A 111792-nucleotide genomic window follows, 5' to 3' on the forward strand; every position below is an offset into this window, starting at 1 on the left:
GATACGCTCTGGCAGATCTCCCGCCGCATCTACGGCAAGGGCGTGCGCTACACGACGATCTACCTCGCCAACGAGGCCCAGATCAGCGATCCCGACCGCATCCTGCCCGGCCAGGTGTTCGGCGTGCCGGACAAGACGGCCGAGACGGACGAGCAGGCGGAAGAAATGCACCGCAAGCACGTTCGCGGCAATTGAAGCCTCTCAATTTCTCTCTGCTGGTTGCGAAGCGGCCGGCGAGGGCCTATCTCAGGAATACGGCGCCCTCCATGGGCGCCGTATTTTCATTTCAAGCGTGGATGCAGCATCGGGGCGGTTTGTCGTCCGGCCTTGCGTTCAGCAGTGACAGAGCCGGGGCGTGACGGGTCCGGGCGGAGGCCGCATGGCGACGACGACGAAGAAAACGGTTTCGGCCGACAGCAGCAATCCCTTTTCGACGCTGGTCAACCTCTGGCCCTATATGTGGCCCTCCGGTCGGCCGGATCTGAAGATGCGTGTCGTCTGGGCGACGGTCTTCCTGCTCATTTCCAAGATCGTCCTTCTGCTCGTGCCCTATTTCTTCAAATGGGCGACGGATGCGCTGAACGGCAAGGCGGATGTCGTGGGCCTGCTGCCGGCCTTCCTGACGGGTGCCGCCATGCTGGTGCTCGCTTATAACGGCGCACGCATCCTGCAGGCCGGCCTCAACCAGTTGCGCGACGCGCTCTTTGCCAGCGTCGGGCAATATGCCGTGCGCCAGCTCGCCTACCGCACCTTCGTGCACCTGCACCGCCTGTCGCTGCGCTTCCATCTGGAGCGACGCACCGGCGGCCTGTCACGCGTCATCGAGCGCGGCACCAAGGGCATCGAGACGATCGTGCGTTTCACGATCCTCAACAGCGTGCCGACCCTCATCGAATTCCTGCTGACGGCCGCCGTGTTCTGGATGGGCTACGGCTTCGAATATCTGCTGGTCACAGCCGTCACGGTCTGTCTCTACATCTGGTTCACGGTGCGCGCCTCCGACTGGCGCATCTCCATCCGCCGCTCGATGAACGACAGCGACACCGAGGCCAATACCAAGGCGATCGACTCGCTCCTGAACTTCGAGACCGTCAAATATTTCGGCAACGAGGAGATGGAGGCGCACCGCTTCGACCAGTCGATGGAGCGTTATGAGAAGGCCGCGACCCAGGTCTGGACCTCGCTCGGCTGGCTGAACTTCGGGCAGGCCCTGATCTTCGGCGTTGGCATGGCAGTCATGATGGTCATGTCCGGCCTTGCCGTGCAGGCCGGCACCCAGACGGTCGGCGACTTCGTCTTCATCAACGCGATGCTGATCCAGCTCGCCATCCCGCTCAACTTCATCGGCTTCGTCTATCGCGAAATCCGCCAGGGCCTGACCGATATCGAGCAGATGTTCGACCTGCTCGAAGTCGAGGAGGAGGTGCAGGACAAGCCCGGTGCGACCGACCTTGTCGTTGCCGACGGCGCGATTTCCTTCAAGGACGTGCATTTCGCCTATGATCCGAAGCGCCCCATCCTCAAGGGCATTTCCTTCGACGTTCCGGCGGGTAAGACCGTCGCCGTCGTCGGCCCCTCGGGTGCCGGGAAATCCACGCTGTCTCGGCTGCTCTATCGTTTTTACGACGTGCAGGAGGGGGCCATCACCGTCGACGGGCAGGATGTGCGCGACATCACCCAGAAGAGCCTGCGCAAGGTGATCGGCATGGTGCCGCAGGACACCGTGCTGTTCAACGACACGATCGCGTACAACATCCGCTACGGCCGTCCGGGTGCGACCGACGCCGAGGTTCAGGCCGCCGCCGAGGCGGCGCAGATCGGCCCTTTCATCCGGCAACTGCCGGAAGGCTTCAAGGCTATGGTGGGCGAGCGTGGGCTGAAGCTTTCAGGCGGTGAGAAGCAGCGCGTCGCGATTGCCCGCACCATCTTGAAAAGCCCGCCGATCCTCATCCTCGACGAGGCGACCTCGGCGCTCGACACACGTACGGAGCAGGAAATCCAGGCGGCGCTTGATGTGGTCTCGCAGAACCGCACGACGCTCGTGATCGCGCACCGCCTGTCGACCGTCATCTCGGCCGACGAGATCATCGTCCTTAAGGACGGCGTGATCGCCGAGCGGGGCACCCATGGCGAACTCATGCAGCGCGACGATGGGCTCTACGCTTCGATGTGGAACCGCCAGCGCGAGGCCGTGCAGGCCGAAGAGCGCCTGAAGCAGGTACGCGAGAGCGACGATCTCGGCATCGTCCTGCGTGGCGCGCCGGCGGCGGAATGATCAGTCGGCCGGGCTGGCGAACAGGATCAGGTTGCCGTCGGTATCGCGCAGGATGAAATTGCGCGCGCCCCACGGTTGCGTTTTCAGCGGCAGGTGGAAAGATACGCCGGCTGCCTGATAGTCGAGATAGAGCTTTTTCAGCCCGGCCGCAGTGTCGAGCGTGATTGAAGCCGACAACAGCTCTTCGCGTGCGCGGATATCGCCGGCGAAGACCGGCCCTGCGACCTGCCTGAGGCAGAGCCGTGCCGCATCCCGCATGATCACGCCGAAGAAGGGCGGTTCGCCATAGGCGAAATCGACCGTAAAGCCGAGCTTTTGCGTGTAAAAGGCGAGTGCGACGGAAAAATCGTCGACGTAGAGCACGGGCTCGGCGCCGCGGAGCATGGGGCCTTCAACAGTTGCCATCGGGGCAGGATCGCGCATGGCAAAGCTCCCTTTCTTGAGCGCTGCCCAATCCTCGAACCCGTTCTGGCGGGCGACGACCACCTGCGCGTCGGCCAGCGAGAACGGTGCTGCCAGTACGTCGCGGTCGGTCAGGTCGCGGAAGCGGGGCAAGGCGGCACGGATCGTTGCTGCCACGGGGTAGTGGCTTTCGCGATGCCAGCGCAGGACCTGCTTGGCCTGCTTCTTGAGGTTTTCCAGATTGGACATGGGCGCGGTTATGGGTTCGGTCTTAGGTGGGCATTGCCCTTTCGGTCTTGCCGATGCGCCCTACAGCAACGAAAAAACTTTCCACCGTTGATCAAACCTTGTCAACACATAGCTAAAGAAGGGGAGAACGCGCTCGGCGGTCCAGCATGGACACGATCGGTGAAGTCTTCATCGTCATTGCGACTTGTGAGCCATACCACGGTGTCTGGCCTTTCAATTTCGCAAGCCTGTTCTTCCTGTTCTCCATCTTCGGCGCCTGGTCGGTCGGGCAGGGCCACATCGTCATCGAGCGCAAGCAGCCGTTCCGCAAACAGCAAAGCGATGTTTTCGCAAGAGGCGACGGTTCGCGGTTGGTCGTCCCCGAACATCAGTCCCTGGAAGGCGATTTGGCGCGGATCGAGGCGGCTTTGTCGCGTCGGAACCTTCGTCCGGGTCACCGGATTGAGCGATGGGGAGTGGGCCGACTGGGGGCTATTCGCCACGCCGCATTGCTCCCGTCGGGTTTTCACGCTAGGTCGGTGACGTGAAATTATCAGGAGATGCCGAAAGATGAGTTTGGTCGATACGATACGCAGCACCCTGGTGCCGATCCATCGGGAGGGCTGGAAGTTCGTGGCCGCCTTCTTCGTCGTCTCCGTGCTGATCGGCTTCCTGTGGACGCCGCTGATGTGGATCGGCTTCGTCCTTACCGCCTGGTGTGCCTATTTCTTCCGCGATCCCGAGCGCTTGACGCCGCAGGATGACGATCTCGTCATCAGCCCGGCCGATGGCCGCGTCTCCGCCATCGCCATGGTCACGCCGCCGGCCGAGCTGGAGCTTGGCGACCAGCCGATGCTGCGCATCTCGGTCTTCATGAACGTCTTCAACTGCCATGTGAACCGTGCCCCCATGCGTGGCCGCGTCTCGCGCGTCGCCTATCGCGCCGGCAAATTCCTCAACGCCGATCTCGACAAGGCAAGCCAGGAAAACGAGCGCAACGGCCTCGTCATCGAAAGCGCTCATGGTCCGATCGGCGTTGTGCAGATTGCGGGCCTCGTGGCGCGCCGCATCCTGTGCTGGACCGTAATGAACGACAGCCTCGAGGCCGGCGAGCGCTTCGGCCTCATCCGCTTCGGCTCGCGCCTCGATGTCTTCCTGCCCGAGGGCGTGCAGCCGCGAGTCAGCCTCGGCCAGACGGCAATTGCCGGCGAGACGGTGCTGGCGGAGTTCGGCTCGACCAAGGGACCGGTCGTCAGCCGTCGCGGTTGAGCAATTGATCATTGGCGCCAGCGGCCTATCTCGGATTGAGACGGCCGCTGCAGATGAGAGAGAACGAAGCGAAGAACGATGGACACACCGTTTCCGCCCTATGAGCCGAATGGCCCGAACGACGAGGCCCGTGGCCCGCGCCTGCGCGAAATCCCGTTGCGCGTCATCATCCCCAATGTCATCACGGTTCTGGCGATCTGCGCGGGTCTCACCGGCATCCGGCTCGCTTTCGAAAACCGCTATGAACTGGCTGTCGGCATGGTGCTGCTCGCCGCCTTTCTCGATGGTATCGACGGGCGTATCGCGCGCCTGCTGAAGGCGACATCGAAGTTCGGCGGCCAGATGGATTCGCTTGCCGACATCGTCAATTTCGGCGTCGCACCGGCGCTGGTGCTCTACGTCTTTATCCTGGATCAGGCCCGTTCCTTTGGCTGGATCGCCGCCTTGATCTATACCATCGCCGCCGGCCTGCGCCTTGCGCGCTTCAATGTCATGGCAGAGCGGGAAACCAAGGCAAAGTGGCAGTCGGAATATTTCGTCGGCGTGCCAGCGCCGGCCGGGGCCATGTTGGTGCTGTTGCCGGTCTATGTCGGTTTTCTCGGGCTCGCGCCCACGCCGATCTTCGCCTATCTCGCGTCCGGCTACACTGTGCTGATCGGCTTCCTGCTGGTTAGCCGCCTGCCGGTCTGGTCTGGCAAGTCGGAGGGTAGCCGGGTGCGCCGCGATCTTGTGCTGCCCATCATCCTGCTCGTCGTACTCTATGTCGCGACGTTGATGAGCTTCACCTGGGAAACCATGGTCATCACGGTCATCGGGTATCTCGCGACGCTGCCGTTCGGCGCCCGCTCCTGGCAGCGCAAGTACGGAGGCTGGACGGCACCCACGACCAACGGCGCCAGCGAGTTTCCGGAAGAGCACGACGGCCAATAAGCAACCCTCATCACATCCTTGTGAGCCTGCCAAAAGCCCTGTCCACACTTTGTGGACAGGGCTTGATTTTTTAGTGCAGGTCGACTAACTAGCAAGCAAATAGATAGCAAGCTAATAATATTTGGACTATCAAGATGACTGCTAACGATCCCCGTGAACACCTGCTCGACGACCTTTCCCGCGTTCAGCGCAAGATGCGCGCGCTCTTCGATGCGCGCGTGAAGGAGAGGGGGCTGACCCTGCCGCGCGCCCGCGCGCTGCTCATTCTCGGCCGCGGTGCCCAGCTCAACCAGCGGGAGCTTGCCGAGGAGCTGGACATCGAGACGCCGACGCTGGTGCGCCTGCTCGACGGCATGGAAAAGCAGGGCTTCATCGAGCGCCAGTCGGTCGAAGGCGACCGCCGCGCCAAGCAGATCGCCATGACACCGCATGGCGCCAAGGTGGCCGAGGAGGTGCTGGATCTCGCCCGCTCGCTGCGCGCCGATGTGCTGAACAGCATCACCACCGCCGACATGCACACCACCGTAAAAGTCTTCTCGGCCATGGCGGACAATATCGCCCGCAGCTGTCGGGAGAGCGTCGAGGCATGAGCACCGTCCCCGCCACCGAGACGCGCGGGGAGGAGGGCGAGGCAAAAGAGCCGATCGGGCCGGCAACAGCCGTCCCGCCGCCGGCAGCGCCTCCTATGCCGCCTGCCCGCGCCGCCGCCTATATGATGGCCTCCACGCTGCTTGCACTGACGCAGGGCTTTGGCATGAACCTCGTCGCCGCCAATATTCCCCAGCTGCAGGGCCCGTTCGGCGCGACCAGTGCGGAAGCCGTCTGGCTGATGGCCGCCTATATGGCGCCGAATGCCTCGCTGTCGATCGCGCTCATCAAGATTCGCAACCAGTATGGCCTGCGCCATTTCGCCGAACTCGGCATCGCCGTGTTCCTCGTCGTCACGGTGCTGCATGTCTTCATCACCGATCTGCGCTCGGCGCTCGTGCTGCGCTTCTTTGCCGGCATCGCGGCGGCACCGCTCTCCTCGCTAGGCTTCCTCTACATGCTGGAGGCCTTTACGCCGGCCCGCAAGCTGACCGTGGGCCTGTCGCTGGCCCTCACCAATATCGCGCTTGCCGCCCCGCTGACGCGCATCATCTCGCCGCCGCTCATCGCGCTCGGCAACGTGCGCGGGCTGCTCATTCTCGAAGTCGGCCTTTCGATGCTCGCCTTCGCGGCGATCTATCTCCTGCCGCTGACGCCACTGCCGCGCGCGAAAGTCATCGAGAAGCTGGATATCGTCAGCTATCTCTTTATCGCCATCGGTTTCGGAGCGGCTGCCGTCATACTCGTCACCGGCCGCACCTATTGGTGGCTGGAGGCGCAGTGGATCGGTGAGTTGCTGGTGGTGATGATCGCGTCCCTGACCATCGCCGCCGTGCTGGAGCTGAACCGGGAGCGCCCGCTGATCGACCTTCGCTGGCTCGTCAGCCGCGATGTGCTGCACTTCGCCGCCGTCCTGTTGCTGTTCCGCCTGATGCTCGCCGAGCAGACGGCCGTTGCCGGCAATTTCTTCCAGATCATGGGCCTGCAGAACGAGCAGCTGGTCGGCCTCTATACCGTGGTGACGTTGGCGACGGTCGCGGGCGGTCTCGTCTGCGCGGCGATCATCAAGCCCGGCCGTGAACCGACCATCCACATGGTCGCCCTGCTTTTCATCGGCGTCGGCGCTTATCTCGACAGCCATGCGACGAACCTGACGCGGCCGCATGAAATGTATCTCAGCCAGGCGATGATTGCCGTCGGCGGCGCCTTGTTCCTGCCGCCGGCCATGGCGTCCGGCTTCGTCATGGCGCTGCGCAAGGGGCCGCAATATATCCTGAGCTTCATCGTCGTCTTCCTGGTGACGCAGAGCCTCGGGGGGTTGGCGGGCTCGGCGATCTTCGGCTCCTTCATCACGCTGCGCGAAAAGTTCCATTCGAACGTCCTTGCCCAGGCCATGACGCTCACCGATCCGCTGGTTGCCACCCGTATCTCGCAGCTTTCCGCCGCCTATGGCCGCACGATTACCGACCCGGCGCTTCTCAAGGCCGAGGGCGTTTCGCTGCTCAGCCAACAGGTGACACGCGAGGCGAATGTGCTGGCCCATAACGACGCGTTTTTCGTTATCGCGCTGCTGGCGGTCGCCTCCGCTGTCGCGCTCGCCGCCCACCGAATCTATGTCCATATGAAAGAGGCCAGCGCCCGCGCGAGCGGTGAAGCGGCCGTTGAAGGTTGATGCCATGAAACAGTATATCCGCAACACCGCGACCGCTCTTGCCGTCGTCCTCGGCCTCGTCGGCATCGGCGTCGTCGCCTATGCCTGGCAGCTGCCGCCGTTCTCCAGCGAGGTGCAGACGACCGACAACGCCTATGTGCGCGGCTACGTCACCCTGATCAGCCCGCAGCTCGCCGGCTATGTCACCGATGTCCCGGTGAAGGACTACGAGACCGTCAAGGCCGGCGCTGTGCTCGCCCGGCTCGACGACCGCATTTATCGCCAGAAGGTTGAGCAGGCGAAGGCGACACTCGCGAGCCAGCAGGCGGCCCTTGCCAATTCCGCCCAGCAGGAAAATGCCGCCAAGGCCAGCATCGGTGCCAGCGAGGCCGCCCTTGCCAGCGCCACCTATGCCAAGCGCCGTGCGGAAGAAAGCTGGAACCGCGTGGAAGAGCTTTCCAACAAAGGCATCGCAACCCAGGCTGACCGCGAGCAGAGCCGCACCACGCTGGATCAGGCAGAAGCCTCGGTCTCGCAGGCGCAGGCCAATCTCGAAGTTACCCGGCAGAATCTGCAGACCATCATCGTCAGCCGTGACTCCCTGCGCGCCGCGGTCGCGGGGGCCGAGGCCTCGGTGGAGCTGGCAAAGATCGATCTCTCCAACACGGTCATCACTTCGCCGCGCGACGGCGTGGTGGGCGAGGTGGGCGTCAAGCTTGGCCAATATGTCGCCGCCGGTACCCAGCTCATGGCCGTCGTGCCGCCCGACACCTGGGTCATCGCAAATTTCAAGGAAACGCAGCTCGCCTATATCAAGCCGGGGCAGGCGGTGGAGGTGCGCGTCGATGCCTTCAAGCATGCGACGCTCAAGGGCCATGTCGAGCGTTTCTCGCCAGCGGCCGGCTCGGAATTCAGCGTGATCAAGCCCGACAATGCGACCGGCAATTTCACCAAGGTCGCCCAGCGCATCCCCGTGCGCATCGCCATCGATGACGGGCAGGATCTGTCGAAATATCTGGCACCGGGACTCTCGGTGGTGGTGACCACGGTGCAAGAATGAAACCGTGCTGATGGCCGAAACGGCGTGTCATAAGCCGTGGATCCTCGGGGCAAGCCCGAGGATGACGATAGAAGAAAGCGCAATGGGAAGCTAAGGTCCCGCATGCGGCTATGGTTGACGGACAGGAGACAGCTCCCCCTCTCCGTCATCCCGGGGCTTGACCCGAGGATCCATGCGGCGCGCACGGGTCTTGCCGATCTGAAACCTGCGCCGTCAGTCCGGCAGGCGGTAATCCACCAGGCGCCCCTGGCGCATGTCAAACAGCTTACCCGTCTCCTTATAATCAGCGGCAACCAGCGACAGGAGAGCCTTGGCCACGTCGGATGGGTGCTGCACTGTCGAGGGATCTTCGCCAGGCACGGCCTGGGCGCGCATGGCGGTGCGGGTGGCGCCGGGGTCGACGGAGGTGATGCGGAGCGCCGTACGCTGCGTCTCGCCGGCCCAGGTGCGGGCGATGGCTTCGACGGCGGCCTTGGAGGCGGAGTAGGGGCCCCAGAAGGGCTTGCACTTGTGCGCGGCGCTCGACGACAGAATGACCGCGCGGCCGGCATCAGACTTGAGGAGCAGGGGTGCTACCGAACGGATCAGCCGCCACGTCGCCGTGACGTTTATATTCATCACCTTCTCGAACACCTTCGCCTCGACATGATCGATAGGTGAGATGGTGCCGAGCACGCCGGCATTGGCGACGAGGATGTCCAGCTTGCCCCAGCGTTCGAAGATCGAGCCGCCGAGCTTGTCGATCGCCGCCATGTCGGCGAGATCGAACGGCACCAGCGTCGCCGTGCCGCCGACCGCCTTGATCGCATCGTCAAGCTCTTCGAGGCCGCCGACGGTGCGGGCGCAGGCGATGACATGCGCACCAGCCTTGGCGAGTTCGAGGGCAGTGAAATAGCCGATCCCGCGCGATGCGCCGGTGACCAGCGCAATGCGGTCTTTCAGGTCGATGCTCATGCTGCTGTCAATTATCCGTTGCTTGCCATTACCGAAATCTTCCGTCCCATCGTCTCGCCTTCCTTGTCAAGGAGGCGCGTCGGATAGTCGCCGGTGAAGTAATGGTCGGTAAACTGCGGGCGGGCCGGGTTGCGATCCTCACCACCGACGGCGCGATAGAGGCCGTCGATGGAGATGAACTCCAACGAATCCGCGCCGATATATTTCGCCATCGCCGTGACGTCGTTGTACTGGTTGGCGAGCAGCTTGTCCCGGTCTGGCGTGTCGATGCCGTAGAAGTCCGGGTAGAAGATCATCGGGCTTGCAACGCGCACATGCACCTCCTTGGCGCCGGCATCGCGGATCATCTGCACGATCTTCAGAGAGGTCGTGCCGCGCACGATGGAATCGTCGACGAGGATGACGCGCTTGCCATCGATCATCGCGCGGTTGGCCGAATGCTTCAGCTTCACACCGAAGGCGCGGATTTGCTGCGTCGGCTCGATGAAGGTGCGTCCGACATAGTGGTTGCGGATGATGCCGTATTCGAAGGGAATACCGCTTTCCTGGGCATAGCCGAGTGCTGCCGGCGTGCCACCATCCGGCACCGGCACGACCACGTCGCCCTCGACCGGATGTTCCTTGGCGAGGTTGATGCCCATGTTCTTGCGCGCGACATAGACGCTGCGGCCGCCGACGACCGAGTCTGGTCGGGCGAAATAGACATATTCGAACAGGCAGAGGCGTTCCGGCTGCGCATTGCCCGACTTCTTCGCCTCGATGGTGATCGAGCCGTCGGGCTGGATTTCGCAGACGATGATCTCGCCGTTCTCGACGTCACGGACGAACTTCGCCCCGATGATGTCGAGCGCGCAGGTTTCGGACGCGAAGATCGGCTTGCCGTCCAGTTCGCCCATGACAAGCGGGCGGATGCCCGTGGGGTCGCGTGCAGCGATCAGCTTGGTGCGGGTGATGCCGAGCATCGAATAGCCGCCTTCCATCTGGCGGATGGCGTCGATGAAGCGGTCCGTCGTATTGGTATAGCGCGAACGGGCGATGAGGTGGAGCACGACTTCCGTGTCGGAGGTCGACTGACAGATGGCGCCGCCGGCAATCAGTTGACGGCGCAACGTCAGGCCGTTGGTGAAGTTGCCGTTATGGGCAACCGCGATGCCGCCGACCTCGAGTTCCGCAAAGAGCGGTTGCACGTTGCGCAGCGCCACTTCGCCGGTCGTGGAGTAGCGCGTGTGGCCGATCGCCATGTTGCCGGGAAGCTTGGCCAGCGTCACTGGGTTGGTGTAATGGTCGCCGACGAGGCCCATATGCTTTTCGGTGTGGAACTGCTTGCCGTCGAAGGAGACGATGCCCGCGGCTTCCTGGCCGCGATGCTGAAGCGCATGCAGGCCAAGTGCCGTCAGCGTCGCGGCGTCCGGATGGCCGAGAATGCCGAAAACGCCGCACTCTTCGTGAAGCGTATCGCCATCGAGATCGTCGTCATGGCGGCCGGGAAACAGGAAATCGCTCATTGCTGCAAGCCTTTGCTCGGGACCTAAGAGGTTGCGCGGGGTCTTCGTTACCCTAGGCCATGCCCATATGGGTATGGTCTAAAGCATTTGCCACCGAGGCCCGGAAGCGTCAGTGGCTGATGGTCTATCCTACCAAAAAATCGGGGAGCCTGCCTTCGTCAAATTTCGCGAGCGGCGGCTCCCCTGATCATTTTATCCGTTCGTGGCGGGCGTCTCTTCTGCCGGTGCCTGGTCGGTACCGCCCGTGCCCGTGCCGGTGGCGGCATCGGGGTCTTCCGTCGTGCCGCCCTCGCCGGTCGCCGGCGCGCCGTCGGCCGGCTTGCCGCGCAGGCGGTCGATGATCGTTGCGTCGGCATCCTCGGGCAGCAGCGCGATGAGGCGCGCGCCGAGATTGTCGAGCAGCGGCTTGGACTTCGCCGTGGTGACCCAGGACGGCTGCTGCTGCGGGGCGACCAGCCAGTTGAAGAACAGCATGGCGACGACGACGAGCAAGATGCCGCGTGCAGCACCGAACAGGAAGCCGAGCGTGCGGTCGAGCGCGCCGATGCGGCTGTCGATTATGAAATCGGCGATCCGCATGGTGATGAAGGAGATCACGATGAGCGCGACGAGGAAGACGGCGCCGGCGGAGCCCGCCATCGCGACGGTGTCGCTCGTCGTATAGTCCTTCGCGTAAGGCAGAAGCACCGGATAGAGGAAGTAGGCGGCTGCCGCGGCACCCACCCAGCTTGCGACGGAAAGCACCTCGCGCGAGAAACCGCGCACCATAGCCAGCACGGCCGAAAACAGCGCGACGCCGATGACGATACCGTCGAGAATTGTGATGGGCATGTTCGTCCTACTCCAAACCCGAAATGTCGCCAGACCCCACGTCCCGTGCGGAGCGCACATTAGCGGAAGGCATCTTTGCCGTCCCGGTTCGGCACGTTTAAAACCCGCGTTTCCCACAGGGCTTTATGCGTATCGAAGGCCGTCAGACGTCTTCGTCTTCCCGTTTGAGGGCGCGTTTCGATCCGGCAATGCGCGCCACCAGATCCGGCAGGCTGTCGATCTCGCTCCAGCGGCCGCCGGCGCCCTTGGGCAGATCGGCGGAACCAGCGGGCAGGACGGCCTGCGAAAAACCCAGCTTTTCCGCCTCCTTGAGGCGCTGGGCGGTGTGCGCCACCGGGCGAATGGCGCCCGACAGGCTGACTTCGCCGAAATAGACGCAATCGGCGGGAAGGGCAAGACCGGCAAGCGAGGAAACGAGCGCGGAGGCGACCGCAAGGTCCGCGGCTGGTTCCGAGATGCGGTAGCCGCCCGCCACATTGAGGTAAACATCGTGTTGACCGAGCCGCACGCCGCAATGGGCTTCGAGCACCGCGAGGATCATCGAAAGCCGTGCGGAATCCCAGCCGATGACGGCGCGGCGCGGCGTGCCGAGCGAGGTGGGCGCCACCAGCGCCTGCACTTCGACGAGCACTGGCCGCGTGCCCTCCATGCCGGCGAAGACGGCGGCACCCGGTGATTTCGAATTGCGCTCGCCGAGGAAGAGTTCAGACGGATTGGAGACCTCGCGTAGCCCCTTGTCGGACATTTCGAAGACGCCGATCTCGTCGGTCGGGCCGAAGCGATTCTTCACCGTGCGCAGGATGCGATAGTGGTGGCCCCGGTCGCCCTCGAAATAGAGCACGGCATCGACCATGTGCTCGACGACACGCGGGCCGGCGATCTGGCCTTCCTTGGTGACGTGGCCGACCAGCACCATGGCGGCACCGGTCTGCTTGGCGAAGCGGATCATCGCCTGCACGCCGGTGCGCACCTGCGTCACAGTGCCGGGGGCGGCGTCCGCCGTGTCGCTCCACAGCGTCTGGATCGAATCGATGATGACGAGATCGGGCCGCTTGCCCTCGCCGATGGTGGCAAGGATGTCTTCGACATTGGTTTCGGCGGCGAGCAGCACGTCCGTCTCGGCGGCATGGAGGCGCTGCGCGCGCAGGCGCACCTGCGCCACGGCCTCTTCGCCCGAGACATAGATGATGCGGTGGCCGCGGCGGGACAGCGCGGCGGCGGCCTGCATGAGGAGGGTGGATTTGCCGATGCCGGGATCGCCGCCAATCAATACGGCCGAGCCGCGCACGAAACCGCCGCCGGTCGCCCGGTCGAGTTCGCCGATGCCGGTATGGATGCGCGGGGCTTCCTCGATTTCACCCGACAGCGCCGTCAGTGCGACGGGGCGGCCCTTCTTCGGCACCTTGCCGGGGCCGGAGCCGATGCCGCCCATCGGGTCTTCCTCGACGACGGTGTTCCACTCGCCGCAGCCCTCGCATTTTCCGACCCAGCGGTTATGCGCCGTGCCGCAGTTCTGGCAGATGAATTGGGTACGGGCCTTCGCCATCAGGACTTGCTCTCCGGAATCATTCGGAAAGCCCTTAGCACGAAATCGATCAACAGTACAAAACGGGAACGATGCTTATTTTTTCACAGCCTCGTAGCGGCGTTCGTAGCGCCGGCCAAGGCTGGTTAGCAGTTCGTAGTCGATTGTCCCGCCGGCAAGCGCGACATCCTGGATCGGCATATGGCGGCCGAAGACCTCGATGAAATCGCCCGCGCGCACGCTGCCGGCCGGCAGGTCGGTAACGTCGAAATGGGTGAGGTCCATGGTGACGCGGCCGATCAGCGGGACGGTGCGGCCATGTAGCACGCCGCTGGCGCCGGGAATGTTGGCCTTGCGCAGCGGCACGCCGGAGCCGGACAGGCTGCGCATATAGCCGTCGGCATAGCCAAGGGCGACCACGGCGATGCGCGTGTCGCGCGTGAAGACCTGCGAGGCACCGTAGCTGACGGTCTCACCGGCCTTCGCCTCGCGGACCTGGAGGATGCGCGCCTCGGCGGTCACCACCGGCTTCATCGGGTTCGGCACATCGTTGACCGCTGCGCCCCCATAGAGCGCGATACCGGGGCGGGTGAGGGTGAAGTGATAATCCTCGCCGAGGAAGATGCCGGCGGAATTGGCGAGCGTCGCATCGATATCGTCGAAGGCCGTCACGACGCTGCGGAAGCGCTGGAGTTGCTGGCGGTTGAGCGGATGGCTCGGATCGTCGCCGCAGGCGAGGTGGCTGAGCAGCATCAGCGGCGCAAAGCTTGCGGGACGCGACGTGTCGCTTGCAAGCGCCATCGCATCCTCTACGCGCAGGCCGAGGCGGTTCATGCCGGTATCGACATGCAGCACGCAGGGCAGTTCCCCGCCATCGGCAATTGCCGCCATGAACACGACGAGCTGCTCTTCCGAGACTATGACAGGGACGAGATCGAATTCGAAGAACAGACGTTCGGAGCCGGCCCACATGCCCGAGAGTACGTAGATGCGCACATCCGGCAGCACACCGCGGAGCGCCGCCCCCTCGGCCGGAGTCGCCACGAAGAAATCGCGCGCGCCCGCATGGTGGAAGGTCTTGGCCGCCGCTTCCAGCCCGATGCCATAGGCGTCGGCCTTCAGCACGGCGGCGGTGCGGGCAGCGCCCGAGCGCCGCGCCATGGCGCGCCAATTGTCGGCCAGCGCCGAAAGATCGATCGTCAGGCGGGCATGATCCTCGCCGGCGACGGGCAGGGTGGGGCGAGAGGAGGTGTGGTGCGTGCTCATAGCTTTGAGATACAGCCTGTGGACTGTGGCGGCAATACGCTCTTCGGCCGCATTGCCGCCGACTGAGGCCGGCTCTATGGTGCCGCCAAAAAGGAAAGACCATGGGGCGGGGCATCACAGGAATATTGGCAGGCTTGGCGGTGGTTTGGGCATGCCAGGCGTCAGCACGGGCGCATGACATTCCGACGGATACCGAAATGCGTGATGCGCATGCCGTCCTGCTCGGCCTTTCCGAGGATGGCGCGGAGCCGGATCGCGCCGAAAGCGCCGACACCTATTATTCGATTGTCGATGATCCCAATGCGCCAAGGCTGGTGACGCGGCTGGAAGTGTCCGGTGCACCCTGCCGCGCCCGCACCATGTCAGCGCTTCAGTTTCCCGAAAAATGGGCGACGCTGACGATGAGCCTCGTCGATCTCAGTCGTGTGACCTCCGTCACCGCTTATGCCTCCGTCGATGACATGATCGGGGAGATCAATCCCATTCCATTCGATTCCCCCGATGCCGAGCAGATCGTGTTGACGGGGCGCGGGCTCTTCTGTTCGAGCCGCATGTCGCTGTCGGGCGAAAACACTGTCTCCGACGACATGTGTTCCGACCGGCTGGATCTGACCATGGTGGATGCGGAGGAGAAGGCGCGCGGCCGCAAGGCCCTCGCCATCGTGGCGGATGTCTGCAAGGCACCGGCTTTTGTGAAGAAGTAGGACCGCGTCGGGCGCTTCTATGCTGCGGTGCTTGTGCGCTCTCTTTTAAGGCACCGCGCTCTCCATCGTCATCCTCGGGCTTGACCCGAGGATCCACCCACACGCGTTGAGTTTGCCGCGTGGATCCTCGGGTCAAGCCCGAGGATGACGGAGGAGAGGGAAGACGCGCCCGAAATTCGCAGATCGCCAGGGGGCGTTCAGGCGCCCTCGATCCTCAGTGCTCGTACTGCGTGAACGACGGATCCGCCAAGTCGGTGAAGCGGGTGTACTCCGACTGGAAGGCGAGCTTCACCGTGCCGGTCGGTCCGTGGCGCTGCTTGGCGATGATGACGTCGGCCGTGCCCTTCACGGCTTCGAATTTCATCTTCCATTCCTCGTATTTCGGATCGAACTCATCGCGCGGTTCGAGGTTCTTCACATAATATTCCTCGCGGAACACGAAGAGCACCACGTCGGCGTCCTGCTCGATCGAGCCCGATTCACGAAGGTCCGAAAGCTGCGGGCGCTTGTCTTCGCGGCTTTCCACACCACGCGAGAGCTGCGAGAGCGCGATGATCGGTACGTTAAGTTCCTTGCCGAGCGCCTTGAGACCCGTGGTGATCTGGGTGATTTCCTGCACGCGGTTGTCGCTGGATTTGCCCGAGCCGGTCATAAGCTGGATATAGTCGACCACAAGGCAATCGAGGCCGCGCTGGCGCTTGAGACGGCGCGCGCGGGCGGACAGCTGGGCGATCGAGATGCCACCGGTCTGGTCGATATAGAGCGGCACCTTCTGCATCATCTGCGAGCAGGCGACGAGCTTTTCGAAATCGGCTTCGGAAATGTCACCACGACGGATTTTCGACGAAGAGACTTCCGTCTGCTCTGAGATGATACGCGTGGCGAGCTGTTCTGAGGACATTTCGAGCGAGTAGAAGCCGACGACGCCGCCGTTCTTCGCCTTGAAGGAACCATCCGCCTGGACTTCCGGCTCATAGGCCGCAGCGATGTTGTAGGCGATGTTGGTGGCAAGCGAGGTCTTGCCCATGCCAGGGCGTCCTGCAAGCACAATCAAGTCGGAGCGCTGCAGGCCACCCATGCGGCCGTCCAGCGAATGGATGCCGGTGGAGATGCCCGAAAGCGAGCCGTCGCGCTCGAAAGCCTGGCCGGCCATGTCGATCGCCTGCGCCACCGCATCGTTAAACGACTGGAAGCCGCCGTCGTAGCGGCCGGTTTCGGCCAGTTCGAAGAGCCGGCGTTCGGCATCCTCGATCTGGTTCTGCGGCGGCATGTCGAGCGGCGCGTCATAGGCGATGTTGACCATGTCTTCGCCGATGGTGATCAGCGAACGGCGCAGCGCGAGGTCGTAGATGGCGCGGCCATAGTCTTCCGCGTTGATGATCGTCACAGCTTCCGCGGCGAGGCGCGCTAGATACTGCGGGATGGTAAGATCGCCGACCTTGCCGTCCGCCGGCAGGTGCGTCTTGAGCGTGATCGTTGTGGCGATCTTGCCCATGCGGATCGTGTCGCCGGCCAGCTCGTAAATCTTGCGGTGCAGCGGCTCGTTGAAATGGATCGGTTTCAAAAAGTCCGAGACGCGGTAATAGGCGTCGTTGTTGACGAGGATGGCGCCGAGCAGCGCCTGTTCGGCTTCGACGTTGTTCGGTGCCTCGCGGTGGTGCAGCTCCGCATTCTCGCGACCGGCCTGGCTGAGCTTGCGCACGGCATCGTTCATCGTCCCGAATCTCCCGTCTTTCTTTTCGAAGGTCGCTGGTTTGGTTCCTTTGGCCCCAGGGGTCAAGCGCTTCCGGCCCGGTCTTTCCGTTAGACCCGTTGTTAGACTTTTCCACAGGCGGCGCGGACAAGGCAAGCCCGGATTTGATCCGGGCTTGCAGGCTTTCGGTTGACTCAACACGCGAATCTAAAGCGACGCCTCCTGCGGGAACTGGCGTGCGCCCCGCCGGTCGCCCTTCGGATTGGCCTCATGCGCTTTCAGGCAATCCTCGCCGCGGCCGATATAGCCGCGCGTCAGCGGTACAGCCTCCTGGTCATGCGCGAGCTGGAGCTGGAAGACGACGAGGTTCTGCCAGCGGAAGGCGCTTTCGGAGGCCGCGAGGTAGAATTCCCAGATGCGGCAGAATTTCTCGTCGTAGAGCGCCTTGGCCGCGTCCCGCTTCGCCATGAAACGCTCCCGCCAGTGCCGCAGCGTCTCGGCATAATGCAGTCGCAGGATTTCCACATCCGTCACCGCAAGCCCGCTCTTTTCCACAGCCTGCATCACCTCCGAAAGGGCAGGGATGTAGCCGCCGGGAAAGATGTATTTCTCGATGAACGGATTGTTGGCGGAGGGACGGTCCGTACGGCCAATCGTGTGCAGCAGCATCACCCCGTCGCGTTTCAGCAGGGACGCACTCTTCTTGAAGAAGGTCAAGTAGTTCGGCCGGCCGACGTGCTCGAACATGCCGACGGAGACGATGCGGTCGAAGGGGCCCTGCGCGTTGCGATAGTCCTGGAGAAGGAATTTCACTTCCTCCGTCAGCCCCGCCTCCCGCGCCCGGCTTTCCGACAGCGCATGTTGCTCGTCCGAAAGCGTGACGCCCGTCACCTTCGCGCCGAGCTGGCGGGCGAGGTAGAGCGCCATGCCGCCCCAGCCGCTGCCGATGTCCAGCACGCTCTGGCCCGGCCTGTTGATATTGAGTTTGGATGCGATGTGTCGTTTCTTGGCGAGCTGGGCGTCGTCCAGCGTCTGGTCGGGATGCTCGAAATAGGCGCAGGAATATTGACGGTCCTGATCGAGGAACAGATCGTAGAGCGCGCCCGTGAGGTCATAGTGGTGCTGCACGTTGCGCCTGGAGCGCACCACGCTGTTTTTCTCCCGCACCCAGCGGAAGACGTAGCGCACGCGCTCCAGCAGGCGGTTCCAGCGGGTATCGTAGTATTTGAAATCGGGATTGCCGGTGAACACGGTCTTCAAGAGACCGTACATGTCGCCTTCGACGATATCGATATCGCCGGTGCCGTAGTGATGGCCGAGATAATAGGCTGGGTCGATGGCGATCCCCCACACGGCTTTGTTCGTGTTGAGGCGCATGTGGATGGTATTGCCGGTGCCATCGCCGAAGGTCTGGCTGCTGCCGTCGGGATAGGTGATCTTCAGGTTGCCGGTCTCGACGAGGCGGGAAACCAATGTCTGCACAATGAATTTCATTCGCTAAACTCCGTCACGCTTAAAAATTTGGCGGAAACGGGTCTGGTCGGAAACCGGCCTGAATGCGGCCCAACCGCCAATCCAGTCTAACGAGATATAAATATTGATGCAAAAAGCGGGATTTCAAGCCGTGCTTTTTGGCCCTCCAAACGAAAACGGGCCGGCAAAAGCCGGCCCGTTCTGCAACCATCCGACAAAGCGGATATTATGCGTCTTCTTCTTCGATGCCTTCAGCTTCCGGGTCGAAGAAATCGGCAGCCGTCAGTGCGTCTTCGTCAACGCCGTAGATGGCGTCGGCCGAGGTCAGGCTTTCGCCCTTCGACTGGCGCTCGGCTTCTTCAGCCGAACGGGCAACGTTGACTTCGACCGAGATTTCGACTTCGGCATGCAGGTGCAGCACGACCTTGTGCAGGCCGATGGCCTTGATCGGGGTGTTCAGCTCGACCTGGTTGCGGCCGATGTTGAAGCCTTCGGCAGCGAGCGCCTCGATAATGTCGCGGGCAGCAACCGAACCGTAGAGCTGGCCGGTTTCGCCAGCCGAACGAACGATAACGAAGGACTTGCCGTCGAGCTTTTCGGCAACGGCCTGGGCTTCGGACTTGCGCTCGAGGTTACGGGCTTCGAGCGTTGCACGCTCGGATTCGAAACGCTTCTTGTTGGCTTCGTTGGCGCGCAGCGCCTTGCCGAGCGGCAGCAGGTAGTTACGGGCAAAGCCGTCGCGAACCTTGACGGTTTCGCCCATCTGGCCGAGCTTGGCGATGCGTTCGAGGAGAATGACGTCCATTTCAGAGTTCCTTTCGTTAAGTCTCAGATGTTCTGGTTTTTCTTTTCCGCCGGGCCTGCGGGCGTCAACGCGATGGCGCGCCGCGTATCCATCAAGCCCATGAGGAGGATGACGAAGACCGGTATCGTGAAGAGCAATACCGAGATGTAGGCGAACCACAGGGCAATCAGCCGCCACGGCTTGCCGCGCGTCCTGAAATGCAGGCTCGCGAAGCCGGCGAGCACGAAACCGGCCCCGAAGGTGCCGCAGACGAGCGCGCCGATGATCGCCGGAACGCCGCCCAGGAAGGTGAGGACGAGACCGGCGAGGAAGAAGAAGATCGCATTCCGGTGCATGCGCAGCGTCGAGGGCATGTCCTCGCGCGGGCGAAGACCCTTGCCGGAGACGCGCACGATGAAGGTCGCGATGTAATAGGCCGCAAACAGCAGGAAGACCCAGAGCGCGCCCTGCACGAGCGGCAGCGCCAGCGAGAACACGGTCTTCAGCTGGGCGATGGCCGCGGCATCGGGATTGTAGAGCGGCTCCTGCGCCTTCAGGGTCTCGATGACGATATCGACGAGCTTGCCCGCCATTTCGTCATTGTAGCCGACGATCGCGCCGACCGCGATCATGCCGAGCGTCACCATGATGGCGAGATGGGCGAGGATGTTCGACAGCGGATACCAGGCGAGCGCGTTTTCCGGGCCGCCGAGCTCGGAGGCCGGGCGGGCGAGGTTCGCGAGATTGGAAAGCCAGCCGGCCGGGATCAGCGTAATGAGCACGATCAGCGCGGCGAAATTCGAGGAGACGAGGGCGGACGCGGTGATGCCGCCGGCGACGACGGCAATGAAGGCGCTGGCATTGCCCCAGCCAAGACCGGCAATCAGGATGGGAAGGGCGGACGCGGCGTAAAGCACGATGGCAAACGACGACTGCGCATTCGCGCTCAGCGATAGCAGAGCGGCGGTCACACCGGCAACGAGGCCGGTCGCAATCGTGGTTGGCGTCAGGGTCTTCAAGGTCGCTGTCCTGTCTGGTCAGACAGTTAGAGGAGGTTCCTGAGGCATTGATTCAGGACTGTCTCCCCAACATGGGGTTTTGGTTTCGCCCGGGATCGGGAGAAGACCGGCGGCTCCGATCCGCGCCCAACGCGGAAGGGAAAGGGGAAGGCGGAAAACCGTCTTCCCCGGAGTCAGGTCTCGCAGACTGACTTGGAGTCAGGCCGCAGAGTCAAAAGCTTACGCTACGACGTAGGGCAGCAGGCCGAGGAAGCGGGCGCGCTTGATCGCCTGGGCGAGTTCGCGCTGCTTCTTCTGGGAAACGGCCGTGATGCGGGACGGAACGATCTTGCCACGCTCGGAAATGTAGCGCGACAGGAGACGAACGTCCTTGTAGTCGATCTTCGGAGCGTTCGCGCCCGAGAAGGGGCAGGTCTTACGGCGGCGGTGGAACGGACGGCGTGCCGGAGCGGAAGAAACATCAGCCATATCAAAAATCTCCTTCTGCTTCGATTACGCGCGGTCTTCGCGAGCCGGACGGTCGCCACGCGGCGGGCGGTCGCCGAAGTCGCGGCGCGGACGGTCGCCGAAATCGCGGCGCGGACCACGGTCGTCGCCTTCACGGCGCGGACGGTCGTCGCGGTCACGCTTCTGCATCATGGCCGACGGGCCTTCTTCGTGTGCTTCGACAGCGATGGTCATGTAACGAAGGATGTCTTCGTTGATGCGCATCTGGCGCTCGACTTCGTGGATGGCAGCGGCCGGAGCGTCGATGTCCATCAGCGCATAGTGAGCCTTGCGGTTCTTCTTGATGCGGTAGGTAAGGGACTTAAGGCCCCAGTTCTCGACGCGGCCAACCTTGCCGCCGAACGATTCGATAACGCCCTTGTACTGTTCGACGAGAGCGTCGACCTGCTGGGCGGACACATCCTGGCGGGCCAGGAAGACGTGTTCATAAAGAGCCATGTGGCTTTGCCTTTCTTGCGTTTACACCCGAAACCGGCGCCAAGCCTCAACGACAGTTCTCAAAGGCGCGAGGCCGAAAGCAAGAAAAGCGTTAATCCAGACGGTCGAGAGCGGAGACACGGGAGGCCGGAGCCCTTGGCTCCAAACGGCAGATCTTTAAGGATTTGCCGGCCCTCCGTTCAGCCACCAGCCGATTGACCGGGTGTGTTGAACAGCGCGCTTATACGGATTTTTCGCCGGAAGGCAAGGGCAGGGTCCATAAAGCTGTGTTCCGTTTCGGGAACGGGGCTGGAACCAAATCGAGGATGCTGCGTTTTCCTCCCCGATCCAACCAGATGGAGTGACCGACATGCAAGACCCGAACCTTGTCAATCGTCCCCCGGAAGACCGTTACACGCCTCCGGTCGAAGACCGTGGCCCGACCGTCGTCAACGCCAGCAATGGCGGCAGCGGCACCGGTGGCTGGGCTGTGGCTGTAATTCTCGCCGTGCTCGTCGCGGTAGGCATCTTCTATTTCGTCGGCAGCGGAACGCCGGGTGACGGCGTCGACCCGAACGCCAACACCTCGGCCATCACCACACAGGAAACGGCTCCGGCCGGCGGCACTGCGACGGGTGGTGACACCGGCGGCAATGCGGGTGGCAACACCGATGGCGCTGCAACGCAGACGCCCGCAACCGGCGGCGGCGCAACGACCACCACGCCGTAACGTTACCCGCATAGGGCAAACGGGAAACCCGCCGGAAACGGCGGGTTTCTTTTTGGGCGGGTTGCGGACCTCAAATCGGCGCCGGATAGAGCCGGTGGATGCGGCGGATACCGTTCATCACGTCGGCCGAAAGCGTCAGGTCTTTCGCCGCGATATTGGTCTTCAGCTGCTCCATCGACGTCGCGCCAATGATGACCGAGGCCATGAACGGGCGCGTCAAGCAAAAGGCCAGCGCCATCTGGGCGGGGTCGATGCGATTTTCCTTCGCAAGCTCCACATAGGCCCGGACTGCCGGCTCCTGCAGCGGCTGGTAGCGTCCGCCGAGATCGCCGTTCTTCGTCATGCGCGATCCCTCCGGCTTGGCGCCGTCGAGATATTTGCCGGTGAGAAGGCCGGCGGCCAGCGGCGAATAGGCGAGGAGGCCGATATCCTCGTGATGCGACAGTTCCGCGAGGTCGAGGTCATAGGTCCGGTAGAGCAGGTTATACTCGTTCTGGATCGAGGCGACGCGTGGCAGGCCCTTCTCCTCGGCAAGCCGCAGCATGCGCATCGTGCCCCAGGCCGTGTCGTTGGAGAGGCCAAGCGCGCGGACTTTGCCCGCCTTGACGATTTCGCCGACGGCGTCGAGGACTTCCTCGATCTCGGCGGCGACCTTTTCACGGTCCTGTTTGGCAGGCTCGTAGCTCCACGCATTGCGGAAATGATAGTGCCCGCGGTTCGGCCAGTGCAGCTGGTAGAGATCGACATGGTCGGTCTTCAGGCGCTGGAGGCTGTTGTCGATCGCCTCCAGGATGCCCTTGCGGCTCATGGGCGCGCCGCCGCGGATATAGGGGCGGCCGGGTCCGGCGACCTTGGTGGCGAGGATAACCTTGTCGCGGTTGCCGCGCGCCTTCATCCAGTTGCCGATGAAGCGTTCGGTATCGCCATAGGTTTCCGGCGAAAGCGGCGTCGTGGGGTAAAGTTCTGCGGTGTCGATGAAGTTGACGCCTTGAGAGAACGCGTAGTCGAGCTGGTCTTGGGCTTCCTGCTCGCTGTTCTGCGATCCCCAGGTCATGGTGCCGAGGCAGATCTCCGACACGCTCATGCCGGTCCTGCCGAGCGGATTGTATTTCATGGGAGGGAAAATCCTTTTGTGGGAACCGCGCGAATGTAGGCGGCTTGCCGCGAAGTGCAAGACGGCGGGTGCGATTCTCTGTGCAAGGGGCGCGAAAGGACGGGCTGGGAACGGCGCTTGATGGCGCAATGCCTTGACTTGGTGGGCCGTAATGTGAATGGAAAAGGAAACAGAAGACGGGAGAAACCCCTATGAGCGTAGCATTCACCTTCCCCGGCCAGGGCAGCCAGGCCGTCGGCATGGGCAAGGACCTTGCCGACGCCTTCCCGGAAGCGCGTGCCGTTTTCGCCGAAGTCGACGACGCCCTCGGCCAGAAGCTTTCCAGCATCATGTTCGATGGTCCCGAGGAGACGCTGACGCTGACGGCCAACGCCCAGCCGGCGCTGATGGCCGTTTCCCTCGCCGTCATGCGCGTGCTCGAAGCGCGCGGCCTGTCGCTGAAGGACAAGGTCGCCTATGTCGCCGGCCATTCGCTCGGCGAATATTCTGCGCTCTGCGCTGCCGGCACCTTCTCGCTCGCCGACACCGCTCGGCTGCTGCGCATCCGTGGCAATGCCATGCAGTCGGCCGTTCCGGTCGGCGAGGGCGCCATGGCGGCGATCATCGGCCTGGAGCAGGCGGATGTCGAAGCCATCTGTCAGGAAGCTTCCACGGGCGGGTCGTGCCAGATCGCCAATGACAATGGCGGCGGCCAGCTAGTGATTTCCGGCTCCAAGCCGGCCGTCGAGATCGCGGCCCGCCTCGCAACGGAAAAGGGCGCCAAGCGCGCGCTGATGCTGTCCGTTTCCGCGCCCTTCCATTCCGCCCTGATGGCGCCCGCCGCCGATGCCATGCGCGAGGCGCTCGCTGCCGTCGAGGCCAAGGCCCCGGTCGTGCCTGTCGTCGCCAATGTGCGTGCCGCCCCGGTCAGCGACCCGCAGGAGATCGTCCACCTGCTCGTCGAGCAGGTCACCGGCCAGGTGCGCTGGCGCGAGACGGTCGAATGGTTCGGCAAGAACGACGTGACGACGCTGTACGAAGTCGGCTCCGGCAAGGTGCTGACGGGGCTGGCGCGCCGCATCGACAAGTCCGTCACCGGCATCGCCATCAACACGCCGACCGATATCGACAGTGCGCTTGCAGCACTCCTCGGCTGATCTCTTCTATAAGGAACGCACCCATGTTTGATCTTTCCGGCCGCAAGGCTCTCGTTACCGGCGCATCCGGCGGCATCGGCGAGGAGATCGCCCGCATCCTGCACGCTCAGGGCGCAATCGTCGGCCTGCACGGCACCCGCGTGGAAAAGCTCGAAACGCTCGCGAACGAATTCGGCGAACGCGTCCATATCTTCCCGGCCAACCTTTCCGACCGCGCCGAAGTCAAGGCGCTGGGTGAAAAGGCCGAGGCCGACCTCGGCGGCGTCGACATCCTCGTCAACAATGCCGGCATCACCAAGGACGGCCTGTTCGTGCGTATGAGCGATGAGGACTGGGATGCGGTTCTTGAAGTGAACCTGACGGCGGTCTTCCGCCTGACGCGCGAACTGACCCACCCCATGATGCGCCGCCGCTACGGCCGCATCATCAACATCACCTCCGTCGTCGGCGTTACCGGCAATCCGGGCCAGGCGAATTACTGCGCCTCCAAAGCCGGCATGATCGGCTTCACCAAGTCGCTCGCTCAGGAGATCGCGACACGCAATGTCACCGTCAACTGCGTGGCGCCGGGCTTCATCGAGAGCGCGATGACCGGCAAGCTGAACGACAAGCAGAAGGAAGCGATCATGGGGGCCATTCCCATGAAGCGCATGGGCACCGGCACGGAAGTCGCTTCCGCCGTCGCCTATCTCGCTTCCTCCGAAGCCTCCTACATGACGGGCCAGACGCTGCATGTGAACGGCGGCATGGCGATGATCTAAGGTGGACGAAGTGCCTCGGCGGGCCGGCATGAATTGCATGTTGACCGCTGGCGCACCGGCCATTTTCGGACTTTGCGGCAGACTTAAACCGTGTTAATCGGGCCATGACTGTCAGCAGTCGACGGGCAAATGCCTGCGCAATCGGGCGGTATGGAACAGTATCGTCGATGCCGCATTGCCGGTTGAAGAGATTGCCGGATGTGTTCTTGGGGCATATCGGGCGTGTTGAGTGCCCGGCGCTGTGAAAGGCGCCGATCAAAAACAAAGGTCGAGGAATCCGACATGAGCGACGTAGCAGAACGCGTAAAGAAAATTGTCATTGATCATCTGGGCGTTGACGCCGAAAAGGTCAGCGAAGGCGCAAGCTTTATCGATGATCTTGGCGCGGACTCGCTCGACACCGTCGAACTGGTCATGGCCTTCGAAGAAGAATTCGGCGTCGAGATCCCGGACGATGCCGCTGACTCGATCCTGACGGTCGGCGACGCCGTCAAGTTCATCGAGAAGGCCCAGGCCTGATCCATTATACCGGCGGGCTGCTTTTCGGCAGCCCGTCCCGGTCTCCGCCCGGAGACCACACCTCCTCTTGGGGAAAAACATAGAATTCTATAGGGTGGATCACGGACGATGAGGCGTGTCGTTATCACGGGTACCGGCATGGTATCCCCGCTTGGCTGTGGCACCGAAGTTACCTGGAGCCGGCTTCTTGAGGGGCGCAGTGGCGCTGCCAGGGTGACGACCTTCGAGGTCGAAGACCTTCCTGCAAAGATTGCCTGCTCGATCCCGCTCGGCGACGGCACTGACGGCACCTACAATGCCGACCAGTGGATGGAGCCGAAGGAACAGCGCAAGGTCGATCCCTTCATCGTCTATGCCGTCGCGGCCGCTGATATGGCGCTGGCCGATGCGGGCTGGCATCCCAAGACTGACGAAGACCAGATCGCGACCGGCGTTCTCATCGGCTCCGGCATCGGCGGCCTCGATGGCATTGTCGAAGCCGGCTACACGCTGCGCGACAAGGGCCCCCGCCGCGTTTCGCCCTTCTTCATTCCCGGCCGCCTGATCAACCTCGCCTCCGGCCAGGTCTCGATCAAGCACAAGCTGCGCGGCCCGAACCATTCCGTCGTCACCGCCTGCTCGACTGGCGCGCACGCCATCGGCGACGCCAGCCGCCTGATCGCGCTGGGTGACGCCGACGTGATTGTCGCCGGCGGCGCCGAATCCCCGATCTGCCGCATCGCGCTTGCCGGCTTCGCCGCCTGCAAGGCGCTGTCGACCGAACGCAACGACGATCCGACCGCAGCCTCCCGTCCGTATGACCGCGATCGCGACGGTTTCGTCATGGGCGAGGGCGCCGGCATCGTCGTTCTGGAAGAGCTGGAACACGCCAAGGCGCGCGGCGCGAAGATCTATGCCGAAGTCGTCGGCTACGGCCTGTCGGGCGATGCCTACCACATCACCGCGCCTTCGGAAGACGGCGACGGCGCATACCGCTGCATGCAGATGGCGTTGAAGCGCGCCGGCATTCCGGCGAGCGAAATCGACTACATCAATTCTCACGGCACCTCGACCATGGCCGACACGATCGAGCTTGGCGCGGTTGAGCGTCTGATGGGCGATGCCGCCTCGCGCCTATCGATGTCCTCGACCAAGTCGGCCATCGGCCATCTTTTGGGTGCCGCCGGCGCGGTCGAAGCTATCTTCTCGGCCCTGGCGATCCGCGACAACATCGCCCCGCCGACGCTGAACCTAGACAATCCCGCCGTCGAGACGGCGATCGACCTTGTGCCGCACAAGGCACGCAAGCGCGAGATCAACGTGGCGCTGTCCAACTCGTTCGGCTTCGGCGGAACGAATGCGTCGCTGGTTCTCAAGCGCTACGCTTGATCCCGGTCCGGGGCTCTCGCCCCGGCGCACCGCCGCCCGCCCGATGGCTTTTGCCCCGGGGCGTTATACACTCGCATGTGAAAAGCGGGTTCATCCTGCTTTTGCCGTATTGCTCTGCTGAACACGTCGAGCAATACCAGAACCTATGAGGACAGTCCGTGAGCGACACGAACGAACCCGGCGAGACCCAGTTTGGCCGCGGCGAGGCATCCGGCCAGCCGCGCATCATTCCGAAGTCCGCCAAGGAGGCGCTCCGCCCCGAACAGGTGCCTGAGCCGCCGAGCCGCCGCCGCTCGCGCAAGGCCCGCAGCCAGCTCGTCATCTTCCTGAATTTCGTCATGACCGTCATCGTTTTCGCAACGCTGATCGGTGTGGGTATCTTCTACTACGGTGTGAAGAGCTACGAGGAGGCCGGTCCGCTCCAGGCCAACACGAATTTCATCGTGCGCGCGGGGGCGGGCACCAATGAAATCGCCTCGAACCTCGAGCGCAACAACATCATCACCGACAGCCGCGTCTTCCGCGTGCTCTCGCGCATCTATCTCGATGGCGAGACGCTGAAGGCCGGCGAATACGAGATCAAGGCCGGCGCCACCATGCGCGAGATCGTCGAATTGCTGAAATCCGGCAAGTCGATCCTCTACAGCGTGTCGGTTCCCGAGGGGCTGACGGTCAAGCAGGTGTTCAAGCGCCTGCAGGAAGACCCGGTGCTGGAAGGCGACCTGCCGCAGGAGCTGCCCGCAGAAGGCTCCCTGATGACCGATACCTATAAGTTCTCGCGCGGCACCAAGCGCGCCGATATCGTCCAGCAGATGCTGACCGCGCAGAAGAACCTGATCGACCAGATCTGGGAAAAGCGAGACGACAACCTGCCGGTCGCGACCCGCGAGGAGTTCGTCACGCTCGCCTCGATCGTTGAGAAGGAAACCGGTCGCGCCGACGAGCGCTCCCGCGTCGCTTCCGTCTTCATGAACCGTCTCGACAAGGGCATGCGCCTGCAATCCGACCCGACGATCATCTACGGCATTTTCGGCGGCGACGGGAAACCGGCGGACCGGCCGATCTACCAATCGGACCTCGAAAAACAGACGCCCTACAATACCTATATCATCAAGGGCCTGCCGCCGACGCCGATCGCCAATCCGGGCCGCGCGGCGCTCGAAGCCGTCGCCAACCCGTCACGCACCAGCGACCTCTACTTCGTCGCCGACGGTACAGGGGGGCACGTCTTTGCCGAGACGCTGGACGAGCACAACCAGAATGTCCGCCGCTGGCGCAAGCTGGAAGCGGAGAAGGCGGCAGCCACCGCCAAGGAAGCCGAGGGCGCAACGTCGCAGTGATCGGCATCATATTCAACGGCCCCTGCGCTTCCGCCCGGGGCCGTTTTGTTTATGGGCGAAAGCTTTGTGTGGATCGCGGCCCGTTCGGTACGCTTGCCCGTTTCCAACCCCGTGAAACTGCTTCACTTTGAAACCTGAATTCGCGTGAGCTGCGCGGACCCGGCTGCCTCCCGTTCCGGTGAGGCGCCACAGGAGGCTGACATGACATTGCAATCGATGACCGGCTTTTCCCGGGTCGAGGGGACCAGCGGGCGCACGCGCTGGGCATGGGAACTGCGCTCGGTGAACGGCAAGGGACTGGACCTGCGCCTTCGTCTTCCGCCCGGCCTTGAGGCGCTGGAGGCGGATGTGCGCCGGCTTTCGGGCGAGGCCTTCTCGCGCGGCAATCTCCAGATCGGGCTTGCTGCCAGCGCCAGCGAGGCGCAGGTCGAGGCCGTGGTGAACCAGGGGGCACTGGCCGCCGTGCTGGCACTGCGCGACCAGTTGGCCGGCACCATCGACCCCGCGCCGCTGAAGCTCGACACGCTGCTGTCGGTGCGCGGCATCGTCGATTTCCGCGAGGCTGAAGAAAGCGAAACGGAACGCGCGACGCGCGATGCTGATATCCGCACCGGCCTGGCCGAGGCAATCCGCCGTCTCACCGACATGCGGCGCAAGGAGGGGGCTGCTCTTGCCCAGGTCCTGTTGGGGCAGGTGGCGCGCATCGAAACCCTGACGGCGACCGTCGAGGCGGACCCGTCGCGCAGCGTTTCGGCGATTGCCGAGCGGCTTTCCGCCCAGGTCGCCATGCTGATGCAGGGCACGACGGCACTCGACCGCGACCGCCTGCATCAGGAGGCCGCGCTGCTGGCCACCAAGGCGGATTTGCGCGAAGAGATCGACAGGCTGAAGGCGCATGTCCGTGCCGCGCGCGAACTGATCGCCGAAGGCGGCCCGATCGGGCGCAAGCTCGATTTTCTCGCACAGGAATTTAACCGGGAATCGAATACCATCTGTTCCAAGTCGAACGCCGCTGCTGTAACGGCTGCAGGCATCGAACTGAAGGTCGTCATCGACCAGTTCCGCGAACAGGTCCAGAATCTGGAGTAGGCCATGGCCGAGCCGTCGAAACACATCCAAATCGAACGCCGCGGGCTCATGCTCGTCATCTCCTCGCCGTCTGGCGCGGGCAAGTCGACGATCGCGCGCAACCTGCTGGAGGCCGATCCGGGTCTCAGCCTGTCGGTCAGCGTCACGACCCGCCAGCGCCGCGCCAGCGAGATCGCCGGCCGGCACTACCACTTTATCAATCACAAGGAATTCGAGCGCCTGCGCGACAGCGATGCGCTGCTGGAATGGGCCGAGGTGCACGGCAATTTCTACGGCACGCCGCGCGAGCCGGTGGAAGAGGCGATGTCCGCGGGCCGCGACATGCTTTTCGACATCGACTGGCAGGGCGCCCAGCAGCTCCAGGAGAAGATGCCGGCCGACGTCGTCTCGATCTTCATTCTGCCGCCGTCGATGACCGAATTGCAATCGCGCCTGCACCGCCGCGCGGAGGACACCGAAGAGGTCATCCAGACCCGCCTTGCCAATTCCCGCGCCGAAATCGAGCATTGGCGGGAATATGACTATGTCATCCTCAACGACGACCTCTCCGTCGCCTTCGACGCGGTGCAGAGCATCGTCAAGGCCGAACGCCTGCGCCGCGACCGCCGCCACGGCCTGTTCGAGTTCGTGACGAAATTGGTGACGGAAAAGCCGGTTTTGTAATTGAGAGAGGTGAGCGCCCGTTTTTTTAAAGGGCGTTCGCCAGCCGAACGAATTCTTCCACGCTGAGCGTCTCCGCCCGGCGCTGCGGATCGATCTCCGCCCGTGCCAGCAGGGCTTCCCCGCCCAGCGATTTCACGCTCTGGCGCAGCATTTTGCGGCGCTGGCCGAAGGCGGCGTGGGTGACGCGCTCCAGCGCCGCGACGTCGCAAGGCAGCGGATTGGCGATCGGCTCAAGATGCACCACCGAGGACGTTACCTTCGGCGGGGGCGTGAAGGCCTGCGGCGGCACGTCGAAGGCCATGCGGGCGTCCGTGCGCCAGCCGCAGAGCACGCCGAGGCGGCCGTAATGGTCGTCGTTCTCTTGCGCCACGATGCGCAGGCCCACCTCGCGCTGGAACATCAGCGTCAGCGAATCCCAGAACGGCGGCCAGGCCTTCGGCAAGAGCCAGTTGACGAGCAGCTGCGTGCCGACATTGTAGGGCAGGTTGGCGATGATACGGACGGGCTCGCCCGGCGCCAGCACCTCGAAATCCGTCTTCAGCGCATCGCCTTCGATGACCGTCAGGCGGCCCGGATAATGGTCGGAAATTTCCGCCAGCGCGGGAAGGCAGCGCGAATCCCGCTCGATGGCGATGACGCGCTTGGCGCCCAGCGCCAGGATGGCCCGCGTCAGGCCGCCGGGGCCGGGGCCGACTTCGATCACCGTATGGTTTTCGATGGGGCCGGCGGTGCGGGCGATCTTCTGCGTCAGGTTGAGATCGAGCAGAAAGTTCTGGCCTAGCGCCTTCTTGGCATCGAGCCCATGACGCTGGATGACGTCGCGGAGCGGCGGAAGTCCGTCGATGGCGGCCATCAGCGGGTCTCCTTCGCTGCGTGCAGGGCAAGGTCCTGGGCGAGGCGCAGCGCGGCCAGCAGGCTGTCCGGGCGGGCGATGCCCTTGCCGGCAATGGCAAAAGCCGTGCCGTGGTCGGGAGATGTGCGGATGAAAGGCAGGCCGAGCGTTGCGTTGACGGAATCGTCGAAGCCGAGCGCCTTGGCGGGGATCAGTGCCTGATCGTGATACATGCAGAGCGCCACGTCATAGGTGGCGCGCGCCGCGTCGTGGAACATCGTGTCGGCGGGCAGAGGGCCGACGGCAGCAATGCCGGTTGCCTTTAGGCGCTCGACGGCCGGCCGCACGATCGCATCGTCCTCCAATCCCAGTGCGCCGCCTTCGCCCGCATGTGGGTTGAGGCCGGCAATGGCGAGGCGGGGCTGGGCGATGCCGAAGCGCTGGCGGAGATCCCGTTCGGTGATGACGGCTGTTTCTACAATGAGGTCTTCGGTCAGCGCCGCCGGCACGTCCTTCAGCGGGATATGGATCGTCACGGGAACGGCGCGCAGCTTCGGCCCGGCCAGCAGCATCACAGGGAGCATTGTCTGGCCGGTCGCCTTGGCCGCGAGATCGGCGAGGAATTCGGTGTGACCGGGAAAGCTGAAACCGGCATCGTAGAGCACGGCCTTGGCGATGGGGTTGGTCACGACGGCGGATGTCCGCCCGGCCATGGTGAGCGCGACGGCGGTTTCGATGGCGCCGGTGATGGCGGCGGCATTGCGCGGATCGGGTGCTCCGGGCACAACGGCTGCGGCGCAATCGGAGGCCAGAACCGGAAGGGCATCGAAGAAGAGTTCCGTGGCCGTCTCGGGCGTGGCGGAGGCCACGGCAATATCAAGGCCCAGCAGCGCCGCGCGGTCGCGCAGTACCGCGGCATCGCCGATGAACAGGAAGGGCGGCAGGGAAAGCGAGCGACGGGCCGACCAGAGGGCCAGCGTAATGTCAGGCCCGATCCCCGCCGGATCGCCCATGGTGAGCGCCAGCGGAGGAAGTTGCGTCGTCGTCATGGGATGCCTGCCATAGCGGGTTTGGAGAAGCGCCCCGCATTCGGGGCACGAGAGCCTGATCCTGTCGGGCCGGCACCTAAGCGTCGTGCCAACCGTATGGATCAGCGCTCGGTGATCGTTGCCTTCTTGCGCAGCTCGGCGATGTACTTCTTGCTGTTCTCGTCGCCTTCATTGCCCTTGGAGTTGGCGAGATCCTCGGCGCGGAACACCATTTCGGCGGCAACGTCGTCGTTGACTTCGCGCTTCTTGCAGATCGCGAGATATTCGACGCCACGTTCCGTAACGCGGGTGCCGGTCGTCTGGCCGTTCGACTTCTCGATCAGCGGCTTCCAGTCCTCGGGCAACTGCGGGGCAAGCACGCGGCCGAGATCGCGGATCGAGACGTCATGCATCGTCGCGGCAAAGATCTTGGCCTGATCGCAGCCGGGGAACTTCGAACGCGAGGCTTCCGCTTCGGACTTGCGCTTGCCGAGAATGGCGTTGCGGCGCTTTTCTGGCACGACGAAGATGACCTGCTTGAGGAAGTATTCGGTCGTGACCGGCTTCTTGCCGCCGTTTTCCTGCATGCGCTCCACCAGCGACTTGGCGTTGGTGCCGCCATTGCCGTAGCGGGCGTTGACGACGCGCGGCCAGCTCATCTGCAGGGCGATGTACTGCTTGAAATGGTCCGAGCCGACGCCAGCGCGGTCGAGGATCTGGCCGAGCTGCTGGAGGGTCATCTTGTTCGTCGAGGCAAAGCGCGCATAGGACGCATCGACCTCGGCTTGGCTGACGGAGGCCTTGAGGCGAAGGATTTCAGCACGCTTCAGGGTGTCGTCGATCATCTGTTCGCGGGCCATGGCGCGCAGATTGCCCTTGGCGCGCTGCAGGCGCAGGAAGGCGGCGCGGCGCTCGACGTCACCGGAGGTAACGGGCGAATTGTTGACGACCGCCACCACGGTGCTGCCGGCCGCCTGAACGGTGCCGGTGGGGGCCACGATCGTAACGGCCGCAGCGAGCGCGACGCCCATCATCATGGAACGCACCAGAGATTGCCTGCCCATCATGCCAGTCCCTTTCCCAAAGCCATTCTGCACTCGCCGGGGCGCGCCTTACAGCGCGCGCAACCGTTGCCGGCGAGCGTTTCTCCCCGATGTGCATAAACCATGCGGCCAAACGATGACAAGAGCAGCGCGACGCTTACTCGAAGCCCGTCAACGTCGTATCGCCGATGCTGACATCGCCGAGCGTGCGGAACATCAGGCGCGCGCCGATCGACCAGTCATTCGCCGTCGAGTTCGACTTGTCGCGGGTCTGCTCGTAAACGATCGAGAACACGGTATCTCGGTCGTCATAGGAGAAGCCGACGCCGTTTCGCGTCAGGTTCTGGTTGTTGATGTCATAGGTCAGCGACCCGAACACCGACCAGTAATCCCGGAATTTGAAGGCGGCCGCCGTCTGGATTTCGCTGGCGTTCTTGGCCAGGCCGTAGTTCGGCTGCGCGGCGATCCGCGTATAGGTGATCTCGGTTTCGAAGCGTGCGCCATCGAAGCGCAGCGACGTGTCGGAGCGGCGCAGCGACAGGTCGTCCTTGTCGAGCCGCGCGCTGGAGGCGAAGGAAAGCCCGTTCGGAAGGTCGATACCGGCCATGCCGACATAGTCGGATGCATCGGTTTCCAGGCCGGAATTGGCGCCGGCATTGACGAGGTCGTTGCTGGCGAAGGAGTTCACGCCGCCGAGTTGGAACGACTGGCCGACAATGCTGCGCAGGCGAAGCCCATTGTCGAAGGTACCGGTGTAGCGCATGCCGAGATTGGCGCGCGTGCCGCCTTCGACCCGGTCGAAGCCCGAGAACTTGTCGCGCTCGAAGAGGTTGGTCGCATCGAAGACGAAGCTCTGCGAATCCTCGTTCGGCAGGCCGCCCGCGAAATCTTCGTCCGGCCGGGCGTAAATCTGCGCGATCGGTTCGAACAGGTGCGTGCTGTTATCCGTCGTCGCCAGGATCGGGTAGCGCGCCTCGAGGCCGGCCGTCAGCATGGTGCGGGTCGCGCTGTCGTCCGTGTTGTAATCGCCGCCGTAACCGGCGGGCGTCGTCATGTCGAGCCGGTAGGTATCGCCGCGTGCGGCCAGCAGAGGCGTCAGCACGAGGCCGCCGGGCACGATGAACTGGCGCTTCCACTCCAGTTCGCTCGTCAGGCGCGTCATGCCGCCCTCCAGCCCGCGGAAACGGTCGCTGGAGCCGAGCGAATAATAATCGGCCAGGTCACGCTGGACGTTTGTGATGTTCGTCGTGATGCTGAGCTCGCCGCCCAGCACGGACTGCGGCACGATATATTCGTGATCCAGCGTCTGGGCGATCGCCTGCTGGCGCTCCAGCTTGCTGTCCGGATCGGCGTCCTGCACGTCGAAATAGAAGGCGCGCAGGTCGAAGCTGTTGCGGCGGCCGAGACCCGTCAGATAACCCTGGTTCGTATGGATGCGATCCTTGAGGCCGTCGAGTTCATAGGTGCGCGAAAAGTTGTTGTCGCCCTGAAGCATCACATCCCAGCCGAAAGCCCAGCGAGGATTGATCTTGAACTGGCCTTCGGAGGCGACCATGCCGCGGAAGCCGTCTTCTTCCCGATCGCTCGTGTTGGGATCGAAGGCGTTGTGGTTCAGCTGGTCGATGCCGGCGGCCCGCAAGGTCACGAGGCCGTTGTGGAAGCGCTTGCGGAATTCGACTTCCGCCAGGAAACCCTGGCGCGTCAGAACGGTCGGAGAGAAGGTCGCGTCCATGTCCGGCGCGATCGCAAAATAGTAGGGTGCCGTGATTCCGAGTCCGAGCTTCTGCGCATAGCCGAATTTCGGAAAGAGGAAGCCGGTCTTCCGCTTTACCGTGTAATCCGGCATTTCCAGCACGGGAATATAGGCGATCGGCTTGCCGAACATCTCGAAACGCGCCTTTTCGAGGCGTATCGTGTGCGTGCGGCCGTTTTGGACGACGCGCTCGGCCTTGATTTCCCAGAGCGAGCGATGGGTCGGGTCGGTGGCGCAGGGTGTGCAGGCGGTATAGACGGCGTGATTGAGGATCAGCTCCTCGCCGTTGACGCGCTCGCCGCTGGTCGCCGCCAGCTTGGTGAGATCGGTCGTCTCGATGCGCAGCGCATTGATGAAGCCGTTGGCGAAATCGTCCGACAGGTCCATCTCTTCGCCATAGACGCGGTTGCCGGTCGGTTCGATCAGCTCGATATTGCCGACAGCCTTGAGGCGGCCGGTCTTCTGGTCGTATTCGACCTGGCGGGCAACGAGCTTGTAGCCGCCGTAATTGATCTGCACCGCGCCGCGGGCGATCACCTTGTCGGTGTCGTTGTTATAGACGAGTTCATTGGCTGCGAGCAGCAGCTTTGCATCTTCCGGCAGCTTGGGTTCCATCGCGCCGATATCGGGCGACTGGGCCTGCGCGGGGAGGGCGGAGCCGGACACGATGGCGCACATGGCCGCACCTGCAAGCAGGGCGGCTTTCAACCACCGATTCGTCTTGCGGTCACCTGCCGCCACTTAGCCGTCCTCCTGATGCAGTAGTATGGTCGCACCCAACGACATTGCGACGACCACTGGGAGCCAGGCCGCAACGAACGGAGGAACAACACCGCTGCTTCCGAATGCCTTCACAAGCACGGTGACGACATAAAGCATGAAGCCGGAAAGGATGCCACCCAGAATCACCGCACTCGATTGATTAAACCGGCTAAATTTCAATGATACACAGGCGGCGATCAGCGTCATTGCAACCAGAAGCAGCGGCAGCGAGAGCATCGAGTGGAACTGCGTTTCCATGGCGTTGGTGGGGAAACCGAAGGATTTCGCCACCTCTATCTTCCGGCTGAGACTGAAAAACGGAATGGATTCAGGCTTTTCAAGGCTTTCCGAAACGAATTCCTGTTTCAGGTTGGTACGAAGCTGTACCTCATCGAGACGGACCGGCAATTCCCCGTTGCGGGTTTCGTGCACATTCTTAAGCAGCCAGTAACCATCTTCCAAGGTCGCCGAATCGGCATCCTGGCGAAGCACGATCCTGTTGTCCTCGTCGAAGTGGATGACGGTGACGTTGACGAGGCGCGTGCCGCCGTCGAGAACTGCCTTCGCGCCGATGATCGACTGGTCGCCCTTATAGATCTGGCGCAGCCATGGAACGCTGTTTTCCGGACGCGACGCATTGGTGGCGCTCCAGCCGGATTCCAGTTCCAGCGCCTTCTTGGATCCCCAGGCCGCAATCGGGTTGATGGCCATCACCGCCAGGACACCGAACAGGAAGGCGCCGATGACGAAGGGGCGCAGGAACTGCCAGACCGAAATGCCGGCGGCACGCGTGACCACCAGCTCGTATCGACGATTGAGCGAGATAAGGGCGGCCATGCCAGCGAAGAGTGCGACGAAGGGCACCGTCTGCATCAGGATCGTCGGGATGCGCAGCGCCGTCACCAGCAGGCCGCTGGTCAGCGTATAACCCGGCAGCGCGCCGACGCGGTTCGACATCTCGCTGAAATCGATGATGAAGATCAGCGAGAATATGCCGAGCAGGAACCAGAAGGTCGTGATGGCGTAGCGGCGAAAGAAGTAACGTCCGAGGGTTGGGATCATGGTGTGCTGCTCCCGCCCGAGCTGGCTCTGCCGAAGCGCGCCAGCAGGCGATCGCCCAGATCCTTCAGCCGCTCTCCGAAGGTGGCGGGCAGTTCGAGCGTCTTGTTGTGCCCGAGATGGTAGATCGCGAGCGCCGCCGTACCAATGGGGATAAGATACATGATGATAACGAAGACGAAGGACCCGTCCGCATTGTTGGAGGCGTAGAAACTCGCCCATCGGACGAAGAGCGCCGTAAGGAGCGCAGTGATCATCGGATGCACGCGCGCTTCACGATGCGAGCGCGCATCCGCGCTGACGACGAGAGCGATGAGGCCGAAGACCGTCGGGAACAGCCATTCCGTGAAGCGGCGGTGCAGCTCGGCGGTGAATGAGCCCGGATCCTTCTTGTAATAGGGGTCATCAGGATCGGGATTGAACAGATAGGGCAGGTCGCGATCCTTGGCGCGGATATTCGAGGCACCGGCGCTTTGTGTCAGGTCGGCAAGGTCGAAGGCGTAGGAATCGAACTTGATGATCGAGACATTGCCGTCCGGCAGTTTGCGGTGCACCTCGCCGTCCTTCATGACCAGTGCCGAGCTGTTTTCATCCACCGCACCCTCGCGGGCATAGTAGACCATCTCGAAGCGAGGATCGCGCGTATCGGCCACGAAAAGGCCGAGCAGCACGCCGCCGTTGCGGCGCTGCGCCACTTGCACATAGAGGCCGTCGGTAATCTTGCGGAAGGTGTTTTCCTGCACGACCGCCGAGAGCATGTCGGCATGCGCCGTTGCGATCATCTTGCGCACCGCGGTGCGCGACGAGGGCTCGATGAAATTGTCGACGGCAAAGGAGACGAAGCTCATGGCCACGGCAAGGATCATCACCGGGCGGATGATGGTCATGCGCGAGCTGCCGGCGGAGTTCAGCACGGTCAGCTCCGAATCGGAATTCATGACGGTCAGCGTCTGCGCGACGCCGATGACCAACGCGAAGGGCAGGATGATCGGCACGACCGAGGGCAGGATAAGGGTGGCGAGCTTCAGGAAGGCGAAGGTCGACTGACCACTGTCGGTCACGAGGTTGATATTCGTCAAGGCCTGCGTGACCCAGACGATACCGAGCAGGGGCACGAGCGTGGCGACGAACATGAGCGACGCCCGCCGCAGGATATAGCGCTCGATCAATTTCATCGTTTGGTCCGCGTTTCCGACAAGCGGCTCCGGTTCATGACGCCCGTCGCAACTGGATGGCCATATAAGCTTTCTTGAGGCTGATGCCATAGCGGAGATCTTCCGCCGACAAGGAAAATTTATGGCGAACAAGCATGCTTAACCATCTGTAAACAAGGTCGCGCATCTTGCCAAGCGCCGTAAAAGCGACAAGGAATTGATGCGATTTGCGGTCTTTCGCGCTCTTCACCAGAGCGCTCACAGGCTAAACGGCCCCCATGCGGAGTAAATTCATGGCTTTCCCCTTCGATATCGGTTTTGCAAAGTCGGCGCGCGCGGCGGGTGGCCTTGTAATTCTCCTGCAGGTTGCCGGCCAGACGGCGGCCTCAGTCGACGATGTCGATCCCGAGGGTGCCGTGGCCCGTGCCGCCGGCATTGCGAAATTCACCGGCAAGGCCCTGAAGACGCTCGATGTGCTGGCGCCGCATGGCGCCTCTGCCGACCGTATCCTCGTGCTTGGCCTCGGCGAGGCAGAAAAGCTGACCGCGCATGACTGGCTAAAGGCTGGTGGCGCCGCGGCCGCGAAAATCCGTGGCTCGGAAAAGGCGACGATCTATCTCGATGCGCCCGGCGTCACCGTGACTGCACGGAACGCCGCCGATTTCGCGCTCGGCATGCAGCTCGGCGCCTACAGCTTCGATACGTACAAGACGAAGAAGGCGGACGACGAGGAGGCGAGAGGCGGTAAGGCCGTGAAGGTCACGCTCGTCACCGCCCATGCGAATGCCGCCAAGAAAGCGAACGACATCTCCGACGCGGTGGCCGAGGGCGTCATCCTGGCCCGTAACCTCGTCAACGAGCCGGCCAACGTGCTCGGCCCGGTCGAATTCGCCGACAAAGCCAAGGCACTGGAAAAGCTCGGTGTCGAGGTGGATATCCTCACCGAACGCGAGATGAAGAAGCTCGGTATGGCAGCACTTCTCGGTGTTGCGCAGGGCTCCGTCCGTCCGCCGCGCCTGGCGATCATGCAGTGGAAAGGCGGCAAGGAGAAGGACCGCCCGATTGCCTTCATCGGCAAGGGCGTCGTCTTCGATTCGGGTGGCATTTCCATCAAGCAGGCCGCCGGCATGGAGGATATGAAGGGTGACATGGGCGGTGCCGCCGCCGTGATCGGCCTCATGCACACCCTTGCCGCCCGCAAGGCGAAAGCCAATGTCGTCGGCATCTTAGGTCTTGTGGAAAACATGCCTGACGGCAACGCCCAGCGCCCCGGCGACATCGTGAAATCCATGTCCGGCCAGACGATCGAGGTCATCAACACCGATGCCGAGGGCCGTCTCGTGCTTTGCGATGCGCTCTGGTACTGCAACGAGACCTTCAAGCCACAGTTTATGGTGAACCTCGCAACGCTGACCGGCGCGATCATGGTGGCGCTCGGCAGCCACCATGCCGGCCTTTTCTCCAACGACGACACGCTGGCCGGCCGCCTGACCGCCGCCGGTCTCGCCACCAACGAGCGCTTGTGGCGCATGCCGCTCGGCCGCGAATACGACAAGATGATTGACAGCAAGTTCGCCGACATGAAGAACACCGGCGGACGCTACGCCGGCTCCATCACCGCCGCGCAGTTCCTGCAGCGTTTCGTCAAGGATACACCCTGGGCGCATCTCGACATCGCCGGCACCGCTATCGGCTCGCCGACCGATGAGATCAACCATTCCTGGGCCTCCGGCTTCGGCGTACGCCTGCTCGACGAGCTGGTGCGCGCGAATTACGAAGCGTGAGGAGAGGGTGAGCGAAGTCCTCTTCTACCACCTGACCGAATCGAAGCTTGAGGACGCATTGCCGCCTTTGCTCGACAAGAGCCTGGAACGCGGCTGGCGCGTCGTCGTGCAGACGGGAGATGCGGAGCGGCGCGATGCGCTCGATGCACATCTTTGGACGTTCCGTGAGGACAGTTTTCTGCCGCACGGCACGGACGAACAGGATTTCGCCGCCGACCAGCCCGTGCTTTTGACGACGGCGCCCGACAATGCCAATGCCGCCACCGTCCGCTTCCTCGTCGCCGGCGCCGAGCCGCCGCCGCTCGATGCCTATGACCGCGTCATCTTCATGTTCGACGGCTACGACCAGGCGGAAGTCGAGACGGCACGTGAGCATTGGAAGCGCCTGAAGGGCGAGGGGCACCAGCTTACCTATTGGCAGCAGAACAGCGACGGGCGCTGGATGAAGAAGGCCTGACCGGCTCTGTCTTCAACGATCTCTTGCGCCGGAGCATTCATGGGTATATACCCGCGAAAATGAGCAAGGATATCTGCCACTGCATCGTGCTGCGCAAGGCATCGCGCAAGGTCTCGTCTTATTATGACGAGGCGCTGGCGCCGCTTGGCATCAACATCGCTCAGTTCAGCCTTCTCAGGAACATCAATCGCATGGCGCCGGTCTCGTTGACCGATCTCGGCGTGCGCGTCGAACTCGACCGTTCGACGGTCGGCCGCAATGCCAAGGTGCTGGAGCGTATGGGGCTCGTGGAAATCCGCCCCGGCAAAGACCAGCGCGAGGCGACGCTGACGGTGAGCGAGGCTGGGCACGCGGTGCTCAGGGAAGGGGCGCCACTCTGGGATTCCGTGCAGGACAAGATCGAAGCCCGGCTCGGCCCTGACGGCGCGGACCGGCTGCGGGAACTGCTTGCAGCCCTCTGATTTTTACGCATATAGGGGTATATACCCGTAAATCCGCCGCTGAGCGGCGTTCACGAAAAGGGACTTCTCCATGGTTTCTACAAGCGTTGCCAAATGGATGGCGGGGCGCAATCTGCACTACGGCTGGGTGGTTGCCGCGACCACCTTCCTCACCATGCTGGCGACCGCTGGCGCCATGGGCTCGGCCGGCGTGATGATCCAGCCGCTGCACCAGGAATTCGGCTGGGATATCGCCGACATCTCCTCCGCCATGGCGGTACGGCTGGTGCTCTTCGGCCTGCTCGGTCCGTTTGCCGCCGCCTTCATGAACCATTTCGGCATCCGCCAGGTGGTGGGTACGGCACTGGCGCTCATCATGGGCGGCATCGTCGCCTCGTTCTTCATGACAGCGGTCTGGCAGTTGCTTCTGCTCTGGGGCATCGTCATCGGCGTCGGCACGGGCATGACGGCTTTAGTTCTCGGTGCGACCGTCGCCACCCGCTGGTTTTCCAAGCGCCGCGGCCTCGTGGTCGGCCTGATGACGGCGAGCAACGCCACCGGCCAGCTCGTCTTCCTGCCGCTGCTGGCTGCGCTCACGGAGGCTTACGGTTGGCGCACGGCGCTGACGCTCTCCGTCGCGGTTATCGCCACCGCCATGGTGCTCGTCCTGCTCCTGATGAGAGATTACCCCGCCGATGTCGGCCTGCCGGCCTATGGCGAGACGGCGATCGTCAAGCCGCCAAAGCAGGATCACAACCTCGGCACCACGCTGCTTGCCCCGCTCGTCACGTTGAAGAGCGTTTCCGGCAATGCCGTCTTCTGGGTACTTTTCGGCACGTTCTTCGTCTGCGGCCTTTCCACCAATGGCCTCATCCAGACGCACTGGATCTCGATCTGCGGCGATTTCGGCATGGCGGCGGTGACGGCGGCCGGCACGCTCGCGGTCATCGGCGTCTTCGACTTCCTCGGAACGGTCTTCGCCGGCTGGCTTTCCGACCGCTATGACAACCGCGTCCTGCTGTTCTGGTTCTACGGTCTGCGCGGCCTGTCGCTGCTTTATCTGTCTTTCTCCGGCTTCAGCTTCGTCGAACTCTCGGTCTTCGCCGTCTTCTACGGCCTCGATTGGGTCGCCACCGTGCCGCCGACCGTAAAACTCGCCGCCGAGAATTTCGGCCGCGAAAAGGCGGGCATGGTCTTCGGCTGGGTCTTTGCCGGCCATCAGCTCGGCGCCGCCACCGCTGCCTTCGGTGCCGGCTACCTGAAGAGCGATTTCGACACCTACATGCCTGCGCTACAGATCGCCGGCCTCGCCTGCGTCCTCGCTGCGCTGTCGGTCATGCTTCTCAAGCGACCGGGGCCGGCCCCGCTTGCTGCAGCAGCCTGAAACGGTGGAAATGAAAAGGCCCGCTCGAAGCGGGCCTTTTTCTTAATCGTGAAAGGCTTCGACGAATTTGCGCCGGCCAAGCATGAAGGCGTCGGCGACGTGGCGCAGGGGCGCGAGATCGACGTCGGATTTTCCGGCTTTCACGATCTCGGCGAAGCGCTTGTAGAGCATCGGATATTCCTGCTCCGGCTCGTCATGCACCAGCTTGCCATCGATCGAGAGCTTTGCGCCGCCCTCCGACAGCACCATCTCGCCGGCCTCCGTCTGGGCCACGATATCCCAGCTCTGCTTGCCGGTCTGGCGCCAGTCGAATTCGGCCTTGAGGTCGAGCCCCCCGGCGTCGGAAAAGGTCATCGATGCGGCGATCGGCGCGTCTCGGTTCTCCGGGAACTCCAGCGTCGCGGCGGTGATGAAGGCCGGGCGCGGCAGGATGTGCGTTACGATGGAGAGCGCATTGATGCCCGGATCGAAAACGCCGAGCCCGCCCGCCTGCCAAATCCATTCCTGGTTTGGGTGCCAGTGACGCACGTCTTCCTTCCAGTTCACCTGCATGGAGCGCAGCGTCGTGCCGGCGATGAAGCTTTTCGCCGCTTCGACGGCTGGCGCATAGCGCGAATGCCAGCTGGCAAACAGCGACAGCCCCTTGGAGGTGGCTAGCGCTTCGAGATCGGCGACTTCCGACAGCGTCGCGCCCGGCGGCTTTTCGAGGAAGACATGCTTGCCGGCCGACAGCGCCTTCTCGGCGGCTTCGTAGCGGTATTGCGGCGGCATACAGAGCGAGACGGCCTGAATGGCGGGCACGGCCGCCAGCATCTCGTCGATCGACTTGAAATTGTCGATGCCATCGACGACGCCATGACGGCTCGCAGCGGCGATCAGCTTATAATCGCTATTCCCAGCGACGGCCGGAAGATGCTGGTCGCGCACGATCTTGCCGACGCCGACGATTGCGAGATTGATCGGGGACATGTCTCCACCCTCATTTGTATGATGATTTAGCCGGTGTTTTAGCAGAACCGTTCACGGCGGCAAGGGCGTGTTTGTCTGTGGCTCTGCCTAAGCTTTGTGCATCTGCCTGAAAGGCATCTTCGTCTTTCGTCTAAGGCGGGCTCTCAGCTCGGGAAAACGGGGCTGCGGACTTGAAACGAACCCCGAAATCGGCACTCTGGCCATGCTTGGCACCAAAGCAAGAACACGCCGGGCGGGGAGGAGTTATCATGAAGACGCTGCTGGTTTTCAGCCGGCTGATCGACGCGATCACGGAAAATATCGGAAAGGCCGTTGGCTGGCTGATCCTGGTCGCCGTGCTCGTCAGCGCCGGAAATGCCGTCATTCGAAAGGTTTTCAACGTATCGTCCAACGCCTGGCTCGAGGCGCAATGGTATCTGTTCGGCGGCGCCTTCATGCTCGCCGCCGCTTATACGCTGGCACAGAACGAACATATCCGGATCGACGTGGTCTATGGAAAGTTTTCCCGGCGGGTGCAGCACTGGATCGACCTGCTCGGGCATCTCCTGTTCCTGATGCCCTTCGTGCTGCTGATGGTCTACTTTCTGGTGCCCTATGTGCTGATGTCCTATCGCTCGGGCGAGGGCTCTTCCAGCGCCGGCGGCCTCATCGTCTGGCCCGCCAAGGCCATCCTGCTCGCCGGCTTCGTATTGCTCGCCTTCCAGGGCGTGTCAGAGATTATAAAGAAGCTCGCCATCATGCGCGGCGACATGGAAGACCCCACGCCCTACGTGCCGACGCACGCGCCGCTTGACACCGCAGCCGAGGAGAAGGGCGCATGATCGAGTTCATTGCCGAAAACCTCGCGCCGATCATGTTTGTCTCGCTGATCGTCTTCCTGCTGCTGGGCTATCCCGTGGCATTTTCGCTCGCGGCCAATGGTCTGCTGTTCTTCATCATCGGCGTGGAACTCGCGCCGCTTTCCGATTCGATCAATCTCTCCTGGCCGCTGCTTAACGCAATGCCGGAACGGCTCTGGGGGGTAATGTCGAACGACACATTGCTCGCCATTCCCTTCTTCACCTTCATGGGGATCGTGCTCGAACGATCCGGCATGGCCGAGGACCTGCTCGATACGATCGGCCAGCTCTTCGGGCCTATCCGCGGGGGCTTGGCCTATGCAGTCATCTTCGTCGGCGCGCTGCTGGCGGCCACCACGGGCGTCGTTGCCGCCTCGGTCATCGCCATGGGCCTGATCTCGCTGCCGATCATGCTGCGCTACGGCTATGACCGCTCGATCGCCTCGGGTGTCATCGCCGCCTCCGGCACGCTCGCCCAGATCATCCCGCCGTCGCTCGTCCTCATCGTGCTCGCCGACCAGCTCGGCCGCTCGGTCGGCGACATGTATGCCGGCGCGCTGATCCCCGGCCTGGTCCTGACCGGCCTCTACATGCTCTACGTGCTGGTCATGTCGATTATCCGGCCGAACTCCATGCCGGCTTTGCCGCTGGAGGCGCGGTCGCTCGGTTCGGGCGTCACATCGCTGTTTATCGCGCTCGCGGTGGCCGCGGGTATCGCTTACGCCGCCCACGTCTATCTCTCCCCGACGCATGGCGAGAATGCCGATATTCTGGGTGCGACCGTCGGCGTCATGTTCATCTACGCCGTGGCGCTCGCCGACAAGACGCTGAACATCAACATGATGTCGCGCCTTGCCCAGCAGGTCATCATCGTGCTGATCCCGCCGCTGGCGCTGATCTTCCTCGTGCTCGGCACGATCTTCCTCGGCATCGCGACGCCGACGGAAGGTGGCGCCATGGGCGCAGTCGGCGCGCTCATCATGGCCGCCGCCAAGGGCCGCCTGACGATGGACGTCATCCGCTCCGCGCTGACGGCCACCACGCGCCTGTCGGCCTTCGTGCTGTTCATTCTCATCGGCGCCCGTGTCTTCTCGCTCACCTTCTACGGCGTGAACGGGCATCTCTGGGTCGAGCACCTGCTGGTCTCGCTGCCGGGCGGCGAGACGGGCTTCCTGATCGCGGTGAACGTGCTGGTCTTCTTCCTGGCGTTCTTCCTCGATTTCTTCGAGCTCGCCTTCATCATCGTGCCGCTGCTCGCGCCCGCCGCCGACAAGCTCGGCATCGATCTCATCTGGTTCGGTGTGCTGCTCGGCATCAACATGCAGACGAGCTTCATGCACCCGCCCTTCGGCTTCGCGCTGTTCTACCTGCGCTCGGTCGCCGCCAAGGTGCCCTATCTCGACAAGCTCACGGGCAAGCGGATGGAGCCGGTGACCACGGGGCAGATCTATTGGGGGGCCGTGCCCTTCGTCTGCATCCAGATTGTCATGGTGGGCTTGACCATCCTCTTCCCCAGCATGGTCATGCACTACAAGGGCGAAGGCAGCGGCGTCGATCCGGCGACCATCAAGATCGAGGTCCCCGGCTTCGGCACCAATGGCGGTGGTCTGACGCTGCCCGACAACGGAGGCGGCCTTGGCCTGCCGGGCGGCCTCCAGCTGCCCGCCGGCAACCCGCTGGACGGCGGCACCGAGAAGAAGCCGACCGAGGGTGGCGAGCAGGGCACGGAGCAGAAACCGGCCACCGACCTGTCCAGCCCGCCGTCCTTCAACTGACCGGCACGGATCGCTGAGACGTCTTGAAGATCCAGGAGAACCGCCTGTAACCTCGTTGCAGGCGGTTTTTCATATCGCCGGGAGGCCTGCCAATGCGTTTTGTGAACCCCATTCCCTTCGTCCGCGATATCGCCCGCTCTCGGGCGTTCTACGAGACGCGGCTCGGTCTCAAGGTCTTGGAGGATTTCGGTACATTCGTACTTTTCGAGACGGGATTTGCGATCCACGAGGGGGCCGCGCTTGAAAGGACGATCTGGGGAGATGCTGCGGCGACGCAGCAGGCTTATGGGCGCGGGAACGTGCTGTTTTATTTCGAGGACCAAGATATCGACGCCGCCTTCACACGCATCGCGCCGCATGTGGACCTGATCCACCCCGTCGAACGGCAGGCCTGGGGGCAGCGTGTGTTCCGGTTCTACGATCCCGACGGGCATGCCGTGGAAATCGGCGAGCCGCAGATCATGGGAGAAGATGAATGATCAGACGGGCCGATCCGGGCGATGAAGCGCAGATCCGTGACTGCGCCGAGCAGGCCTATGCCCGCTATGTCGCCGTCATCGGCAGGAAACCGGCACCGATGGTTGCAGATTTCAAGGCACAGATCGAGGCTGGTCAGGTCTACGTCTCCGCCGAAGGCGATGCGTTCCAGGGCTTTATAGTCTTCTTCCCCAAGGGCGATCATATCCTGCTGGAAAATGTCGCTGTTCTGCCATCGGCCGCGGGGCGAGGGGTTGGGAAGTCGCTGGTCGGTTTCTGTGAGGAGCAGGCACGACGCGGCGGCTTCAAGACGGTGCATCTCTACACAAACGAGAAGATGACCGAAAACCTCTCGATCTATCCCCGGCTTGGTTATGTCGAGGTGGCGCGACGGCATGAGGACGGTTTCGACCGCGTGTTCTTCGAAAAGCGTCTATCCGGCCCGGCAGTCTGACAATCGGACAAAAGAAAACCCCGGAACATCGCTGCTCCGGGGTCTGCGTTTTCGCTGGTGACAGCCGCTTACAGCTTGTTGCTACGCTGTTGGATCATCATGAACGTATCGTAGTTGTATTCGGCGATCTGGGCGTTGAGGTAGAACTCGCCGCGGAAGGCCTTGATGGAGTCCCAGATCTTTTTGAAGGTCGGGTTGGAGGCTTCCATCTCGGCATAGACCTCGTTTGCGGCGTCGAAGCAGGCCGAGAGGATTTCCTGGCTGAACGGGCTGAGCTTGGCGCCGGCGGCGACAAGGCGCTTGATCGCCGACGGATTCAGATAGTCGTATTTCTGCAGCATATTGGCGTCGGTCGCCTGACAGGCGGTGCGCAGCAGCGACTGATAGGCCTTCGGCAGGCCGTCGAAGGCCGCCTTGTTGAACATGGCATGCACCGTCGGGCCACCTTCCCACCAGCCCGGATAGTAGTAGTAGGGTGCGACCTTGTAGAAGCCGAGCTTCTCGTCGTCATAGGGGCCGACCCATTCGGCGGCATCGATCGTGCCCTTTTCCAGCGAGGGATAGATATCGCCGCCAGCGATCTGCTGCGGTACCACGCCGAGCTTTTCCACGACCTTGCCGGCAAAGCCGCCGATGCGCATCTTCAGGCCCTGCATGTCGGCGACGGTCTTGATTTCCTTGCGGAACCAGCCGCCCATCTGCACGCCCGTATTGCCGCCGGGGAAGCCGACGAGGCCCTGGGTCGCCAGGAACTCGTTGAACATGTCGATGCCACCGCCATGGTACTGCCAGGCGTTCATGCCGCGCGCATTGAGCGCGAAGGGCACGGCCGCACCGAGCGCCCAGACCGGGTCCTTGCCCCAGTAGTAGTAGGAAACGGTATGGGCGGCTTCCACGGTGCCGGCAGCGGCGGCATCGGCCGCCTGCAGGCCGGGCACGATCTCGCCGGCCGCGAAGACCTGGATCTGGAAGTTGCCGTCCGTCGCTTCAGAGACGTATTTCGACAGGACCTCGGCGCCGCCATAGATGGTATCGAGCGACTTCGGGAAAGACGAGGCGAGACGCCAGTTGATCTTCGGATTGCTCTGCGCGATTGCCGGCGATGCCAGAACGGTGGCGGCCGCACCGCCCACGCCCGCGACACCGGCCTTCTTGATGAATGAACGACGATCCATAGTTTCCTCCCAATGGCGGGCGGATGTTTTCATCCACCCTCGTGTCATCAAAGCGGAGCTAACCATGTCGGGGAGGGGGTTTCAAGCCAAGGGGACAAAGAACGCCAAACGGGCCCGCTACGACTTTCGTCGTAGACGGAGCATCCGGCTATCTGCCTGTTTTTTGAGCGTTTCTTGAAAAGGCGAGGCCCGACTCAGCCGGCCATCGCCTCCTCATATTCCGCCGAAAGCTCCAGCCACTGCTCTTCGGCGTCGTTGAGTTTGTCGACAGCCATGGAGCGCAGTTTTGCCTTCTCCGCGGCCTTGGCCGGGCTCTTTTCATAAAGCGTGGGGTCTGCAAGCTCCGCATCAAGAAGCTGAATCTGCTTCTGCAGTTTTGCCGTCAGCGATTCGATTTCATTGATCTTTTTCTTGAGCGGCGCGAACTGGGCGCGACGGTCGGCATTGGCCTTGCGCTGGTCGGCCTTGTTGGCGGTATCGCCGGCGGAAGCCACCTTCTCCTTGTCGTCCTTCTTGGGCGACTGGACGATGAGGCTGCGATATTCCTCCATGTCGCCGTCGAAGGTTTTGACTGTGCCGTTGTTGACCAGCCACAGCCGGTCGACAGTCGCCTCGATAAGATGGCGGTCGTGCGAGATCAGGATGACGGCGCCTTCATAATCGTTCAGCGCCTCGATCAATGCACGACGGCTGTCGATGTCGAGATGGTTCGTCGGTTCGTCGAGAATCAGCAGGTTCGGCGCGTCGAAGGCGGCAAGGCCCATCAGCAGGCGCGCTTTCTCGCCGCCGGAAAGGTCCTTGGCGGGCGTCGCCATCTTTTCCGTGGCAAGGCCCATCTGCGCCACGCGAGCGCGCACTTTGGCTTCCGGTGCCTCGGGCATCAGTCGGCGCACGTGCTCCACAGCCGACTGTTCGGGCATGAGATCGTCCAGCTGATGCTGCGCGAAGAAGCCGATCTTCAGGCCCGGTGCGCGCTTCACCGCACCCGCCTCCGCCTCCAGCCGGCCGGAGATGAATTTCGCGAAGGTTGACTTGCCGTTGCCGTTCGAGCCGAGCAGCGCGATGCGGTCGTCATTGTCGATGCGCAGGTTGATCTGCTTGAGGATCGGCTTGCCCGGCGTATAGCCCACAGCGCCGCCTTCGATGGCGATGATCGGCGAGGCCGGCTGCTTTTCCGGCTCGGGGAAGGTGATCGGCTGGACATGCGTCTCGATGACGGCGGCCACCGTGCCCATGCGCTCGAGCGCCTTGACGCGGCTCTGCGCCTGCTTGGCCTTGGTGGCCTTGGCCTTGAAGCGATCGATGAAGCTTTGCAGATGTTTGCGCGCGGCGTCGTTCTTGGCCTTGGCCTTCATCTGCAATTCGTCGTTCTCGGCCTTCTGGCGCTCGAACTGGTCGTAGGAGCCGCGATAGAAGGTCAGCTTCTGCTGGTCGAGATGCACGATGGCGTTGACGGCGGTGTTCAGCAGGTCGCGGTCGTGGCTGATGATGATGACGGTGTGTGGATAGCGCCGCACATAGTCTTCCAGCCACAGCGTGCCTTCGAGGTCGAGATAGTTGGTCGGTTCGTCGAGCAGAAGCAGGTCCGGCTCGGAAAACAGCACGGCCGCCAGCGCCACGCGCATGCGCCAGCCGCCGGAAAAGCTCTTTGCCGGGCGCTGCTGGGCCTCGTGGTCGAAGCCGAGGCCGGCCAGAATGCTGGCCGCGCGCGATTCCGCCGAATGCGCGCCGATATCCGTAAGCCGCGTCTGGATTTCCGCGATACGGTGGGGATCCGTTGCTGTCTCCGCTTCCTTGAGGAGGCTCGCGCGCTCCTTGTCGGCAGCCAGAACGATCTCGATCAGCGATTCATCCGTGCCCGGCGCTTCCTGCGCCACCTGCCCGATGCGCGCATTCTTCGGCATGGTGACGGTGCCGGCCTCTGACGCAAGCTGACCGGTAATGACGCGAAACAGCGTCGACTTGCCGGTGCCGTTGCGCCCGACGAGACCTACCTTCACGCCGCTCGGCAGCGAAAGGGACGCGTTATCGATGAGGAGACGCCCGGCAATGCGGGCGGTGAGGCCGGAAATCGTGATCATGCCGGCTCTATAGAGCAATTCCCGCGAAAGTGCGAAGCGGTTTTGTACCCGGAATGCGCCAGGAGCGATCCTTGCAGGGATGCTTGCCGTAGTTTACTGAAGCCTACCGAAACCGGATGTCCTCATGCCCTCCCGCCTCACAAATCGTTTTGAGGGATATACAAGGCTACAGCCAGAGAAGTTCGAGCGACACGCTGCTCTTCTGGAGCTTATTCAATCGCTCGGAATAGTTGGATCCGTTTTCTATGTCCTAAGCGAAATACCCGAGCAGGGCGAAGACCTACTCACATTGCTGTGCGACGACCAACTTGTTATTTCGTTCGAGTTGCCTCGTCAAAAGATCCAGCTTTCTGCCGTAGACATTGTTAAAGTTCCCGTTGCGGAATATCGCGCCAAGATCGGTCAAGGAAAGCACCGCATACGTCTAGATGAGACGTTAAAGAACGCGCGAATTCTGTTGTGCGGGTAAGGAGTAATATCTGCTTTGGGCTAATGGCGTAGATATAAGTTTTCTATCTTTCAGCCCGTCGCACCCGCCCGATACCCACGCCCAACCCGCTCGGCCACCTCGGCGGAGTAGATGCGAAGCGCGATGCCGGTGTCGGCGGCGTAGGTGAGGGCCTGGTCTGCCTGGTCGTAGAGCATGGCGGGCGCGTCGGCCGAATCGGTCATCGATACGCCGGCGGTCAGCGTCAGGAAGCCGGCGGGAAGCTCGCGGTCCAGGAAGGGGAAGGGTTTTTCGGCGACATGGCCGGCGATGCGGCGCGCGATGGTCACGGCAATCTCGCGGCTGACATCGGGCAGAAGCAGGCAGAACAGGTCCGGCCCGGTGCGCGCGACGAAATCGTTCTTCTTGACCGAGCGGCGGAAGATGGAGGCAAGTCGCTTCAGCGTCTTTTCCGCAGCCCCCGCCGGATGCGTTTCGGCGAATTCTTTCAGCTGTTCGACGCGGAAGAGCAGGAGGGCGGCCGTACCGTCCTCGGCTTCCGTCTGGAAAAAGGTCTTCAAACGGCCAAGCAGCGCAGCATGGTTTGCAAGCCCCGTCACCGGATCGTGCGTCAGCGCCTCGCGGCTGAAGGCAAGGCCTGAGCGCAGCCCGTCGAGATGCGCCTGGAGATCGCCGATCCGTTCGGCGGAGCTGCGATCGTGGCCCAGAAGGTCGCGCACGATGGATAGCAGGCGTACCGTATCGCTGGCGAAATCCGAAATGCCGAGCACCGGATCCTTGCGCATGCGGAGGGAAATTTCTTCCAGTTCCTGCATGGAGGCGGCGCGGTGGCGGCGGTTGGCCTCGGACGTCTCGGCGATTTCTGTGAGCAGACGCACGGCCTCCCCCGCGGCCTGACCGGCGGCCAGCACATTGTGGCTGGGAAGAGAATGGCGCAGTGCGATCGCATCGAGCGCCGCCTGCTCCGGCGCCTTGCCAAGCGCGGCGATCTCGCGCGCCACGCCGGCATTGCCATTCAAGGCTTCGAAAATCAACTCGTAGTTCCGTGGTAGCCCGGCAATACCGAGATTGGCCATGACATGGGCGATACGCGCCATGATCGGCGGAACGGTGGACACGGTGTCCTTCGGGGCAGGGGCGGCCTTGCTGCTCATGATACGCCATCAGATGGGGCGCAGCGGAATTCGTCTGCGCTCAAGGAAAGATCAGTTGGCGTAACTATCGGATTGTGCGGTTAATTTTGCGTTTGCTGAAGGAGAATTCGCGCCGAATTGACAATGCGCAGTTGCGTCGGCTTCCAAGGGCGGCGGGTCTGCCACCCTTGGAAGCCGCCGATGTCAGGCGAGGCGTCGTGTCAGTGCGAAGGAGCGCATGAGCTGGCTGATGGCGGAGGGCCGCTGCCGGGTTGCGGCAGCGCGGTTCGCCCGGGCCTGTTGCTGCAGGTCGCGCATGGCGGCGGCATAGCCTTCTGCGCGCGCCTGCTCCAGAGCCACCGCGAAGGTCTTTTCGATCACCGGATAGCATTCTTCCGGCAGATAGGCGTTCGGGGCATCGGTGCCGTAGACGCGCGCCATCTTGCACAGCGTGCTGCCGAGCAGGGCAGCCCATTCCTCGTTGCTTCTTGCCATCTTTCATCCCTCTCTCAGGTGAGGCCCGCCGTTCGGCATCGCCTCCAATGACAGCGACTATTTCACCGTCCGTTGCCACTGACTGTCACCTGGGTGACAGCCCTGGACAATCCTCCAAGCCGACGCCATCAGGTCCAATAGCGTAGGACTGTTTCACGACTATTGCAGGAAAAAGACAGTCTGCTCAACTTGCATTGTGCAAAAAGGCAGATCCTTCCGTGCGCACGAAGTAGATCAGGTCCAGCGTCAGGCTCGGCCCGCCCAGCGCCGTCAACAGTCCGTGGCACTGGCCGCGATGGTGGGTCTGGTGGTTGAAAACGTGGCTGAGGGCGGGGCCAAGCGGGTGGGTGACGGGCGTCGGGTTCGTTACGGGTGTGTAGGTGAAGTCGCTTGCGATCTGCGCCTCGCTGAGCGAATCGATATAGACGACGAGGCGCGCATCTTCCGCCTTCCGGGCGGCCCAGAGACCGGCAAAATCCTCGTGGAGGATCGTGTCGAGGCTGGTCGGGGCTTCGCCCGTGCCGGTGAAGCGCTTCAGCCAGATGCGGTCGGCGCACAGCAGATGGTTCAACGTGCGGTACAGCGAGCCGAAGAAGGCGCCGAGGTCCTTGCGGTAGGCGTCGTCGTCGAGCTTGCCGACGGCCTCGTAGAGAGTGCGGTTGGCCCAGGCATTGTAGGCGGCGAACATGCGGTAGTGATCGAGCATCGGCGTCTCCGTGATTTGGCCTGGACTATAGCGGTAGCACGCATCGGCGGCGTTGATGCCATCCATGAAATTATCTGATTTGCTCCGCCGGCCGGCCTGCGCTCCAATGCCGCCGAACCGGAACGAGGATCTCATGACCCGATTGCTCTATGCGCTCGCCGGCGCCGACAAGGACCGCCAGTTTTCACCCCATGTCTGGAAGACCGTGATGTCGCTCGCCCACAAGGGCCTCGACCATGACACGGTGCCGGTGGGCTTCACCGAAATCCCGGGCATCGAGAATGGCGGCACGGCAACGGTACCGCTGCTGCGGGACGGCGACAGGCTGGTCGGCGACAGTTTCGCCATCGCGCTCTATCTCGACGAGGCCTATCCCGACCGTCCCTCGTTGTTCGGCGGCGCGGGCGGCCAGGCGATGGCGCGGTTCATCGAGAACTGGTCGCAGTCCACCTTGCACATGGCGATCACCCGCATCGCCATTCTCGACATCCACAACCTGCTCGGTGAGGCCGATCGGGCCTATTTCCGCCGCAGTCGCGAGGAGCGTCTCGGCGCCTCGCTCGAGGATATCGCGGCGGCCGGCAAGGCTGAGGTCGAGGATTTCGCAAGGAAGCTGCAACCGTTGCGCAACATGCTGAAGGTGCAGCCCTTCATCGGTGGCGAAGGCCCGCTCTTCCCGGACTATATCGTCTTCGGCGCGCTGCAATGGCTGCGCACGACGGCCGGTACGAAAGTGCTCGAGGAAGACGATCCGGTGGCGCTGTGGTTTGCCCGCTGCCTCGACCTGCACGGTGGCGTCGGCCGGCGTGTGGCAGCGGCGTGAAAGTTTGATGTCGATTGCGCCAAAAGCCGCGCCCCCCTTGTTTTGCGGGGCGTTGGCGGCTATTGAACCGCCACTTTCACCGGAAAACCAAAGGGAAACGGGAAAATGGCGATTGAACGCACCTTTTCGATGATCAAGCCGGACGCGACGAAGCGCAACCTGACCGGCGCCATCACCAAGATGCTGGAAGATGCAGGCCTGCGCGTCGTTGCTTCCAAGCGCGTCTGGATGAGCAAGCGCGAAGCCGAAGGCTTCTACGCCGTTCACAAGGAACGCCCCTTCTTCGGCGAACTCGTTGAAGGCATGACCTCCGGCCCGACGATCGTTCAGGTTCTCGAAGGCGAGAACGCGATCCTCAAGAACCGCGAAATCATGGGCGCCACCAATCCGGCCAACGCCGACGAAGGCACGATCCGCAAGACGCACGCCCTGTCGATCGGCGAAAACTCGGTTCACGGCTCCGACGCCCCGGAAACCGCTGCCCAGGAAATCAAGTACTGGTTCTCCGACACCGAGATCGTCGGCTGAATCAATCTGTCCGGCTGAGGCCGTACAGCTTTGATAGGATCGAGAAACCGGAGCCGTAAGGCTCCGGTTTCTTCATTTTGCGGGGTCGAAACGGAAGATCGGCTGGCCTGACAGCATCAGCGCTTCGGCGGGGTGATGCGTGTAGCTGGCGCAGGTCCGGTCGAGACGTATCGCGAAATCCGTCGCCAGTACCATCTTCATTTCCGGTGGCTCGACCGTCAGAACGAAATCAGCGAGGCGGGCCGGATCACCGGCCGCAAAAAGCAGCTCCGCCAGGATAGGACCTTTGGTCTCGTCCTTCGCGAAAGCTGATAGAGGCGAGGATTTGAGCGCTCCGGCAAGCTCCGTCCACAGCGGCCATTTGGCTTGGAATTTAGCGCTGATATCCTCTGGCATCGCGGGCAGATCAGCGGTCTTGCCAGTGAGATAGGGCGTGAGCGCATCGACTGCGATCAGCCGGTCGATTACATCGCGGACTGAAACGTCGCCGACGGCGCGCATATGGACGTCGATACTAGCGAGCGTGCTGTCGACCATGGTCGGGTCGGCCTCGTTTTCCCGCAGCACCCTGTAGGCCGTTAGCCACGCCGTATTGATGAGACCAGCGGGTTTGACGCGCCCCGCGGCAATTTCGGCCATCAGGGCCTGTGCGGCCTTTTCCGCCGGCGGAATGCTACCCGTCTGGTTCACATAGGTCATCAGGAAATCGCGCTCTGGCTCCTGTGCCGCCGCAACGGTTACCGTGTGAAGGCTCTTCTGCTGGGCCTGCATCTCAGCATCCGGCAGGGGGATGCGCGGCAGGGCCGGTCTGCCGACGAGAGCCGGCGCCCAACTCCACATGCGTGTCAGGTCCGGGATCATGGACTGATCGGCAAAGCCGGCGACGAAGACGGGCCAGGCATTTGCATCGCGCTGGCTGGCGGCGAGGCCGGCCTGGATGAAAAACAGCTTGTGGCGGCCCGCTGATGCGGCGAGTTTGACCTTCTCCGTGTCCGGCCAGTCGACGACGGCGGGCACGATGCTGCCGAGGAGGGATGTCTGCCGAGCGGGCGGCAGGCTCGCAATCGCGGCAAACAGTTTCTCGCCATCGCCGGCCTGCAGGATCGCCCTCAGGGTGGAGATCAGCCCGTTGAGCTGCACCGGATCGCTCAGCTTGAGCGCATCGTAACCGCCCCGTGTCGCATCGATGGCGCCAGCGAGATCGATCGCCTCCCGCACACCGGAATCGCGCAGCCTGTGGGCAAGCTCGGCGGCGTCTTGCATGGATAGCTTGCCGTAGCGGATCTTCAGATAGGCGGCCTCCGCGCCGAAGCCGCGGGCCTTGAGCCGGGGCAGTTTGTCTCGGTCCGTCAGGACCGTATCAGAAAAGGCGAGGATGGCGTTCTGCGCGGAGCAGGCGGCCGGTTCTTCGGCTCGGGCCGCCACGGAAAGCATCGAGAGCCCAAGCGCCAAGGCAGGCAGAAATCGCATGCGAACATCCTCCCGAAGATCGTTTCAGGCGAAACGCATAAGAGGATGCGAATATTCGCTCAGGCGGCGCACTTCGCCGTTTCGAAATGCGTCGGCGTCTTGCCGTCTTTGAAAACCTCGGGGTTCTTCTCGTAGGCCGGGCCGACGACAAGCGCCTTTTCGGGCAGGATGCTCTGGTCGATATTGGACGTCACCTGGGTTTCCAGTGCCTGCAACGTGTCGCCATTGGGGCCGAGTACTGAAATCGCGACCTTGTAGGGTTGGTTCTTCTTCACGCAGGTCACATCAGGGCTTTCCAGCACCACGCGTGGCAGGTTGGGGAAGATCTTGCGCTCCATCGTCAGCGGCGCCCCGCCGGCCGGGTTCTCGAATTCAGCCTTCACGATGGAGCCCTCGGGCAGCGGCTCCGTCTGTTCCAGCGTTACCATGTAGGTCGCGTAGGCGAGGCGGTAGTTGAAGACGAACATCTTGCCGGTCAGCTTCAGCGGGTCGGGGCCGGTCTCGCGCTGGCAGGCGGCGAGCAGCAAGAGAAGCGGCAGGGCGATGAAAAAGGTTCTCTTCATGGCTGGGCCTCCTTGCGATTGCGGCGATAGTGGCGGCTGGCCTTCACGCGGTTGCCACAAACGGCCATGTCGCACCATGCGCGTGAGCGGTTGCGGCTGCGGTCGAGAAACAGCCAGTTGCAATTCGGGCAGATTTTCAGCCGCTCCGGCTCCGGCCGTGACAGCAGCATCAGCGCGGACCGGGCAGTGGCGGTGTCGAGGGCCTGCGGCCGCTCGCCCGATATTCTGAATGTTGCCGAGATGGAATCGAGCAGATCGGCCAGCAGCGCCGGCTTGCCGGTGCCAAGCACCTCGGCGCGAAAATGCCGGTCGATTGCTTCACGCAGCCGCACCAGCCCGGCGCGGGCCTGTTTCTCTACCGGATCCAGCGCACCGAAAATGGTTCGTTCCCCGCAATGCCGGTTCGCACCGGCGGGAAAGGCGTCCATCGTGGCGGCATCGGCAAAGCGGTCGATGCGGCGGGCGGGGTCGCCGCGCAGCACGACGGAGTTCGCGACATCGAGCGCGAGCACGCCACCCGAAAAACGATGCGGGGTCCAGGAAAAGGTCATGGCACATTCTAACTGGTAAAATGAATTTTGCCAGTTATATTTGGGCGGTAAACCTGGAGCCGCCATGGCCTATTTCCTCCAGCAGATTGCCAATGCCGTGCCCGTCGCCGCGCTCTATGCGACGCTCGCATTCGGCTATTCCATCGCCTTCGCGGTGACGCGCCGGGCGGATATCGGCTATGGAGCGCTCTTTGCCTTTTCGGCGCAGATGTTCGTGCTGTTTTCCGGTTATGGCTGGAGCCATCTCTGGCTTGTGCTGCCCGCAGCGCTGGGCTTCGGGGCGGTCATGGCGCTGCTCTACGGCGTCGGCGCGGGACTGGTGATGGGGCGCCATGTCATGCGCCCGCTCGCCTTCTCCTCCGACAATACGGTGGTGGTCGCCGCCCTCGGCGTCGTCCTCGTGCTGATGGAAACGGCGCGGCTGGCCTCCGATACGCGCAGCCTCTGGCTGCCGCCCTTCCTCAATGCGCGCATCGTCTTCTGGGACGACCCGGCCTTTCCCGTCGTGCTGACGGTCATCCAGCTTGCCAACACCGCCGCCATGCTCGCCATTGTCGCCGTTGGCTATTGGCTTCTCTCGCGCTCTGCCTGGGGGCGGCGATGGCGGGCGGTGTCGGAGGACCGGCAGGCGGCGGAACTCTGCGGCGTCGACGCCGCGGGCGTCTATCTCTCGGCCTATGCCGTGGCCGCGCTCATCGCCAGCCTCACCGGCATCCTTGCCGTCTCCTATTACGGCAACATGGATTTCGGCGCGGGGCTGGTCTTCGGCGTGAAGGTGCTGTTCATCGCCGCTATCGGCGGGGCGGGGGCGCCGCTTCTTTCCGCTCTCGGCGGCGCAGCCATGGGCCTCGCCGAGACGCTCTGGAGTGCCTATGGCGATTTCCTGTGGCGGGATTTCGTGATCTTTTCCGCGCTGGTGCTGCTTCTGGTGATTTTCCGCCGCAAGAAACCGGTGCCCTAGGCCCACTTCTCCCGCGCCCGGTCGTCGCTTTCCTTGGCATCGACCCAACCACCGTCACGGCCGTCGGCGAAGTGCTCCTTCTTCCAGAAGGGCGCAGAGGTCTTCAGGTAATCCATAACGAAGGAGGCGCCGTCGAAGGCGGCGTGGCGGTGGGGCGCGGCGGCGACCACGAGCACGATATTGGCGCCCGGCGCGATCTTTCCGACGCGGTGGATGGCGGTGACGCCGAGCAATGAGAAGCGCTCGATGGCGATCCGGCAGATGCGGCCGATCTCGGCCTCCGCCATGCCGGGATAGTGTTCCAACTCCAGGGCGGAAAGCTCGCCGCCTTCATCGCGGCAGAGGCCGACGAAGCTGACAACGGCGCCGGCGTCCGCCCGGCCCTCGGTGAGACGGGCAGCCTCGGCCGCGGCGTCGAAATCATCCGCCTGGACGCGCACGGTCACCGGAGCCGAGACGCCGCCGGCCACGGTTCAGCCCCCCGTCATCGGCGGGAAGAGGGCGATCTCGCGGGCACCGGTGATCTGTTCGTCATGCTCGACATGCTCCTGGTTGATCGCGATGCGGATCACCTTCTCATGCTCGAGTGCATGGGCATATTCATCGCCGAGCGACTTCAGGTGGCGCAGCAGGTCGGTGCCGGTTTTGACATCGGCGGGAAGATCGATGTCCTCTTCGCCCTTGCCGATCCGTTCGCGCACCCAGGCGAAATAGACGAGCTTCGTCATCTCACTCGTCCACGATGTGCTTCAAGCCAGCGCGGAAATAGTCGTAGCCGGTATACATGGTGATGAGGGCGGCGGCCCAGAGCAGGGTGATGCCGATCTCGGTCGTGTAGGGCAGCACCTTCTCGCCGGCCGGGCCGGCCAGCAGGAAGCCGATGGCGAACATCTGGATCGTCGTCTTCCACTTGGCGATGCGCGTCACGGGCACGCTGACCTTGAGGTCGGCGAGATATTCGCGCAGGCCCGAGACGAGGATTTCGCGGCAGAGAATGATGATGGCCGCCCAGATCGTCCAGCCGGCAATGGTACCGTCGGCGGCCATCAGCAGCAGCACGGAGGCGACCAGCAGCTTGTCGGCGATCGGGTCGAGCATACGGCCGATATTCGACGTCTGGTTCCAGATACGGGCGAGATAGCCGTCGAGATAATCGGTGATCGAGGCGGCGGCAAACAGCCAGAAGGCCGTCCAGCGCGCGAAGTCAGACGATTCAAGCCGCCCTTCCACGAAAAAGCAGAGCACGATCAGCGGAACGGCCACGATGCGGGCGTAGGTGAGCAGGTTCGGGATATTGTATGCGCGGGAAGCCATGGAATCTTAAATCTCGATCATTTGCGGCTAGATGAGGTCTTTCTGACAGCGCCGTCAACCTTTGTTTCCGGCAATTCTTGGCGATTTTACGGTGCCCGCCGCGCTATCCCGCCGCATCGTCATGAAAATGGTTGTAAACGATGCGCGCGACGCTCTCGGAAATGCCCGCGACGGCCATGAGGTCGACCATGGCGGCGCGCGAGACGGCCTTGGCGGTGCCGAAGTGCTGGAGCAGGGCGCGCTTGCGTGTCGGGCCGATGCCACCGATCTCGTCGAGCGGGTTCTTGACCATCTCCTTCTTGCGGCGTGCACGGTGCGAGCCGATCGCGAAGCGGTGCGCTTCGTCGCGCAGGCGCTGCACGAAATAGAGCACGGGGTCGCGCGGCGGCAGCGAGAAGTCGGGAATGCCGCGCATGAAGAAGCGCTCGCGGCCGGCCTCGCGGTCGGCGCCCTTGGCGACGCCGATGGCGACGACCTGGTCGGTGATGCCAAGCTCCTCAAGGATGGCCCTGACCGCCGTCATCTGGCCCTGGCCGCCGTCGATAAGGATGACGTCGGGCCAGGCCGGGAAGGGCTGGTCGGCGGCGTCGGTGCACTGGTCGGCCGTACGGTCCGGCAGGCCCTCTTCCTTCATCAGGCGGGAGAAGCGCCGGGTCATCACTTCCTTCATCATGCCGAAGTCGTCGCCGGGCGTGATGCCCGTCGATTTGATGTTGAACTTGCGGTACTGGCTCTTCACGAAACCTTCCGGCCCCGCCACCACCATTCCGCCCACGGCATTGGTGCCCATGATGTGCGAGTTGTCGTAGATCTCGATGCGGCGCGGCACGGTTGGCAGCTTGAAGGTCGCGGCAAAGCCCTCCAGCAGGCGCGATTGCGAGGCCGTCTCGGCTAGCTTGCGGCCATGTGCCTCGCGGGCATTGGCCACCACGTGGTCAACGAGGTCCTTCTTCTCGCCGCGCTGTGGCACGGAAATCGTCACCTTGTAGTTCGAGCGCTCGGAGAGCGCCTCCGCCAGAAGGTCGATCTCCTCCACCGTCTCCGATAGCAGAATCTGCCGCGGGCAGGGCTTGTCGTCGTAGAACTGGGCGAGGAAGGCGTTGAGCACCTCCGCGCCCGAAAGCTGCGGATCGGCCTTTGGGAAATAAGCCCGGTTGCCCCAGTTCTGCCCGGTGCGGAAGAAGAACACCTGGATGCAGGAAATGCCGCCCTCGTGGTGGATGGCGAAGACGTCGGCTTCTTCCACACCGGCCGGGTTGATGCCCTGATGGCTCTGGACATGGCTGAGCGCCGCCAATCGATCACGATAGACGGCAGCGCGCTCAAAATCGAGGTCTTCGGCCGCGGCATTCATCGCCTCGGCCATATGAGCCTTCACCTTCTGGCTTTTTCCCGAAAGAAAATCCTTCGCCTCCTGCACAAGTTCGGCATAGTCGGCGTCACGGATCTCGTGGGTGCAGGGGCCGGAACAGCGCTTGATCTGGTAGAGCAGGCAGGGGCGCGTGCGGGTCTCGAAAACGCTGTCGGTGCAGGTGCGCAGGAGGAAGGCGCGCTGTAGCGAGTTGATGGTGCGGCCGACGGCGCCGGCCGAGGCGAAGGGGCCGAAATAATCGCCCTTGCGGCTGCGCGCGCCGCGATGCTTGAAGATCGCCGGTGCGCGGGTGTCGCCGGTCAGCAGGATATAGGGAAATGACTTGTCGTCGCGCAGAAGCACGTTGAAGCGCGGGCGCAGGCGCTTGATCAGGTTGGCTTCTAGCAGCAGCGCCTCGGTTTCCGTGCGCGTCGTCACGAATTCCATGTTCGCCGTCTGGCGCACCATCTGGGTCAGACGGTTGGAATGCACGCGGCCTTGGGCGTAGTTCGATACGCGCTTCTTGAGGCTGCGCGCCTTGCCGACATAGAGCACGTCCCCATCGGCATTGAACATGCGGTAGACGCCGGGACTGTTGGGCAGCCGGTTGACAAAATGCTGGATCAGATCGGCACCGGTGACGCCTTCCGGCACGTCGCCGCCCTCGTTCCAGTCGATGCCGGGTGTCGCCACGGCGGACGCGGCGCTGCCCGTCGCCGGGCTTTCCTGCACCTCGTCGTCTTCGTCCGTCTCGTTTTCGTCGTAGAGGATGCCGCCATCCTCCACCTTCCGGCCATTCATTCCGCTATTCCCCTGACATCGGGTGTTTCCCAGGCGAGATGCTGCCCGCCATCGAGCGCTATCATTTGCCCCGTTATGGACGGCGTGTCGAACAAAAAGCGAACTGTTCGGCCGAATTCCTCGAGATCAGGACCGCGGCGCAGGATCAGGCCCGAGACCTGCGCCTGGAAATCGGCGTCATCCTGCCGCTCGTTTGGCAGGGAGGGGCCAGGGCCGATGGCATTGACGCGCACGCGCGGCGCAAAGCTCTGCGCCATGGTGCGCGTCGCCATCCACAGGGCGGATTTGGAGAGCGTGTAGGAATAATAGCGCGGCGTCGGGTTCCAGACGCGCTGGTCGACGATATTGACGATGGAGCCGGCCGCACCATCAGGCAATTGCCGCACGAAGTCGCGCGCCAGGATCGACGGCGCCTTCACATGCACGGTGAAATGCCGGTCCCACAGCGCATCGTCGAAGGCGGTGACGGTATCGGGCTTGAACAGCGATGCATTGTTGACGAGGAGATCGAGCGGGCCGACGGCTTCAACAGCCTTGCCGACGAGCTTCGCCGTTGCTGCACCGTCGGCGAGATCGCATTGCACCACGCGGGCCGTCTGGCCGCGTGCCCGAAGGGCGGCGGCGAGTGCCTCCGCTTCATCAACGGACGCGTTTGCATGGATGGCGACGGCAAAGCCGTGTGCCGCGAGATCCTCCACGATGGCCTTGCCGATGCGTTTTGCGCCGCCCGTCACGAGGGCCGTTTTCATGGGTTTGTTCAAGAACTGTCCGTCCTGCCGATTCATTTGATTAACCGGCCCAAGATATAGACATCCCTGCGCAGGCTTAAACTCCCCATGACAATTGGTTGCGGAAAAATTAACTGCAAAAGCCACTTCAAAGTAATTTGAAGTATATTTTACCGTTTTCATTGGTTCTTAAAATTATGGTTAATAATTTACCTGGTGCGTAAAAGTCACATCCAAATTGTGCCATGGCTGTGCCACAATGATTTCACATTTTGGCTCTTTCATTTCCTCAATCTTTATTCAATTTCCCCTCAACCGGGCGGGACTGAATTGGAAATGACGACGCCCGACAGCCTCCCAAGAGAGGGCGTCGTTTAGTAAAGGAGAATATCATGCGTACACTCATCGCCACCCTCATCGCTTCCACCGTTTCGATAGTTGCTTTCCAGGCTGCTCACGCAGCTGACGCCATTGACGAAGTTCCGCAGGCTCCGGCCTCGGAATATGTCGAGCCGGTCGCTTCGGGCAACTGGGCCGGCGCTTACGCCGGTGGTACTGCCAGCTGGCAGCGCGGTGACTTCCAGCGCCAGGGCGATGCCAAGGCCAACGGCATGGGCGGCGGCGTCTATGGCGGCTACAACATGCAGAACGGCCAGCTGGTTTACGGCGGCGAAGCCGACCTGAACTACTCGGGCGTCGATTCCAAGCACAACGGCCTGACCGCCAAGCAGGGCATCAACGGCTCGATCCGTGGCCGCGTCGGTGTGGACCTGAACCCGGTTCTCGTCTACGGCACCGCGGGTGTTGCCGCTACCAACACCGAAATGAAGCTGGGCAACGCCAAGGACGAAAACACCTCGGTCGGCTGGACGGCTGGCGCTGGTGTCGAAGCCTTCGTGACCAACAACGTCACGGCACGCGTCGAATACCGCTACAGCGACTACCAGGGCAAGGACTACAACCTCGGCGGCACCAAGGTGAAGTCGGACTTCCAGGACCACGCCGTTCGCGTCGGTCTCGGCGTCAAGTTCTAAGCCTTAAACGGTATTGGAATACGGAAAGGCCGGGCGAGAGCCCGGCCTTTTTGTTTGCCCGTTCGAAAGAGGCGAGAACCGCCTCAATCCTTGAATTTCGCGTAATCGGGGAAAACGGCCTCGAAACGCGACAGGAAGCGCTTCAGCTTCGGCCGGCCGCGTTGCCACTTGCCGGCGAAACGCAACTCGATGTAGCGCAGCATGGCGGCCAGCGCGAAATGGCCGGCATTCGGCTTCTTCGCCAGGCGCGGCATGTTGGCCTCGAGATGATCGAGCGCGCGCTCGACCTTTTCCCACTGCCGGTCGATCCACGGCTGGTGCACCTTCTCCTCCGGCCGCGAGCGGCGCTCGTAGACGATGGCGAGCAGGCAATCGCAGATGCCGTCCGCCGTGGCCTCCAGAATATCGACTTCGGTGCGCTTGGCAGCATTGCGCGGGTAGAGCGAACCGCGGGTCTGGCGGTCGATGTAATTCATGATCACCCGGCTGTCATAGACGGCGAGGCCGTCATCGGTCACGAGGGCGGGGATCTTGCCGAGCGGATTGGCGGCAAGCAGCTCTGCCGGGTCCGCATTGGTGTCGACGGTGACCGATTCTGCCGGCAGGCCGGCATAATGCGCGGCCATGCGCACCTTGGTGGAATAGGGCGAGGTGGTGGAATAGAAGATCTTCATCGGCGGGTCCTGGTTAGCGGATGGATGGCTGCAGAATAGTTTTGGCACGGCAGGCGGCGCGGTCGATTTCGGGGCAGGGGCGGAAGCCGAGATCCGGCGTCATGCAGATGCGGATTTCCTCCAGTTGCCCGCCTGCGCAGGTGACGGCGATACCCTTGCGGTCGAGACCGGGATTGGCGGCAATGAGGGCCTGCTCCACCGCATCGGGCGACGCGCTGATGCCGTCGCGCTGCGGCTCCAGGCTCTTCGGAATGTGGATGCGCTCCCGGGCGGCCCGCACCACCGAAAAATAGTCTTTCTGGCTGAGGCCGGAACAGCTGCCGTGTTTGCGCCACTGGTGGCCGATGAGGCCCATGGACGGAATGATGTCGAGCACGGTGCGGCCGAGGCTGTCAGGCACGCGATCGGATTCGCGCGTGCGGCAGAATTCCGGATAGCCGCGCTCGTTCTGCGGCCACAGGCCGTGCACGATGAAGCCGTAGTCGTTGCCCCGGCGGCACTGCTGCGTCTTGCCCGCGGCATCGTTTTCCGCGCACCAGCTGGGCGACCAGGAAAGCGAGAGCACGTAGAAATCGAAGCCCTTGCCGACGGGCACTTTTGCCTGCGTCTGCGGGACTTTTCGGCTTTCCTCCGCCTTCGGCTTCTCGGCTGGCTTTTCCTCGCCGCAGCCGACAAGCGCCAGCAGGCCGGCGAGGGCCAGCAGGACGGATCGAGTGCGAAGCAAAGGCGTCATTGATGTCTTCCGGTTTGGCGCGCGATTGTTGTCGCCGAACGGCAAAGGTCAAGAGGCCTTCGCTTCGCCCGTGAGCCAGAACGACCGTGCGGAAGCGAAGCGATCCTGCGCCAGCCGCTCCTTCAGGAAGGGCAGGAGCACGTCGAGTTCCTGCTTCAGCGTGTAGGGCGGGTTTACGATGATGAGGCCGGAACCGGTGAGGCCCGTCGTCCCGCGGTCGCTTTTCACCGTGAGTTCCGTGCACAGCATTTTCGGAATGCCGGTCTCTTTCAGCGCCTTGTGGAACTCGGCGATGGGCGCGTTCTTCTTCAGCGGATACCATAGGCAATACATCCCGCCAGGAAAGCGGCGCACGGCTTTTTCGAGCCCGTCCACCAATCGCTCGTACTCGCCCTCGATCTCGAAGGGCGGATCGACCAGCACGATGCCGCGTTTCTCCTTCGGCGGCAGATGCGCGCCGAGCGACAGCCAGCCGTCGAGGTGGGTGACGCGGCTCTGGAAGTCGTTGTCGAACAGCCGGCGCAGCGTCTCGTAATCGTCGGGATGCAGCTCCATCGCCGAGAGTCGATCCTGCGGGCGGAAGAGCATGCGTGCCAGTTTTGGCGAGCCGGGATAATGCTTTAGCCCGCCTTCCGGATTCAGTTCGTGAATGACCCTAAGGTAAGGTTCAAGGATTTCGCCGACAGCCGGCGGTAGGTCTTCGGCCAGCAGCCGCCCGATTCCATCGAGCCACTCACCGGTCTTCTGCGCCTCTTCGCTGGAGAGGTCGTAGAGGCCAATGCCCGCATGCGTGTCGAGCACGCGAAAAGCCTTGTCCTTGCCCTGCATATAGATGACGAGGCGGGCGAGCACGGCGTGCTTCAAGACGTCGGCGAAATTGCCGGCGTGGTAGATGTGGCGATAGTTCATGCGGTCCCCGCGCGATCAAACGCTCTGATGCGACGATGAATTGTTGCGATGGTAGAATGATTTGCCTTTTGGCAGCTAGCGCTCTGCAATATAGAAAAGCCATGAACGTTGCGACCCCCCATCTTGGAAAACCGCGCATCGGCCATTCGGCCTGTCCGCATGACTGTCCCTCCACCTGCGCGCTCGATGTCGAGATCGGCGCGGATGGGCGCATGGGGCGCGTCAAGGGCAGCGCGGACAACAGCTACACGGCCGGCGTGATCTGCGCCAAGGTCGCGCGATATGCCGAGCGGCTCTATCATCCCGACCGCCTGATGAAGCCGATGGTACGCAAGGGCGCCAAGGGCAGCGGCGAATGGGCCGATATCTCCTGGGAGGCAGCCCTCGACGCCATCGCGGAAAGTTTCGTCAAGGCCGAGCAGGCTCACGGCGTCGAGGCCGTCTGGCCCTATTATTATGCCGGCACGATGGGCCTCGTGCAGCGCGATTCCATCGAGCGCCTGCGCCACGCCAAGCGATATTCCGGCTTCTTCGACAGTATCTGCACCAACCCGGCCTGGACCGGTTTCGTCATGGGCGCCGGCACGCTGCGCGGCCCGGATCCGCGCGAGATGGCGAAGTCCGATTGCGTCGTCATCTGGGGCACCAATGCGGTCTCCACCCAGGTCAACGTGATGACCCATGCGGTGAAGGCGCGCAAGGAGCGCGGCGCCAAGATCGTCGTCATCGACATCTACGACAATCCGACGATGAAGCAGGCGGATATCGCGCTAAAGCTGCGGCCGGGCACGGATGCGGCACTCGCCTGCGCCGTCATGCACATCGCCTTCCGCGACGGCTATGCCGACCGCGCTTACATGGAGAAGTTCGCTGACGATCCGGCGGGCCTCGAAGCGCATCTTGCCACCCGAACGCCGGAATGGGCGGCCGCGATCACCGGTCTTACGGTTGCCGAAATCGAAGCCTTCGCCGCCCTGGTCGGGCAGACGAAGAAGAGCTTCTTCCGACTCGGTTACGGCTTCACCCGCAGCCGCAACGGCGCGGTCTCCATGCATGCCGCGCTGTCCATCGCCACCGTGCTCGGCTCCTGGCAGTATGAAGGCGGCGGGGCCTTCCACAGCAATTCCGCCATCTTCCACCTGCGCAAGGCGGAGCTGATGGGCTCGAAATTCATCGACCCCGATATCCGCATGCTGGATCAGTCGCAGATCGGCCGCATCCTGACCGGCGACGCTATCGCCCTGCGCGACCGCGGCCCGGTCACCGCCATGCTGATCCAGAACACCAACCCGGTGAACGTCGCCCCCGAGCAGCGCCTCGTTAAACAGGGCTTTTTGCGCGACGATCTCTTCGTGGCGGTGCACGAGCAGTTCATGACCGATACGGCGAAACTCGCCGATATCGTGCTGCCCGCCACCATGTTTGTCGAGCACGACGATATCTATCGCGGCGGCGGCCACCAGCACATCATTCTCGGCCCGAAACTCGTCGAGCCGCCGACGACGGTGCGCACCAATCTGTTCGTCATCGAGGAACTGGCCAAGCGCCTCGGCGTGTCGGACATGCCGGGCTTTGGTCTGTCGGAGCAGGAACACATCACGAAGATGCTGCCCTATTACGGCATGGATTTTGACGGTCTCAAGGAAGAGAAGTGGATCGATTGCCAGCCCGATTTCGAGGCGGCGCATTTCGCCAAGGGCTTTGGCTTCCCCGACGGAAAATTCCGCTTCCGCCCCGACTGGACGAACACGCCGGCCCCCAACAAGCCGCCGAAGGTGCTCGGCGCCTTCGGTCCGCATGAGAACCTGCCGGCTTTCCCCGATTACGCCGCCGTTATCGAGGAGGTGGACGAAGCGTATCCCTTCCGTCTCGCCACCTCGCCCGCGCGGAGCTTCCTCAATTCCTCCTTCACCGAGACCAAGGGCTCGCGTGAGCGCGAGGGCCGGCCGGAGGTGATGATCCATCCGCAGGATGCGGCGGCGCAGGAAATCGTCGATGGCGATGTCGTGCAACTCGGCAATGTCAGGGGTGATATCCGCCTTCATGCCAAGATCAGCGACAGTGTGAAGCCGGGCGTGCTGATCGCCGAGGGTATCTGGCCGAACTCCGCCCATCTCGACGGAGAAGGCATCAACGTGCTGACCGGCGCCGATCCCGTCGCGCCCTATGGTGGTGCTGCCTTCCACGACAACCGCGTCTGGCTGCGCAAGACGGCCTGATGTTCAGCAAAGGTTTTCCATGACGGCTCCCGCTTCGTCCGCCATCCGCATCGTCGACCAAAAGACGGTGTGGAAGCGTTTCATCCATCTGCAGACGCTAGTGCTTGAGCAGACACGCGCCGATGGCCGGGTCGAATTCCTTGACCGCGAGGTCCATGACCACGGTGCTGCCGCGACTGTGCTGCTGGTCGATCCCGTCAGACAGTCGGTGATCTTCGTGCGCCAGTTCCGTCCCGGCGCATTTTTCGGCGGCCACTTGGATGGATTCCTGCTCGAAACGCCGGCTGGCCTTCTTGACGACGACAGCCCGGAAGACGCCGTCACCCGCGAGGCGATGGAGGAAACCGGCTATGTGGTGCGCGACGTGCGCCACCTCTTCGACATGTATTCCAGTCCCGGCACGCTCACCGAGCGCATCAGCTGCTTCGCCGCCCATATCGACGCGAGCAAGCGTGACGGCAAGGGCGGCGGCGTGGAAGGCGAGGGGGAGGATATCGAGGTCATCGAAATGCCGATCGACGAAGCCTATGGCCTGATCGCCTCCGGCGTCATCGTAGATGCCAAGACGATCACGCTGCTGCAATGGCTGATGCTGAACCGCAGCGAATTCGCTCCGGCGTAAGACTCTCAACCGAGCGAAAGCACGCTCTGCGTGGGATCGGTGCCACCCGGCAGCGTGCCGGCGGCAAAGCCCGCGAGAACCCGGCGATAGAGCGCGTGTTCCTGCACCAGAACCCGCGCCGCAAGGCTGTCGGCCGTGTCCGCATTCAGGATTGGCACGACGGCCTGCGCCAGGATCGGGCCTTCGTCCATGCCGGCATTCACGAGATGCACCGTGCAGCCGGAAACCCGCATGCCGGCGTCGATGGCGCGCTGGTGCGTATGCAGTCCGGGGAAGAGCGGCAGAAGCGAGGGGTGGATGTTCAGGATGCGGCCTTCGTAGGGACGGATGAAATCCGCGCTGAGGAGGCGCATATAGCCCGCGAGGCACAGAAGGTCCGGACGGTAATCCGCAAGCGCGGCGAGAATTGCCGCCTCATGCGCATCCTTGCTGGCGAAATCCTTGCGCAGGAAGGTGCGGGTCGGAATGCCAAGCGCTTGCGCCTTCGCGAGCCCGCCTGCATCGGCTTTGTCGGAGAAGACTGCGACGATTTCGGCTGGAAAATCCGGCGCTTCGGCGGCTTTGGCCAGAGCCAGCATGTTGGAGCCGCCGCCGGAGATGAAGGCGACGACGCGCTTGCGGGCCGGGCTCGTCATAGGGCGAGCGTGCCCTTGTAGATCGTGCCGGCGGCACCCTCGTCACGAGCGACCATGCGGCCGAGGCGGAAGACGCTCTCGCCTTCGCCGGTCAGCACGGCGGCGACCTCGTCGGCCTTGTCGGCCGGTACGACGGCAATCATGCCGACGCCGCAATTGAAGGTGCGCAGCATTTCCTTGGCTTCCACGCCGCCGGTCTTCGCCAGCCACGAGAACACGGCCGGGGCCTTGACGGCATCGAGGTCGATCTCGGCGGCCAGGTGCTTGGGCAGCACGCGCGGAATGTTTTCCGGAAAGCCGCCGCCGGTGATATGCGCCAGGGCCTTGATGGAGCCCGTCTCGCGGATCGCCTTCAGGAGCTGCTTCACATAGATCTTCGTCGGCGTCAGCAGGGCTTCGCCCAGCGTCTTGCCGGCTTCGAACGGGGCCGGTACATCCCAGGCGAGGCCCGAGAGGGTAACGATCTTGCGCACCAGCGAATAGCCGTTGGAATGTACGCCGGAGGAGGCGAGGCCGAGGATGACGTCGCCTTCGGCGATGTCGCCCGCCGGCAGCAGTTGGCCGCGCTCGGCCGCGCCGACGGCAAAGCCCGCGAGATCATAGTCGCCATGCGAATACATGCCGGGCATTTCGGCGGTTTCGCCGCCGATCAGCGCGCAGCCAGCCTGGCGGCAGCCTTCGGCAATGCCCTGCACGATGGCCGCACCCTGATCCGGATCAAGCTTGCCGGTGGCGAAATAGTCGAGGAAGAAGAGCGGCTCGGCGCCCTGCACCACGAGATCGTTGACGCACATGGCGACGAGGTCGATACCGACGGTGTCGTGACGGTCCGCGTCGATGGCGATCTTCAGCTTGGTGCCGACGCCGTCATTTGCCGCGACGAGCACCGGATCCTCGAAGCCGGCGGCCTTCAGATCGAACAGGCCGCCGAAGCCGCCGATCTCGCCGTCTGCACCCGGGCGGCGCGTCGAGCGCACGGCCGGCTTGATCTTCTCGACCATCAGGTTGCCCGCGTCGATATCGACGCCCGCATCGCTATAGGTCAGACCGTTCTTTCCCGACTGGCTCATGCTCTCGTCTCCGGACTTGCGCGCTGTTCGCGCCCGATTGGCATGCTGGGGCGGCAAGTGCAAGACGAATGCCGGGAAGTCAGGGCTTTTTTCACCGATTTACCCGGCACGATGCCCCATTCGCCCGGCGAGCCTTGACCGCAATCCGCCCCGCATCCTATCTCCATTCCGTAGCGGCGACGATAAAAACACGAGGAAGAGCGCGATGGCAGCCCATATCAGCGGCGCGGGATTGAAGCGGCAGGTGATCTTCTGGCTTATCGCCTTCGTCTTCTTCGTGCTTTTCCTGCTGGTGTTTAGCGATATCCTCTTGCCGTTCATCGCGGGCATGGCGCTCGCCTATTTCCTCGATCCGGTCGCCGATCGGCTGGAGCGCATCGGCCTTTCGCGCATGATGTCGACTGTGGTCATCCTCGTGACCTTCGTCATCCTCTTCGCGCTTTCGCTGATGATCGTCATCCCTTTGCTTGCCACGCAGGCCGCCGAATTTCTGGAAAAGCTGCCCGGCTATGTCACCCAGCTTCAGGAGCTGGTGGCCAATTTCAATCCCAATCTGCTCCCGACCTGGATCAGCAGCCAGATGGGCACGATCAAGCAGAGCTTCTCCTCCATCCTTGCAGAAGGGGCAGGTTTCCTCGGCACGGTGTTCAAGCAGCTGTGGAATTCCGGCATGGCGCTGGTCAACATCGTCTCGCTGCTCGTCGTCACACCCGTCGTCGCCTTCTATCTGCTGCTGGACTGGGACCGCATGATCGCCAAGGTCGATAGCTGGGTGCCGCGCGACTATGTCGGCAATGTCCGGCAGATCGCCGCCGAGATGGACGCGGCGATTTCCGGCTTCGTGCGCGGGCAGGGCTCCATCTGCATCATCCTCGGCCTTTATTACGGTATCGGGCTTTCCTTCGCGGGCCTCAATTTCGGCCTGCTGATCGGCCTCTTCGCCGGCCTGATCAGCTTCGTTCCCTATGTCGGCTCGCTGGTCGGCCTGGTGCTTGCCATCGGCGTCGCTGTCGTGCAGTTCTGGCCGGATTACTGGATGGTCGTGCTGATCGCCGCCATCTTCTTCTCCGGCCAGTTCATCGAGGGCAATATCCTCCAGCCGAAACTGGTCGGCTCGCGTGTCGGGCTGCATCCGGTCTGGCTGATGTTCGCGCTCGTCGCCTTCGGCGCGCTGTTCGGCTTCGTCGGGCTGATGATCGCCGTGCCGGCCGCCGCCGCCGTCGGCGTGCTTGTCCGCTTCGGCCTGTCGCGCTACCTTGAAAGCGATCTCTACTACGGCGCGAGCAAACCCGTTCTCCTGGAAGAGAGCACGCCGGACGGCGAATAAGACAGAGTATCCGAGTAAAGCCATGACTTCGCGCAACAAAGCCGAGCAGCTGCCGCTCGCCTTCGGACACGACCCGGCAACAGGCCGCGACGACCTCCTGATCGCCGAGCCCGTCGATGCCGCGGTCGCGATGATCGACGCCTGGCCGCACTGGCCGGCACCCGTCGTCATCATCGCCGGCCCTGTCGGCTCCGGAAAGTCGCACCTCGCCGCGATCTGGCGCGAGAAGGCCGGCGCCGCGCTGATCGAGGCAAAGGCCGGGACGGGCGCGGAGGAAGCGGCCGAACACGGCCCCGTCCTGATCGAGGACGCGGACCGCAATGGCTTCCACGACCGCACACTGTTCCACATCATCAACAATGTGCGCCAGAACGGCCATACGCTGCTCATCACGAGCCGCCTCTGGCCGATGTCCTGGCCCGTCGAACTGCCGGACCTGCGCTCGCGCCTCAAGGCGGCGACCGTGGTGGAGATCGGCGAACCCGACGACGAACTGCTGTCACAAGTCATCGTTAAGCTCTTCGCTGACCGCCAGCTCTTCGTCGAGGACAGGCTGGTTGCCTATATGGTGGCGCGCATGGAGCGCTCGCTGGAAGCGGCGCAGACGCTGGTCGAACGGCTCGACCGTCTCGCGCTCGCCCGCGGCAGCCGCATCACGCGCACGCTGGCGCAGGAGGTTTTGGGCGAGATGGTCGGCGGCGAGGATTGACTGTCACAGTTCTGTCGTCAAACTGGGTTAAGCGCTTCGTAAAAAAGTAGAAATCGTTTCCGTCATTTGTGACGGCAGTCAGGGCGGACTTCTCATGGACACGGGCAACCCGGACCTTTCTCAAGAAAATCCCGCCGAGGGTCATCAGCCGCAAGCGCCCGCGCCCGGCATCGATGTCGAAGCCCTGATGGCGAGCCCGGAACGCTTCATCAACCGTGAATTCTCCTGGCTGCAATTCAATCGCCGCGTTCTCGAAGAAACGCTGAACACCGCTCATCCGCTGCTTGAGCGCGTGCGCTTCCTGTCGATTTCGGCCGCCAACCTCGATGAATTCTTCATGGTGCGCGTCGCCGGCCTCGAAGGCCAGGTGCGCCAGGGCATCGCGATCCGCAGCCCCGACGGCAAGACCTCGGCCGAACAGCTCGACGATATCCTGAAGGAGATCGACAATCTCCAGATGGAGCAGCAGGCCTCGCTGGCCGTACTGCAGCAATATCTCGCCAAGGAAGACATCCTGATCGTACGCCCGACGGCGCTTTCGAGTGACGACAAGGTCTGGCTGCAGCAGGAATTCACCCAGTCGATCTTCCCGGTGCTGACGCCGCTCTCCATCGACCCGGCGCATCCGTTCCCCTTCATCCCGAACCTCGGCTTCTCGATCGGTCTCCAGCTCGACAGCACCATGGGCAAGGAACCGATGACGGCACTCCTGCGCCTGCCGGTCGCGCTCGATCGCTTCATCCGCCTGCCGGATGCCAAGGGCGCGATCCGATATATTACGTTGGAAGATGCCGTCGGCCTGTTCATCGGCAAACTCTTCCCCGGTTATATCGTGCGCGGCTCGGGGACGTTCCGCATCATCCGCGACAGCGATATCGAAGTGGAGGAAGAGGCCGAAGATCTCGTGCGCTTCTTCGAGACGGCGCTGAAGCGCCGCCGCCGCGGCTCGGTGATCCGCATCGAGACCGATTCCGAAATGCCGGACACGCTGCGCCGCTTCGTGGTCGGCGAGCTCGGCGTGCCGGAAAACCGCGTTGCCGTCCTTCCGGGATTGCTCGCGCTCAATACCCTGTCGGAAATCACCAAGGCGCCGCGCAACGATCTCCGGTTCGAGCCCTACAATGCCCGATTTCCCGAACGCGTCCGGGAACACGCCGGCGATTGCTTTGCCGCAATCCGCGAAAAGGACATGGTCGTCCACCACCCCTACGAAAGCTTCGACGTGGTGGTCCAGTTCCTTCTCCAGGCTGCGCGCGATCCTGACGTTCTGGCGATAAAGCAGACGCTCTACCGCACCTCCAACGACAGCCCGATCGTGCGCGCGCTGATCGATGCGGCCGAAGCCGGCAAGTCGGTGACGGCGCTCGTTGAGTTGAAGGCCCGCTTCGACGAAGAGGCCAATATCCGCTGGGCGCGCGACCTGGAGCGCGCCGGCGTGCAGGTCGTCTTCGGCTTCATCGAACTTAAGACCCACGCCAAGATGTCGATGGTGGTGCGGCGCGAGGAGGGCAAGCTGCGGACCTATTGCCACCTCGGCACCGGCAACTACCACCCGATTACCGCGAAGATCTATACGGACCTGTCCTTCTTCACCTGCAACCCGACCATCGCCAACGACATGGCGAATATCTTCAACTTCATCACCGGCTACGGCGAGCCCGAAGCCGGCATGAAGCTCGCCTTCTCGCCCTATACGCTGCGCCCGCGCATCCTTCGGCACATTGATGAGGAGATTGCGCATGCGAAGAACGGCGCGCCGGCGGCGATCTGGATGAAGATGAATTCGCTTGTGGATCCCGAAACGATCGATGCGCTGTACCGCGCCAGCCAAGCCGGCGTGGCCGTCGATCTGGTGGTGCGCGGCATCTGCTGTCTGCGGCCGCAGGTGCCGGGCCTGTCGGACAATATCCGCGTCAAATCCATCGTCGGCCGCTTCCTCGAACATTCCCGCATCTTCTGCTTCGGCAATGGCCACGGGCTTCCCTCCGACAAGGCGCTGGTTTATATAGGCTCGGCGGACATGATGCCGCGAAACCTGGACCGGCGGGTCGAGACACTCGTGCCTCTGATCAACCGGACGGTGCATGAGCAGGTTCTCTCGCAGATCATGTTGGGCAATCTCATCGATAACCAGCAGAGCTACGAGATTCTTGCGGACGGAACGTCCCGGCGCATGGAAGTGCAGCCCGGTGCCGAGCCGTTCAACGCTCAGCACTACTTCATGACCAATCCCAGCCTGTCGGGCCGGGGTGAAGCCCTGAAGTCCTCCGCACCGAAGGCGATCGCGGGCTGGCAAGGCCGCCGGAAGAAATAAACTGGAACCGCATGGTTGAATCTGAAGCGCAGGGGCGTTTGCCTGGAATTGCCCCGGTGTCGGTCGTGGATATCGGTTCCAACTCTATACGCCTCGTGATCTACGAGGGCATGAGCCGTTCCCCCGCCGTCCTGTTCAACGAGAAGGTTATGTGCGGCCTCGGCAAGGGGCTCGCCAAGACCGGCCGCATGGACGAGGCGAGCGTCGACCGCGCGCTGGCCGCCCTGCACCGGTTCAAGGCCCTTTCCTGGCAGGCCCGCACCTCCACCATGTATGCGCTGGCGACCGCCGCCGCGCGCGAGGCGGAGAACGGCCCCGATTTCATCCACCGCGCCGAGATGATTCTCGGCCAGAAGGTGCGCGTGCTGACCGGCGAGGAGGAGGCCTATTTCTCCGCCCTCGGCATCGTCAGCGGCTTTGCCGATACCGACGGCATCGTCGGCGATCTCGGCGGCGGCTCGCTGGAGCTGGTCGATGTCGCCGGCGTGCAGGTCGGCAAGGGCATCACCTTGCCGCTCGGCGGCATCCGCCTGTCCGAAGCCTCGGGCGGCTCGGCCGCACAAGCCCGCATCGTCGCGCGCAAATATCTGCGCAATGCCGATCTCCTGAAGAAGGGCGCCGGCCGCGCCTTCTATGCCGTCGGCGGCACCTGGCGCGCCATCGGTGCGCTGCATATGGAAATGCAGAACTACCCGCTGCACATGATCCAGGGCTACGAACTCGGCTTCTCCGATGCCATGGATTTCCTGACGGACATCGTCACCGCCAAGGACCAGAAAGACTCCGCCTACAGCGCGATTTCCAAGAGCCGCCGCAATCTCCTGCCGTTTGGCGCCGTCGCCATGCAGGAGACGATCGCCATCATGAAGCCCTCGCGGGTGTTCTTCTCCGCCCAGGGCGTGCGTGAAGGCTATCTGTATTCGCTGCTCGCCGATCGGGAGAAGGCGCGCGATCCGTTGCTGGCCGCCGCCAGCGAGCTTGCCATCCTGCGCGCCCGCTCGCCGGAACACGCTCGCGAACTGGCCGCCTGGACTGGCCGCATGATGCCGCTCTTCGGCATTACCGAGACCGACGAGGAGCATCGCTACCGCGAAGCCGCCTGCCTGCTTGCCGATATCAGTTGGCGCGCGCACCCGGATTATCGCGGCCTGCAGGCGCTGAACCTCATCGCGCATGGCACCTTTATCGGCATCACCCATCCCGGCCGCGCCTTTATCGCGCTCGCCAACTATTACCGTTTCGAAGGCCTGAACGACGACGCCGTCAGCAGTTCGCTCGCCGCGATCGCGACACCGCGCCTGCGCGAACTGGCAAAGCTTGTCGGCGGCCTGCTGCGCATCGTCTATCTGTTCTCGGCCTCCATGCCGGGCGTCGTGCCGCATCTGGCGTTCCGCAAATCGGCGAGCCCGGATATCGACCTCGAACTCGTCGTGCCCTCGGACTATTCCGAGCTTGCCGGCGAGCGCCTCGATGGCCGTCTGCAGCAGCTTGCCAAGCTCACCGGCAAGCGGCTTGCCTTCAAATTCCTGTAAGGCCTGCCATGCGTACTGCGTTTCGTTTCCTTTTCGCCGCCAGTCTCTTTCTTTCCGGCCATGCCGCCGCGCAGGACTGGCAGGCAACCGAGCGGGTCGAGCCCTATACGGTGCAAGGGGACACCGGCCTCGAAATCTATCAGTCGATCGGCGAGCGCGGCCCGAAACTCGGCGTTGCCCGCGTCATCGCCCATACCGGCTTCAAGCTGACCTGGACGCGCAAATACGAGCGCCAGGGGGATGCGTGCGTCATCACGGTGAACAAGCCGAAGCTCATCATCACCTACACCTTGCCCAAGCTGAAATCGAAACTCTCCGAGCCGCTGAAAAGCCGCTGGGACACCTTTATCGCGGGCGTCACCGCGCATGAAAAAATCCACGGCGATTTTATCAAGGACATGGTCAAGCAGATCGAGGCGATGAGCGTCGGCATGACGGTCGAGAACGACCCGAACTGCCGGAAGATCCGTCCGCAGCTGCAGGCGCGCCTCGGCGAACTCTCCGACGCCCAGCGCGCTCGCAGCCGTGAATTCGACAAGGTCGAGCTCAGCGATGGCGGCAATGTGCACCAGTTGATTCTGCAGTTGGTCGATCCGAGGTAAGTTGAAGGGAAGGGCGGCACCACCAGATGCCGCCGCGTGCCGATCACTCGGCCTTGAGGAGATCGCCCACTTCCAGAAGCACGAATTCGTTGTCGTCTGCCTTGTCCAGCGCGCGGCCGGCGGAGAAGGGCAGGTTGTTGTCGTTGCCGACGATGATGTGCGTCTCATCCACGCGGTCGACGTTTTCGATCGTCAAGAACGGCATGTCGTAGAAGCCGTCGCCGCCGCCCTGGCGCTTCCTGTTTTCGGGATCGGCTATCTTCAGGAGATCGATATAACCGATCTTGCGCACGGCCCTGCCGACGTTCTCGTCAGTCATGGCGATCTTGTAGATACGCTTGATCCTGGAGGCGGTGGCGAAGCAATCCGGCTTCGGGGCCTTCGGGTCGGCGCAGGCCTTGTCGGCCGTGCCGGCGCCGTTGTCGCGCTCGATCACCAGGGCGGTCGTCTCGTCCAGCATGTTGAAATCGCCGATCGCCTCGCCGCCTTCAGCGAGCGGATAGAGCCAACTGCGGCCCGTCCAAGCCTTGGACGCGACGTCGAGCTCGATGATGCGCAACGCCGGGCGGCCATCCGCCTGCTCGACGCTTTCGCTGTCGACCCAGATCGGGCCTTCCAGCAGGCCGTAGAGTTTCGAGCCGTCCTTCGAAAGCGCAAGGCCCTCATAGCCGCCGGAGCGCTTGAGATTGAAGACCGGCATCTTTTTCGACGGGTCGGCCTGGACGGTGAGCGTCGCATTGTCGGGCGAGGTCACCGGTTTGCCCTCGACCTCCGTGGCGATGACGTCGTTCAGCTTGCCCTGAAGGTCGAACTTCAGGATGTAGGGACCGAATTCCTCGCCGATCCAGAACCCGTCGGCGACCGGCTGGATGGATTCCACGTCGAAATCGCCGCCCGTCAGATAGCGCTTCTCTGCACCTTCCATGACGATCGGGAAAGGCGCCTTCTTGTCCGGGTCGGAGAGGAACACGGTCTTGACCGGTTCCATCGTGCCCTTGTCCCAGTCGAAGCGCACATTGTGGATCATCAGCATGGCGTCGGTGGAGTTCAGCTTATTGCCGAAACCGTTGTCGGACAGTGTCCAGAACGAGCCGTCGTCCATCGCCTTGATGCCGGAGAAACCCTGCATCGGCTGGCCGTCGAAGGGCAGGGAAAGGCCGGTTTCGCGCACGCCGTCCTTGCCCATGACGGTGCCGAGCGCATCGACGCGCTTGCGGTCGGCCGTCGAGAACTTGCCCGAGGTCTTGAGATAGTCGGCGGCATCGGCGGGTGCCGCGAGGATCGTATTGGCCGGAAGGATGGCATGGGCCTTCAGCGTGGCCGGAAATTCCTTTTCCGCGGCGAAGGCTGCGGTTGTCATCAGAAGCGAAAGGGCGGCGGTGGCAAAAAGATGTTTGGTCATATCGTCCTCGGGGTTCGAAAAGCGAGGCCGTTTGATAGGAGCTATGCATGACTGCCGCTTGACAGTTGCTTGTCGTTTTCATGACGAGGATGCGGGATTTTGCGTTTGCTTTGGACACGTCTGCAAGAGCACCACTTCTACTTGATTTTTTAGTGGATTCTTGTTTAATTAAAATTGAATTCTGACGGGGCGAAACGGAAAGCCGGTTGTTTTCTGTGCTATGGCGCAATTGGGCGAGCATTGTGTAGATCAACGCGGTCGTCAGCGATGCAGATATGCAAAGCTCTATGACACACCGTAATATCCACAAGTTTAGCGATTACGCAGTCACATTATAATGCTATCGAAAGTTAAGCGCCGAATTTGAAGTCGCGTCATATAGCGCGGTCGGCAGAATTAAATCACGCAGAAGCGGCCCGGAAATGAGCGAAGGCTTGCCGAGCCGACTGGCGGATCGGAATTAACGGAGGGAACACGACGTGGGTACCATCAATTCGAACATCAGCAGAACACTCAACGGCTCGACGCAATTCAGCGTTGGTGAAGAAACCTATCAATGGTTTGACCGTTGGCTCGACAATATGAGTCTCTGGGCGCCGACGGATGCCCCCATGCGGACCGTGAGCCTCAGCCTTACCGGCAATTCCTGGGGTGCAGGTGTCATCCGCATAAGCGGCAATGCCAACGTGACGATCACCGACTCGACGAACGGCGCAACGGACGACAATCGCGTCTATATCAGCTACCTCGCACTTGGCACGAACGGAACAAGCACGGTCAACCTGAAAAACGCAGAGGTGGAAACGCTCGTTGGTGGCGGTAATACCGAGAACGTCACTATCGGTTACTGGGCGAGCTACATCGGCCTGAACCGTGGCAATGACTCGGTTTCCGTCGTTGGAAACGGCGAAGTCGGCACGATGGATCTTGGCCGCGGCGCCGACAAGCTCACGACCACAGGCAACGCCTGGGTCGGAGCCGTCTATATGGCGCGTGGCAATGACACGGTCACGCTTGGCGCGGGTGGCGCCGATTACATATCGCTGGGGCGCGATGCCGACACGATCAAGTTCGCGGCGCTGACCGACAAGGGCCAGCATGTCACCGTCGACGGCGGCGAGGGCGTGTCGGAGACGACAGACAAGGATATCGATACCGTCGATTTCTCCGCTTTCAGCAGCGCGCTGACGATCGATCTCGACGGCCAGTCCACGGTGAAGACCGGAGCGGGCAACTTCCATATCCGGAATTTCGAAAACGTCATCGGCGGTTCGGGCAAGGATACGATCATTGCCAGCGCGGATGTCAATGTCCTCAAGGGCGGCGGCGGTGCCGATACCTTCGTCTTCGAAACGGTCGCGGCCGTGAAAGGCGACAAGATTCTCGACTTCACGCAGGGAAGCGACAAGATCAACCTTTCGGCAATCGACGCCAATGCTTCAGCTGCAGGAAGCGCTGCATTCAAGTTCATCGGTACAGCAGCTTTCAGCGACGTCGCCGGCCAACTGCGCTATCTGCAGAAGAATGGCGATACGCTTATCCAGGGCGACGTGAATGGTGACGGCACCGCCGACTTCACCCTCACCATCGATGCGCTTGTCACGCTGAAGAGCACGGATTTCATCCTCTAAGCTGGCTTCTGCTGCAAACACAAAGGGCGGCCCTGGGCCGCCCTTTTCCATCCGCGCCATGTTTGCGGGATCAGATCTCTACCGCCTCGATCTTCTTGTCGACGAAGCGGAGCGCCACCTTGCCGCCGATGAGGTTGAGGGCGGTTTCGCCGAAGAGGTCGCGGCGCCAGCCTTTGAGGGCGGGCACGTCGGCGGCCTCGCCTTCGATGGCGATCTTTTCGAGGTCGTCGGAATTGGCGATGATCTTGGCGGCGACGCCTTCCTTTTCGGAAACGATCTTGAGCAGCACCTTCAGCATTTCGCTGGCCGATGCAGCCCCTTCTGGAACATGGGTCTGGCGCGGCAGGCGGGGCAGGTCGGTCTTCGGGATCGCCAGCGCCTCGCCTACGGCCTCGAGCAGCGCGGTGCCAGACTGCGAGCGTTCCCAGCCCTTGGGGATGGTGCGCAGCCGCGCCAGTGCTTCGGCGTCGGCCGGCTGTTGCTGGGCGATTTCGTAGATCGTGTCGTCCTTCAGGATGCGCGAGCGCGGCACGTTGCGGCCGCGGGCCTCCCGTTCGCGCCAGGCGGCGACCTTCTGCAGCACGGCCAGCTCGATCGGCTTCTTGACGCGCATCTTGAGCCGCTTCCAGGCATCGTCGGGATGCAGGTCATAGGTCTCGCGCGATTCCAGAACCGCCATTTCCTCGGTCAGCCACAGCGAGCGGCCGGCTTCATCGAGCTTCTCCTTCAGCGCCAGATAGACGTCGCGCAGATGGGTGACGTCGGCCAGCGCATATTCGAGCTGCTTGTCGGTGAGCGGGCGGCGGCTCCAGTCGGTGAAGCGCGAGGACTTGTCGATATGCTCGCCTTTGATCTTCTGCACGAGCTGGTCATAGGAGACGCTGTCGCCGAAGCCGCAGACCATGGCGGCGACCTGGGTGTCGAAAATCGGATGCGGAATGAGATTGCCGCGGTTGAAGATGATTTCGATGTCCTGCCGCGCAGCGTGGAACACCTTCAACACGGCGGAATTCGCCATCAGCTCGAAGAAGGGGGCAAGGTCGAGACCCTTGGCCAGCGGATCGACGATCACCTCGATCTCGGGACCAGCGAGTTGGATCAGGCAGAGTTCCGGCCAGAAGGTCGTTTCCCGCAGGAACTCCGTGTCGATGGTCAGATACTCGGAACGGGCGAGCGTCTCACAGGCGTCGCGAAGGGCTGCGGTGGTCTCGATGATCTGCATGACGGGCTCGGGCGGACTTTCTTGATTTTTATGATCGCGCAGCTTTAGACGGTCCACGGTTTTGCCACAATCGAAAATTTGCCCGCCGGAAACCTCAGGTTACGCGCAAATAGCTCGTCATGCCGGTCTTCTGGTGCTCGATGATGTGGCAATGAAACACCCAGTCGCCTGGATTGTCGGCCACCAGTGCCAATTGCACCTTCTCGTCCGGCAGGATCAGGTAGGTGTCGGAAAAATGCGGGCGGATCGTCTGCTTGTTCGAATTCATCGGCCGGAAGGACAGGCCGTGCAGATGCAGCGGGTGGATCTGCGGCGTTGGGTTCTCGACGTTGAAGATATAGGTTTTGCCTGCCTTCATCTCGGCAAGCGGCGCGGTCGGGTCACCCGTATCGTCGGCCCACGGCACCCGATTGATCGCCCAGAAATTATAACCGAGCGAGCCGCAGATACCGTCTTTCGGCCGCTCCTCGGCGGAGGCGCTGAGGATGAAGGGCAGTTCGGTGGCGGCAGACAGGTCGGGCTCGGATAGCGGATTGGCGGCAAGGGCGGGCAGGTCCCGGATATCGCGTTTCAGCGAGGTGCCGACAGCGCGGAAAGTCGCAAGCGTCGCGGGTTTTGTGCCGCGCAGGTCCATGAGGTTGGCGACGGCACCTTCGCTATCGGGCATGCGCAGCGCGAGGTCGAGCCGCTGGCCGGGACCGATCATCAGGTGATCGAGCACGAAGCGTTCGGCGGCCGGATTGCCGTCGATGGCGATGACCTCTGCCTTGGCCCCTTCCATGTTGAGCGCCAGGATGCGGGTGACGTCCGTCGAGGCGAGGCGCAGACGCACGAGGCCGCCGGAAGGCGCGTCATACTGCGGCGATTGCCGCCAGTTGGCGGTGCGCACAGTGCCGAAGGTGCCGGCGCGGGCGGCGTCGCGCGGCTTGAACTGGGCGATGAACTGCCCGTCGCCGCCCAGCCGCCAGTCGCGCAGGTTCAGCACGATCTCGGCGTCGAAAATGGGATCGGCGGGATCCTCCACCACGATGAGCCCGTTGAGACCGCGGCCCATCTGCTCAAGCGTGTTGCAGTGGGGATGATACCAGAAGGTGCCGGCATCGGGCGGCGTGAAGGCATAATCGAAGCCGTCGCCGCCATAGACATAGGGCTGCGTCAGGAAGGGCACGCCGTCCATCCTGTTGTCGATGCGCAATCCGTGCCAGTGGATCGTGGTGGGTTCGGCAAGCTTGTTGTCGAGCCTGAGCGCGAAGGGTTTTCCGCGCTGCATGCGCAGCACCGGCGGTATCTCGCCATCGCCATAGGTCATGACGCCCTTGGTTGGCCCCTTGTCCGTAAGCAAGGCCTCGGCGTTGCGGGCGACCAGCGTCGTTTTCGCCTGTGCTTGCGCCGATAAACCGCCGAAACGGCCCGCGAGGCTCACGCCGCCGGCATAGGCTCCGGCGACGAGTGCGCCCTTCATCAGCGTGCGGCGTGTCAGCATGGCAATCCCTCCGGTGCGTCACCCGCTTCTAAACCTGAGGGCAGGGCTCAGCAATGCGCCTGATGCAACCAGATTGCCGCAGGCTCAGGAACGGTCATTGCGGTCTTTTTCCGAGGCGGCGAGTTTGTTGAAAAAGAAGGAGGTGCGCAGCAGGTTGCGGAAACGGCTGCGCCGCTCGCCGGCGGGCACGGCCGGGCGCGCGCTCATGCGCAGCGCCGTATAGAACATGAAGGCGACGAGGATGACGGCGGTGTAGAGGAACAGCGCCTGCGGGCCGAAGACCTGCAGCAGCACCGAGGCGAAGAGCGGGCCGATGATCGCGCCACAGGACCAGAAGAACAGCATGCCGGCCGAAACCAGCGCGTGCTCGCCGTCGCCCGCATGGTCGTTGGCATGGGCCGAACAGAGCGAATAGAGCGGCATGGCGAAAGCGCCGAAGATGAATATGCCGACGAAATTGCGCCACTCGTTACCGCCGGCGAAGAAGGCGAGATAGAGCGCGGCGAGCGCCGAGCCGAGTGTGGCGACGAGGATGATCAAGCGCCGGTCGAGCCGGTCGGAATAGATGCCGAGCGGATATTGCAGCACCACGCCGCCGACGATGCCGGCACTCATGAAGCTGGCGATCGCCGTGACCGACAGGCCGATGTCGTGCGCGTAGATTGGCCCGAGATTGCGGAAGGCCGCATTGGTGAGCCCCACGACGATGCAGCCGACGGTGGCGAGAGGCGAGATGTTCCAGAGTTTCTTGACGTCGAAGCGGATCGCTTCTGGCACGGTCGGGCTGGAGCGGTCGGCGAGCGAAATAGGTACGAGCGACAAGGACAGCGCCATGGCGACGATGGCGAACAGTTCGAAACCGCCGATGCCGATGCCGGGGATGAGATATTGCGCTGCGGTCACCGAGCCCAGATCGACGAGGCGATAGATCGACAGCGTGCGCGCCCGGTTGGCATTGGTGACGGAGGCGTTGAGCCAGCTTTCGACGGTGGCGAAGAGGCTCGCAAAACAGATGCCGGCGACGATGCGCATGACGAACCACATCAGCGGATCGATCAAAAGCACCATGGCAATCGCCGACGCTGAGGCGATGGCGGCCATCGCCGAGAATGTCCTGATATGCCCGATCGCCCGCAGCACGCGCGTCACATAGATGCAGCCGATGGCAAAACCGATGCTGTAGCCCGCCCCGACAAAACCGATCGTCGCGGTCGAAAACCCCTCCTGCGAGGCGCGCAGCGCAATGAACGTGCCCTGAAGGCCGTTGCCGCCGATGAGAATGCCTGCGGTGAGGAGGAGGGGAATCAGAGGGCGAATCGTGGACATGCGGCCACTATGGCGGAGGTTTTGCCGAATGGCAGGGGATTTCAGGCGGAAACCGCATGGATTTCATGGGTTTCGGCCCCGCCGTCCGTTCAGAGCAGGAAATCGGAGCCGGTCAGGCGGCCGCTCTCTACCGAGGTGATGACGCGCAGCTCGAAATCGGCCTGGCCGTCGGCATCGACATGGCCGGAAACGATGTTGAGGATGCTTTCGGCAATTCCGTCTCCGTCCTTGTCGAGAGAGCTGGCGGTGAGAACCAGCGTGCCGGCGCCAGGCGTCACCGGAATGGCGGGCACATCACCGGGTCGCGTGGGCGGCACGACGGGAATGAAGGCGGTGAAATTGTCGTTGCCGACATTGCCGGTAATGGCATCGATGGCCGAGAGGTCAATGCGGTCGGTGCCGCGCAGGAAGTCGGTGATCGTGTCGGCGAGGCCGACGCGGCTGTCGGCGGTGCTTTTGAAGATGAAGTCGTCGATGCCGGAGCCGCCCGTCAGCGTGTCCTTGCCGATATTGCCGATCAGGAAGTCGCGGCCGTCGCCGCCGTCGATCGTGTCGTTGCCCACATGGCCGTCGATGGTGTCGCTGCCGCCATTGCCCTTGATGACGTTGCGCCGCAGGTCGCCGGTCAGTTCGTCGGCATTGCGCGAGCCCGTGATGTTCTCGAAATTGGAGAAACGGTCGCCCTCGGCATCGCCACCGGACGCGGTGCCCTCGCGCAGGTTGATGCGCACGCCGGCGCCGGACAGCGAATAGTCGAGCGTATCGACATTGTCGTTGCCATCGAGCCGATCGGCGCCCGCGCCGCCGGAAATCCGGTCGTTGCCCTCGCCGCCGGTAAGCACGTCGGCGCCACCCTTGCCCGAGAGCACATCGTCGCCCTTGTCGCCGCGCAGGCGGTTGGTGCCGTCCGTGCCGGAGATCGCGTCGTTGAATTTGGTGCCCGTGACATTTTCGAAGCCCGTGAGCCGGTCCGTCTCCAGCGTGCTGCCAATGCCCTGGCCGCTTACCGAAACAAGGCTCGCGCTGCCGGGGCCGGCGAAGGGCGAAACGAGGGAGATCAGCGTCGAGAAGGTGCTGCCGGTCGGTACGGTCACGTTGTTCCAGGAGGCGAAGGACAGCTCGTCCGTGCCGAAGCCGCCGGTCATCGCGTCGTTGCCGCGGCCGCCGTCGACGACGTCGTTGCCGATGCCGAGGTCGATGATGTCGGCGCCCGCACCGCCGCGCACGGTGTCGTTGCCGCCGACGGCCTGAATGGTGCGGCCGATATCGTCATTGGTAATGATGTCGTCGTTGGAGGTGAAGTTGAGCACTTCGACTGATGTCAGCGACAGCGTGCCGAGGCGCTCGCCGCCGATATTGCGGACGATGCCGGTGGCCACATTGTAGTCGATGCCGATGCTGCGCGGCCCCTCAAGGGCTTCGGTGACGACATCGAAAGCGCCGGTGGCGAAAATGACGCTGCGGAAGGCCAGCGTATCGGTGCCCGATCCGCCGTTGAACGTGTCGTCGCCTCTCTGGTAGATCATCCGATCGTTGCCGCTGTCGCCGAACACGTCGTCGTTTCCGTCGCCGCCGACCAGCGTATCGTTGCCGCCTCCGCCGAAAAGCCGGTCGTCGCCGCGCATGCCGTAGAGCGCATCGTTGCCGCCCTTGCCGAACATCTCGTCGTCGCGGCCGCCCCAGTCGGTGGTCTTGTTGTTGCCGAAGATCGTGTCCTTGCCGTCGCCGCCGTTGAAAGTCGCCATGATCGTCCCTCCCGTTGCCAGCGCCGATGGCGCGTTCTAGGGGGATTATGCATGGTGTGACGCACAGGCGCTGTCACATGCGAAACAGGTCGGCCGGCTTTCGAACGTCGGGAGAGGGCGCCGCAAGAGGGGCCGCAATTGCCTCAAGCCTTGACAAACAGGCCTCATCATGCGCTTTTCCGCCCGATTTTTCCTGGGTAAACGCGCCGGATTCTTCCCGCGTGGTCCCTCACGCATTTCAGGATACCACGATGCACCGTTACCGCAGCCACACCTGTGCCGCCCTCCGCAAGGCCGATGTCGGCCAGACCGTTCGTCTTTCGGGCTGGGTTCACCGCGTCCGCGACCATGGCGGCGTGCTCTTCATCGATCTGCGCGATCATTACGGCATCACCCAGGTCGTCGCCGATCCGGACAGCCCGGCCTTCAAGAAGGCCGAGACCGTGCGCGGCGAATGGGTCATCCGCATCGACGGCCTCGTCAAGGCGCGCACGGAAGACACCGTCAACAAGGGCATGCCGACCGGCGAGATCGAACTCTACGCCCAGGAGATCGAAGTGCTCTCCGCCGCCAAGGAACTGCCGCTGCCGGTCTTCGGCGAGCCGGAATATCCGGAAGACGTGCGCCTGAAGTACCGCTTCATCGACTTGCGCCGCGAGACGCTGCACAAGAACATCGTGCGCCGCACGCAGATCATCTCCTCCATGCGCAAGGGCATGGGCGAGGCCGGCTTTGCCGAATACACCACGCCGATCCTGACGGCTTCCTCGCCGGAAGGCGCGCGCGACTTCCTCGTGCCGTCGCGCATCCATGAAGGCAAGTTCTTCGCACTGCCGCAGGCCCCGCAGCAGTACAAGCAGCTTTTGATGGTCGCCGGCTTCGACCGCTACTTCCAGATCGCGCCGTGCTTCCGCGACGAAGACCCGCGCGCCGACCGTCTGCCGGGTGAGTTCTACCAGCTCGACGTCGAAATGAGCTTCGTCACCCAGGAAGACGTCTGGGAAATGATGGAGCCGATGATGACGGCCGTCTTCGAGGAATTCGCCGAAGGCAAGCCCGTTACGAAGCAGTGGCCGCGCATCCCCTATGACGAAGCCATCCGCAAATACGGCTCCGACAAGCCGGACCTGCGCAACCCTATCGTCATGCAGGCCGTCACCGATCATTTCGCCGGTTCGGGCTTCAAGGTCTTCGCGAACATGATCGCGTCCAACCCGAAGGTCCAGGTCTGGGCGATCCCGGCCAAGACCGGCGGCAGCCGCGCGTTCTGCGACCGCATGAACGCCTGGGCGCAGTCGACCGGCCAGCCCGGCCTCGGCTACATCTTCTGGCGCAAGGAAGGCGAGAAGCTCGAGGGCGCCGGCCCGCTCGCCAAGAACATCGGCGAGGAGCGCACGGAAGCCATCCGCACGCAGCTCGGCCTCGATGACGGCGACGCCTGCTTCTTCGTCGCCGGCGACCCGGCCAAGTTCTACAAGTTTGCCGGCGAAGCCCGCACCCGCGCCGGCGAGGAACTGAATCTCGTCGACCGCGACCGTTTCGAAATGTGCTGGATCGTCGACTTCCCGTTCTACGAATACAACGAGGACGAAAAGAAGATTGATTTCGCACACAACCCCTTCTCCATGCCGCAGGGCGGTCTCGAAGCCTTCGACAGCAAGGATCCGCTTGAGCTGAAGGCCTACCAGTACGACGCGGTCTGCAACGGCTTCGAAATCGCCTCGGGCTCGATCCGTAACCAGTCACCGGAGCTGATGGTCAAGGCCTTCGAAAAGGTCGGCCTCAGCCAGCAGGACGTGGAAGAGCGCTTCGGCGGCCTCTATCGCGCATTCCAGTACGGCGCGCCTCCGCACGGCGGCTGCGCCTTTGGTATCGACCGCGTGGTCATGCTGCTCGTCGGTGCGAAGAACCTGCGCGAAATCTCGCTGTTCCCGATGAACCAGCAGGCGCAGGATCTCCTGATGAATGCCCCGTCGCCAGCAACGCCGACGCAGCTTCGGGAACTGGCGCTGCGCGTCGTTCCGTCCAAGAAGGACTAAGATTTCGGGAGGCGAGGGCCGTCTTGCGGCTCTCGCCTTCGGAACACTAGGCCATCAGGCCCGTTCTCCCCGCGTCAATCAGAGGAGAACGACTATGCGTAAGACACTTGTTTCGGCCGCAGCCCTGGCGCTTCTGGCCCTGAGCGGCTCGGCCTTTGCCCAGGATACCGTCATCGTCCAGGATCCGGTGGTCACCCAGTCGACCGTCGTCGTGCCGGGTGAAGTCCGCACCTATGTCCTGGAGCAGCAGGTTCCGTCCGTCACCTATGAAGGTGATGTCGTGGTCGGAGCCGTCGTGCCCGATACCGTTGAAATTCACACGATCGACGGCCATGCCGACTATGCCTATTCGGTGGTCAATGACCAGCGGGTGATCGTCAATCCGCAGACCCGCACCATCGTGCAGGTCGTGGAGTAACAGCCTGAACGCATCGAGCCCGGCGCCCGCGCCGGGCTCTTTCGTTGCATCGGGCGGAAAGACGCTACAATGCCGCGAATCCGCCGTCAGCCGATCCCAATTCCGCGCACAATCGGTCGAAATCTCCCCCTAGCGTGAACTCGCCTTAAAATGGCGATTCAAAGACTGGAGGGACTATCAATGACTGCAAGCATATCGGACGATCCCGTCCCCGCGACACCATCCCACCCTTCTCCCTATCCTGAGCCGCGCGGCAATCTCACGACCTTTCTGCGCTCGCCCGGCGTCAAGTTCATCATGATCGGCGTCATCTCCGTGGCGTTGCTCGTTCCTCTGCTGCTCGTCTGGGGGCTTACGGAGGAGCGTGCCCAGCGGGCGGCGGATGTCTCGCGCCGCATTGCCAATGGTTGGGGCGGCGATCAGGCAATCAACGGTCCCTATATCGCCGTGCCCTTCGAGGTGCAGCGCAGCCGCGAGGTGGACGGCCGCACGGTGGTCGAGCAGACGACCGAGTGGGCGCTCGTCATGCCGGAAGTTCTGGATGTGACCGCCGACCTCAAGGCGGAAGAGCGAAAGCTCTCGATCTACACGCTGCCGGTCTATAATGGCGCGCTGGCGCTGAAGGGCCGCTTCGGTAGCAATATTCTGCAGGACCTCGCGCAATTCTCCGGCACGCCGCAGCTGGACCGTGCCATCCTCGTGCTCAACATTAACGATATCACCGGCATTCGCTCCGATGCGGGCGTGAAGATCGACAACGGTGCCGTCAGGCCCTTCGATCCGGGCATGCGGCAGATTTCCGCGATGAGCGTGGTCGGCGCGGATGGCTATGCCACGCCGCAGTCGAGCGCCGGCGTGCATCGCCCGATCGAGCGTGCGCTGATCGACAGCGGCTTTGCCTTCGAGATCGCGCTGTCGCTCAATGGCTCGCGCAGTTTCGCCGTGGCCCCCGCCGGCCAGACGACGAGCTTTACCGCCAAGGCCAACTGGCCGCATCCCGGCTTCGAAGGGCTCTTCCTGCCGGAAGAGAAGACCATCACGGCCAAGGATTTCTCCGCCAAGTGGACGATCCCCTATCTCGCCCGTGGTATCGACCGCGTCGCCTCCGGGCCGACGCTGCCGCTGTCGGGCAGCATGATGAGCATCAGCCTCGTGGAACCCGTGCAGTTCTACCAGGTGGTCTCTCGCACGCTGAAATACTCGATCGGCTTCATCTCGCTCGTCTTCCTCGCGGTCTTCGTCGTGGAGCTGAAGGGCGGGCGCATGGTGCACTGGATCCAGTATGTGCTGACGGGCCTTGCACTGATCGTCTTCTACGTACTGCTCTTGGCGCTTGCCGAACATACCGGCTTCACAATCGCCTATATCGTGGCAGCGCTTGCGACGACCCTGCTCATCGCCGCCTATCTCGGCAGTGCCACCGGCAGCCGCAAGAACGGCCTGTCGCTCGGCGCGGTGCTTATCTCGGCCTATGGTGTCATGTATCTGGTGCTGCGCGAGGATGAATATGCGCTGCTCGCCGGCGCCCTCATCTCCTTCGTCACCATCGCCGCGACGATGTATGCGACGCGACGCGTGGAGTGGTCGGCACCACAGGCCGCCGTCGCGCGCTGAGGCGGTAACCTCGAAAGCAAAAAGCCCGGAGCGATACTCCGGGCTTTGTCTTTTCAGCATGTGGCCGAAGGGATGGATTACATCTCTTCGTTGGCCGTGACGGTCACGCCGAGAACCTGCGGGATGGTCTGCGGCGCGCCCATGGCGGCACCCATGATCATCGGGAACGGCACCGGCTCCTTCGGCTCGGCGCTGATCGTCAGGTTCTTCGGATCGTCGAGGAAGGTGTTGGCGGCGGCCGAGATCTGGTTCTGCAGGTCGGGCATGTTGAGCTGCGCGATCATGACCGGGATCAGGCCCTTCAGCGACTGCGCCATCTGCTCGCCCGTCACACCCTGTTCGCTGCCGGCATAGTCGAGCAGCTTCTTGGTGATCGAGGCGTCTTCGAAGGAGATCGAGGCGCTGTTGAAGGTCAGCTGCTGCACGAGGCCCATCATGGACATGCCCATCGCAGCGTTCGCTTCTTCCTTGTTCGGATTGGCTTCGGCCGCCTTGATGGCCTCCTGCATACCCTTCAGGAAGTCGAGCGTGTAGCCGGAGAATTCCAGCGAGAGGCTGAGGCTGCCGACATCCTTGAAGTCGAAGGTGTATTCGTCGACGGCGAGCTTGCCGCTGGCCAGTTCCCAGCTGCCAGACATGGATACCTTGCCGTCGAGCGAGGTCATGCCGAGCTTAGCGAGCGTATCCTTAGCCTTAGGATCTTCGACCGAGGTCAGATCCGCCTTGAGATCCGACAGGGTGGCGTCGAATTCGAGGCCGGCATCGCCATCCATGCGCGTGATGTTGGCTTCCATGCCGGACATGGAGAAGACTTCCTTGCCCTTGGCCGAAACGTTGATCGGGCCGGTGGAAGCCGATTCATACATCAGAAGCGATTCGAGCGTGCCAGGCTTCACAGTGCCGGGAATGGTGACGCCGCTGATCGCGATGTCCTTGACCGAGACGGTCGATTCAGCCTCGGTGGCGTTGACGTCTGCGAAGCCGACGGTCTCAATCTTGTAGCCGCCGTCGCCGTCTTCCTCGACGCCTTCCATGGTAATCGTGCCGAGCTTGATCGGCGCTTCGGCGCCTGTGGCCTTCAGTTCGGCGCCTTCAAGGGTAACGGTTGAGCCGTCGACGGCGACATTCGAAGAGCTGACCGTCACGCCCGAGGTGGCGTAGGTGGCATTCAGCTTCGCCAGCAGGTCCGCGCCATCGAGCGCGAAAGCGGGGCTTGCCAGGGAGGCGAGCGCGGCGCCGGCGAGGAGGGTGCGGAAATGGGAGGTGCGCATCATGAATAGGCTCTCTTTCTGGATTTTTGGACGGCTGCCTTGCCGTTACCGCTCATAGACGGGCGGCGCGGCGACTATATTCGGGCGCGCGCAACTTTCTATAGAATTCTGGCGGTTCGGCGGCATATTCCCGACAAGCTTTACAAACTGCTATCCACAGCGCAATCGCCCGGATTCCTTGCCGCGAATCAGTCTAGGGGCTAGTCAAGTCGCATGGGACAAAACACTTTGCCGCCGGATGGCGGAGACGACAATATCCTGCCGGTCGACCTCAAGGCGGCGCTGGAAGAGCGCTACCTTGCCTATGCGCTGTCGACCATCACCCAGCGCGCGCTGCCGGATGTGCGCGACGGCCTGAAGCCGGTGCACCGCCGCATCATCCATGCGATGAGCGAAATGGGCATTCGCGCCAATTCCTCCTTCAAGAAATGCGCGCGTATCGTCGGCGACGTCATCGGTAAGTTCCATCCGCATGGCGACCAGTCGGTCTATGACGCGCTGGTGCGCCTCGCGCAGGATTTCTCGCAGCGTTATCCGATCGTCGACGGGCAGGGCAATTTCGGCAATATCGACGGCGACAACGCTGCCGCCTACCGATACACCGAAGCGCGCATGACCGATGTCGCGACGCTGCTGCTCCAAGGTATCGATCAGGACGCCGTCGATTTCCGCCTGACCTACAACGAGGAAGACGAGGAGCCGGTCGTCCTACCCGGCGCCTTCCCGAACCTGCTGGCAAACGGTTCTTCCGGTATTGCGGTGGGCATGGCGACGTCCATTCCCTCGCACAATGTGCATGAGCTGTGCGACGCAGCGCTTCACCTTATCCGCAACCCGGAGGTCGAGGTCGAAAAGCTCGTTGAGTTCGTGCAGGGCCCGGACCTGCCGACCGGTGGTATTATCATCGACAGCCGCGAAAGCATCATCGAGGCCTACAAGACAGGTCGCGGTGGTTTTCGTGTGCGCTCGAAGTGGCAGACGGAAGATCTCGGCCGCGGCGGCTACCAGATCGTCGTCACCGAAATTCCCTATCAGGTGCAGAAATCGCGCCTGATCGAGAAGATCGCCGAGCTGCTCATCGCCCGCAAGCTGCCGCTGCTAGAGGATATCCGGGACGAATCGGCAGAGGACGTGCGCATCGTGCTCGTGCCGAAGAGCCGCGCGGTGGATCCGACGATCCTGATGGAATCGCTGTTCAAGCTCTCCGAGCTGGAAAGCCGCATCCCGCTCAACATGAACGTGCTCTCGATGGGGCGCGTGCCGAAGGTCATGGGCCTCAAGGAGGTGCTGGTCGAGTGGCTCGCCCATCGGCGCGAGGTCCTGCAGCGCCGCTCGCGCCACCGTCTTGCCGCTATCGATCGGCGCCTTGAAATCCTCGGCGGTTACCTCATCGCCTATCTCAACCTCGACGAGGTGATCCGCATCATCCGTGAGGAGGACGAGCCGAAGGTCTCCCTGATGGAAACCTTCTCGCTGACGGACGTGCAGGCCGAAGCGATCCTCAACATGCGCCTGCGCTCGCTGCGCAAGCTCGAGGAGTTCGAAATCCGCACCGAATTCGACACGTTGTCGAAGGAAAAGGCCGAGATCGAGTCGCTGCTCGCCTCCGACGAGAAGCAATGGCAGACCATCGCCTGGGAAATCGGCGAGGTCCGCAAGAAATTCGCCAAGGCGACCGAACTCGGCCGCCGCCGCACGCAATTCGCCAGCGCCCCGGAAGCCGATGTCGAGGCCATCCAGCAGGCGATGATCGAGAAGGAGCCGGTCACGGTCGTCATCTCGGAAAAGGGCTGGATCCGCGCGCTGAAGGGGCACATCGCCGATACATCCGGTCTTCAGTTCAAGGAAGGCGACGCGCTGAAGGTGGCTTTCCCGGCGCAGACGACGGACAAGGTGTTGATCGTCACGACGGGCGGCAAGGTTTATACGCTCGGCGCGGACAAGCTGCCGGGCGGTCGTGGTCATGGCGAACCGCTGCGCATCATGGTCGACATGGAAAACGACCAGGACGTGCTGACGGCTTTCGTGCACGATCCCCATCGCAAGGTCATCATCGCCTCGCAGGCCGGCAACGGCTTCGTCGTCGCGGAAACCGAGATGGTCGCCAATACCCGCAAGGGCAAGCAGGTGATGAATGTCGGCATGCCCGACGAGGCCAAGCTTGTCGTGCCGGTACGCGGTGATCACGTCGCCGTCGTCGGCGAGAACCGCAAGATGCTGGTCTTCCCTCTGGCGCAGCTGCCGGAGATGACGCGCGGCAAGGGTGTTCGCCTGCAGCGCTACAAGGACGGCGGCATCTCCGACCTGCGCTGCTTCGCCATCGCCGACGGCCTGACCTGGGACGACAGTGCCGGCCGCAACTTCGTGCGCACCAAGGAAGAGCTGGTCGAATGGCTCGCCGACCGCGCCAGCGCCGGCCGCACGGTGCCCAAGGGTTTCCCGCGCAGCGGCAAGTTCAGCGGTTAAGCCTCAACCCGTAAACGGAAACTCCGTAGCCGCGTCGTCTTCTCGGGCGGCGCGGTTTTTTGCGCGCATCTGCCAGAGCGAGTGGGCCAACAGGGCGAGGATGAGGATCGAGCCGCCGATGAGGGTCTGGGTGGTGGGGGTTTCGGCAAAGACGATCCAGACCCATATGGGGGCGAGAACCGTTTCCAGCAGATAGAACATGCCGACTTCAGGTGCCGAGAGATAGCGTGGGCCGGTGGCCAGGCAGAAGAAGGCAAGCGGGATCATGATGAGCCCGTTGAACAGGATGAAGCCGGGGGCGCCGATCTGGAAGCCGGTCTCGGGCAGCAGGATCAGCGCGGCGATGCCGGGAAAGATCGCGGTAACCAGCGGCACGAAGCCCATGTCGAGGCCGCTGCGGCGGCTGAGCGTGATGGCAGAGGCCAGCAGGAAGGCCGACGAAGCCGCCATGGCGTCGCCGAAGAAATTGCCGCTTTCCAGCCCGTCATGCACGATCAGCGCAACACCCGCGACCATCGCCCCCATGGTGACCAACGTCGCGTTCGAGGGGCGTTCGCCAAGGAATATCCAGGAGAGGATTGCCGCGAACATCGACGTGAAGGCGAGGATGAACACGACATTGGCCGTGGAGGTATTGAACACCGCCAGCATGAAGGTCAGTGAGTTGATGCCGTAGAGCAGGCCGATGAACAGGCCCATGGGGCCCGGCACCAGCGCCACGCGCTTGCCGAGCGCAAAGCGCAGCACGGACCAGGCGAGGATCGCCATCACGAAGGTCGCGATGCTGCGCGTCGCCAGCACCGACCAGACCTCGCCCTGAGCGGAGCGGATCAGCGGGATATCGAAGGAGAGGGCGAGGCCGCCGATGGCGGTGATGAGAAGGCCCTTGCGATGAAGGGCGGGATCGCTTGTCTGGGACACGATGGGACCGAATCGGAGCTAAGAGGCAGTATCTTGCTCATCATAGCGTTCCCAACCGCGCGGCATCAGGTGCTCTTGTGGCAAAAACTTTGTTTTATAGTCCATTTTGCGCGATCCCTTGACCCAGTAGCCGAGATAGACATGCGGCAGGCCGAGCGCCTTGGCACGTCTGATATGGTCGAGGATCATGAAGGTGCCGAAAGAACGATCGGTCAGCTCGGGATTATAGAAGGAATAGACCATCGACAGGCCGTCTCCCATGCGGTCGGTCAGCGCGACGGCGAGCAACTCGCCCTGCGGTCGCTCCTGCAGGCCAGAGCCCTCCTCGCGCCGGCGATATTCTATGATCTTGGTGTTGACGTGCGTGTCCTCCACCATCATCGCATAGTCGAGCACGGACATATCCGACATGCCGCCCCTCTGGTGGCGCGCGTCGAGATAGTGGCGAAAGAGAGTATATTGCTCGCTTGAGGGCTCGGCGGGATATTCGTGCGCGATGAGATCGGCATTCGTCGCCAGCACTCGGCGCATGGAACGGCGCGGCGTAAATTCGTTGACGAGAATACGCACGGAAATGCAGGCGCGGCAGCTTTCGCAGGCCGGACGATAGGCGATGTTCTGCGAGCGGCGGAAGCCGCCCTGGGTCAGGAGATCGTTGAGTTCCGGTGCGCGTTCACCCACCAGATGGGTAAACACCTTCCTCTCCATCTCCTGCGGCAGGTAGGGACAAGCCGCAGGCGCGGTCAGATAGAACTGCGGAGAAGGTGTTGCCTGCGTATTCATCGGCCGTGAGGCGACTCCATCGCTTTGTGACACGTCTATGCCAATAGCATGGCCTAGTTCAAAAAAAGGTCAACTAGAGGAATTCGCCCGCATCTGTCGATCAATAGCTGTCGCGGCGCACCATAACGGTGCCGAGCAGCAGGTCATGCAGCAGACGGCCGCGGTCAGTGAACAGGCCGACGAGCACGATAAACGGCGTCAGCACGGCATTGCCGATCCAGAACAGAACGAGATGCACGATCGCCGTCAGGAAATCCACCGGTCGGCCGTCGACGCGGGCAAGCGCAAGGCCCATCACGTTCATGCCCGCACTCGCCTGCGACGGTCCGCCCATCGTCAGGCCGAAATAAAGCATGGCGACGATGGCGAAGAGGGCGGGGTAGAGGAAAAAGCCGAGCCCGAGCGTCAGGACGCCCAGGAAGAAGACGACGACGGCTGCCGGAATCCAGAGCAGGGCGACGATCGCATAGTCGATCAGAAACGCAAAAATCCGCCGCGACAGCACGCCACGATAGGCCTGCCAGTCCGTCGTCGGAACCCGCGTTTCGTTAAAATCAGCGCTCATCTGCCTGTCTCCGTGGTGGAACATGGGAGACATATGGGGATGGTTTTGGGGAAAACAACGGGTGCTGGAAGGCGGCAGTGGGGAGACAGGCGCCTCCGGGTCAACCCTTCTTCGCCAGATGCCGCGCAACGTCCATCGCGAAATAAGTGAGGATACCGTCGCAGCCGGCGCGCTTGAAGGCGAGCAGCGTTTCCAGCATGACGCGTTCGCCGTCGATCCAGCCGTTCATGGCCGCGGCCTTGATCTGGCTGTATTCGCCAGAGACCTGATAGGCGAAGACGGGCAGACTGAAGGCCTCCTTCATGCGCCAACAGATGTCGAGATAGGGCAGGCCGGGCTTGACCATCAGCATGTCGGCGCCCTCCTCGACGTCGAGGGCCGCGTCACGGATCGCCTCGGTGCCGTTGGCGGGATCGATATAATAGGTCTTCTTGTCGCCCTTTAAGAGGCCGCCGGTGCCTATCGCATCGCGATAGGGGCCGTAGAAGGCAGAGGCGAACTTCGTCGCATAGGACATAATGCCAACGTTCTGGTGCCCTGCGGCATCGAGCGCATGGCGGATGGCGCCGATACGGCCATCCATCATTTCCGAAGGCGCGATGATATCGGAGCCGGCATCGGCCTGCAGCACGGCGGCCTTTGCCACCAGATCCACCGTCTCGTCGTTGACGATGACATCACCACGCAGCACGCCGTCATGGCCGTGGCTGGTGAAGGGGTCGAGCGCGACGTCGGTGATGACGCCGATGTTCGGCACGGCCTTCTTGATGGCGCGCGTCGCCTCGTTGATGAGGTTGTTGGCCACGAGACAGTGCGAGCCGGTTTCGTCGCGCAAGTGCATTTCAATATTGGGGAAAGTGGCGATGGCGGGAATGCCGAGATCGGCGGCCTCCTTCGCTGCCTCCACCAGCTTGTCGATGCTCATGCGGTTGACGCCCGGCATGGCGGCGACAGGATCGACAACGTTCTCGCCGGGCACGACGAAGACCGGCCAGATCAGGTCGTCCACTGTCAGGCGGTTTTCCTGCACGAGGCGGCGTGTCCAGTCGGCCTTCCGGTTGCGCCGCATGCGGCGTCCGCCGGTGATATCGTCGACAATGTGCCTGCTGCCGGTCATGATGCCATTTCCCTTACGCGATCCGATTTGCGCCTCATATCACGCTCGATCCGCCAATCAAATCGCGAGCGGTAAGGGTGCCTGCGGCATATGGCCGTGCATGATCTCGCCTGCGGCCTTTATGCCGGCCCGTCTTGCCCTTACTGTCCGCGCATGGTTGCTGATTCTGCCAAGGGCCCGAGGCCAAGCTTGATCGAAACGCTGTTCACGCTGTTCCTGCGGCTCGCGGCGGTCGGCGCGCTGTGGTTTGCGTTGCAGTACTGGGCGATGCTGACCGGTTTCTCCTTTAGTGGCCAGGGCCGTTTCGATTTGCTGCCGCCGGCCTGGAAGGCGGCCTATACGGCGCTGGCCGTGCTCTTTCCCGTGGCGGCTGTGGGGCTGTGGCTTCTCGTCTCCTGGGGGCCAGTCATCTGGCTGGTTGCGGCGGCGACGGAAGTGGCCATGCACGAGGTCTATCCCTCGATTTTCGGTATCGACCGGATGCTGGTTCTCCTGCATGTCGCGATCGCCGTTCTCTTCGTTCTTTTCCGCATCGCGCTCTTCATCGAGCGCCGCAGGCAGGCCCGTTCGGTAAGAACTGATTCACCCTGAGACAGGGTCGCCTTCCGGTAAGGCGCTGTTAAGCCTGCGGTTTAAGTAGAATTTTAGATGCATTCGTTAGGTTCTCACTCAAGGCGGGAAAACAAACCACACCGCCAAACAAAACAGTGAGGCAGTAACAGTGAACACCAAGATGAAGCCGCAGCAGGCCCCGGTCGTCGATCAGCAGGAAGATGCGATCCGCAACCTCTATCTGGAATCCCTCCACCTCGTCGAGCGTCTGCACCGCCGTCTGCTCGACGTGATCAAGGACGAGTTCGACCGCGCCGGTCGCTCCGATGTCAACGCCGTCCAGGCGCTGCTCCTCTTCAACATCGGCAATTCCGAACTGACCGCCGGCGAGCTGCGCTCGCGTGGTTACTATCTCGGCTCGAACGTCTCCTACAACGTCAAGAAGCTGGTCGATCTCGGTTTCATCAACCACCAGCGCTCGCGCATCGACCGTCGCTCGGTCCGCATCAGCCTGACGGAAGAGGGCCAGGAGATCGCCGAGACCGTCGCCAAGCTCTACGAGCGCCATATCGGCTCGATCCAGAAGGTCGGCGGCATCGGCGAAGGCGAGTTCAACCAGATGAACAAGCTGCTCCAGCGCCTCGATCGCTTCTGGAACGACTCGATCCTCTACCGCCTGTAATTCCAAGAATCGTTTCGACCTCCTCCATAAAAGCCGGCCGCGTTCCCTGCGCGTCCGGCTTTTGCCGTTCACGATCAGCGGGCTAGACCTCACATCTTCGTGTGTTTCCAGAGGCTTCCCGCCGTGCGAAAGGCCCGAGACACGAATTGGCCATATTGCTATGACACCCGGACGCTGGGCTTAAGGTATGCGCGGGCGGCAGGGCCGGTTTGCGTTTGTTAACCCTGTTCATGATAGCTGCATCGGGTAATGACCTTGGGTCATGTGTCCAGGCGCACCCGCCGCTTTGAACGGCGTCTTCAGGAGATGGTAGGATAGATGTCTCGCAAAACCGGAATTGATGTGTTCTCGCGCCGCGCATTTCTGCGCTCCGCTGCAACTTTCGGCGCTGCCGCCGTTGCCGGCCCCGTGCTGGCCCAGACGGCCCTGGACGATGTCCTCAATGCTCCTCGCCGCGGCAACTGGGATGATCAGTTCGACGCCCAGGCATCGCGCTCCTCCGCCGGCGTGCAGTCCAACAATCCGATCCTTGGTGCCGGTGCGATCCCGAACATCCAGCAGGCTATTTCCGACTACCAGCAGATCGTGTCGAGCGGCGGCTGGCCGCAGGTCAGTTCCAGCGTGAAGCTGGAACTCGGCGTGGTCGATCCCGCCGTGCAGGCGTTGCGTCAGCGCCTGACCATTTCGGGCGACCTGTCGCGCTCCGCCGGTGTGTCCAATTCCTTCGATTCCTACGTCGACGGCGCGGTCAAGCGCTTCCAGGCCCGTCATGGCCTGCCGCAGGACGGCGTGCTCGGCGAATATACGCTTAAGGCGATGAACGTGCCTGCCACGACACGTCTTGCCCAGTTGAACACCAATATGGTGCGTCTGCAGACCATGTCGGGCGATCTTGGCCAGCGCTACGTCATGGTGAACATTCCGGCCGCCTATATCGAGGCGGTGGAGAACGGTCGCGTCGTGTCGCGCCATGTCGCCGTGGTCGGCCGCCTGAGTCGCCCGACGCATATCCTGAATTCCAAGATCTACGACGTCACCCTCAACCCCTACTGGACCGCGCCGCGCTCGATCGTCGAAAAGGACATCGTGCCGCTGATGCGCAAGGATCCGACCTATCTGGCGCGCAACAACATCCGCCTGATCGACGGCAAGGGCCAGGAAGTGGCCCCGGAAACGGTCGACTGGAACGCCGAAAAGGCGCCGAACCTGATGTTCCGCCAGGACCCGGGCAAGATCAACGCCATGTCTTCGACGAAGATCAACTTCCACAACCCGAACAACGAATACATGCACGACACGCCCCAGCAGGGCCTTTTCAACAAGCTGATGCGTTTCGAATCGTCCGGCTGCGTGCGCGTGCAGAATGTGCGCGATCTCACGACCTGGCTGCTGCGCGATACGCCCGGCTGGTCGCGCCAGCAGATCGAGCAGGTCATCAACACGCGCGTCAATACGCCGATCAAGCTCGCCGTCGAGGTTCCGGTCTATTTCGTCTATATCTCGGCCTGGTCGGCACGCGACCGCGTCGTGCAGTTCCGCGACGATATCTACCAGATGGATGGCGCGACCGAACTGGCGCTTCAAAGCGGCATCGGCACGGAAAAGCCGGCCGGCTCGCCGGACGAGGACCTTCTGCCGCAATAAGGCGATTTGTCTGACTTTTTCACAGGCCCCGCATTCCCCAGGGAATGCGGGGCCTTTGTTTTTCGGCCCCAGGTACCTTGTCGTTTTTATCGCATAACACGCGCGGAAATGGCGCAAACCGTGGAGCGGATATTGCCCTTGCCATGCGAGGACGATAAACACCGTGCCACCCACCCTTAAGGAGCCTCGAGGATGAGCCAGTCTTCCGCCACCGAAGTTTTCTTCACGCGTTCCCTTGCCGACACCGACCCGGATATTTTCGGCTCGATCCAGAAGGAACTCGGTCGCCAGCGCCATGAAATCGAGCTGATCGCGTCCGAAAACATCGTTTCGCGCGCCGTGCTCGAAGCCCAGGGCTCGATCATGACGAACAAGTATGCCGAGGGCTATCCGGGCAAGCGCTACTACGGCGGCTGCCAGTTCGTCGATATCGCCGAAGAACTCGCCATCGAGCGCGCCAAGAAGCTGTTCGGCGTCAACTTCGCCAACGTCCAGCCGAATTCCGGCTCGCAGATGAACCAGGCCGTCTTCCTCGCGCTGCTCCAGCCGGGCGACACCTTCATGGGCCTCGACCTCAATTCGGGCGGCCACCTGACGCACGGATCGCCGGTCAACATGTCCGGCAAGTGGTTCAACGTCGTGTCCTACGGCGTGCGTGAAGGCGACCATCTGCTCGACATGGACGACGTCGCCGAGAAGGCCCGCAAGAACAAGCCGAAGCTCATCATCGCCGGCGGCACCGCTTACTCCCGCATCTGGGACTGGAAGCGTTTCCGCGAGATCGCCGATGAAGTCGGCGCCTATCTCATGGTCGACATGGCCCACATTGCCGGCCTCGTTGCCGGTGGCCAGCATCCGTCGCCCTTCCCGCATTGCCACGTCGCTACGACCACGACGCATAAGTCGCTCCGCGGCCCGCGCGGCGGCGTCGTGCTGACCAACGACGAGGAGATCGCCAAGAAGATCAACTCGGCCGTCTTCCCGGGTCTCCAGGGCGGTCCGCTGATGCACATCATCGCCGCCAAGGCCGTGGCCTTCGGTGAAGCATTGCAGCCGGAGTTCAAGGAATATGCCGCGCAGATCGTCAAGAACGCCAAGGCGCTCGCCGAGACGCTGAAGGCCGGCGGCCTCGACATCGTTTCGGGCGGCACCGACAACCACCTGATGCTCGTCGACCTTCGCAAGAAGAACGCGACCGGCAAGCGTGCGGAAGCAGCCCTTGGCCGCGCCTACGTCACCTGCAACAAGAACGGCATCCCGTTCGACCCCGAAAAGCCCTTCGTCACCTCGGGCGTCCGCCTCGGCACGCCGGCCGGTACGACCCGTGGCTTCAAGGAAGCCGAGTTCCAGGAAATCGGCAACCTCATCGTCGAGGTTCTCGACGGCCTGAAGGTCGCCAATTCCGACGAGGGCAACGCCGGCGTTGAAGCCGCCGTCCGGGAAAAGGTCGTCAAGCTGACGGACCGCTTCCCGATGTACTCCTATATGTAAGGAAGACTGATGCGCTGCCCCTATTGCGGTTCGGAAGATACGCAGGTGAAGGACTCCCGTCCCGCAGAGGACGGGGCCGCCATTCGCCGCCGGCGCATCTGCCCGGATTGCGGGGGGCGGTTCACCACCTTCGAGCGGGTGCAGCTGCGCGAGCTGATGGTTGCAAAGAAGACAGGCCGCAAGGCCCCCTTCGACCGCGACAAGCTGCTCAAATCCTTCGAGATCGCGCTTCGCAAGCGGCCCGTTGACCGGGACCGCATCGAACGCGCGGTCTCGGGCATCGTCCGCCGGCTGGAAAGCTCCGGCGAGACGGAAATCTCTTCCGAAGAGATCGGCCTCCAGGTTCTGGAAGCCTTGAAGGCGCTCGATGACGTGGCCTTCGTGCGCTATGCGTCGGTGTATCGCGATTTCTCCCATGTCGACGATTTCGAAAAGATTCTTTCGGAAGTCGCCGCCAAGATCGCCCGCGACCCGGGCGCTGACGGCTAGATGTCGGGCGTCGTGTCCAGCGACGAACGCTTCATGGCAGCGGCAATTCGCCTCTGCCGCCGCAATCTCGGCCTGACCTCCACCAATCCCTCCGTTGCCTGCCTCATCGTCAAGGACGGTGTGATCGTCGGTTCCGCCGTCACGGCGCCGGGCGGGCGGCCGCATGCGGAGACGCAGGCGCTGGCCATGGCCGGTGATGCCGCGCGTGGTGCGACCGCCTATGTCACGCTCGAACCCTGCTCTCACCATGGCAAGACGCCGCCGTGCGCCGATGCGCTGATCGCCTCCGGCGTGGCACGCGTGGTCGTCGCCGTGACCGATCCGGACGAGCGCGTCGCGGGCAGGGGGCTCTCCATGTTGCGCGATGCCGGCATCGTCGTGGAGACCGGCCTGTTGGAGAGCGAAGGCAAGGCCGCGCTTGCCGCGTACCTGACTCGGCAGACGAAGAAGCACCCTTATGTGACTCTGAAACTTGCCGTTTCCGCCGATGGCATGCTCGGCCGGCTGGGCACGGGCCAGGTGGCGATTACAGGTCCTATCTCGCGCGGCCAGGTGCATGTGCTGCGCGCCGAAACCGATGCGATCCTCGTCGGCATCGGCACGGCGCTGTCCGACGATCCCGAACTCACCTGCCGCCTGCCGGGGCTCGAAACCCGGTCCCCCGTGCGCATCGTGCTCGATCCGCGTCTGGAATTGCCGCCGACGTCGAAGCTTGCGCGAACGGCGTTGTTGGTGCCCGTCATCGTGGTGGCGGCGAAGGACGACAAGGACGATCCCGCTTTTGCCGCTCGCCAGGATGCTCTGGAAACGCTGGGTGTCGAGGTGCTGATCTGCGATCCGCGCCGGCTTGAGGCGCTGCTGGCGGCGCTTGCCACGCGTGGCATTTCCTCGCTGCTGGTCGAGGGCGGTGCGCGCACGGCGCAATCCTTCCTGGAAGCAGATCTTGTCGATCGCATCCTGCTGTTCAAGGGTGCCGGCACCCTTGGCAAGGACGGGGTCGCATCCCCATGTGTGTCGGGGCAGATGCCTGCGGGCTTTTCGCTGCGCGACACGGCGCGCTACGGCGCGGATATTCTTGAAGAATACGAAAGAGACGAGTGATGTTCACAGGCATTGTCACGGATATTGGAACGGTCGAGAGGGTCGAGCCCATGAACGAGGGGGTTCGGCTGCGCGTGCGCACGAACTATGACCCCGCGACGATCGACATGGGCGCCTCCATTGCCCATTCTGGCACCTGCCTTACCGTTACCGCTCTGCCGGAAGCGGGCACCAATGCCCGCTGGTTCGAGGTGGAAGCCTGGGAAGAAGCGCTGCGCCTGACGACGATTGCCAGCTGGAAGGCCGGCACGAAAATCAATCTCGAGCGCTCGCTGAAGATCGGCGACGAACTCGGCGGCCATATCGTCTCCGGCCATGTCGACGGCAAGGCGGAAATCCTCTCCGTCGAAGCCGAGGGCGACGCAACGCGCTTCCGTATCCGCGCGCCCGAAGGGCTGGAGCGATTCGTCGCGCCGAAGGGGTCCGTCGCGCTCGACGGCACCTCGTTGACGGTCAATGCGGTCGATGGTGCTGTATTCGACGTGCTGCTCATCCGCCACACGCTTGAAGTCACCACATGGGGCGAGCGCAAGGTCGGCGATTTCGTCAATTTCGAAGTGGACACCATGGCGCGATATGCGGCCCGGCTTGCGGAGTTTTCCGCCAAGGCGTGACCGGCGCGTGACTCTTTCCCGTTATGTGCCAGATCGGAATGGTGCGGTGCGGTGTTTGCAACCGTCATGGTAACGATATCGATACCTCTCGGCTTTTAGTGTCCGCGCATTGGACTGCTGGAGGCCTCGGGGATGGTACCCGATTACAACACATTGTTGCTCGCCATCGGGCTTGCCGGCTTCTGCCTGTCGGCAACGCTTTTTGCCTCCTGGCTCTCGGCGAAGATCGAGCGTTTCCTGCTCTCCTGGTCCATCGGTATAGGCTGCATCGTGCCGGCCGTGGTGATCTACAGCGTCTATATCGAGCACGCGAGCGTGATCGTCGGCTGCGTGGCCTTCCTGCTGCAGTTCCTCGGCTTTTCCTTCATCTACGGCGCGGCCTATCGCTTTCGTACGGGTGAAAGTGGGCGGCGGCGCATCGCTGGCGTATTTTTCGCCTGTGCGGCGATGTCCCTGCCGTGGCTTGTCAGCGGTTATGACGGCCTTGCCTTCATCGCTCTCAACCTGCTGATCACGGCTTGCGTCGTCGCGACCGCCTGTGAATATTGGCGGGGCAGGGCGGAGGCGCCGTTGCCGCTGACCGGTATCGTGATCCTCTATCTCCTGACGGCCCTGTCTTTCCTGCTGTGCGCCGGCGTGCTCATCCTTGACGGCAAATGGGTGATGGGCCATGCGCCCGACAATTGGGCGGAAAACCTTAATCTTATCGTGGCGATCATGGGCATCAGCGGCATCGGGGCCATGTCGCTGGCCCTCAACCAGTGGCGCGTTGCCGGCAACCACCATCGCGCCGCGATGACGGATGCGCTGACCGGCCTGTTGAACCGCCGTGCGCTCTTTGATCGTTATGAAGCGCAAGCCGTGACCCCACATATGGCGGCCATCGCCTTCGATCTCGACAATTTCAAATCCGTCAACGACCGCCATGGCCATGCTGCTGGCGACGTGGTGCTGAAGGTTTTTGCCGATGTCCTGCGCGACGTGTGCGGCGATGCGGCGTGCATCGCCCGCCTCGGCGGCGAGGAATTCATCGTCGTGCTGGACCGCACGGTTCCGGATCGCGCCCAGCGCATCGCCGAACGTATCCGCATGGATTTAGCAGCAAAGTTCATCCCTGTCGGTCGGCGCAGCATTACCTGCACCGTCAGCGCGGGCATCGCCTTCGGACGGGAGGACGGTGTAAGCTTCGATAGCCTGCTCAGCAGTGCCGACAAGGCGCTCTACACGGCAAAACGGGCCGGCCGCAACCGCGTCTCGCTCGCGGCCTGACGCTCACGCGCCGGGCTCGCCCTCCCAGTAATCGATCTCTTCGCCATGCCGGCGCATGCTGCTGAAAGTCGTCGGACCGCCGGTGGTCGGGCGGGTCTTTGCCAGGAACTTTCCAGAATCCGGATATTCGCAGATCTCGGTTGCTGCCATCGTGGAGATGGCGAGATATTTCAGCGGCACGGTGCCGGTATTGATGATCTGGTGCGCCGTTTCCGGCCCGCCGGCCGGCGCGCCAAGCACGTCGCCGGGGCCGAACAGGTGCCGCTCCTCGCCGAAACGATAGGTACCGTGGCCTTCCAGGATAACGAAAAGCTCGTCCTCGACATGGTGGTTGTGGAACGGACAGCTGGACTTGCCCGGCGGCACCTCGCTGTAGCCGATCCCAAGATTCTTCAGGCCGAGTGCCTTGCCGAAGGCCGTGTCAGTGCTTTCATAGAGACTGCCCTGCGTCCAGTGCTCCAGCTTCAATTTGGCAAGCGTGACGATGGGCGATGTTTGGGTGCTCATTCCTGTCTTCCTCTTGACAACGGCGCATCGTTCCCATTTCGTTCCGGGATGTCAATGCCGCGTACCGCACGGCACGCGGCGGGAAGGGCTCAAATGGCCGCATCCGGCGGAAAACTCTTGCCAAGCCCCGCCGGTCGTGGTTTGACCCCGCTTCCGCCCGCATTTGCGTAGCCTGCCTCCAATTTTCAGGTGATTCATGGCCAACACCGATAATCCCCATCTCCTCATCGTCGAGGCGCGCTTCTACGACGACATGGCCGATGCGATGCTCGACGGCGCCAAGGGCGCGCTCGATGCCGCCGGTGCCACCTATGACATCGTGACCGTCATGGGCGCGCTCGAAATCCCCGCCGCCATCGCCATGGCGCTCGATGGCATGGACAATGGCGGCAAGCTGTATGACGGTTTCGTCGCACTCGGCATGGTCATCCGTGGCGAGACCTATCATTTCGACATCGTCGCCAATGAATCGAGCCGGGCGCTCATGGATCTCGCCGTCAGCGAAAGCCTGCCGATCGGCAACGGCATCCTGACCGTCGAGAACGACGAACAGGCCTGGGCCCGCGCCCGCCGCTCGGAAGGCGACAAGGGTGGCTTTGCCGCCCGCGCGGCCCTGACGATGATCGACCTGAAGAAGAAACTGGGCGGCGAACAGTGAGCACGGACAAGGACCAGCAGCCGGTGAAGCCGGCCAACCAGCGCGGCGCGGCGCGTCTTGCCGCCGTGCAGGCGCTCTACCAGATGGATATCGGCGGTTCGGGCGTGCTCGAAGTCGTCGCCGAATACGAGACGCACCGGCTCGGCCAGGAAGTCGACGGCGATACCTATCTCAAGGCAGACGCCTCGTGGTTCCGCTCGATCGTCTCGGGCGTCGTGCGCGACCAGCGCATGCTCGACCCGCTGATCGGCACCGCCCTTCAGGACGACTGGGCGCTGTCGCGCCTCGATTCCACGGTGCGCGCCATCCTGCGCGCCGGCACCTTCGAGCTGAAGGAACGCAAGGACGTGCCGATCGCGGTGATCGTCACGGAATTTGTCGAGATTGCCAAGGCGTTCTTCGAGGATGAAGAGCCCAAACTGGTGAATGCGGTGCTGGACCGCATCGCCAAGCAGCTGCGGCCAGAGACACGCAAATAACGGTAGGCAGCATGAGCATGGGGTCGGTCGAAGGTCTTGAACGGGAGCTTTCGGCCGCACGCCGCAATGTCTTCCTGTTGATGTTTGCACAGGCGCTGCTTGCCTCGGCCGGGCCGATCGCCTTTTCCATCGGCGGGCTCGCCGGCTATAATCTGCTCGGCGAGGACAAATCGCTGGCGACGGCCCCGCTGACCGGGTTCAATATCGGCGTGGCGCTCGGCGCCGTCTTCGTGGCGATCGCCGCCCGCATGCTCGGCCGGGCCTATGGCTTCGTCGTCGGCGCCCTGATCGGCGCTGCTGGCGGTATTCTCGCGGCCATTGCGCTCTTCCGCAGCGATTTCTGGCTGTTTGCCGCTGGCTTCGTCCTGATCGGCATTTCCGGCGGCTTCACGCAGAAAATCCGCTTTGCGGCTGCCGATGCGTCGCCCTCCTTCTACAAGCCGCGCGCCATTTCCTGGATTCTGGCCGGCGGCGTCATTTCCGCCATCCTCGGCCCGCAGGTGGTGATCCTCACCAAAGACCTGTTCGAGCCGGTGCTGTTTGCCGGCGCCTTCGTGGCGCTCGCACCGCTCTGCCTGTCCGGCATCGTGCTTTTCCTCTTCCTGCGCCTGCCCGACCACAAGGCGGCGGGTGTCGCGAGCGGGCAGGCGGCGCGGCCGCTCGGCGAGATCGTGCTGACGCAGCGCTTCCTCACCGGCATGATCTGCGGCATCTCCACCTATGCGCTGATGACCTTCATGATGACCGGCGCGCCGCTTGCCATGGTCATCGGCTGCGGCTTCTCGCCGGAAATGGCGACACTCGGCATCCAGTGGCACGTGCTCGCCATGTTCGCGCCGAGCTTCTTCACGGGCATGCTGATCCAGCGTTTCGGCGCGGAGAAGGTCGTGGCCGCCGGTCTCGTTATCCTGATGAGCTGCGCGACCGTTGCCCATGCCGGCATCGCGCTCTGGAATTTCTGGGGCGCGCTGATCCTACTGGGCGTCGGCTGGAACTTCGGCTTCATCGGCTCCACCGCCATCGTCGCCTCCAGCTACCGGCCGCACGAGGCCGACAAGGTGCAAGGCTTCCACGACATCATCCTGTTCGGCGCGGTGGCGCTTGCGTCGTTCTCCTCAGGCAAGGTGTTCAACGCCTATGGCTGGCAGACGATCAACCTGCTGTTCTGGCCGATCACCGGCATCAGCCTTGGTCTCGTGCTGCTTTTGCTTTTGCGCAATCGCCGCGCCGCCGTCTAATCGGTTCAGGTCGGTCACCGCCAAAAAATCCGTTTTCTAGAAGCGGTTGCCGCAGTGCGGCGACTTGACGCAACCGATTCGCAAACGCACTCTGGCCGCGCGCCGGCCCCTGTCTTGTGAGGAGGCAAGCAGGAGCGGGCGCATATCGGCTGCGGGGAGAGGACCCCGTGGCTTCCTAGGAGGACAGAGCGAAATGACCATATTGTTTGGCGTTATCGCATGCGGGTTGCTTTCGGTGGTCTATGCCATCTGGGCGACACAGTCGGTGCTTGCCGCCGACCAGGGGAATGCCCGCATGCAGGAAATTGCAGGTTATATCCGGGAAGGGGCGCAGGCCTATCTCACCCGGCAGTACAAGACCATTGCGATCGTCGGTGTTGTCGTGTTCGTCGGCACCTGGCTGCTTCTTTCTGCTACGGCTGCCATCGGGTTCCTTATCGGCGCCGTCCTGTCTGGCGTTGCCGGGTTTATCGGCATGCATGTGTCCGTCCGCGCCAATGTGCGCACGGCGCAGGCCGCGTCCGTCAGCCTGTCCTCCGGCCTCGATATCGCCTTCAAGTCGGGTGCGATCACTGGCATGCTGGTGGCCGGTCTCGCTCTTCTCGGCGTATCCATCTATTACTGGGTACTCACCGGCGTTCTCGGCCAGGAGCCGGCCTCCCGCGAGGTCATCGATGCGCTTGTCGCGCTCGGCTTCGGCGCTTCGCTCATCTCCATCTTCGCCCGTCTGGGCGGCGGCATCTTCACCAAGGGTGCGGACGTCGGCGGCGACCTCGTCGGCAAGGTGGAAGCCGGCATTCCCGAAGACGACCCGCGCAACCCGGCAACCATCGCCGACAACGTTGGCGACAATGTCGGCGACTGCGCCGGCATGGCGGCCGACCTCTTCGAGACCTATGCGGTGACCGTCGTCGCCACCATGGTCCTCGCCGCCATCTTTTTTGCCGGCGCGCCGGTCCTGGCTTCGGCCATGATCTATCCGCTGGCTATCTGCGGCGCCTGCATCATCACCTCGATCATCGGCTCGTTTTTCGTCAAGCTCGGCTCGAACGGCTCGATCATGGGTGCCCTCTACAAGGGCCTCATCGTCACCGGCGTGCTGTCGGTTCTCGGCCTCGGCGCCGCGACCTCGCTGACGGTGGGCTGGGGCACCATCGGCACCGTCGCCGGCAAGGAGATCACCGGTACGAACCTCTTCATCTGCGGTCTTCTCGGCCTCGTGGTGACTGCGCTCATCGTGGTGATCACCGAATACTACACCGGCACCAACAAGCGCCCGGTGAACTCCATCGCCCAGGCCTCGGTGACCGGCCACGGCACCAACGTCATCCAGGGCCTCGCCGTTTCGCTGGAATCGACGGCTCTGCCGGCGATCGTCATCGTCGGCGGCATCATCGCCACCTACCAGCTCGCTGGCCTGTTCGGCACCGGCATCGCGGTGACGGGCATGCTCGGCATTGCCGGCATGATCGTGGCGCTCGATGCGTTCGGTCCGGTCACGGACAATGCCGGCGGCATCGCCGAAATGTCTCACCTGCCGCCGGAAGTGCGCAAGTCCACCGACGCGCTCGATGCCGTAGGCAACACGACCAAGGCCGTCACCAAGGGTTATGCGATCGGTTCGGCGGGTCTTGGCGCGCTGGTGCTCTTCGCCGCCTATTCGAACGACCTCGCTTACTTCGCCGCCAATGGCGACAAGTATCCCTACTTCGCCGACGTCGGCTCGATCTCCTTCGATCTCTCCAACCCCTATGTGGTGGCTGGCCTGATCTTTGGCGGTCTCATTCCCTACCTCTTCGGCGGTATCGCCATGACGGCCGTCGGCCGTGCGGCGGGGTCGATCGTCGAGGAAGTGCGCCGGCAGTTCCGCGAAAAGCCGGGCATCATGGCCGGCACGGAACGTCCGGATTACGGCCGCGCGGTCGATCTCCTGACCAAGGCGGCGATCCGGGAAATGGTCGTGCCGTCGCTTCTGCCGGTCTTGGCGCCGCTCGTCGTCTATTTCGGCGTGCTGCTGATATCAGGCTCGAAGGCCTCGGCCTTTGCGGCACTCGGTGCTTCGCTTCTCGGCGTCATCGTCAACGGCCTGTTCGTCGCGATCTCCATGACCTCGGGCGGCGGCGCCTGGGACAATGCCAAGAAGAGCTTCGAAGACGGTTTCGTCGACAAGGACGGCACGCGTCACCTGAAGGGTTCGGAAGCCCACAAGGCCTCCGTCACCGGCGACACCGTCGGCGACCCGTACAAGGACACGGCCGGCCCCGCCGTCAACCCGGCGATCAAGATCACCAATATCGTGGCCTTGCTGCTGCTCGCCGTTCTCGCCTGACCGGCACGGCGCTCAAAAGAAAGCCGCGGGGAGCGATTCCCGCGGCTTTTTGATTCCGTATGGAAGGAGCTGGTGCTTATTTCTGCGCGCCGAGCGCGTTCTGCACCATGCTGGCCGGGTTTGCGCCGCCCTTCAAGAGCTGGCCGAGGAAGGTGAGTTCGGCGCCGCCCGTCGGCGTGACGCGCGAGATCATGTCGAAGACCTTGCCGTCCTGCAGCGTGTAGTGCGCCAGGCGTTCCACATTGCCGTCCTTGTTGAAATAAACGGCGAGAATGCTTTGCTCGACGAGCTTCGGCTTCATGAAGGCGACCGGGCGGGTGCGCTTCTGCGAGACGTAGTAGAAGACTTCGTTGTCGAAGGTGGCGGTCGAGGACGGCGAGCCGAGCGACAGGAGAACCTGTTCGCGCGAGGAGCCGACCGGTGCCAGCGCCAGCGTCTGCTCGTCCACGATATAGCCCTGGTTCAGGACTTCGCCGGTGCCCTGGCAGCCTGCGAGAACGGACACGGAGAGGGTGGCGGCAATGGCGGCGTTACGCAACAGCTTCATCTTCACAGCATCTCTCTTCACAACATCCCAGGGACTATGATGGCCGCGCAGCCATTGCAATTCATGCCTGCTTCGGTAAACCAGCTTCAAGCCTCATGCAACATGACTTGCATGGGCACCATGGTTTGAATCGGGCAAAACTAGGCTTTATGATGATTTTCGGCCTGTTCGGCAAAAAAAACGGCAACCGGCGCATCGTCGAAAAGCAGTATGCGACACTGACGACGGCCGCGCGCCATCCCTATCTCTATGAAGCGCTTGACGTTCCCGACACCGTGATGGGCCGTTTTGAGATGCTGTCGGCGATGCTGATCCTCTACTTCCGTCGCACCCGCACGGGCGGCACATCGGGCCAGGAAATCGCCCAGGAGATCGTCGATGCCTTCTTTGAGGATGTCGATCATTCGATTCGCGAGCTCGGCGTCGGTGATGTCGGCGTGCCCAAGCGCATGAAGAAATTCGCCGGCATGTTTTATGGCCGGCTGGAATCCTATGCGGCGGCGCTCGATAGCGGCAACCGTGAGGGGCTTGCGGCAGCGCTCCGGCGCAACATCTACCCGGAAGCAGGCGAGGGCGCGCCTGTCATGGCGGGGCTTGCGGACTATCTCTTCGCGGCCGAAACGGCGATGGCCGCGGTCAGCGACGATGACATCAAGACGGGCGTGCTCGCGGTTCTCGAGCCCGGCCGCAACGAACACGCCGCCTGAGGGCGGCCGGAAGGCGATACCATGAAGAAAGACGACGAACCGCCGTTCTCCTACCTGGTCAAGGTCGGCCACATCTCGGCGAACCCTGTCGAGGTGACGTTGAGCGCGAATGACAAGGAGCGGGCCGGTCTGGCAGAACTCTGGTCAGTACTCGAGGTGAAGGCGCTTGCCGCGACCTTCACCGTGCAGCGCTGGAAGCGGGACGGCGTGCGCCTCAAGGGCCGCGTCGCGGCAGATATCGTGCAGGCCTGCGTAGTGACGCTCGATCCCGTCGAGGCTCATATCGACGAGCCGGTCGAAGCTGTCTTCGTGCCGGAAGGATCGAAGCTTGCGCGCATGCCGGTTTCCATCGAGACCGGTGAAATGCTGCTCGATCCGAACGGGCCGGACGCGCCGGAAATCTTCACCGGCGACACGATCGACGCCGGTGCGGTGGCGGCCGAATATGCGGCGCTTGCCATCGAACCCTATCCGCGCAAGCCTGATATCGCCTTTTCCGGCCATATCGAAAGCAGCGACAAGGATGACAAAAAACCGTCGCCTTTTGCCGTTCTGAAGGACTGGAAAAAAGACTGAACGGCTCCATGAGCGCCTGATAATTCAGTTGTGCACCCCGCGAAAAGCGGTATTTTGGCGCAATTCCGCTGCGGTGGCTTCTCCGCCGCTGGAAAACGAAAAGCAAGGCAAGACACGCGTGGTCAGAATTTCCGTCGACGTCATGGGAGGCGATTTCGGTCCGAAGGTCGCTATCCCTGGCGCAGCCAAGGCCCTTGAGCGCCATCCCGAAATCCGCTTCGTCCTTTTCGGCAATGCCGCCGAGTGCGAACCCCTCCTGGCGCAGCATCCGAAGCTGAAGGCCGCGAGCACCTTCCATCACTGCGACGTCGCCGTCGCGATGGACGAGAAGCCGAGCCAGGCCTTGCGTCGCGGCCGTGGGAAATCCTCCATGTGGCAGGCTGTCGATGCGGTCGCCAAGGACCAGGCCGACGTCGCGGTTTCCGCCGGCAATACCGGCGCGCTGATGGCCATGTCGAAGTTCTGCCTGCGCATGATGGCCAATATCGAGCGCCCGGCGATCGCCGGCATCTGGCCGACGTTGAAGGGCGAGAGCATCGTGCTCGACATCGGCGCGACGATCGGCGCCGATGCCAACCAGCTGTTCGACTTCGCGTTGATGGGCGGCGCCATGGCGCGCGCGCTGTTTGAGATCGACAAGCCGACGCTTGGCCTGCTCAATGTCGGCGTGGAGGAGATCAAGGGCCAGGAAGAGGTGAAGGCTGCCGGTCAGCTGATCCGCGAGGCCAATTTCGACACGATCGACTATTATGGCTTCGTGGAAGGCGACGATATCGGTCGCGGTACAGTGGACGTGGTGGTGACGGAAGGTTTTGCCGGCAACATCGCGCTCAAGGCGGCGGAAGGCACGGCGCGGCAGATCGCGGAATATCTGCGTGCCGCGATGTCGCGCACCTGGCTCGCCAAGCTCGGCTACATCCTGGCCAAGAGCGCCTTCGATCGGGTGCGCGAGAAGATGGATCCGCGCAAGGTCAATGGCGGTGTCTTCCTCGGCCTCAACGGCATCGTCATTAAGAGCCATGGCGGCACGGATGCCGAGGGTTTTGCGGCCGCCGTCGATGTCGGCTACGACATGGCACGCAACGGCCTGAAGCAGAAGATCGAAAATGATTTGCAGAAGTATCATGCCGGCCGCCCTGTTGAAGGCGCTGCCCAGGGCATGAGCGACGAGGTATAGAATGATCCGTTCAGTGGTCCGCGGTTTCGGAACAGCGCTTCCGAAGCGGGTGCTCACCAATGCCGAACTGGAAAGCATGGTCGACACGTCCGATGAATGGATCGTGCAGCGCACCGGCATCCAGCAGCGCTACATCGCAGGCGAGGGTGAAACGACCGCCTCGCTCGGCGAAGGTGCGGCACGCGCCGCCTTGGACAAGGCCGGCCTGAC

Annotated in this window: 109 protein-coding genes (2 of these 109 cut by a window edge); 58 read left to right on the plus strand and 51 right to left on the minus strand. The window is 62.9% G+C overall.

The features are described from left to right. Positions 1–195, plus strand: partial view of a LysM peptidoglycan-binding domain-containing protein gene (locus D0Y60_RS10115; protein WP_245409141.1) — the 3' portion only. The gene continues 2193 nt to the left of window position 1, outside the view; 195 of the gene's 2388 nt are visible here — the last part of the coding sequence; its start codon lies beyond the left edge, outside the window; the stop codon is at positions 193–195. A gap of 184 nt (positions 196–379) precedes the next feature. Continuing rightward, positions 380–2275: an ABC transporter ATP-binding protein/permease gene (locus tag D0Y60_RS10120; protein ID WP_117369365.1), complete on the plus strand. Its 1896-nt coding sequence runs from the start codon at positions 380–382 to the stop codon at positions 2273–2275. Here D0Y60_RS10120 and D0Y60_RS10125 read toward each other — a convergent pair whose 3' ends face one another. After that, positions 2276–2926 (minus strand): VOC family protein, encoded by a 651-nt coding sequence (locus D0Y60_RS10125; protein WP_117369367.1) that lies wholly within the window; start codon positions 2924–2926, stop codon positions 2276–2278. A 146-nt stretch (positions 2927–3072) separates the two neighbouring features. On the opposite strand from D0Y60_RS10125, the gene D0Y60_RS10130 reads away from it, so the two are divergent. From D0Y60_RS10130 to D0Y60_RS10155, 6 genes are all read left to right on the plus strand, one after another. Continuing rightward, the gene (locus tag D0Y60_RS10130; RefSeq protein ID WP_117369370.1) at positions 3073–3453 is read left to right on the plus strand and encodes a hypothetical protein; all 381 of its coding nucleotides are present in this window, start codon (positions 3073–3075) and stop codon (positions 3451–3453) included. A gap of 22 nt (positions 3454–3475) precedes the next feature. Next, on the plus strand, positions 3476–4174 hold the full coding sequence (locus D0Y60_RS10135; protein ID WP_117369372.1) for a phosphatidylserine decarboxylase: 699 nt from the start codon (positions 3476–3478) through the stop codon (positions 4172–4174). Positions 4175–4252: 78 nt separating this feature from the next. Continuing rightward, positions 4253–5104: a CDP-diacylglycerol--serine O-phosphatidyltransferase gene (gene pssA / locus D0Y60_RS10140; RefSeq protein ID WP_117369374.1), complete on the plus strand. Its 852-nt coding sequence runs from the start codon at positions 4253–4255 to the stop codon at positions 5102–5104. A 134-nt stretch (positions 5105–5238) separates the two neighbouring features. Continuing rightward, on the plus strand, positions 5239–5694 hold the full coding sequence (locus D0Y60_RS10145; RefSeq protein WP_117369376.1) for a MarR family transcriptional regulator: 456 nt from the start codon (positions 5239–5241) through the stop codon (positions 5692–5694). Between the two features lie 95 nt (positions 5695–5789). Beyond that, positions 5790–7364, plus strand: a complete 1575-nt coding sequence (locus tag D0Y60_RS10150; protein ID WP_199564153.1) for an MFS transporter — start codon at positions 5790–5792, stop codon at positions 7362–7364. A gap of 4 nt (positions 7365–7368) precedes the next feature. Next, positions 7369–8403, plus strand: coding sequence for an HlyD family secretion protein (locus D0Y60_RS10155; protein WP_117369380.1), 1035 nt, complete (start codon positions 7369–7371; stop codon positions 8401–8403). A 213-nt stretch (positions 8404–8616) separates the two neighbouring features. On the opposite strand, the gene D0Y60_RS10160 is transcribed toward D0Y60_RS10155, so the two are convergent. The 5 genes from D0Y60_RS10160 to alr all read right to left on the minus strand — a co-directional run bounded on the left by D0Y60_RS10160 (position 8617) and on the right by alr (position 14484). After that, entirely contained in the window at positions 8617–9357 is a 741-nt protein-coding gene (locus D0Y60_RS10160; RefSeq protein WP_117369382.1) for an SDR family NAD(P)-dependent oxidoreductase, read from the minus strand. An 11-nt stretch (positions 9358–9368) separates the two neighbouring features. Next, positions 9369–10862: an amidophosphoribosyltransferase gene (purF, locus tag D0Y60_RS10165; protein WP_117369384.1), complete on the minus strand. Its 1494-nt coding sequence runs from the start codon at positions 10860–10862 to the stop codon at positions 9369–9371. Between the two features lie 192 nt (positions 10863–11054). After that, a complete protein-coding gene (locus D0Y60_RS10170) occupies positions 11055–11693 on the minus strand; it encodes a CvpA family protein (protein ID WP_117369386.1) in 639 nt (212 codons plus the stop codon). Positions 11694–11835: 142 nt separating this feature from the next. Beyond that, complete coding sequence (gene radA / locus D0Y60_RS10175; RefSeq protein WP_117369388.1) at positions 11836–13239, minus strand: DNA repair protein RadA; 1404 nt, start codon at positions 13237–13239, stop codon at positions 11836–11838. 75 nt (positions 13240–13314) lie between these two features. After that, positions 13315–14484: an alanine racemase gene (gene alr / locus D0Y60_RS10180; protein WP_117369390.1), complete on the minus strand. Its 1170-nt coding sequence runs from the start codon at positions 14482–14484 to the stop codon at positions 13315–13317. 197 nt (positions 14485–14681) lie between these two features. Between alr and D0Y60_RS10185 the strand changes: the two genes are divergently transcribed. Then, entirely contained in the window at positions 14682–15188 is a 507-nt protein-coding gene (locus tag D0Y60_RS10185) for a hypothetical protein (protein ID WP_117369392.1), read from the plus strand. A gap of 214 nt (positions 15189–15402) precedes the next feature. On the opposite strand, the gene D0Y60_RS10190 is transcribed toward D0Y60_RS10185, so the two are convergent. The 6 genes from D0Y60_RS10190 to rpsF form a co-directional block, all read right to left on the minus strand. Further along, the gene (locus D0Y60_RS10190) at positions 15403–16902 is read right to left on the minus strand and encodes a replicative DNA helicase (protein ID WP_117369394.1); all 1500 of its coding nucleotides are present in this window, start codon (positions 16900–16902) and stop codon (positions 15403–15405) included. Between the two features lie 186 nt (positions 16903–17088). Beyond that, complete coding sequence (locus D0Y60_RS10195; protein ID WP_117369396.1) at positions 17089–18375, minus strand: cyclopropane-fatty-acyl-phospholipid synthase family protein; 1287 nt, start codon at positions 18373–18375, stop codon at positions 17089–17091. A 205-nt stretch (positions 18376–18580) separates the two neighbouring features. Further along, positions 18581–19159 (minus strand): 50S ribosomal protein L9, encoded by a 579-nt coding sequence (gene rplI / locus D0Y60_RS10200; protein ID WP_117369398.1) that lies wholly within the window; start codon positions 19157–19159, stop codon positions 18581–18583. A 23-nt stretch (positions 19160–19182) separates the two neighbouring features. After that, the gene (locus D0Y60_RS10205; protein ID WP_117369401.1) at positions 19183–20157 is read right to left on the minus strand and encodes a DUF2232 domain-containing protein; all 975 of its coding nucleotides are present in this window, start codon (positions 20155–20157) and stop codon (positions 19183–19185) included. Positions 20158–20376: 219 nt separating this feature from the next. Then, on the minus strand, positions 20377–20625 hold the full coding sequence (gene rpsR / locus D0Y60_RS10210; protein WP_117369403.1) for a 30S ribosomal protein S18: 249 nt from the start codon (positions 20623–20625) through the stop codon (positions 20377–20379). A gap of 24 nt (positions 20626–20649) precedes the next feature. Next, complete coding sequence (gene rpsF, locus D0Y60_RS10215; protein ID WP_117369405.1) at positions 20650–21102, minus strand: 30S ribosomal protein S6; 453 nt, start codon at positions 21100–21102, stop codon at positions 20650–20652. Positions 21103–21451: 349 nt separating this feature from the next. Between rpsF and D0Y60_RS10225 the strand changes: the two genes are divergently transcribed. Beyond that, positions 21452–21811: a hypothetical protein gene (locus tag D0Y60_RS10225; protein WP_147324519.1), complete on the plus strand. Its 360-nt coding sequence runs from the start codon at positions 21452–21454 to the stop codon at positions 21809–21811. A gap of 70 nt (positions 21812–21881) precedes the next feature. Here D0Y60_RS10225 and D0Y60_RS10230 read toward each other — a convergent pair whose 3' ends face one another. Beyond that, positions 21882–22925: an aldo/keto reductase gene (locus D0Y60_RS10230; protein WP_117369409.1), complete on the minus strand. Its 1044-nt coding sequence runs from the start codon at positions 22923–22925 to the stop codon at positions 21882–21884. A gap of 191 nt (positions 22926–23116) precedes the next feature. On the opposite strand from D0Y60_RS10230, the gene fabD reads away from it, so the two are divergent. The 7 genes from fabD to gmk all read left to right on the plus strand — a co-directional run bounded on the left by fabD (position 23117) and on the right by gmk (position 29801). Beyond that, a complete protein-coding gene (fabD, locus tag D0Y60_RS10235) occupies positions 23117–24061 on the plus strand; it encodes an ACP S-malonyltransferase (protein WP_117369411.1) in 945 nt (314 codons plus the stop codon). A 23-nt stretch (positions 24062–24084) separates the two neighbouring features. After that, positions 24085–24822 carry a 3-oxoacyl-[acyl-carrier-protein] reductase gene (fabG, locus tag D0Y60_RS10240; protein WP_117369413.1) on the plus strand — a complete coding sequence of 246 codons (738 nt, stop codon included), beginning with the start codon at positions 24085–24087 and terminating at the stop codon, positions 24820–24822. A 282-nt stretch (positions 24823–25104) separates the two neighbouring features. Next, positions 25105–25341 (plus strand): acyl carrier protein, encoded by a 237-nt coding sequence (locus D0Y60_RS10245; protein WP_018327362.1) that lies wholly within the window; start codon positions 25105–25107, stop codon positions 25339–25341. A gap of 108 nt (positions 25342–25449) precedes the next feature. Then, positions 25450–26709, plus strand: a complete 1260-nt coding sequence (fabF, locus tag D0Y60_RS10250) for a beta-ketoacyl-ACP synthase II (protein WP_117369415.1) — start codon at positions 25450–25452, stop codon at positions 26707–26709. 158 nt (positions 26710–26867) lie between these two features. Further along, positions 26868–28049, plus strand: a complete 1182-nt coding sequence (gene mltG / locus D0Y60_RS10255; RefSeq protein WP_117369417.1) for an endolytic transglycosylase MltG — start codon at positions 26868–26870, stop codon at positions 28047–28049. Positions 28050–28250: 201 nt separating this feature from the next. Beyond that, positions 28251–29138 (plus strand): YicC/YloC family endoribonuclease, encoded by an 888-nt coding sequence (locus D0Y60_RS10260; protein WP_117369422.1) that lies wholly within the window; start codon positions 28251–28253, stop codon positions 29136–29138. 3 nt (positions 29139–29141) lie between these two features. Beyond that, on the plus strand, positions 29142–29801 hold the full coding sequence (gene gmk / locus D0Y60_RS10265) for a guanylate kinase (protein WP_117369424.1): 660 nt from the start codon (positions 29142–29144) through the stop codon (positions 29799–29801). A 25-nt stretch (positions 29802–29826) separates the two neighbouring features. Here the strand turns inward: gmk and rsmA are convergent, their stop codons facing one another. The 7 genes from rsmA to D0Y60_RS24610 all read right to left on the minus strand — a co-directional run bounded on the left by rsmA (position 29827) and on the right by D0Y60_RS24610 (position 37682). Next, the gene (gene rsmA, locus D0Y60_RS10270) at positions 29827–30654 is read right to left on the minus strand and encodes a 16S rRNA (adenine(1518)-N(6)/adenine(1519)-N(6))-dimethyltransferase RsmA (RefSeq protein ID WP_117369426.1); all 828 of its coding nucleotides are present in this window, start codon (positions 30652–30654) and stop codon (positions 29827–29829) included. After that, on the minus strand, positions 30654–31682 hold the full coding sequence (gene pdxA / locus D0Y60_RS10275; RefSeq protein ID WP_117369428.1) for a 4-hydroxythreonine-4-phosphate dehydrogenase PdxA: 1029 nt from the start codon (positions 31680–31682) through the stop codon (positions 30654–30656). The genes rsmA and pdxA overlap by 1 nt, the downstream gene beginning before the upstream one ends. 101 nt (positions 31683–31783) lie before the next feature. Beyond that, complete coding sequence (locus D0Y60_RS10280) at positions 31784–32692, minus strand: peptidylprolyl isomerase (RefSeq protein WP_245409151.1); 909 nt, start codon at positions 32690–32692, stop codon at positions 31784–31786. A 169-nt stretch (positions 32693–32861) separates the two neighbouring features. After that, complete coding sequence (locus D0Y60_RS10285) at positions 32862–35198, minus strand: LPS-assembly protein LptD (protein ID WP_117369432.1); 2337 nt, start codon at positions 35196–35198, stop codon at positions 32862–32864. Continuing rightward, positions 35199–36281 carry an LPS export ABC transporter permease LptG gene (gene lptG, locus D0Y60_RS10290; RefSeq protein ID WP_117369434.1) on the minus strand — a complete coding sequence of 361 codons (1083 nt, stop codon included), beginning with the start codon at positions 36279–36281 and terminating at the stop codon, positions 35199–35201. Beyond that, positions 36278–37453, minus strand: coding sequence for an LPS export ABC transporter permease LptF (gene lptF, locus D0Y60_RS10295; protein ID WP_117369436.1), 1176 nt, complete (start codon positions 37451–37453; stop codon positions 36278–36280). Before lptF ends, lptG begins: the two co-directional genes overlap by 4 nt. 34 nt (positions 37454–37487) lie before the next feature. Continuing rightward, positions 37488–37682 (minus strand): hypothetical protein, encoded by a 195-nt coding sequence (locus D0Y60_RS24610; protein ID WP_147324520.1) that lies wholly within the window; start codon positions 37680–37682, stop codon positions 37488–37490. A gap of 43 nt (positions 37683–37725) precedes the next feature. Between D0Y60_RS24610 and D0Y60_RS10300 the strand changes: the two genes are divergently transcribed. The 4 genes from D0Y60_RS10300 (at position 37726) to D0Y60_RS10315 (ending at position 41497) form a co-directional block, all read left to right on the plus strand. Next, positions 37726–39216 (plus strand): leucyl aminopeptidase, encoded by a 1491-nt coding sequence (locus D0Y60_RS10300; RefSeq protein WP_117369438.1) that lies wholly within the window; start codon positions 37726–37728, stop codon positions 39214–39216. Positions 39217–39223: 7 nt separating this feature from the next. Continuing rightward, positions 39224–39673, plus strand: coding sequence for a DNA polymerase III subunit chi (locus D0Y60_RS10305; RefSeq protein WP_117369440.1), 450 nt, complete (start codon positions 39224–39226; stop codon positions 39671–39673). A 59-nt stretch (positions 39674–39732) separates the two neighbouring features. Next, positions 39733–40134, plus strand: a complete 402-nt coding sequence (locus D0Y60_RS10310) for a MarR family winged helix-turn-helix transcriptional regulator (protein WP_117369442.1) — start codon at positions 39733–39735, stop codon at positions 40132–40134. 70 nt (positions 40135–40204) lie between these two features. Next, complete coding sequence (locus D0Y60_RS10315) at positions 40205–41497, plus strand: MFS transporter (RefSeq protein ID WP_117369444.1); 1293 nt, start codon at positions 40205–40207, stop codon at positions 41495–41497. A gap of 42 nt (positions 41498–41539) precedes the next feature. Here the strand turns inward: D0Y60_RS10315 and D0Y60_RS10320 are convergent, their stop codons facing one another. Continuing rightward, entirely contained in the window at positions 41540–42466 is a 927-nt protein-coding gene (locus D0Y60_RS10320) for a Gfo/Idh/MocA family oxidoreductase (RefSeq protein WP_117369446.1), read from the minus strand. 248 nt (positions 42467–42714) lie between these two features. Here D0Y60_RS10320 and D0Y60_RS10325 point away from each other — a divergent pair, with 248 nt between their 5' ends. The 4 genes from D0Y60_RS10325 (at position 42715) to D0Y60_RS10340 (ending at position 46011) form a co-directional block, all read left to right on the plus strand. Beyond that, positions 42715–43287 (plus strand): TRAP transporter small permease subunit, encoded by a 573-nt coding sequence (locus D0Y60_RS10325; protein ID WP_117369448.1) that lies wholly within the window; start codon positions 42715–42717, stop codon positions 43285–43287. Next, positions 43284–45080: a TRAP transporter large permease subunit gene (locus D0Y60_RS10330; RefSeq protein WP_117369451.1), complete on the plus strand. Its 1797-nt coding sequence runs from the start codon at positions 43284–43286 to the stop codon at positions 45078–45080. Before D0Y60_RS10325 ends, D0Y60_RS10330 begins: the two co-directional genes overlap by 4 nt. A 92-nt stretch (positions 45081–45172) precedes the next feature. Further along, positions 45173–45559, plus strand: a complete 387-nt coding sequence (locus D0Y60_RS10335; RefSeq protein WP_117369453.1) for a VOC family protein — start codon at positions 45173–45175, stop codon at positions 45557–45559. Next, the gene (locus D0Y60_RS10340) at positions 45556–46011 is read left to right on the plus strand and encodes a GNAT family N-acetyltransferase (RefSeq protein WP_117369455.1); all 456 of its coding nucleotides are present in this window, start codon (positions 45556–45558) and stop codon (positions 46009–46011) included. Before D0Y60_RS10335 ends, D0Y60_RS10340 begins: the two co-directional genes overlap by 4 nt. 68 nt (positions 46012–46079) lie before the next feature. On the opposite strand, the gene D0Y60_RS10345 is transcribed toward D0Y60_RS10340, so the two are convergent. Then, positions 46080–47186 (minus strand): TRAP transporter substrate-binding protein, encoded by a 1107-nt coding sequence (locus tag D0Y60_RS10345; protein WP_117369457.1) that lies wholly within the window; start codon positions 47184–47186, stop codon positions 46080–46082. Between the two features lie 194 nt (positions 47187–47380). Then, positions 47381–49267, minus strand: a complete 1887-nt coding sequence (locus tag D0Y60_RS10350) for an ABC-F family ATP-binding cassette domain-containing protein (protein WP_117369459.1) — start codon at positions 49265–49267, stop codon at positions 47381–47383. A 124-nt stretch (positions 49268–49391) separates the two neighbouring features. Here D0Y60_RS10350 and D0Y60_RS10355 point away from each other — a divergent pair, with 124 nt between their 5' ends. Beyond that, a complete protein-coding gene (locus D0Y60_RS10355; protein ID WP_117369461.1) occupies positions 49392–49736 on the plus strand; it encodes a hypothetical protein in 345 nt (114 codons plus the stop codon). Between the two features lie 50 nt (positions 49737–49786). Here D0Y60_RS10355 and D0Y60_RS10360 read toward each other — a convergent pair whose 3' ends face one another. From D0Y60_RS10360 to D0Y60_RS10370, 3 genes are all read right to left on the minus strand, one after another. After that, on the minus strand, positions 49787–50869 hold the full coding sequence (locus tag D0Y60_RS10360; RefSeq protein ID WP_117369463.1) for a GGDEF domain-containing protein: 1083 nt from the start codon (positions 50867–50869) through the stop codon (positions 49787–49789). A 183-nt stretch (positions 50870–51052) separates the two neighbouring features. Then, positions 51053–51343, minus strand: a complete 291-nt coding sequence (locus D0Y60_RS10365; RefSeq protein WP_117369465.1) for a hypothetical protein — start codon at positions 51341–51343, stop codon at positions 51053–51055. A 184-nt stretch (positions 51344–51527) separates the two neighbouring features. Continuing rightward, the gene (locus D0Y60_RS10370) at positions 51528–52049 is read right to left on the minus strand and encodes a DinB family protein (protein WP_117369747.1); all 522 of its coding nucleotides are present in this window, start codon (positions 52047–52049) and stop codon (positions 51528–51530) included. Between the two features lie 133 nt (positions 52050–52182). Here D0Y60_RS10370 and D0Y60_RS10375 point away from each other — a divergent pair, with 133 nt between their 5' ends. Beyond that, positions 52183–52872, plus strand: a complete 690-nt coding sequence (locus D0Y60_RS10375; RefSeq protein WP_117369467.1) for a glutathione S-transferase family protein — start codon at positions 52183–52185, stop codon at positions 52870–52872. Positions 52873–52977: 105 nt separating this feature from the next. Then, entirely contained in the window at positions 52978–53400 is a 423-nt protein-coding gene (gene ndk, locus D0Y60_RS10380; RefSeq protein ID WP_028736091.1) for a nucleoside-diphosphate kinase, read from the plus strand. Between the two features lie 72 nt (positions 53401–53472). On the opposite strand, the gene D0Y60_RS10385 is transcribed toward ndk, so the two are convergent. From D0Y60_RS10385 to D0Y60_RS10395, 3 genes are read right to left on the minus strand one after another with little or no spacing between them, the layout of a single operon-like run. Continuing rightward, positions 53473–54870 carry a hypothetical protein gene (locus D0Y60_RS10385; protein WP_117369469.1) on the minus strand — a complete coding sequence of 466 codons (1398 nt, stop codon included), beginning with the start codon at positions 54868–54870 and terminating at the stop codon, positions 53473–53475. A 59-nt stretch (positions 54871–54929) separates the two neighbouring features. Further along, positions 54930–55433, minus strand: a complete 504-nt coding sequence (locus tag D0Y60_RS10390) for a hypothetical protein (protein WP_117369471.1) — start codon at positions 55431–55433, stop codon at positions 54930–54932. Next, positions 55430–55984, minus strand: a complete 555-nt coding sequence (locus D0Y60_RS10395) for a CGNR zinc finger domain-containing protein (RefSeq protein ID WP_117369473.1) — start codon at positions 55982–55984, stop codon at positions 55430–55432. The genes D0Y60_RS10390 and D0Y60_RS10395 overlap by 4 nt, the downstream gene beginning before the upstream one ends. Before the next feature lie 64 nt (positions 55985–56048). Between D0Y60_RS10395 and D0Y60_RS10400 the strand changes: the two genes are divergently transcribed. After that, a complete protein-coding gene (locus D0Y60_RS10400; protein ID WP_117369475.1) occupies positions 56049–56945 on the plus strand; it encodes a branched-chain amino acid ABC transporter permease in 897 nt (298 codons plus the stop codon). On the opposite strand, the gene D0Y60_RS10405 is transcribed toward D0Y60_RS10400, so the two are convergent. The 5 genes from D0Y60_RS10405 to D0Y60_RS10425 form a co-directional block, all read right to left on the minus strand. Then, positions 56942–57415, minus strand: a complete 474-nt coding sequence (locus D0Y60_RS10405; protein WP_117369477.1) for a molybdenum cofactor biosynthesis protein MoaE — start codon at positions 57413–57415, stop codon at positions 56942–56944. The two genes, D0Y60_RS10400 and D0Y60_RS10405, sit on opposite strands and share 4 nt — an antisense overlap. Before the next feature lie 3 nt (positions 57416–57418). Further along, the gene (gene moaD / locus D0Y60_RS10410; protein ID WP_117369478.1) at positions 57419–57673 is read right to left on the minus strand and encodes a molybdopterin converting factor subunit 1; all 255 of its coding nucleotides are present in this window, start codon (positions 57671–57673) and stop codon (positions 57419–57421) included. Position 57674: 1 nt separating this feature from the next. Further along, the gene (gene pgsA, locus D0Y60_RS10415) at positions 57675–58259 is read right to left on the minus strand and encodes a CDP-diacylglycerol--glycerol-3-phosphate 3-phosphatidyltransferase (RefSeq protein ID WP_117369480.1); all 585 of its coding nucleotides are present in this window, start codon (positions 58257–58259) and stop codon (positions 57675–57677) included. 103 nt (positions 58260–58362) lie between these two features. Further along, complete coding sequence (gene uvrC, locus D0Y60_RS10420) at positions 58363–60411, minus strand: excinuclease ABC subunit UvrC (protein ID WP_117369482.1); 2049 nt, start codon at positions 60409–60411, stop codon at positions 58363–58365. After that, positions 60408–61172, minus strand: coding sequence for an SDR family oxidoreductase (locus D0Y60_RS10425; RefSeq protein WP_117369749.1), 765 nt, complete (start codon positions 61170–61172; stop codon positions 60408–60410). The genes uvrC and D0Y60_RS10425 overlap by 4 nt, the downstream gene beginning before the upstream one ends. A 359-nt stretch (positions 61173–61531) precedes the next feature. Between D0Y60_RS10425 and D0Y60_RS10430 the strand changes: the two genes are divergently transcribed. Then, positions 61532–62173 carry an outer membrane protein gene (locus D0Y60_RS10430; RefSeq protein WP_117369484.1) on the plus strand — a complete coding sequence of 214 codons (642 nt, stop codon included), beginning with the start codon at positions 61532–61534 and terminating at the stop codon, positions 62171–62173. Positions 62174–62256: 83 nt separating this feature from the next. Here D0Y60_RS10430 and D0Y60_RS10435 read toward each other — a convergent pair whose 3' ends face one another. The 3 genes from D0Y60_RS10435 to D0Y60_RS10445 are packed head-to-tail and all read right to left on the minus strand — an operon-like array spanning position 62257 to position 64489. After that, positions 62257–62847, minus strand: a complete 591-nt coding sequence (locus D0Y60_RS10435) for a glutathione S-transferase (protein ID WP_117369486.1) — start codon at positions 62845–62847, stop codon at positions 62257–62259. A gap of 13 nt (positions 62848–62860) precedes the next feature. Beyond that, on the minus strand, positions 62861–63580 hold the full coding sequence (locus D0Y60_RS10440) for a ribonuclease (protein WP_117369488.1): 720 nt from the start codon (positions 63578–63580) through the stop codon (positions 62861–62863). Positions 63581–63628: 48 nt separating this feature from the next. Continuing rightward, positions 63629–64489, minus strand: a complete 861-nt coding sequence (locus D0Y60_RS10445; protein ID WP_117369490.1) for a 23S rRNA (adenine(2030)-N(6))-methyltransferase RlmJ — start codon at positions 64487–64489, stop codon at positions 63629–63631. 35 nt (positions 64490–64524) lie between these two features. Between D0Y60_RS10445 and D0Y60_RS10450 the strand changes: the two genes are divergently transcribed. Both D0Y60_RS10450 and D0Y60_RS10455 read left to right on the plus strand, forming a co-directional pair. Then, positions 64525–66708, plus strand: a complete 2184-nt coding sequence (locus tag D0Y60_RS10450) for a molybdopterin oxidoreductase family protein (RefSeq protein WP_199564143.1) — start codon at positions 64525–64527, stop codon at positions 66706–66708. Positions 66709–66727: 19 nt separating this feature from the next. Beyond that, positions 66728–67330, plus strand: a complete 603-nt coding sequence (locus tag D0Y60_RS10455) for an NUDIX domain-containing protein (protein ID WP_117369494.1) — start codon at positions 66728–66730, stop codon at positions 67328–67330. 5 nt (positions 67331–67335) lie between these two features. On the opposite strand, the gene purN is transcribed toward D0Y60_RS10455, so the two are convergent. Next, on the minus strand, positions 67336–67965 hold the full coding sequence (purN, locus tag D0Y60_RS10460; RefSeq protein WP_117369496.1) for a phosphoribosylglycinamide formyltransferase: 630 nt from the start codon (positions 67963–67965) through the stop codon (positions 67336–67338). Next, the gene (purM, locus tag D0Y60_RS10465; RefSeq protein WP_117369498.1) at positions 67962–69035 is read right to left on the minus strand and encodes a phosphoribosylformylglycinamidine cyclo-ligase; all 1074 of its coding nucleotides are present in this window, start codon (positions 69033–69035) and stop codon (positions 67962–67964) included. Before purM ends, purN begins: the two co-directional genes overlap by 4 nt. A 205-nt stretch (positions 69036–69240) precedes the next feature. Here purM and D0Y60_RS10470 point away from each other — a divergent pair, with 205 nt between their 5' ends. The 5 genes from D0Y60_RS10470 (at position 69241) to D0Y60_RS10490 (ending at position 75519) form a co-directional block, all read left to right on the plus strand. Beyond that, positions 69241–70362, plus strand: a complete 1122-nt coding sequence (locus tag D0Y60_RS10470; RefSeq protein WP_117369500.1) for an AI-2E family transporter — start codon at positions 69241–69243, stop codon at positions 70360–70362. Positions 70363–70384: 22 nt separating this feature from the next. Then, positions 70385–71071, plus strand: coding sequence for a DnaA regulatory inactivator HdaA (gene hdaA / locus D0Y60_RS10475; RefSeq protein ID WP_117369502.1), 687 nt, complete (start codon positions 70385–70387; stop codon positions 71069–71071). A 94-nt stretch (positions 71072–71165) separates the two neighbouring features. Next, the gene (locus tag D0Y60_RS10480; protein ID WP_117369504.1) at positions 71166–73385 is read left to right on the plus strand and encodes an RNA degradosome polyphosphate kinase; all 2220 of its coding nucleotides are present in this window, start codon (positions 71166–71168) and stop codon (positions 73383–73385) included. Positions 73386–73396: 11 nt separating this feature from the next. Then, complete coding sequence (gene ppx, locus D0Y60_RS10485) at positions 73397–74917, plus strand: exopolyphosphatase (RefSeq protein WP_117369506.1); 1521 nt, start codon at positions 73397–73399, stop codon at positions 74915–74917. Positions 74918–74925: 8 nt separating this feature from the next. After that, positions 74926–75519 carry a DUF922 domain-containing protein gene (locus tag D0Y60_RS10490; RefSeq protein ID WP_117369508.1) on the plus strand — a complete coding sequence of 198 codons (594 nt, stop codon included), beginning with the start codon at positions 74926–74928 and terminating at the stop codon, positions 75517–75519. 43 nt (positions 75520–75562) lie between these two features. Here D0Y60_RS10490 and D0Y60_RS10495 read toward each other — a convergent pair whose 3' ends face one another. Beyond that, entirely contained in the window at positions 75563–76921 is a 1359-nt protein-coding gene (locus tag D0Y60_RS10495) for an esterase-like activity of phytase family protein (RefSeq protein ID WP_117369510.1), read from the minus strand. A gap of 479 nt (positions 76922–77400) precedes the next feature. On the opposite strand from D0Y60_RS10495, the gene D0Y60_RS10500 reads away from it, so the two are divergent. After that, positions 77401–78552, plus strand: coding sequence for a M10 family metallopeptidase C-terminal domain-containing protein (locus D0Y60_RS10500; RefSeq protein WP_117369512.1), 1152 nt, complete (start codon positions 77401–77403; stop codon positions 78550–78552). 70 nt (positions 78553–78622) lie between these two features. On the opposite strand, the gene rnd is transcribed toward D0Y60_RS10500, so the two are convergent. The 4 genes from rnd to D0Y60_RS10520 form a co-directional block, all read right to left on the minus strand. Beyond that, positions 78623–79768 carry a ribonuclease D gene (rnd, locus tag D0Y60_RS10505; RefSeq protein WP_117369751.1) on the minus strand — a complete coding sequence of 382 codons (1146 nt, stop codon included), beginning with the start codon at positions 79766–79768 and terminating at the stop codon, positions 78623–78625. A gap of 100 nt (positions 79769–79868) precedes the next feature. Continuing rightward, entirely contained in the window at positions 79869–81263 is a 1395-nt protein-coding gene (locus D0Y60_RS10510; RefSeq protein ID WP_117369514.1) for a multicopper oxidase family protein, read from the minus strand. Between the two features lie 78 nt (positions 81264–81341). Then, on the minus strand, positions 81342–82583 hold the full coding sequence (locus D0Y60_RS10515; protein ID WP_117369516.1) for an MFS transporter: 1242 nt from the start codon (positions 82581–82583) through the stop codon (positions 81342–81344). Positions 82584–82672: 89 nt separating this feature from the next. Continuing rightward, positions 82673–84328: a calcium-binding protein gene (locus tag D0Y60_RS10520; RefSeq protein ID WP_117369518.1), complete on the minus strand. Its 1656-nt coding sequence runs from the start codon at positions 84326–84328 to the stop codon at positions 82673–82675. 251 nt (positions 84329–84579) lie between these two features. Here D0Y60_RS10520 and aspS point away from each other — a divergent pair, with 251 nt between their 5' ends. The 3 genes from aspS to creD all read left to right on the plus strand — a co-directional run bounded on the left by aspS (position 84580) and on the right by creD (position 88399). Then, positions 84580–86367, plus strand: a complete 1788-nt coding sequence (gene aspS, locus D0Y60_RS10525) for an aspartate--tRNA ligase (RefSeq protein ID WP_117369520.1) — start codon at positions 84580–84582, stop codon at positions 86365–86367. Positions 86368–86461: 94 nt separating this feature from the next. Continuing rightward, complete coding sequence (locus tag D0Y60_RS10530; protein WP_117369522.1) at positions 86462–86785, plus strand: DUF1236 domain-containing protein; 324 nt, start codon at positions 86462–86464, stop codon at positions 86783–86785. A 180-nt stretch (positions 86786–86965) separates the two neighbouring features. Beyond that, on the plus strand, positions 86966–88399 hold the full coding sequence (creD, locus tag D0Y60_RS10535; protein ID WP_117369524.1) for a cell envelope integrity protein CreD: 1434 nt from the start codon (positions 86966–86968) through the stop codon (positions 88397–88399). A gap of 77 nt (positions 88400–88476) precedes the next feature. On the opposite strand, the gene D0Y60_RS10540 is transcribed toward creD, so the two are convergent. Further along, positions 88477–89673, minus strand: a complete 1197-nt coding sequence (locus D0Y60_RS10540) for a hypothetical protein (RefSeq protein WP_117369526.1) — start codon at positions 89671–89673, stop codon at positions 88477–88479. A gap of 210 nt (positions 89674–89883) precedes the next feature. Here D0Y60_RS10540 and parC point away from each other — a divergent pair, with 210 nt between their 5' ends. Then, positions 89884–92136, plus strand: coding sequence for a DNA topoisomerase IV subunit A (gene parC, locus D0Y60_RS10545; protein ID WP_117369528.1), 2253 nt, complete (start codon positions 89884–89886; stop codon positions 92134–92136). A 3-nt stretch (positions 92137–92139) separates the two neighbouring features. Here the strand turns inward: parC and D0Y60_RS10550 are convergent, their stop codons facing one another. The 4 genes from D0Y60_RS10550 to hemB form a co-directional block, all read right to left on the minus strand. Then, positions 92140–93057 carry a DMT family transporter gene (locus tag D0Y60_RS10550; RefSeq protein ID WP_117369530.1) on the minus strand — a complete coding sequence of 306 codons (918 nt, stop codon included), beginning with the start codon at positions 93055–93057 and terminating at the stop codon, positions 92140–92142. Between the two features lie 18 nt (positions 93058–93075). Continuing rightward, positions 93076–93840, minus strand: coding sequence for an arginyltransferase (locus tag D0Y60_RS10555; protein WP_117369532.1), 765 nt, complete (start codon positions 93838–93840; stop codon positions 93076–93078). 100 nt (positions 93841–93940) lie between these two features. Further along, positions 93941–94405 carry an RDD family protein gene (locus tag D0Y60_RS10560; RefSeq protein ID WP_117369534.1) on the minus strand — a complete coding sequence of 155 codons (465 nt, stop codon included), beginning with the start codon at positions 94403–94405 and terminating at the stop codon, positions 93941–93943. 100 nt (positions 94406–94505) lie between these two features. After that, entirely contained in the window at positions 94506–95522 is a 1017-nt protein-coding gene (hemB, locus tag D0Y60_RS10565) for a porphobilinogen synthase (RefSeq protein ID WP_117369536.1), read from the minus strand. 153 nt (positions 95523–95675) lie between these two features. On the opposite strand from hemB, the gene D0Y60_RS10570 reads away from it, so the two are divergent. From D0Y60_RS10570 to D0Y60_RS10605, 8 genes are all read left to right on the plus strand, one after another. Continuing rightward, positions 95676–96113, plus strand: coding sequence for a DUF6163 family protein (locus D0Y60_RS10570; protein ID WP_117369753.1), 438 nt, complete (start codon positions 95676–95678; stop codon positions 96111–96113). Positions 96114–96243: 130 nt separating this feature from the next. Next, positions 96244–96756 (plus strand): MarR family winged helix-turn-helix transcriptional regulator, encoded by a 513-nt coding sequence (locus tag D0Y60_RS10575; protein WP_117369539.1) that lies wholly within the window; start codon positions 96244–96246, stop codon positions 96754–96756. A gap of 318 nt (positions 96757–97074) precedes the next feature. Next, positions 97075–98400 (plus strand): L,D-transpeptidase family protein, encoded by a 1326-nt coding sequence (locus D0Y60_RS10580; protein ID WP_117369541.1) that lies wholly within the window; start codon positions 97075–97077, stop codon positions 98398–98400. Positions 98401–98592: 192 nt separating this feature from the next. Then, positions 98593–99891, plus strand: a complete 1299-nt coding sequence (glyA, locus tag D0Y60_RS10585) for a serine hydroxymethyltransferase (protein ID WP_117369543.1) — start codon at positions 98593–98595, stop codon at positions 99889–99891. Positions 99892–99900: 9 nt separating this feature from the next. Further along, the gene (nrdR, locus tag D0Y60_RS10590; protein ID WP_117369545.1) at positions 99901–100380 is read left to right on the plus strand and encodes a transcriptional regulator NrdR; all 480 of its coding nucleotides are present in this window, start codon (positions 99901–99903) and stop codon (positions 100378–100380) included. Further along, positions 100381–101481: a bifunctional diaminohydroxyphosphoribosylaminopyrimidine deaminase/5-amino-6-(5-phosphoribosylamino)uracil reductase RibD gene (gene ribD, locus D0Y60_RS10595; RefSeq protein WP_117369547.1), complete on the plus strand. Its 1101-nt coding sequence runs from the start codon at positions 100381–100383 to the stop codon at positions 101479–101481. Then, positions 101481–102095 carry a riboflavin synthase gene (locus D0Y60_RS10600; RefSeq protein WP_117369549.1) on the plus strand — a complete coding sequence of 205 codons (615 nt, stop codon included), beginning with the start codon at positions 101481–101483 and terminating at the stop codon, positions 102093–102095. The genes ribD and D0Y60_RS10600 overlap by 1 nt, the downstream gene beginning before the upstream one ends. Positions 102096–102227: 132 nt before the next feature. Then, positions 102228–103364 (plus strand): GGDEF domain-containing protein, encoded by a 1137-nt coding sequence (locus tag D0Y60_RS10605; RefSeq protein WP_117369551.1) that lies wholly within the window; start codon positions 102228–102230, stop codon positions 103362–103364. A gap of 3 nt (positions 103365–103367) precedes the next feature. Here the strand turns inward: D0Y60_RS10605 and D0Y60_RS10610 are convergent, their stop codons facing one another. Further along, a complete protein-coding gene (locus tag D0Y60_RS10610; protein ID WP_117369553.1) occupies positions 103368–103871 on the minus strand; it encodes a cupin domain-containing protein in 504 nt (167 codons plus the stop codon). Between the two features lie 196 nt (positions 103872–104067). On the opposite strand from D0Y60_RS10610, the gene ribH reads away from it, so the two are divergent. The 4 genes from ribH to D0Y60_RS10630 all read left to right on the plus strand — a co-directional run bounded on the left by ribH (position 104068) and on the right by D0Y60_RS10630 (position 108575). Further along, positions 104068–104529: a 6,7-dimethyl-8-ribityllumazine synthase gene (ribH, locus tag D0Y60_RS10615; RefSeq protein ID WP_117369555.1), complete on the plus strand. Its 462-nt coding sequence runs from the start codon at positions 104068–104070 to the stop codon at positions 104527–104529. Beyond that, positions 104526–105008: a transcription antitermination factor NusB gene (gene nusB / locus D0Y60_RS10620; RefSeq protein WP_117369558.1), complete on the plus strand. Its 483-nt coding sequence runs from the start codon at positions 104526–104528 to the stop codon at positions 105006–105008. The genes ribH and nusB overlap by 4 nt, the downstream gene beginning before the upstream one ends. Before the next feature lie 11 nt (positions 105009–105019). Next, positions 105020–106246 carry an MFS transporter gene (locus tag D0Y60_RS10625; RefSeq protein ID WP_117369560.1) on the plus strand — a complete coding sequence of 409 codons (1227 nt, stop codon included), beginning with the start codon at positions 105020–105022 and terminating at the stop codon, positions 106244–106246. Between the two features lie 193 nt (positions 106247–106439). Further along, positions 106440–108575, plus strand: a complete 2136-nt coding sequence (locus tag D0Y60_RS10630; RefSeq protein WP_117369562.1) for a sodium-translocating pyrophosphatase — start codon at positions 106440–106442, stop codon at positions 108573–108575. Positions 108576–108651: 76 nt separating this feature from the next. On the opposite strand, the gene D0Y60_RS10635 is transcribed toward D0Y60_RS10630, so the two are convergent. Next, positions 108652–109122, minus strand: a complete 471-nt coding sequence (locus tag D0Y60_RS10635; protein WP_117369564.1) for an outer membrane protein assembly factor BamE — start codon at positions 109120–109122, stop codon at positions 108652–108654. A 152-nt stretch (positions 109123–109274) separates the two neighbouring features. On the opposite strand from D0Y60_RS10635, the gene D0Y60_RS10640 reads away from it, so the two are divergent. The 4 genes from D0Y60_RS10640 to D0Y60_RS10655 form a co-directional block, all read left to right on the plus strand. Further along, positions 109275–109829 (plus strand): ubiquinol-cytochrome C chaperone family protein, encoded by a 555-nt coding sequence (locus D0Y60_RS10640; RefSeq protein WP_117369755.1) that lies wholly within the window; start codon positions 109275–109277, stop codon positions 109827–109829. Between the two features lie 21 nt (positions 109830–109850). Beyond that, positions 109851–110405, plus strand: a complete 555-nt coding sequence (locus D0Y60_RS10645) for a YceD family protein (RefSeq protein WP_117369566.1) — start codon at positions 109851–109853, stop codon at positions 110403–110405. A 118-nt stretch (positions 110406–110523) separates the two neighbouring features. Then, positions 110524–111582, plus strand: coding sequence for a phosphate acyltransferase PlsX (plsX, locus tag D0Y60_RS10650; protein WP_117369757.1), 1059 nt, complete (start codon positions 110524–110526; stop codon positions 111580–111582). Position 111583: 1 nt separating this feature from the next. Continuing rightward, positions 111584–111792: the 5' portion of a beta-ketoacyl-ACP synthase III gene (locus tag D0Y60_RS10655; protein WP_117369568.1), read on the plus strand. 763 nt of this gene lie beyond the right edge of the window; the window shows 209 of its 972 coding nt (coding positions 1–209); the start codon lies at positions 111584–111586; the stop codon falls past the right edge of the window.

The sequence above is a fragment of the Shinella sp. WSJ-2 genome, from assembly GCF_003432075.1.
Lineage (GTDB): Bacteria > Pseudomonadota > Alphaproteobacteria > Rhizobiales > Rhizobiaceae > Shinella.

Excerpts from the sequence above, each read along its gene's own strand:
- ppx (WP_117369506.1), top strand. The coding sequence starts at position 73,397 with ATGGTTGAATCTGAAGCGCAGGGGCGTTTGCCTGGAATTGCCCCGGTG.
- D0Y60_RS10495 (WP_117369510.1), bottom strand. The coding sequence starts at position 76,921 with ATGACCAAACATCTTTTTGCCACCGCCGCCCTTTCGCTTCTGATGACA.
- D0Y60_RS10280 (WP_245409151.1), bottom strand. The coding sequence starts at position 32,692 with ATGGGCGTCGCGCTCGCTGCGGCCGTTACGATCGTGGCCCCCACCGGC.
- D0Y60_RS10440 (WP_117369488.1), bottom strand. The coding sequence starts at position 63,580 with ATGACGCCTTTGCTTCGCACTCGATCCGTCCTGCTGGCCCTCGCCGGC.
- D0Y60_RS10445 (WP_117369490.1), bottom strand. The coding sequence starts at position 64,489 with ATGAACTATCGCCACATCTACCACGCCGGCAATTTCGCCGACGTCTTG.
- D0Y60_RS10520 (WP_117369518.1), bottom strand. The coding sequence starts at position 84,328 with ATGGCGACTTTCAACGGCGGCGACGGCAAGGACACGATCTTCGGCAAC.
- hdaA (WP_117369502.1), top strand. The coding sequence starts at position 70,385 with ATGACTTCGCGCAACAAAGCCGAGCAGCTGCCGCTCGCCTTCGGACAC.
- parC (WP_117369528.1), top strand. The coding sequence starts at position 89,884 with ATGGGACAAAACACTTTGCCGCCGGATGGCGGAGACGACAATATCCTG.
- fabF (WP_117369415.1), top strand. The coding sequence starts at position 25,450 with ATGAGGCGTGTCGTTATCACGGGTACCGGCATGGTATCCCCGCTTGGC.
- ribD (WP_117369547.1), top strand. The coding sequence starts at position 100,381 with ATGTCGGGCGTCGTGTCCAGCGACGAACGCTTCATGGCAGCGGCAATT.
- D0Y60_RS10580 (WP_117369541.1), top strand. The coding sequence starts at position 97,075 with ATGTCTCGCAAAACCGGAATTGATGTGTTCTCGCGCCGCGCATTTCTG.
- D0Y60_RS10610 (WP_117369553.1), bottom strand. The coding sequence starts at position 103,871 with ATGAGCACCCAAACATCGCCCATCGTCACGCTTGCCAAATTGAAGCTG.
- D0Y60_RS10185 (WP_117369392.1), top strand. The coding sequence starts at position 14,682 with ATGCGTGATGCGCATGCCGTCCTGCTCGGCCTTTCCGAGGATGGCGCG.
- pssA (WP_117369374.1), top strand. The coding sequence starts at position 4,253 with ATGGACACACCGTTTCCGCCCTATGAGCCGAATGGCCCGAACGACGAG.
- D0Y60_RS10325 (WP_117369448.1), top strand. The coding sequence starts at position 42,715 with ATGAAGACGCTGCTGGTTTTCAGCCGGCTGATCGACGCGATCACGGAA.
- purF (WP_117369384.1), bottom strand. The coding sequence starts at position 10,862 with ATGAGCGATTTCCTGTTTCCCGGCCGCCATGACGACGATCTCGATGGC.
- D0Y60_RS10230 (WP_117369409.1), bottom strand. The coding sequence starts at position 22,925 with ATGAAATACAATCCGCTCGGCAGGACCGGCATGAGCGTGTCGGAGATC.
- D0Y60_RS10640 (WP_117369755.1), top strand. The coding sequence starts at position 109,275 with ATGATTTTCGGCCTGTTCGGCAAAAAAAACGGCAACCGGCGCATCGTC.
- nrdR (WP_117369545.1), top strand. The coding sequence starts at position 99,901 with ATGCGCTGCCCCTATTGCGGTTCGGAAGATACGCAGGTGAAGGACTCC.
- D0Y60_RS10385 (WP_117369469.1), bottom strand. The coding sequence starts at position 54,870 with ATGCGATTTCTGCCTGCCTTGGCGCTTGGGCTCTCGATGCTTTCCGTG.
- D0Y60_RS10370 (WP_117369747.1), bottom strand. The coding sequence starts at position 52,049 with ATGCTCGATCACTACCGCATGTTCGCCGCCTACAATGCCTGGGCCAAC.
- rsmA (WP_117369426.1), bottom strand. The coding sequence starts at position 30,654 with ATGGCCGCCATCGACGGACTTCCGCCGCTCCGCGACGTCATCCAGCGT.
- D0Y60_RS10300 (WP_117369438.1), top strand. The coding sequence starts at position 37,726 with ATGGCTTTCCCCTTCGATATCGGTTTTGCAAAGTCGGCGCGCGCGGCG.
- D0Y60_RS10125 (WP_117369367.1), bottom strand. The coding sequence starts at position 2,926 with ATGTCCAATCTGGAAAACCTCAAGAAGCAGGCCAAGCAGGTCCTGCGC.
- D0Y60_RS10360 (WP_117369463.1), bottom strand. The coding sequence starts at position 50,869 with ATGAGCAGCAAGGCCGCCCCTGCCCCGAAGGACACCGTGTCCACCGTT.
- D0Y60_RS10365 (WP_117369465.1), bottom strand. The coding sequence starts at position 51,343 with ATGGCAAGAAGCAACGAGGAATGGGCTGCCCTGCTCGGCAGCACGCTG.
- uvrC (WP_117369482.1), bottom strand. The coding sequence starts at position 60,411 with ATGAATGGCCGGAAGGTGGAGGATGGCGGCATCCTCTACGACGAAAAC.
- aspS (WP_117369520.1), top strand. The coding sequence starts at position 84,580 with ATGCACCGTTACCGCAGCCACACCTGTGCCGCCCTCCGCAAGGCCGAT.
- D0Y60_RS10470 (WP_117369500.1), top strand. The coding sequence starts at position 69,241 with ATGGCAGCCCATATCAGCGGCGCGGGATTGAAGCGGCAGGTGATCTTC.
- D0Y60_RS10630 (WP_117369562.1), top strand. The coding sequence starts at position 106,440 with ATGACCATATTGTTTGGCGTTATCGCATGCGGGTTGCTTTCGGTGGTC.
- D0Y60_RS10150 (WP_199564153.1), top strand. The coding sequence starts at position 5,790 with ATGCCGCCTGCCCGCGCCGCCGCCTATATGATGGCCTCCACGCTGCTT.
- D0Y60_RS10320 (WP_117369446.1), bottom strand. The coding sequence starts at position 42,466 with ATGTCCCCGATCAATCTCGCAATCGTCGGCGTCGGCAAGATCGTGCGC.
- D0Y60_RS10260 (WP_117369422.1), top strand. The coding sequence starts at position 28,251 with ATGACATTGCAATCGATGACCGGCTTTTCCCGGGTCGAGGGGACCAGC.
- D0Y60_RS10625 (WP_117369560.1), top strand. The coding sequence starts at position 105,020 with ATGAGCATGGGGTCGGTCGAAGGTCTTGAACGGGAGCTTTCGGCCGCA.
- D0Y60_RS10310 (WP_117369442.1), top strand. The coding sequence starts at position 39,733 with ATGAGCAAGGATATCTGCCACTGCATCGTGCTGCGCAAGGCATCGCGC.
- D0Y60_RS10245 (WP_018327362.1), top strand. The coding sequence starts at position 25,105 with ATGAGCGACGTAGCAGAACGCGTAAAGAAAATTGTCATTGATCATCTG.
- D0Y60_RS10645 (WP_117369566.1), top strand. The coding sequence starts at position 109,851 with ATGAAGAAAGACGACGAACCGCCGTTCTCCTACCTGGTCAAGGTCGGC.
- D0Y60_RS10430 (WP_117369484.1), top strand. The coding sequence starts at position 61,532 with ATGCGTACACTCATCGCCACCCTCATCGCTTCCACCGTTTCGATAGTT.
- D0Y60_RS10225 (WP_147324519.1), top strand. The coding sequence starts at position 21,452 with ATGCAAGACCCGAACCTTGTCAATCGTCCCCCGGAAGACCGTTACACG.
- rpsF (WP_117369405.1), bottom strand. The coding sequence starts at position 21,102 with ATGGCTCTTTATGAACACGTCTTCCTGGCCCGCCAGGATGTGTCCGCC.
- D0Y60_RS10555 (WP_117369532.1), bottom strand. The coding sequence starts at position 93,840 with ATGAATACGCAGGCAACACCTTCTCCGCAGTTCTATCTGACCGCGCCT.
- D0Y60_RS10395 (WP_117369473.1), bottom strand. The coding sequence starts at position 55,984 with ATGACCTTTTCCTGGACCCCGCATCGTTTTTCGGGTGGCGTGCTCGCG.
- D0Y60_RS10540 (WP_117369526.1), bottom strand. The coding sequence starts at position 89,673 with ATGATGCGCACCTCCCATTTCCGCACCCTCCTCGCCGGCGCCGCGCTC.
- fabG (WP_117369413.1), top strand. The coding sequence starts at position 24,085 with ATGTTTGATCTTTCCGGCCGCAAGGCTCTCGTTACCGGCGCATCCGGC.
- moaD (WP_117369478.1), bottom strand. The coding sequence starts at position 57,673 with ATGACGAAGCTCGTCTATTTCGCCTGGGTGCGCGAACGGATCGGCAAG.
- purN (WP_117369496.1), bottom strand. The coding sequence starts at position 67,965 with ATGACGAGCCCGGCCCGCAAGCGCGTCGTCGCCTTCATCTCCGGCGGC.
- D0Y60_RS10160 (WP_117369382.1), bottom strand. The coding sequence starts at position 9,357 with ATGAGCATCGACCTGAAAGACCGCATTGCGCTGGTCACCGGCGCATCG.
- D0Y60_RS10570 (WP_117369753.1), top strand. The coding sequence starts at position 95,676 with ATGGTTGCTGATTCTGCCAAGGGCCCGAGGCCAAGCTTGATCGAAACG.
- D0Y60_RS10345 (WP_117369457.1), bottom strand. The coding sequence starts at position 47,186 with ATGGATCGTCGTTCATTCATCAAGAAGGCCGGTGTCGCGGGCGTGGGC.
- D0Y60_RS10635 (WP_117369564.1), bottom strand. The coding sequence starts at position 109,122 with ATGAAGCTGTTGCGTAACGCCGCCATTGCCGCCACCCTCTCCGTGTCC.
- ndk (WP_028736091.1), top strand. The coding sequence starts at position 52,978 with ATGGCGATTGAACGCACCTTTTCGATGATCAAGCCGGACGCGACGAAG.
- lptF (WP_117369436.1), bottom strand. The coding sequence starts at position 37,453 with ATGAAATTGATCGAGCGCTATATCCTGCGGCGGGCGTCGCTCATGTTC.
- D0Y60_RS10435 (WP_117369486.1), bottom strand. The coding sequence starts at position 62,847 with ATGAAGATCTTCTATTCCACCACCTCGCCCTATTCCACCAAGGTGCGC.
- D0Y60_RS10170 (WP_117369386.1), bottom strand. The coding sequence starts at position 11,693 with ATGCCCATCACAATTCTCGACGGTATCGTCATCGGCGTCGCGCTGTTT.
- hemB (WP_117369536.1), bottom strand. The coding sequence starts at position 95,522 with ATGACCGGCAGCAGGCACATTGTCGACGATATCACCGGCGGACGCCGC.
- D0Y60_RS10145 (WP_117369376.1), top strand. The coding sequence starts at position 5,239 with ATGACTGCTAACGATCCCCGTGAACACCTGCTCGACGACCTTTCCCGC.
- D0Y60_RS10605 (WP_117369551.1), top strand. The coding sequence starts at position 102,228 with ATGGTACCCGATTACAACACATTGTTGCTCGCCATCGGGCTTGCCGGC.
- D0Y60_RS10195 (WP_117369396.1), bottom strand. The coding sequence starts at position 18,375 with ATGAAATTCATTGTGCAGACATTGGTTTCCCGCCTCGTCGAGACCGGC.
- D0Y60_RS10120 (WP_117369365.1), top strand. The coding sequence starts at position 380 with ATGGCGACGACGACGAAGAAAACGGTTTCGGCCGACAGCAGCAATCCC.
- D0Y60_RS10490 (WP_117369508.1), top strand. The coding sequence starts at position 74,926 with ATGCGTACTGCGTTTCGTTTCCTTTTCGCCGCCAGTCTCTTTCTTTCC.
- alr (WP_117369390.1), bottom strand. The coding sequence starts at position 14,484 with ATGAGCACGCACCACACCTCCTCTCGCCCCACCCTGCCCGTCGCCGGC.
- rplI (WP_117369398.1), bottom strand. The coding sequence starts at position 19,159 with ATGGACGTCATTCTCCTCGAACGCATCGCCAAGCTCGGCCAGATGGGC.
- D0Y60_RS10600 (WP_117369549.1), top strand. The coding sequence starts at position 101,481 with ATGTTCACAGGCATTGTCACGGATATTGGAACGGTCGAGAGGGTCGAG.
- D0Y60_RS10450 (WP_199564143.1), top strand. The coding sequence starts at position 64,525 with ATGAATTGTTGCGATGGTAGAATGATTTGCCTTTTGGCAGCTAGCGCT.
- D0Y60_RS10560 (WP_117369534.1), bottom strand. The coding sequence starts at position 94,405 with ATGAGCGCTGATTTTAACGAAACGCGGGTTCCGACGACGGACTGGCAG.
- creD (WP_117369524.1), top strand. The coding sequence starts at position 86,966 with ATGACTGCAAGCATATCGGACGATCCCGTCCCCGCGACACCATCCCAC.
- fabD (WP_117369411.1), top strand. The coding sequence starts at position 23,117 with ATGAGCGTAGCATTCACCTTCCCCGGCCAGGGCAGCCAGGCCGTCGGC.
- lptG (WP_117369434.1), bottom strand. The coding sequence starts at position 36,281 with ATGATCCCAACCCTCGGACGTTACTTCTTTCGCCGCTACGCCATCACG.
- D0Y60_RS10480 (WP_117369504.1), top strand. The coding sequence starts at position 71,166 with ATGGACACGGGCAACCCGGACCTTTCTCAAGAAAATCCCGCCGAGGGT.
- gmk (WP_117369424.1), top strand. The coding sequence starts at position 29,142 with ATGGCCGAGCCGTCGAAACACATCCAAATCGAACGCCGCGGGCTCATG.
- D0Y60_RS10355 (WP_117369461.1), top strand. The coding sequence starts at position 49,392 with ATGCCCTCCCGCCTCACAAATCGTTTTGAGGGATATACAAGGCTACAG.
- rpsR (WP_117369403.1), bottom strand. The coding sequence starts at position 20,625 with ATGGCTGATGTTTCTTCCGCTCCGGCACGCCGTCCGTTCCACCGCCGC.
- D0Y60_RS10315 (WP_117369444.1), top strand. The coding sequence starts at position 40,205 with ATGGTTTCTACAAGCGTTGCCAAATGGATGGCGGGGCGCAATCTGCAC.
- ribH (WP_117369555.1), top strand. The coding sequence starts at position 104,068 with ATGGCCAACACCGATAATCCCCATCTCCTCATCGTCGAGGCGCGCTTC.
- glyA (WP_117369543.1), top strand. The coding sequence starts at position 98,593 with ATGAGCCAGTCTTCCGCCACCGAAGTTTTCTTCACGCGTTCCCTTGCC.
- D0Y60_RS10375 (WP_117369467.1), top strand. The coding sequence starts at position 52,183 with ATGACCCGATTGCTCTATGCGCTCGCCGGCGCCGACAAGGACCGCCAG.
- D0Y60_RS10455 (WP_117369494.1), top strand. The coding sequence starts at position 66,728 with ATGACGGCTCCCGCTTCGTCCGCCATCCGCATCGTCGACCAAAAGACG.
- D0Y60_RS10190 (WP_117369394.1), bottom strand. The coding sequence starts at position 16,902 with ATGAACGATGCCGTGCGCAAGCTCAGCCAGGCCGGTCGCGAGAATGCG.
- D0Y60_RS10135 (WP_117369372.1), top strand. The coding sequence starts at position 3,476 with ATGAGTTTGGTCGATACGATACGCAGCACCCTGGTGCCGATCCATCGG.
- D0Y60_RS10330 (WP_117369451.1), top strand. The coding sequence starts at position 43,284 with ATGATCGAGTTCATTGCCGAAAACCTCGCGCCGATCATGTTTGTCTCG.
- D0Y60_RS10530 (WP_117369522.1), top strand. The coding sequence starts at position 86,462 with ATGCGTAAGACACTTGTTTCGGCCGCAGCCCTGGCGCTTCTGGCCCTG.
- D0Y60_RS10340 (WP_117369455.1), top strand. The coding sequence starts at position 45,556 with ATGATCAGACGGGCCGATCCGGGCGATGAAGCGCAGATCCGTGACTGC.
- D0Y60_RS10350 (WP_117369459.1), bottom strand. The coding sequence starts at position 49,267 with ATGATCACGATTTCCGGCCTCACCGCCCGCATTGCCGGGCGTCTCCTC.
- D0Y60_RS10515 (WP_117369516.1), bottom strand. The coding sequence starts at position 82,583 with ATGTCCACGATTCGCCCTCTGATTCCCCTCCTCCTCACCGCAGGCATT.
- D0Y60_RS10130 (WP_117369370.1), top strand. The coding sequence starts at position 3,073 with ATGGACACGATCGGTGAAGTCTTCATCGTCATTGCGACTTGTGAGCCA.
- purM (WP_117369498.1), bottom strand. The coding sequence starts at position 69,035 with ATGAGCCAGTCGGGAAAGAACGGTCTGACCTATAGCGATGCGGGCGTC.
- pdxA (WP_117369428.1), bottom strand. The coding sequence starts at position 31,682 with ATGACGACGACGCAACTTCCTCCGCTGGCGCTCACCATGGGCGATCCG.
- D0Y60_RS10390 (WP_117369471.1), bottom strand. The coding sequence starts at position 55,433 with ATGAAGAGAACCTTTTTCATCGCCCTGCCGCTTCTCTTGCTGCTCGCC.
- pgsA (WP_117369480.1), bottom strand. The coding sequence starts at position 58,259 with ATGGCTTCCCGCGCATACAATATCCCGAACCTGCTCACCTACGCCCGC.
- D0Y60_RS10155 (WP_117369380.1), top strand. The coding sequence starts at position 7,369 with ATGAAACAGTATATCCGCAACACCGCGACCGCTCTTGCCGTCGTCCTC.
- D0Y60_RS10335 (WP_117369453.1), top strand. The coding sequence starts at position 45,173 with ATGCGTTTTGTGAACCCCATTCCCTTCGTCCGCGATATCGCCCGCTCT.
- radA (WP_117369388.1), bottom strand. The coding sequence starts at position 13,239 with ATGGCGAAGGCCCGTACCCAATTCATCTGCCAGAACTGCGGCACGGCG.
- D0Y60_RS10400 (WP_117369475.1), top strand. The coding sequence starts at position 56,049 with ATGGCCTATTTCCTCCAGCAGATTGCCAATGCCGTGCCCGTCGCCGCG.